The sequence below is a fragment of the Stenotrophomonas sp. GD03877 genome, from assembly GCF_029840555.1.
Lineage (GTDB): Bacteria > Pseudomonadota > Gammaproteobacteria > Xanthomonadales > Xanthomonadaceae > Stenotrophomonas > Stenotrophomonas geniculata.
The window spans coordinates 113,133-228,051 of record NZ_JAOCCT010000004.1 but is presented as its reverse complement, the minus strand read 5'-3'; the positions used below and the strand labels follow the sequence as shown (position 1 = coordinate 228,051).

Here is a 114,919-nt window from a genome sequence, read left to right as displayed (position 1 = left end):
AGGCCGCGGAGTTAATCCGATCCCTAAGACTCGTACGGATGAAGCAGTGAGCTGTGGCTGGCCCAGGAATGTACATGCAAGCAAAGCAGCGGGCATCCAGTAGACAGATCTCTACCCACCCATTCGTACCGGCCAAATCAATCATGGTCAGCGCTCGCTTCCGCAGGCACGGCCATGTAGGCGGGCGCGAGGCCGTAGTCCTCCCCACCAAAACGACGATCCTCGAACAGGTACCCGTAATAGAACTGACGCAGGGCGGCGTGGTAAGTCCGAATGCGATCCTGATAGGCCAGGTGCGCCTGCATGTCAGTACCGGCCATGCGGGTCAAGGCGGCCTGCACACCTACCGGCGGCAGCACCCAGCCCAGCGCCGAGGCGGCCGACGAACGGCGCTCGATGCCTTCACGGTACGCCTTCGCCAGCGGCTGCACGGCGTCGTCGCCGTTCTGGTGGAAGGCCAGGTACCACTTGTAATGGAAGGTTGTGCCGAGCGGGGCCGAATGGCTCCACTGCGGGTACTTCGCATAGAACTGCTGCATGGTCTGCTCGCGGGGAATATCCCATGCGTGGTTCACCGCTTCGCGCTGCGCCCGAGCAATCTCGGCACCCTGTCCTACGGGGATGGCCCGTTCAATCAATACATTGGACACAGCGGGCAGAATCAGCGCGACAACGGCCCAGACCGTGGCAAGTGCCGCCGCGTTGGTGCCCGACGGCCAGCCGCGCCAAGCGATCAACACAGCCACGCAAGCCCAGAACAACAGATAGGCCAGCATCAACCCCAGCACCCCGGCGACCTGCGCGGCCGGCACCCCCTGCTGGATGGCCGCAATGGCAAAGGGCAGGGCGAGGCAAAGATCCAGCGCAACCAGCCTGACCAGGGCGCGGCGCAGGTAGATCCACTTCAGCTCGTCCGGCAGGCTGGCAAGCAGCTTTTCCCGGCCCGACTGGGTCTCTGCAGAACGGATGTCGTGGAACAGCACGATGACAAACAGCGGCGCCAGGAACGTGAGCAAGAACGCGAAGTCGAAGCGACCCGCCAATGCCAGTTCCGGATTGAAGACATCGCCATCGTGGATCTGCGCTTCAAGGCCCAAGGCTCGTACCCGAAGCATGAAGGGCGCGACATCGCGCATGCCTACCGCAGCAAAGGCGAGCGCGGACGGCGGATTCCAGGTGGGGTGGAACGTATAGTAGGCCGCCTGTCCGGCGTCGCCGGCAGCGGTATTTGCTTTGATGACCGCTGCCAGATCCTCGCTCTGCAACTGCGGAATCTGTGCGATCGCCCGCCGTTGGCTGTCGATCCGCTCGATGCCCGAGAAAAGACTGGCCGCTGTCAGCGCCACCAACAGGGCAAGCCCGGCCAAGGCAATCTTCGAGCGAAGCAGCAGCGCCCACTCATAGCGCCAGACCTTCATCGTGCAGCCCCCATGCGTCGCGCACCCACACACAGCAGCGGCACGCCCACGCCGAACCATCCCAGCAGTGCCAGCAGTCCGGACTGCATGGCCGCCACGATCGCGCCCGTAGGCTGCGGCTGGAACGTAAACCGGGGAATGTCATGCCAGTGACTGCGATCAACCCGCTTGCGGCTGTCGGCGCCCGCATCTTTGGCAGTATCGTCGGCGTAGCTCACCGCATCGGCCTGCAACTGATTCAGGTTCTGCACCATCTGGTACCGGTAGGCCTCCGCCTGCGAAACGAACTGGAGATGCGCAGCCAGATCGGTCTGTGCGGCTGCCATCGAAAGCTGTGACAGCACGATGGACGGGCTGAGCAGGGCGAAGCGGCCCACCAGGCGGTTCTGCTGCTGCTGTGCCTGGGCACTGCAGGCGGCGTAGGCGTTGAACAGTGAGGAGGTCATGCGCTCGCCTTCCACCGCCAGCAACCCCTTGTAGTTCACCGGCAGGTCTTCGATGCGCGTCACGCCATACTTGTCCAGCACCTGCTGGCGGAACGTGGCGAAGTAGGGGTCCTGCGGATCGTGGCTGTCACCCAGCGCACGGGCGTCGCGGCCGATCGAAACTTCGGTCTGCAGCCGATCCGGCAGCGGGTAAGTGGCATGGGCCAGGTCCGGGGCCAGGCGGGGCACCAGCAGCGTCGATACGGCCCACACTGCGACGAGGGCCAGCAACGCATCGCGCCGGCGCACCAGCACGGCCGAGCCGGCCACGATCAGCATGCACCAGGCCCCCAGGTAAAGCGCATAGGCCGCCATCAAGAACAGCGAAACACCCAGCGAGCTATGGGCCGAAACGGTTAGCAACAGCAAGCCTGTGCAGGCAGGCAGCATGAACACCGCCGCCATCACCCACAGCGCGGCCAGCTTGCCGAGGATGATCGACCGTGCTGGCGCGCCCTGCAGCATCAACTGCCGCAGCGTTCCCCGTTCGCGTTCCTGCGCAAGCACGCCATGCCCCAGGAAGATCAGCACCAGCGGCGCAAGGACCTGCAGCACGAAAGCCGGCGTCAGCTGCCCGAAGCGGGTCAGGATGGAGCTCTGCATCACGTCGCCGAAGTTGGCGCTGTTCTGCCGGTGCCCTTCCAGGAACATGCTGCTGCCGGTGAACGGATCCACGCCGGGATCGAAGGCAGCCAATGCGGAGGGCAGCCGATAGACAAAGTGTCCGTAGTGCACCACGCGATGTGGATGACGGTCCGGCTGCGCATCGAAGGCCTGCTGTGCAGCGGCCTGCTGCCGGGCCCGGTAGTCGGCTGCCGATTGCATGTGGTTCCACGACACCAGCGTGGCAGCCAACGCCAACAACGTAAGCAGGACGATGCCCGACAGCGCCGTGCGATCACGCAGCATGCCGCGCAGTTCATTGCGCATCACCGCTCGCCAGGCACTCATGCAACGTTCGCCCGGCCGGCGAAATGCGCATGCAGCGAGGCCAGATCAAGATCGTTGCGTTCGGCCTCATAGCTGATGCGCCCCCGTTCCAGCACGCCGATGCGATCGGCCACTTCAATGGCCCCCATCAGATCGTGGGTCACCATCAGCACCGAGGTACCCTGCGCGCGCACCGACTCAAGGAGTTGGTGGAAGTCGGCGCTCGCGCCCGGGTCCAGGCCGGACGTGGGTTCATCCAGCAGAAGCAATGGAACGCGGCGGGCCAGCGCGATGGCGATGGCCACCTTCTGCCGCATGCCCTTGGAAAAGCCTCCCAATCGCTGATGCCACGCTGCTTCCTGCAGGCCCACCGCGCGCAGCGCATCGGTGATCGCCTTCCGATCAGGGGCGCTTCCACTCAAGGACAGAAGATAGTCGGCGTTCTCGACCGCGCTGAGGTGTTCATACAGGGCCACGTTCTCGGGCAGATAGGCCAACTGGCTGCGTGCCTTGGCAGGCGCTTCCCAGGGCACAAAGCCGGCCACCTTCACATGGCCAGAGGCCGGCTTCAGGAAGCCCAGCAACACCGAAAGGGTAGTGGACTTGCCCGCACCATTGCCGCCGAGCAGCGCGTAGATGGTTCCGGCGGAAACCCGCAGCGAGAGATCGGACAGGACAGCTCTGCCTGCATAGGCGACCCGAAGGTCCTGGATGTCGACAACGGGGGCGGGCGTTTTCAAGGCAATGGATCCAAAAGAGGCGTGGCCGTGGCGGCCGGGAGCGGCAAGGTCGGCGGCCAGTAGATCCAATGTTATATCATTACCTATTGTTGCCGTCAGCCAGTGGGCGGCCTTCGTTTCCCCGTCTCCCTCAGATGCTCATGAAAACCCACACTTTGGTGGTCGCCATTGCGGCCGCCTGCCTGTCCATGCAGGCCCATGCCCAATCGGCCGACTCCACCCTCACACTGGGCAAAGTCGATGTGCATGAGCATTCGGAGGGCCAGCTCACCGCACATCAGGTGCTGACCTCGGTCGACGTGCTGGGTGCTGACCAGATTGAAGACAAGAACGTGTCGCAGAGCTGGGAACTGCTGGGCCAGATGCCCGGCATCCAGCTCACCGAAACCCGGCAGGGCGCCGAATCCGGCAAGGTCAGCTTCCGTGCCTTCAACGGCGAGGGCTATCTGAACGCCATCAAGACCTTGATCGACGGCGTGCCCAGCAACGTCAACAGTGGCAACCAGCGCTTCATCGACATGCTGTTCCCGCTGGAAATCAGTTACATCGAGGTGGTGCGTGGCACCAATGACCCGCGCTACGGCCTGCACAACATTGGCGGCAACGTGAACTTCGGCACCCGCCAGGGCGGCAACTACACCGATGCGCGGCTGGGCTACGGCAGCTACAACACACGCAGCGCCCAGTTGGCGGTGGGCCGCGAAGGCAATGGATTCGCCCAGAACTACTTCGTGGGCTACCAGGACTCCGATGGCTACCGCGATAACGACACATCGAAGAAATACAGCGTCGGTGGCAAGTGGTTCTACGGCAACCTGGAAGAAGAGGGGCTGCGCGTGGGCCTGACCGCGCGCGCCTATCACAACGAACCCGAAGAGCCCGGTTTCATGACCGCAGAGGAACTGCGCAGCCACCGCCGCGGCTCGGACCTGCGCAATCGCAATGATGGCGACGACCGCGACATGCGCCAGGTTGCGGCCCATGTCGATCTGAAGCTGGCCGACAATCTGTATCTGGCCAGCAAGCTCTACTACAACAACTACGAAGATGACCGCCGGGTCACCTTCAGCGACCTACCCACCGGCAATGCGCCTCGCCAGCGCCGTATGTGGGACGAAAGCCAGTTCGGCATGCTCAACACCCTCACCTGGAATGCCAGCAGCGCGCTGACCCTGGAAGGCGGGTTCAATTACGAGCAGCAGGACAATCGTTACCAGCGCATGCGCTTCAGCTATGCCGAGCCGACAGATTTCTGGGCCACCCCGGCGCGCATCCAGAATGATGAGCGCCACAACTTCGACAACTGGGGTGCCTACGTGCAGGCCATCTACCAGCCCGTCGAGGCGCTGAAGATCGTTCCGGCCTACCGCGTTGACCGCTACAGCGGCAACACACGCCTGGTGGATGACACGACCGGCAAGCTGCAGCGCTACGGCAACATCAACCAGCCCAAACTAAGTGTGGTCTATGCGCTCACCCCCAGTGCCAATGTCTACGCCAACTGGGGGCGCACCGCGCAGGTGCTGACCGGCGGCACGGCACCGGCCTACCTGACCCCGGGCCAGACGGCGATGAGTCCTTCCACCAACACGGGCATGGAGCTGGGCTTGAAGTTCAGCCCGTTCCAGGGTACGCAGGCACGCCTGGCGGTCTGGCAGCAGGATGCGGAAAACGAAATCTCCAACATGCCTGCCACCGGCACCACTGTGCAGCTGGGCAAGACCCGCCGTCGTGGCGTGGATGCGCAGATTACCGCGCAACTAGATGAACGCTGGACCGTGTGGGCATCGTACGCTTACCAAGAGGCCAAGATCGAACGCGACGGACGGCTAGCCGTGGAATCGCTGGAAGGCAATGAAGTGGCCGCTGTGCCGCGTTACATCAGCAACGTGGGAGTTGACTTCCGTGCGACCGACGAGCTGAAGTTCGGCCTGCAGGGCCGCGCGCAGGGTGACTACTACCTGGAAGAGCGCAATGTGGCTGGCAAGCACGGCAGTTTCGCCGTGCTGGACCTCAGCGCCAGTTACCAGATCGACCCCACCTGGAGCGTGGATCTGCAGGTGAAGAACGCGACCGGGCGGGAGTACGCCTACGTGTGGTACGACAGCTTCTTCCAGAGCCAGGTGCAACCAATGTTTTCTCCCTCGGCCGGCCGGCAGCTGTACATTGGGCTGAACATGAAGCTGTGAATGGCGATGAGGCGCAGCTGTGCATATGGGCGGTACCAATTTTGGATGCCTCTGGGAAGGTACTACTTCTCCTCCTGGCCTGGACCGAACCTCGGGCGGCTAGAGATATTGATCAAGGGTAGGACGGATGTCTGCCTTTGACCGAGAGCAGACTTAGCTGCTTAAGGTCTATTGCGCGCTGCGCCGATTTGCTCAGTGAGAACTGTCAGAGATTGCTGGAATGCGGCCGCAAATGGCTGGTCGCTGTCTGTCTTGTGGCTGTGAGCGATCGAGGGGAGCAGCCTGGTCCACGTGTCGAGCAGAGTTTCTGGGTCTTGGTGGGTTAGAAACGAAACCCGCAACCCATACTCCATTGCTTTGAGGTAGCCGCGGTGCATCTCAAGTGCGGCCTCACAAGCATGGAGGCGATCAAGGATTTCTGTGATCTCGGAGGTCATGGCAGTCTGGACAGGAGGGGAAGGCGATAGTCTGCTAACGTTTAGACGAGCCCGCTATGAGCATCCTCAACGTTCTGCTCACTCGTGACCACCTTGTCGTTGCAGTGGATACCTTGGCAGAGGATGCTCTCACAGGGGCACATTCCGCAGACGCAAAATTGCTGCTGATCCCTCAGCACAACCTGGTGTTTGCTACGCGAGGTTCTACGCAGTTCTTCCTTCGCATTTATGAGCTGGCGCTGCAGGCCACCTTCCGCGTAGATTTCACAATGGAACAGTTATCTGCCGAGCTGGGGTTGGTTGTGGATCAGCTGTTGCCGAACTACGAGAAGGCGGTAGCCGAGGCAGGATTGCCGATCGAGCAACTCGGGACCGAGTTGGTCCTTGGTGGCTGGTCGCCGAAGCACGAGCGGATGATGGCCACGGCATATGCCAAGAGTGACAGTCGGCGCCCTTGCGTCGTTCAGCCGATCGGGGGCCAGCTGGCGTCGCCAGGCGAACCGCTCCACGCCGTGGCGCCTAGCATGGCCCAAACGGATCTTCTGGCCCATGCGCGCCTACAGGCGAGTCACCTCAATGAGCAAATGGGCCGAAAGGTGGCGGGTGGCCGGCTGCTGGCTGGGTTTCTGCAGAAGGGGCAGGCCGTGCTCAAGGATCTAGGGGAGATCTAGGTCGTTGGCGTCAATCCGGAAAGCGCAAGAATCGGCCCTCCCCATATCTCTCATTTCTGCGGGACCATAGTAGGCTCAAGGACAGTCGTGGATAAGGAAAATTCATCTGGATTAGCGGGCGAGAGCCTTCGACCCGCGCGGAAGTCCTCACGCCAGTCGCGAGTGCTCGGTTAGCCTGCGGTCGCGACCTGCTGTCGACGAGGGCTCAGAGCCATGGGGTCAACTTTTGGGGCAAGTTGTCGGCCGCGGGATGCTTACACCTAGCCCTCGCAGCGCTCCCCCTGCGGCTAGCTCATTCGTAACGGTTCGCGCAACGTAAATATCTGCCTGGAAGGACAGGTCCTCGCAAAGTGGATTAGTCCAGTTGGATCCAGTAATCTCACGCCCAAATGCTACTGTATCGAGCCGTCCTGAGTTAATCTCTGGCGAAGACCGAGGAAGTGTGAACTGGGGGTGAGATGGCAAATTTCTTCGTTCAGCATGGCGGCGCTCTAAATCTGGCTAAACAGGTCTCAACGCCCAACCGGGGATTTCGAATTGGTCAGCTTGGGGCTATGCACGCTGTGCTGGCACACGAGTCTGTGCATGACGACCCTGCGATTGTTTGCCTACCAACTGGATACGGCAAGACCTCGCTGATGATGGCGCTGCCTCTGCTGTTAGCTGCTGAACGTGTCTTAGTAGTGGAACCCTCCAATGCATTACGACGGCAGGTGTCCTCTCACTTCAGGGAGCTCTCGACACTTCGTCGAATCGGTGCGATCAGCGATGACGTTCCGAACCCGGAAGTACTCAGGCTGGAGGGACGCCCTGCCGATCGGAGGGCTTGGGAGGCTCTTTCAGAGCAGGATGTGGTCGTGACAACAGCGGCAAGTGCATCGCCGGCGCTTGCTCCAGGAGCTCGTGAAGACCTTTTCGACCTCATCATATTTGACGAGGCTCATCACGCTCCCGCAGATACTTGGGCAGCTTTCTTGGGGCACTATAAAAAAGCCCGTTTCGTGTTTCTCACGGCAACGCCCTTCAGGCGTGATGGACGGGTTATCCCTGGGAAGCTGGTCTATCGATATCCGGTCACGCGCGCGGTAGAGGAAGGGGCCTTCCAGCCTGTCGCATTTCGTGCGGCGCCTGTTCTCAATCCGCTCAATGACGATGAGATTGATCGCTCTATTGCAATGACCGCAGTAGCTCAGCTCGATGCTGACAGAGATGCGGGCAAGGATCATCGCTTGTTCGTGAGGGCGGGCAGTATCAAGTCAGCGCGAGAGCTTGTCTCCATCTATCGGAATCTAGGCGTCCAGATAGAGGCGGTCGACAGCAAGGTTAGCAAGCGAACTCAGGACGAATGCGAACGTCGGCTGATTAGTGGGGAGCTGAGAGGGATAGTTTGCGTGGACATGTTCGGAGAGGGCTACGACTTTCCGAAATTTAAGGTGGCAGCGCTCCATTCGCCTCACCGCTCTCTTGTTCCAACCATCCAGTTCATCGGGAGATTCGCTCGAGTTGACGAAAGTACTGGCAACGCCACGCTCATTGCGCCTCTCGTTCGCGTCCTGGAGGCGCCAAGCTTACTGCTGAAGGACGGCGTAGACCTTGCCAGCATGATCGACGAAGCGGCGCGACGAGAACTTGTTGGAAACGCTGAGAGTCAGGCAGTCCTTGATCGTCTCCCTGTAAGTCGAATCGCGGAGTCCGACTACGAGCTGGTATCGCCCTTGGCCTTGGAGTTGTATGCCCACGTGAGAGTGTTCATGTGTGCCGAGACGCCCGACTTCTCGAAGATCGGCGACACGATCGGCAAGGACCTTCGCGCTGTTAAACAATGGCTATCGACGGATGGCACGGTCAGCTTGGTGCTGACGGTAGACGAAAATCCTCCGAACTGGGCGACCTCTGATGTACTGGTCAATGTCCGGCACGATGCGTTCCTGCTCATCTATTTCCCAGAATCTAGACTTTGTTACATCGGATCGACGCGACGCACCGAGAAGATCTATCAACGTCTGATGGGAGAAGTCTGCGCGAGTTTCCGTCTGCTGAGCTATGAGGAGACCAGTCGGGCCCGCGCGGGGCTCGAAGCTGTTCGGTTCTACAACGTGGGTCTTAAGAACTCGACCTTCAACTCTCAAAGCGAAACATATCGGATGCTCACTGGTCCAGCTGCCGAGCGTGCTGTTACAGCCGGGGACGGTCGTGCTTACGTGCAAGGACACTTCTTCGGCAGCGGTGTGCTAGGGAATACGAAGGAGACCATTGGCGCGAGCAGCTCCTCAAAGATCTGGAGCAATCAGGCCCTGACGGTTTCTGAGTTCATATCATGGGTAGGGCAGCTCAACGCTCGACTGGTCGGTACAGCCCCGTTCGCTCAAACGCAGTTCGACATCGTTAAAGCTGCGACTACGTTGCGGCAAATTCCGGATGTAGTGATCGCAGCCACATGGGCAAAGGGCGGATTCAAAACCAATCCGCGCATTCGCTATCGAACAGGAGGCGCTGGCCCGTTCGACTTCAGCCGCTTGACCGACTGGGAGCTATGCGAGTTCGCGCCGGATCCAGCTAACGGCATCTTGGACTTCAAAGTCAGCCAGGACCAGATCTCAGTGCAGATGCGCTTTTCTATAGGTCAGGGACGTCTGGTGACGCAGCAAAATGGCGGCGTTGAGATTGAGGTTGAGTCGGCGACAGACTCTTGGATGCATCTGTCCGAGTGGCTCGCCGAGCATCCGCCGGTATTCTACGCCGCCAATAAGTCATCCTTCGAAGGGATGAACCAAATGTCAGCACCGAGCTTGCAGATCGCCACCCTTTCCCCTGGTGACGCCGAATTTATCGATTGGAGCGGCTGCGCGATCGATGTCGAATTCGTGCCGAGCAACGACTCTCCGGCGTCCGTAGAGCTCCGACGGCGATTGGCGGGCCAGGCCACAGTTCAAGAACACCTTGAGCGATACTTGTTGCAGACCTCTGGACTTTTCGCTCTTTTCTACGACCACCGGTCGGGAGAGGCAGCTGATTACATCGCGGTGACAGCATCCCCACAAGGCGAGGTCGAGATTGCGCTGTATCACTGCAAAGGCGCTGGTGGGGCGCCAAGCGGTCGTCGAGTCGGAGATGTATATGAGGTTGCTGGCCAGTTGGTGAAGTCGGTCTATTACTGCGATGTTCCAACTCTTCTAGGGCACATGGAAGACCGAATGCATGCTCGGTACAGGACCCCTTCCACCTTCGTTTCCGGAGATCTAGATAGCCTGAGGCAGCTTCTGCAGTCGTCGCCTTCAACGAAGCTGAGTTTTGCAGTCGTCGGCGTTCAGCCCGGGGTTAGTCGGCATCGAGTTGACGCGCACTTGGCAGACTTGATGGTGTTCGGTATCGACTATGCCAAGCGAGGTGGTGCGGCAAGGGCTTATTGGCTAGTGAGCGAATAGCTGAGGGCCGAGAAGACCAGTCTTCGCAGACTGTCGCCGCCACGCGCGCAGATGTCCGCTTTGGGCTGGCAATAGCCATCAGGTGCGCGCGACATGCGAGGCCAATCTCCGGAGGTATCCGCTCCAAGCCGAGGGCGTGCATTCAGTGGAGGAGGGGCCGGGGATCTCTATCGTGAGCAGGGTATATCGCCTCCTTTTCGAAACGGGTAGGGCAACTTATCGGGGATAGGGAAGGGCAGCCTCCCCGAGGCGGATAGACGATGCTGGCTGACCAAGTGCAATGGCTTGTTCCCGCGGAGACCAGGTCGGAAGAGGTGGGCAGAAGGCATTGAAGATCGCCGAGATCGGGTGTAGGCTCTCATCTAGGCGCCTGCCTGGGTTGTGAGTGGCCCAAAACTGGCATAGCGGTACCCAGCACGACAGCTGCCCATTTTCCAGTTCGGATGATCCGGGGCGCGTTGCGGGCAATCACTCATCGCGATGCGTCTAATTGCGGAGTCCGAGTGATGATCAAGATCTCTACCGTCGCCTATCAGGCGCGTTCCGCCCTGCGTTCGCTGGGCATACCGGTCGTACATGTCAGCGCCCTTGAGCTGGTCGCAGCTTCAATCGGCTACGGCACTTATGCAGCGTTGAAGCTCGATGCCTCTTTGGACGTGGAAGACCTGTTTCCCGAGGCTGAGCATGTCGTTCTGCAAGCCGATGCCGTGAAGTGGCGGTTGAAGGACCTAGGACTGGATGAGCAGATGGCGAGTACGGTAAGCCTAGCCATCCGTGACGCATTCGCCCAGAACGCCCAGGCCAAGGAGAACCCATGCCATTTCTATACCTCGATGGACGACTTCCGGGACTTCATCTTCCAGGACGTCCAAGAACAGGCTGCCGGTGATAGCCATATAGCCGATGCCTACGCAGAGACTAATGCCTACATCGACGAGTTTTACACCAATGACTTCGAGTTTGAGCCACTGGCTAAGACTGACGAAGAATGGACGCTGTTAGCGTCTGGCTCGCATACCGGTGAACTTGACGAGGATCGACCCTACAGCGGGCATGCGGGCAACTTCACTGCCATCTACACTTTCAAGAAGGATGGTCGGTGCGGCCTGGTCTTGCTGGACTTGGAGTTCGGCGTTGATTTCGATCGCAGCTATGATCGAGATGACTATGAGTAGAGGCAAGAGATAGTTGGGCTAGGGGGGGGTAAGGGACTACCCCGCCAGCACTCTGATCACCACGAAATGCTCCCATCCCCCCGCAGAGGCGCACCCTATGAGGCCAGAACACGGATCGGTGCATAGTGAGCCACCAGCATCTTGGTCTCTCCGCTGTCGAACCGAACGTGATAGACGCGATTGTCTACCCATCTCTCAAAGGTGCCGGGTCCAAAGGTATCGTGATGCACGCGCACTCCCTCACGCAGACTGGCTAGCGAGCCGATCGGTGTCTCGGCAGGCCGGCGCACAGCACCGCGGGGCAGGCGAGTGAAGGCCCAGTCTTTGGCAAAGGGGAAGCGCTTGAAGTACTCATTGGCAACCGCGGGCGATTCGAGCGGGACGCTTTCAAATGGCCCCTCGTTCTCAATGGCCTCGGCAGCGTAGCGCGCCACCGCCAGGTCCATCTCCCAAAGAAATGGAGATGTCGGGCATTCGAAGCCGCGTTTGGCATCAGACTTGATGTCCTTGATAGCGTTGTCGAAGTCTGAATCTACCGGATGGATCAGATAGAGCTCTTCGACCGCGCGCGTCATGGCGACATAGAACAATCGCCTTTCGGCCTCAAGTTCTTCCTGGGTGATGTGATCGCGAGGGAAGGACCGGGCGGCCAGCCCTGGAAGCATCACGATCGGCCACTGCGCCCCCTTGGCACGGTGAATCGAGCCGATCCATACATGGGGAACAGAAGGGGGATCCAAGTTGGTAGAGTCGATGAGGGGATCAATATCGTCCAGGAACTCTGCAATCGTGCCCTCGTGCTTTGCCGCCAAAGCGCGGAATGCAGCCACATTGGCCAAGATGGTTTCCGCGACTTCTGCCGTGGGGGACTGTTTGATGATCGACTTGTCGAAGCTGGTACCGCTGAGATAGCGGTCCAGCAGCTGCACTGGCTTCTCGTAGGGATCAGTGCAGGTGGCGATGATATCCAGCAGATCGGCCCTGTCCCTGATCTGGTCCGCCTGGAAGGGTTGAAGCTGCGGTGTGATCGCCGAGCGCACGGCCTCGGACAGGTGATCTGGCTGTTCCAGGGATCGATCGATGACGGCATGTATAGCCTCCTTGCTCAGGTAGAGCGCCGGTCGCCATAACAAACTGTTGATCACGAACCGGGCTTCGTCCGTTGGCAGGTTCTTCCATCGGCCCGATGCCAGCTGCAGCACGCCCACCATCGCGCTGATCTCTGGAATCCGCTGCAACGGAGGCCGGCCGTAAACGAAGTAGGGGATGCCATGCTGGTGCAGCTCAAGCTCCAGAGCCACGGCCACACTGTAGGTTCGCACCAGGATGGCGATTTCATCAGGCTTGAACCCGTCAGCCAGGCTGGCTGAGACAAGCTCTCCGAATCCGGCGGTGCCCAATGCCAGCCCAAACGAGTGAATCCGGGTCTTGGGAGTAGTAGGAGCTGAGATGCTGATCTTGGGGTTGCGATTGGCGTTTCGTGTAATGACGTGGCTTGCTGCCAAGCTCAAGGTGTGGCCGAAGCGGAAGGTATGCGGCAAGGTATAGCGGGTGGCTCCAGAGAAATCCCGCTCGAAGCCACGCGTGATGTAGTCGGGCTTGGCTCCTCGCCATTCGTAGATGGCCTGATCCTCGTCGCCGCAGAGCATGACCTTGGCGCGGGTACCCGCAAGCATCTTCAAAAGCTCAATCTGAATTCCATTGACGTCCTGAGCCTCATCGACGATGAGGTGATCGACCTTATTGGCAATCAATCGCTGATACTCGGGGTGGCGTAGTAGCAGCTTGACCGGGTCATAGACCTGGTCTTCGAAGAACCGAATCTTCATCTTGATTCGTTGCTGCTCGTAAAGCCTGAAGGCATCAGGGAAGCCCAGCGCTGACTTGCCATAGGGTCGGCTATCAAAGACTTCCTCGGCTGAACGAACTTCGGATTTGACCAACAAAATGAAGCTGATGAACTCGTCGATCAGTTCCTTATCGGGAGCAGCATCGTCGCCATTGATGCTCTTGAAGACGCGGGTGAACACCTGGGCGGCGATCTTTGCGCGCTGGAAATCCTTCTCTACGATCTTGGCGTCGGGCAGCAGTCCCTGGCTGACCAAGCGCTGGACGATCTTGTTGCCCATGGAGTTGAACGTGCGGATCTCAGGCGCAGGTCCTGCAATCGCCTTTTGGCACCGCTTCTGGAATGCTTCCCTAGCATCTCGATTGAACATGACCACGGCGATCTGGGCTGGGGTGTGCTCCTTGAGGAGCTGGCGAACCCGTCCAACCAGCGTTTCCGTCTTTCCCGATCCGGCCACAGCCGAGACGACCGCATGCCCCTCACCGTGCTCGATGACCTTGATCTGTTCGGGCGTGTAGCTGCGTTCTGCCATTGGTCACCTGGCTTTAAAGGGGGGTGAAGTTGATCAGTCTGGCCTTGCCAAGCGCATTTCGCTTCTCTCGATGCGCCTGTAGTATCGAAACATCAATCTTCGAATGGCGCTCCTTGCAGCCGTCGAACCCGGGGCGGATCGCCTTTAGCTTCTCCACGAGCTCCGACATCAATGTTGCGTCCAACGCATCTAGGAATCAGCCCCCGTCGGAGATTCAGGCAACCTGGGAGGCGGCGCTGTGGTGGTCGACCTTGCTGCGCCTTCCAACATTCGCGCCGCCGGGTTGGTTTCGGCCGCGCCGGCTTGATAGTAGCCGATGACACTGACCACCGATCGGTGATCGGTCATTGCCATAATGGCGGGCAGGGCAATTCCTTGCCGGGCGCCTTCGGTTACGAAACCCGATCGTAAGCTGTGGCCGCCAAAGTTTCCTACCAACCCGGCGGCGCGTGCGCGATTCTGGATGATGGTGGCTACTGACTTGGGTGACAAGCCGGCCCCAACTTTCCCGCGCGTCAGCTGGCGGAAGAGGGCGCCCTCCTGCAGCCCTGCCGCTTCGATCCAGGCGCGCAGCGCTTCGGCCGGTGGACCCAACAAGGGCTTGTCCGGCGAACCACCGGCTTTGACCCCGTCCTGCAGCGTTTTGCCGACATCCAGGTGGTAGAGGTAACCGCCGTCGATCGGTGCAAGCTTGCTCAAGGTGGCATGGGCCGTTTCGCTCCGACGGCGCCCACCACTGGCAAAAGCGAAGTAGAGCAGGGCACGATCCCGCTTCCCAACGAGATCCTCGCCACAGGTCGCAATCATCGCCATCAGTTCGGTCGCAGTGATCGCTGTCTTCTTGCTCGGCCGCTCGCCGCGCTTATGCGCGGCGCGACGGCCCTTAGCCAACAGTTGCCGCACCTCGCTGCTTTCGCAGGGATTGGCCAGTTTGAGCAGTTGATGGGCACTGGAGAGCACCGCAACGCGGTGGACGATGGTCGACAGCTTGAGCGGCCCTGGACGCTGCTTGAATTTGCCTTCCACCAGAAGCACATCCAATGCCGGCGGCAGCTCCCAGGCCTGGGCATCGCCTGAGCGCCGGGCCAGATGATCGATGATGAACTGGATCACACAAGGCGCGTCCACCGGCATGGCGATGACCACGCCGTAGCGGCCTTGGTACCAGGCTGCCCAGTAGCGCAAGGCGGTGGCGTAACTGCGCGTGGTGTTGGCCGAGGCCGCTTCGGCGAAGACTTCGCGCACGGCGTCCGCCGAGGACTGCGATAGCTGCGCTACGGTCGGATTGGCAGGAGCCGCGGTGGTCAGAGCTGGCAGAAGGTCGCTCATAAGCTATTGAAAATAGAGCGTAAAAATATCTTGAGTTCCGATAAATATATCTTATCGGAACCATCAGAACATAGGGTAGGGGCTCGTTCAACCGCTTTCCACACAAATCACTCAACCATCCGTTGCGTGACATGCATCACGCTTACTATGATCGCGCGGACACACTTGGTGTCAGGCTCGAGGGATCGAAATGGCTGTCTATGTCGTCACCTGGAACTTGAATCGCGAAGCCAACTACGACGCAAAGCGCACAGCGTTTCTCAAGCAAGTCAACCAATATCAGAACGTTGCAGATCCCGGACTGGAGTCAGTTCGTTGGATTTCAACGAACCTAACACCCGACGCGCTCACAGATGATCTTAAGCATCCGCTCGATAAGAACGACAGACTTTTCGTAGCGCGCATCACCACCGGCAGCCACCAAGGCTGGTTGAACAAGGCGACCTGGGATTGGATCAACCAGCGACTGTGACGTCACAAAGGCTTTCCAGTGGCGTCTTCCTAGGCGCCACTCCATCTCGGTCACCGTAACGGAATCCGCCGCTCTGCTCGCCAGATCTGCAGCAGAGAGACCACTAAGCTGCCCCAGAATTCAAGCAGGCGAGGATTGCCGGGCCCGGCTAGACGGGACGCCCCTGATCGTTACCCCAGGCCGCTGAGGTGGCTCAGAAATGAAGCTGATGGTCATAGCCGTCTCCTGAAGTAGATGCTCTCGAAGGCGCGTGGCTAAAGCGCCTTGGCAACATCATTGGGGATGCACCAGATTCGCGCCCCGCCATTGGCGATACGCCAAGATCACAGCGAGTCATTGGGACTGCACGTAGCTCAGTGCATCAATTGCTACAAGTTGCCTCACAAGCTGCCCTAAATTCGCAGCGCTCAACACCTGGTTCGCACAAGACGTAAGCTGAGCGAACTCGGCGCTGGACAATGCAACTTCTGTGTCGGTCATGGGTATCTTCCTATTCTGATTGGCATCGATAGCAAGCTCGCAGTGCAGTCTAAGGCCAAGCTGTCCCAACGGCTGAGATCCAGCATCGTTGCGGCTTGCCCCTGCGTGGGCGGTGTGCGCGGCTAGCCGTGGACTTGCCGGATCGGATCCAACTAATGTCGCTACTTGCCTGGATCTAGCCCGTGTCGGCCCAAACTCGTGCCCGTATCGCGCGTGCATCCGGCTACAAAACGAAGAAGTAGCACTTTTACCTGGCGGGATCGCCTCCAAAAAGGCGAATCGAATCGCCCGAGTTCCTCCAGCTGAGCCAGTTGCGCGCCAACTAAGAGCGCTACTTATGTGATAGGGGTGCCAACTTCAGAGAAGTAACGCTGATACGTTGAGCGGCGAAGCACTTTTAGTTGGGGCGGCTATTGGAGATGCAACAGATTCGCGACGCACCATTGGTGATGCACCAAGATCACAGCGAGTCATTGGGACTGCACGTAGCTCAGCGCATCAATTGCTACAAGTTGCCGCGCAAGCTGCCCCAAATTCGCAGCGCTCAACAGGTGCCGGGGCAGCGGCAAGAGCCGTGCCAGCCAGCCCCGGATGAGCTTGAACATAATATACAGAATGGGTCAGTAGACCCCCGCTAACCGCCTGAGTTTGGGCGGTTTTTGCGTTTCCGATGCTGGGCAACGACAGCGCCACCAGCGCGACGACCGCAGCCGCCGCGCTCAGCCTGTCCAGCATGAGACGCCACAAGGCACGCTCGGTCGCAGTCTGCGCACGTTCCGCGTGGAGCATGGCAATCCACGTGGGCCCATCGAGCTTTGCCAGGGCGCACATCTGCGCAATTCGCTCATCCGGGATCGGATGGCGCCCATGTCGCCACGAACTGACCATCGCTCGCGTAAGCCCGATCTTCTGCGCCAGAACGTTGTCGGACGGGAAGTTGCAAGCGGCCTTCACTTTGTCAAGCAGATCGTTGGCGGTATCCATGGTTAGCAATCCTTGACAGGGGTGTATAGCGCGACTATACATGCCCCTGTGTTTGGCGTGGCTAAACACCCCGCCACCGGCACCCCAAGGCCGCTGGCGGGTTCTCTTGGGGCTTGGGGTAGGGGGCACACCATGGATTACTTGCTCGGCGCTATGGCTGTTGTGGCCGTCATCTACGCAGTCGTCCGACTGATCTTCGCGGACCTTTCGTATCGGAAGGGCGGCAAAAAGTGATCGACCCGTTCATCGCCTTCGTCCTGATCGGCGCCACTGTCGCCATCGCATACGGCGTTGCCACCTTCCCGCGCAAGGCCCGCGAACTGTTCGCGGCAACCGCGCCGAAGCCTGACGCAGAAGCCCAGGTCGTCACGCTCGCCAAGCTGGAAATCGCTGCTACCAAACGCGGCGATCTGCTGGCCGCTGCCAACTACGCCGAGCAACAGGAGGCCGCCCATGGTCGCTGAGTTCATGCGAGACCCGCTTGTTGTTGTCGTGCTGGGCGGGGTGCTGCTTACCGGCCTCTATTGGTCTCTTGTGTTCGTCCTGCGTTGCAAGGGTGGTCGCGATGGTCGGTGATCGCGCGGTGCTGGCCGGGTCGGGACTCCCCTCGTCTAACAGGGGAGTCAGTGAATTCAGGAACGCCGATGGAACCCTGACGGTCGGCATTGACTGGTTTTCCGCTTCCATCGACCTGCGCGCAGCGCTGGACGAACTTGCGTTCCGTGATGGCGACAGCTTCGAAGAGGTCCGCCAGTGGATTGAGTTCTCCCCGGAGAACGCGCGCATCGCGGCCCTGCAGGTGTTCTGCTGGTTCTTCGCCGGGCTTGGCCTTGAACTGGATGAAACAGCGGGCGGCGGTCGCTTCTACACGTGGCGCATCAAGATCATCGACGCGGCCAAGAAGTTCGTCGGGATGATCGAACTTGGCGGGGAGGAATGCCGCCGCGCGGACGGCACATATACCGCCCGCATCGAGCTAACCGGTGATGGATGCAAGGCGATAGGCGCAGCGCGCTGCGGCCATGCGCAGCGGTGGCTGGAGCTTCGAGCGAAGCTCGAAAGCTGCGCGGGAAGGATCACCCGTGTCGATGTGTGCGCCGATGACCTGGTGGGCGACTACCCATTGCGTATGGCGCAGAAGTGGTACGCCAATGGCGACTTCGACAACCGTGGTCAGCGCCCCAAAGCGCAGCTGGTGGACGACTACGACAGCGGTGACGGCAAGACGTTCTATGTCGGTGGCAAGAAGTCGGAAAAGCAGCTGCGCGTCTATGAGAAGGGCAGGGAGCAGGGCGACAAGAGTTCGCCGTGGGTGCGCTATGAGGCGCAGTTCCGCAACTCCAACCGCAAGGAGCTGCCGCTCGACATTCTGCGCGACCCGGCGTCCTACCTGCTCGGCGCCTATCCGGTCTTGTCCTTTCTGCGCTGCGTTGCCACGCGCATCGAAATCACGAAAGCCGCCGTTGAAGCGACGTGGAAGAGCGTTCGCCGCCACATCCGCCGCCAGTACGGCGCGGCCATCAACTTCATTTGCAAAAACTGTCCCGACGATCAGTCACTGCGGGCAGTAATGGAATCCTGCACTTCGCCATCGCTGCCGAAGTGGGTCACAGGCGACACAGCAGCGCATTGGCCCGAAATCGCGGCCGTACAGCCAACCTCAAAGGGGTAACAACGAATGAGCATCAAGATCACTGTCCTCAAGAATGAAATCGATGAACGCGTCGGCAGCTTCAAGAACGACAAGGGCGAAGACGTCAAGTTCACCACTCGCAAGCAGAAGGCCAAGCTGGAAACCGCAGGCTTCGCTTATCCATTTGACGTGCGCCTTGAGGATGGCCAGAGCGGCTACCCCGAAGGTGAGTACGAGCTCGATGTTGATTCCATGTTGCAGGTCAACAAGGGCGTTGCCTCGCTGAGCAAGTTCACCGTCCTGCGCATGGTGCCCAAGGCTGCACCGCGCGCCCCTGCGCAGGCCTAAGTCATGGCGCGGTACGTCTACGAATGCCTGCAATTCAACCAGCAGACCGGCACGTGTGAGCAGGCTGGATTCGTGCCGCGCACCGATATTCCCGCACTTACCACTGCCGAGGTGTCGGGAATCCTGTCCATGGTTGCGGTGTGTTTCGCCGTGGCATGGGCATACAAGCAGATAGGCAGATCCATCCGAAACTAACGAAGGGGAACACCATGGAACTCGACGCAACCGCCGCATTGACCGTTCTGGCAGCACTGTCCGCTGTCCTGGGCACCATCGGCGCGGCCAAGCTCGCACCGGCCGCAATCTCGGTCGGCTTCAAGTGGATCAAGGGCGCGATCTTCGGTTGATCGCTGTAACACGGGGCCGGGCAATCCGGCCCCTTTTCTATGGGGGATTCGTGATGCTGGGTCTATTCGTTCTCTGTGTCGGCAGTGCTGCGCTTTACATCGCGTTTGGTGACTGAGGTGCGCAGCATTGTCGCTTTAGTTCTCGTCGCGCTGCTCTCTTCGGTGATTCCGCGAGAGGCTTTTGCACAAGACCTGTCGTTCTGTACGCAGCTCGCGCACAAGTGTGATCAGGGCGCTGCGTTCGCTTCCGCATCTGCATATGCTGCTTTCAAAACTCAGGCTCCGAATAGGCAGGCTTGCGTTGTCCCTGGCTCTGGATCTTCTTACCTTGCGGGTTGGACGAATCCGGGCAATGTCTGTGGTACTGGGAACATCGCTGAGGGCACCTATTACCAATTCGTTTCGCCCTGCAGCGCCCGTCCTTATGAATCTGGCTGGGAGGGAAGCTCCACCCCCGGCATCGTGAACGTTTGCCATAACGGTTGCCTCTATGAGAGTTCGCTTGACCCGGAGGCAACCTCGGGGGTCGGCTATTTCCCGATGCCGAAAGTCTGCACCACCAACGACGCTCCAGAGCCCAAACCGGCCACGCCAGGCGGCGGTGACGATGGTGGTGGGACCGGTGGTGAAACGGGCGGTGGAGATGGTGATGGTGGCGGTGACGGCGGCGGTGACGGCGGTGGTGACGGCGATGGCGGTGGTGATGGTGGGGGCAACGGAGAGGGTGGCGGTAATGGCGATGGTGACGGCGATGGCAACAGCGACGGCGGGGGAGATGGCGACGGTGATGGTGACGGTGATGGCGAGAATCCCAGCCTTCCAGAGAACCCCACATACCCCGGCGACATTCCCATGCCATACGCAGATCCGCCGATTCCGAGCAGCTATCTCGGCCAATGGTCGAGCGGCCTTGGGGGTGGCTCCTGTCCTGCCGCGAAGGTCGTCACTGTTGGCCTCGGACCAGTCTCTACGTCCGTAAGTTTTGAGTTCAAGCCACTCTGTGATTTCGCGCTGATGATCAAGGGCTTGGTCATCGCCTGCGCCGCGATCGCAGCTGTATACATCGTTGCAGGAGTGCGCAAATAATGCCGTGGTTAGCAGCCTTCCTCGTCCAGCTTCTGGGCAATTCTCTCGCCCGCGTCCTCACTGGCGCTGGCCTCGGTCTCGCCACAGGCGCAGCCCTCTTGCCGCTCGTTAAGGGCGCACTGAATCTCATCACTCAGAAGTGGTCAGGCATCGCTGCCGATCTCGCCAATGTCATGCTCATGGCCGGGGCAGGGGAGGCCATCACCATGATCGGTTCCGCAATCGTGACCAAGGTTGTCATTGACGCGGGCAAGGTCGCTATTCAGAAGGCAGCTTCCAAATGATGTATTTGATTTCCGGTCAGCCCGGTAACGGCAAGACCTTGCGCGCAATGTCGATGGCTCTTGAGTTCTACGAGCAGAACCAGCAGCAGGTGAAGGAAGGTAAGGCGCAGCCGCGCCGATTCTTCACCAACATCGCGGGCGCCACAGCAGACGAGGGCGCCGACGCTTTCCCGTGGTTGGAGAAGCTGCCCGAACACAACGATTGGACACAGCTTCCGGACGGCTCTTTCGTGATCTACGACGAAGCGCATTCCGATGGCAACACTCAGGGCCTTGAGCGTTACGGCAAGCTGTTCCCGTCGACCGGAAAGCCGGGTGAATCCGATGATCCTCGGATCCGTGCCATGTCCACGCATCGGCATCGCGGTTTCGATCTTGTGTTCGTCACGCAATGGCCGAACAAGATTCACCATCAGGTGCGCACTCTCATCGGTTCGCACACGCACATGAATCGTTCGTTCGGCATGCAGCGGGCAGGCGTCCTTACGTGGTCCCGCGTCCAAAGTGATCCTTACGATGAAAAGGTGCGCGACAAGGCCGAAGAGGAAATCTGGGCTTACCCCAAAGCACTGTATAGCCGCTATCGCAGTGCGACGTTGCACACGGCCAGCCACAAGTTCAAGGTGCCTAAGAAGGTCTGGCAGGCGCTGTCCGTCACCATTGCGCTAGTCCTTGGTGTCTGGATGATCTATGCGTTCATCATCAAACCGCCAGCTGTACCAAAGAAGGTGGATCAGGGGGCCGGTGCTTTGCCGGCGGCTGGAGCCCTGGCGCCCTTGGGCGCGGGCGGGCCGGCGGCACGGCCCCTCAACCGTGACGAGTACATCGAACGTCACAAGCCGCGGATTGAATTTCAGCCGTGGTCTGCCCCCGCCTTCGATGATCGCAGTGTTCAATCACAGCCCGAGTTGTATTGCATGGCATCTGGCACCACCGAGCAGGACACAACGTGCACGTGCGTAACAGAGCAGGGCACCAAGGCCAAGATTTCGATCCCGGTATGCGTTGCGATCGCACGCGATGGCCCTGCCTACAATCCCTATCGCGCTCCCCGTCAGCAGTCCGAACCCGTTCGGGAAGAAGAATCCCGGAGTATTGCGAAGGCCGCTTCAACGGATTCGCCTGAGGCGGCCGCGCACGCGCTGATTGAGGTTGGCAAGCGTCCTATGGGCACATTCCCAGAGACGCCACCGTACCCGGCAAGCTTCTAACGTGATGCATCACGGGCGCAGGTCGAAGACACCTGCACCCAGCCGTTCTCAACCCTGCGGAAAGTTTGACCATTGATGCATCGATGACCCGGCGCAAGTTCCTTGGGCCTTGCTGCTCGTTCTGCGGCCTCGCGTTTTTTGCGCACTTCGGCCATGGGGACTTCTGGATACAGTTGCCTCGCGAGGGCCTCCCCGGCACGCTCTTGTTCTTTCATGGCTGCGTGTCCCGCAATCCCCAGGACACCACATGTGGCAAGCAGCAGAGCGCTGCCACCCACGAAGACCCCTAACGCCACCTTCCAAATCAACCCCGTTGAATTCGCCATCTATGGCACCCCCAAGTGATCCAGCGGCCATTCTACGGGGTGTAGGGGCGGCGCCCCTACGGAAGCGCCTCACACGCGCTGGTGAGGTCTCGGCCCCGGTACCGGCAGGACACCCGAAACGGGATCGGCGTCAGGACCAGCCATCACAGTGGAAGACCGCTTTGCGCGGCGATGGGCAACCTCAGCCAGGTCAACGATGCCTGCACGCCCGAATGGCCGTTTCTGACCACCTCGGGCAATCTCCATCATTCGGCGCCACTCCTGCGCCTGTGCGGCCAGAAGGGACAGCCAAGCAAGGTCCTGCGGTTCCAGCTCGCGGCCTTCGGGTGTGACCAGTCGGCCACCCTTAAACGAAAAACCGGCCCAAGGGCCGGTTAGGTTGCGATCACGCACAATCAGGCTCCATGCCACAGCAGGGCCAAGGGTCGAGGCAAGCCCCGTGCCAGTCTGGTCCAGATGCTTCGAACATAATATACATTATGCGAAATCACGTATTCGCCGGATCTGGGCCTTTGTTGGCTCTGCGTGGCAATGGCTGGGCCTCTGGCTCGGCTCTTGCCTGCGCCCCCTGGCTAGCTCGCAGAACGCGACTTGCGCGGAGTCAGCGGACTGGCCTCCGGCGCAAATGAAGCCGGACCGTTCTTTCGTGTGCCCTGGAAGGCGGCACAGCGCTATTGTTTTTGGCGTCTGCGAGCCGCAGGCGGACGAACTTCTTTGGATCGCTTGAGCGCCACTTCCAGCTGAGCTGGCAAATTTCGAAGCCCTGAAAGTTGACCCTCAAGCGCGTCACATTTGCCGCGCGGGATATCGGCAGACTGACTGGCCGTGGCGGCCACTGATTGGGCGGCCTGGATGTCCTGACGCAGCTGCTTCTCAAGTGCCCTGTGTTGTTCGGATGCCTTGCTTTGCTGCACCTGGAGTTCCTTCACCTCCTGGCGGGCTCGATCCACGTCGCTGAGCGCTCGATTCTCGACAGATCTGACGTACTCGGCCCAGTCCTCCCGCTCAGATTTCGCCGTCTCTAGGGCCTCGTGAAGCCGGACGTCGAGTTGCTGTCTCGCTGTTTCGATTCGGTCGGCTCTTCGACGCTCGAGGTCGCGCTGCTCTGCAAGTTCAGAGATCTGTAGCTGAAGCTGGTCGACCAGGTGCTGTAGCTCTGAAGCTTGGGTCGTTGCAATTCTCTCCCCGGTGAATGCAACGTCACGCTCTGCACGCATTTGCGCCAGCTCTTCAGCCACAAGTCGGGAACTGGCCTCCAGCGCATCACGCTCGGAAGCTAGGGCCCGCTCGGACGATGCAAGCTCTCGACGGGCGGCCTCCTGGGCATGCTTCAGCGCCAACTCCCACCATTGCCCGGCGAGTTCTGCCAACACCGCTGGCGCATCTTCCAGGTTCGGACGCGCTGGCTGCAGGCGCGTGCCAAGTCGGTTCCACCATGTTTCCAGCCAGCGGGTCACCGTGTTCGGCGAGCCTGTCCCCAGGTGAGCCCGGATCCGCTCTACGGTTGGGCGTTCGCCCTTGGCGACCAACTCGTCAGCGGCGGTATGGACGTCAGTTTCGGTGATGCCGCGGGCCATGCGAAGTCTCCTGTACTGGCACCCTACTCTGCTGATAACGTACTCGCGATAAGTGATGATTATCGTGGGTATGGCCGTCTAAACGTAGCGTACATTACATAGTATGAAAGAAATTTATACAATTCCCGCGCTTGCCGCGACGGCCGCCTGTCTAGCACTGCCCGAACAGCTGGCCCAACAGGCTGCCGATGCGGTCCGAGAGCTGCTGGCCGAAGCCGCGGCCGAGAACACCGCCCGCAGCTACACCAGCGCCCTGCGCTACTGGGCCGGCTGGCACGCGGCGCGCTACGGCATCGAGCTGACCTTGCCGGTACCCGAAGCCACCGTGCTCCAGTTCGTAGTCGATCACGTACAGCGCCGCTCGACCGACGGCGAATTGGCCTGGGAACTTCCACCAGCTGTCGACCAGGCCTTGGTGGCCGCTGGCCTCAAAGCCAAGGACGGCCCGTGGACCTTGGCCACCGTGCACCATCGCGTTGCCGTGCTCTCCACCGCGCACCGACTCAAGCACATGGCCAATCCGTGCGAGCAGCCGGCAATCCGCACCGTGCTCAGTCGCGCAGCGCGGGCCGCGGTCAAGCGCGGCGAGCGCCCACGCAAGAAGACTGCGATCACCCTGGCCGAGCTGGAGGCCATGTTGGCCACCTGCGACGACAGCCTGGAAGGAATTCGGGATCGCGCCCTACTCTGCTTCGGGTTCGCTAGTGGCGGCCGTCGGCGCAGCGAGATCGCCGCTGCCGACCTGCGCGACCTGCGCCGGATTGGCGAGGCGGGCTATATCTACCGGCTGGAGCACAGTAAGACCCAGCAGGCCGGGGCTACTGCTACCTCGACCCCGGACAAGCCGGTGCTCGATCGGGCCGCCCTCGCCCTGCAGGACTGGCTGGACGCAGCCGGGATCACCGAAGGGGCGATCTTCCGGCGGCTCTGGAAACAGCGGGTCGGCCCTGCCTTGTCTCCGGCGGCTGTGGGTGAGATTGTCCAGCGGCGGGCTCGCCTCGCCGGACTGGAGGGCGATTTTGGCGGGCACAGCCTGCGGTCGGGGTTCGTGACCGAAGCTAGCCGGCAAGGCGTGGCGCTGCCGGCGATCATGCAGCTGACCGAGCACCGGTCGGTGTCGAGTGTCGTCGGGTATTTTCAGACTGGCGGAGCCACAGCTAACCCCGCTGCTCGACTGCTAGAAGACTGAAGGGAAATCTCCACGACGGCTCGTCGAAAACACAGTTAGCTCTTCTTGGCCTGGAGAGTCCGCCGGCATATTTTTTCTACCAAGGGCAGGCCGCTTAGTATTAGATCCAAATCCCTACTCTCGGATGATGCGGGACCTAGGGCGGGATTAGGGGCTACGCCCGTAGGCCACGATACACTGCTGACGTCGGTGAGCTTGGATGGAGCCCTATCGTGCAGACGCCCTATGTGCCGCATCGCTTCGGCCAAGAGGTCGAAACAAAGCTTCGTAGTCGAATGAACTGGCTAACAGCTGGAGTTGCTTCCTCTATTGCTTGGCCGCAGGAGGACGTGTGGGTCGTCTACGGAGGAAATGACTACATACTTCGCGGTTTAGAGAGAAGCGGCGAAGCATCGCCTCCAGGAATAACCGTGCCATGTGAGCGTGCGGAGATCGACGAGGCTTTGTCGAGAATCTACAAATTTGCATCAGTACTCAGTTGGTTCCACCAGGGCTACGTGGATGTAAGCGGGCATGTGTGGGGTTCTCACCCCATCTTGTACGGTGATCGACGTCACGTCTTCTCAACAGGCGGCACGTACTCCGTTAGAGCGTTCGATTGCAATCATATGCCGCTAATCGAAGGCGACGCCATGCGCAAATCGCTCGCATTCTGGCGAGAAGGTCAGCGGCTACGAGGCGTTCATGACAGCTATTCATTTCTGAGCTTCTATAAGGTGATCGAGTCACAGTTCAGTAAAGCAAGGTCAAAGCAAAAGGTTGAATGGATTCGTTCAAATATCGAGCTTCTCTCGGATGACGCGGCAGCTCGCGTCGCGGAGCTGCGAAATGAGGGGCGCGACGTGAGTCGGCATCTTTTCGAAAGCGGACGATGCGCAGTCGCACATGCAGCGATGGAGGAGGAAATTATCGATCCGGACATTCCCCGAGACAGAAGGAGACTGCGCGAAGATCTGGTGGTAATGGCTGGCTTAGCCCAGCGCTACATCGCTAATGAGCTTGGTGTCCCGGACCGATCCGTCCTGTACCGTACTCGAAATAGGCTTCAGCCGTGGGATCCAATGTTCCATCCCGTTACGCTTCAGCAGCTCAGGAGCGGGGAGTACCCCGATGATCTGGGGAATTTTGACAATCGGATTGTCTCCATAGGCCTTTGGCCGGACGGTGCGATACGTGGCATGGAGAGAATGATTGTGCGCGTCCAGTCGGTCTCACAGGGGGTGATAGAGGCGGCACTAGTGAATGAGCGCGAGACAGTGATTGTGGCGGCTTACTTGGACTTCCCTCATGGAGTGGCACATATCAACATTGAGCGCGGCGGCGTCAGAGACGGGGAATCGCCGCCGCTCGAGGAAGACCTGCGGGCCTTCTATACGCTCTATTACAATGTTCTAGGAAATCGCGTTGCAGAATTGACTATTGATGGCTTTGAGCCGGTGGATTGTGAAGTCGTTATTCCTGTCAACATGATGCTTACATTGCCTCCCCATGAGGCGGTTGAGGCTACAGTTAGTGAAGTTCTTGCAAAGTATGGGCATGCCCCGGTCGCCGAAGCGCCAACGATCCCCAATCACACTTGACCGCGCCGTAGCGGTTCTGGACGCAGCCGGGAGACGTTGCCATCGGGCGGTTCCCGACGCCTGGTGATCCTCGCCGCCAGCACCGCTTGGGGTGGCAGCCATTCGGCGGGCCAACCAAGGCCTTCTTGCGTTTGGTAGGGCATACGAGCGAGCCGTGGCAGCTGCAGCAGCTCGTGACGCAGATTGGGCCGGCAGACCGCAGCCCCAATGTGGGGCCACACGCTGATCGCTGCTGCGATGTGCCGTTTTGATCGAATCGGTACTTGGCGGTAGCAGCTGCCGCAGTCCGCCTTGATCGGATGAGGATCTGCCCTACCCCCGATAAATCTTCCTAATCGCGGGGTGCCGACCTTGCCGACGCCATTGCGCACCTACAGGGCCGCAACGTTCTGCAGGCGTAGCTCGACCACCCGTGTAGTAGGGGCCAAGCTCGCCCCTACTTGGCCGGAACCGGTCTACCGGCCATTGAGCCGTGGCACGCCGGTTACGTAGCAGGTCCAGCAGGACGCCAGAACCTAGGTGTCTACTCGCCTAGCTGAGTACCAATGGCACCTGCGATTCATCCACTGGGCTGGCGCGAAAAACTGGCCTACTTGCTGGTCGGACCACTATCCGTCCGGTTTATGCGTGTTGAATCGCGCTCAGTGTGGGGACTTCGCATCGCTAACTCCAAAGCCGCAAGTCTACTTTGTTAAAAAGCGTGCTATCCGTGGATTGCGGTTGACTGGACAACTCATCCCCTCCCCAGTCGTCCGTCATTAGGTGGGTATGCCGAGGCATCGGCGACGAACCGTTCTGGAGTCGCGCAAGCACCAACTGCAGGAGAGCCAGGCCCTGCTGATTCATGTGCACGGTCAGTTCATCGCCTTCCTTGTTCATCTCGAAGGTCAACAGATGTTCAGGGTTTGACATGAAGTTCGTCTCCTAGCGGGTATTTCTTCTTCTCAAGCATACCGTCATAGCCCTTCGCCCGGTTGACATCCACATGTGGCATTTCCGTTCCTGCCCTGAAAACCTGCACTTCGGGGTCGATGTGATATGAGCGCCCAGTAGATGGGTTGACATACCCGCCTTTCCCTCCCACGGGATCTGGGCCACGTGCACTGAACCCCTTAGCCCTGAACATCGCGTCGATCTGCGCGGGTGTCTTTCCCTTGAAGGGGTTGCCCAGTGACTTTTTGCCAAACTTTACGACCGTCGCGCCACTTCCAATGACCGGCACCACTGCGATCGCAGACAAGACTGCATTCGTGTACTGGCCACGGCCCAGGTAGATGCCCGCATTGACCAGATCCAGAGGCTCCCCATACACGGGAACCAGTCCGCCGATGTCCAGCGCGAACTGGACTTTGTCTATGAGGCTGTTGTTGATTCCTCCGAAATCGAGTCCCCCGTTCTGTGCCGGCAAGGTTGGCGGTGGCTTGACCACCATGCCAGGGAACGTTGTAAGCGAGGGCTGTCCGCTGAACCCAAGTGGATCGAACAGATTGATGGGATCGTTGTTGGCATAGGCGTAGAGATTCATCCCGCCAGCGGTGCCGACCAGGTCGGGTTGAATGAACCGTCCCAGTGCCGGCGCGTACATTCGTGAGCGAAGATGAAGTAGGCCGATCTCAGGGAGCCACAGCTGCCCCGTGTACCCCAGTCGCCCTATCCCCTCTCCGACCTGCTGTCCCCAAGGATCGTATCTTGCAGTCGCTTGAAGTCGACCATCTTCACCCGCGCGGGCGACGATGGAACCGCGCTCGTCGGCATATAGCCATGAGCGCCGTCCGCCTTCATAAAGCACGATGGGCTCGTCACCCTTTGGCCCAAACACGATCTTCTGCAACATTGTGCCATTGGACTCGTCGAACTCCCCAATCAACTCCCAGTCGCTGTACAGGAATTGCCGCGACACCCCTCCCTTCGTAACACGCGCGAGACGACCAATTGCGTCGTAGTCGAGGCGCGAGTCACCGGCTGCCACAAGCCTTCCCTCCGCATCGTAGGTAAATGAACGGCTGGGATCTGCGCTACCATCTGCTTGTAGATTGCCGGCAGCATCGTGCTCCATGTTGTGCCAGCTGGCGCTCTCGTCCTTCCATGAACCGTACTGATTCAGCCAACCGGCATACCACTCAACCTTACCCCTTTCGATCGGCGCCATCGCGAACCGTGGCTGTGTCACGGCCCGGCTTCTGAGCTGTCCATCCTCATTGAACGCATAGCCAAAGCCGATATCCTGATCTTCACCCATGAGATCATGCATGAGGAGGGAGATTCGCTGGTCGGCCCTGTATTCGTACTCCGTCCGCGTTCCGTTCCCCTTAAATGTGGAGCCGGTACGGCGTGAGATCTCGTCGTAGGTGAAACTGGCCAAACTGGCACCAGTAGCTTCATCGATGCCGCTGACCCGGCCAAGCTGATCGAAGTTGTAGCGCACCCCCGAGCCATCGGGCCAGCGCAGTTCGGACCAGCTCTGGCCCGGGCCGTAGCTGTAGCCGACAGAGCGACCAAATGGCCCAGTGCTGCTGCTCAGGCGCCCGAGCTTGTCATATGTCCAGTAGATCGAGAGCGCGCTGTTTGCACCGGGCAATTCAGCGGAAAGCCGCCTCCCCTGCAGGTCGTAGGTGTACGTAACACTTCGATCAGATTCCGGAACATCCTTTCTCAGCAACCTACCATCAGCATCGAATGTGTAGCCGATCTTCTTGCCATCGCGCAGAGTGATGCTGGAGAGGTCGCCCTTTTCGTTGTACGCGTAGGTCTCCCGAGGGAAGCCCTCCACCTCGACGGTACAGGATCGTGCAGAGACGTAGTGCTTTCCAAGGTATCGACGCTCCTTCAGTCGGTCAAACCCGTCATAGCATAGTGCCGTGTAGTTTCCTTCCGCATCGACATGAAGGATCGGCTGGCCATTGGGCGAGTACTGGAGCTCCAGGGTCTTCTGCTCCAGTGGTGTGCCCACGCCATTGTTGACGGAAAGCACTCGGCCGACGCCATCCAACGTCATCCTGGACCTTCGTTCGATGCCATCTACTCGCTTTCGTGTTCCGATGTTTCGACCCGCATCGTCGTAGTCAAATCGCGTGGATGCCGCATCAATTCCAGTGCTTTGTACCTGCAGCCCGCGCGCGTCGTATTCTGTCGTCTCACTCAACCAGCCGCCTTGGAAGCTGTACGAGCTCGCAGTCTTGCGCCCTTCTGAATCGTAAGTCGACTGAGTGCGCTGCGAGACTTCTCCGACTGAGGGACCCGTTGACGACACAATACGGCGCATGCGATCAGGCACCTGTACCGTCAGGTCCCCGGCGCGTGCCCCTTCCACGGCAGTGATGTTTCCCACACGATCATAGTAGTACCGCGTCGTCTCCGCGGCACCACTCGGATCGCGTACTACCTCCTTCAACTCGTGGCTGCTTCGGGAGCCCGCCGTCGAAGGCATGTAGTTGTAGTCCACCCGAATCAGCTTATCGTCGGCACAGATGAATTCGAACTGTCCCGGGGGGCTCCTCGCTAGGCATGCGTCTTGGCCGACGGGAAGAATCACATCTCGCTGCGGAATGTCTGCAGCACCCGCCAATGATGGCGCGGACGAGCCTTCCGCCGGCGAGAATGACGCATACCTTGTCCTGGTCGCTGCGCGCCTTCCATCTACCCGGATGGCGTCAAATCGAATTGCCGCGCCGCCGTGTTCCGCGTCGTGACGCGTCACCTGCACTCCTCCGCGCGAGTTCTTGGCAGATACAGGCCTATTGCAGAATCGGAAATTGCTTGAGCTGCATGCAGGGTAAAGTGCTGTTTCGACAATGTCTGGGAGGCCCGAGGATGGCTTTGCCTTACGCCGACGCTCGAGGATGTTGCCACGATCATCAAGCTTGTTCTCGATGCTGTCACCCTCAGGGTTCTTGATCGAGGTGAGTCGATAGCCCCTGTAGTCATAGGTGTACTCGGTGCGTGCCCCATTGCCATCTTCGATGGCTACCGGGTACGGATTCTCGCGCATGAAGAAGTAGCGCGTGACGTTGCCGACGGGATCTGTAACCTTTGTATCGAACGCGTTCTTATTTATCCTCTCGCTGTACTCGAATCGGGTAACCTTTCCTGCCCCGTCCGCTTGGGAAAGAACCTTGCCGAAGTTGTCAAATACGTTGGTGAATGCGTCGGTGCTGGCGCCGGCGCGCCGCTCGGTAGCGACGTTCCTGCTGTTGATGCCATACCCATAACTGATTACAGAACCATTGGCATCAACGACTTTTCGAAGTCGCCCGCTATAGGGGGGCAATCCATTTAGACTCCAACGATCATAGATGTAGCTTACGGTTGCAAGGTCACCCGTTGCGCAAAGGACCGTGTCGTGCTCAACACAGCTTGACCTGAAGGCAGACGCCGACGTTACAACTTGAGGGTCGTGAAGATCTTCATAGGAGAAGCGAATGCCATAGCCCCTGCTATTGACAACTTCAGACACAAGCGCCACCGGGAATTCCTGGTAGTTCGCGCTTGGGCGAGTGGTGTAGCGATAAGACAAAGACTCGCCGTTGGGCATTTCCAGATAGCGCAGCTGCACACAGGACGCCATCGAGGCAGATGTAACCCCTCCTGCGCTGATGTACCCGCAGGTCATGTTCGTAACGAAATCAAAGTATGCAATGACTCCTTCGCGGCTTCTAAATGTAAAGCGCCTGTCGTCTGCATCCTGCTCAAGCGTCGCACCATCCAGTCTTTTGTTGACGATCTTGCCGTATGATCTTTCGAACTGGTACGTGCTACCCATCAGCACGACGTCGATGACGGGCCAGTTGCTTGGATGAAAATTGAAAGGTGGGCGTCCGTGATGTGCGGTGTACTGGCCGCAGTTGCATATGACTCGCCCATCAATGTTGAAGGCGACGCCAGCCTTATCACCGGACTGAATCCGTGTCAGGTCAATTCGCGAAGGGAATTCGCCGGAGCCAATAGAAAGGTCAATGCTTTGAAGAGTGAAGAGTCCGCTGTACGGATCCACGCCATTGGCATTTCGAGTTTGATCCAGCGGTGGTGAGTGCGAATCACCGATCCCGATCTCCTGAGCTTGCGCTGTACCTGCGAGAAACGGAGCCAGAGCTGCAGTCATTAATCGTGCCAACAATCGAGCCCGACTGGTTAAGCGCAGCTTAGGCAACTGGTCCGCCGTGAATCGGAAGACTCCCGCATGCATCCTGGGTTTCATTGTTTCATTCCTTGAGTCCGACGATCGCCCCGCCTAGATCGACGAGCTCGACATAATGGCCGTTGGTGCGAATAGCCCGTCCAGCCTCACCGCCTTCTCCTGGCTTTGGGGCCTCGCTGGCCGGAACGTCCCCGTGGTAGCTCGGGCGTCCAGGCTCACCTCGCCTGCCTGCGGCGCCGCCTTTCCCGCCCTGCCCCGTCAGATTGGGCAAGCCTAGACCGCCTTCACCACCCATACTTCCAGGAAGGCCGGGCTGTGGCCCTGGCTGCACCGTTGATCCTGCTCCCCCAAGGCCATCTGGATACCCTCCACCTCCACCTCCACCCGGACGGGGGCCGATGATGACGCTCAGGCGCGGGGATGGTGCCCCGCCGCCGCCGCCGCCGCCGCCGCCCATCAGCGCGCCGCCCGCAAGCACCTCCACGCGCATCGGTAGGCGAGCAATCACCGCGTCGCCGCCTGGCTGCCCGTCGGTGCCGCTTGCCCCCCCAGTACCACCGTGCCCTTGCACGACGCCGGCGACCTTCAGTGTTATCGAGGTTGCATACTTGTCAGTGGGCCATGTTCCGGAATCAATCGCAGCATTGCCACGAATCCCAAGGATACTCACACCAGGAACGACCTCGAAGACGATTCGCGCCGGCTGCCTTCCGCTGTAGCCCGCATACTCTGCAAGGCGTCGAAGCGTGTTTAGTTGACCGCTAGATGCAGGGACCGTAATGGTTCGTTCAAACAGCTTTGGAGTTGGGTCTACTGGTGTCGGCGTATCGGGCTTTGGTGAAGTCCCTGTCGCGGGGCCTGTAGCTGTCCAGTTTCCAGCTCTGTCGTACTCAAATTTGTATTGGCGTCCATCTGCAGGGACGACACTGACGAGCCTTCCAAGGGCGTCATAGAAAAACTCTTCCATTACCTGCGCTTGAGCGGATTCAGTAGAGCCCGCCAGCGCGCCCAAAACAATTGCGATGCGAGCCACAGTCGCCTTGAGCGTCTTCTCATCCATGCCCGTTCCCCTTTGACCGAGTGTCCGTCTAGTCGGCGCCGTTCTGACGAGCGTTGGCTCGTGAGGCCATGTCCAATTGAATAATGTCTAGTTGACAGCGTAATGACGCTCGATCAGCTGGTCGCGAGTTGGAGCCTTTGGTGTAGCGTCAGTCAGGTCGCAAGCGCTCTGTTATCAGGCGCGTCAGTGACGAGCGGACCCAAGTGCGCGGCACGACTTGACGGGCCTGAATGCCCCAAAGAATGGTCCGCCGCATACCGTCACGCAACACCTCAGCGAGCTCTCCTTCCGGAACGCCTACGGTTGGCCATGGACCGCCCAGCTCAAAGCAAGCGGTGTATAGGCCCGAAGTAGTTTCCGTTCTCGCTCTTAGGTCACCTACCCGACCGCCGATAAACATCCCTAATCCCCATCCTACGCAGACCTGTAACATCAGTCGTAGGCGTCGCGACAAGAGCGCCGCCTCCACCCAAGTTGCAGTCTCCCGTGTATAGCTGATGACGAGCCGCGCATCAGGTGGGCGCGCAGATGCCCAGGCGGTGCGCGCTCATCGCGTTGGCCCCCATGGGAAGATAGCGCGCCAAGCAGAATGCTATAGCTCAACCAACGTCGCGATGTCGTCGAGCGCTCCCATAGTGAGGTCAATTGGGCTCAATGCCTGAGTCGGCACTCTTGGGATCCACGCAAATCGATACTCACGCTGGTACGTGTATCGGAAATGCTTGGCAAAGGGCACGCTGATGTGTGCATTCTCGGGCTGGTGTGGATCGACGTAGATTGCGTCCCCGCATGAATGCTCGGCCGATGGGGTCTGAGAGTCGGCAGCTTGGCGGAGTCGCTCGGCGAAAGCTTTCTTGTTTCTAATAATCACGCATGCCTGGGCCTCGAAGTCGACAAACAAGCGAGGCTCAACTGATTGCGTCACACAGTAGAGCCAGTAATCACCCTCTGCCGTGTGGTTGGCGTGCATGACTTGGTCGCCTGAATTCTTCGGAACATCATGTGGATTCTTGACGAGCGCTACGAGATCATCGCGAGATACCACAATAGACAAGGCTAGACTCAGCTCGTCGTCACGTACCGCTCCGTTGAGGTGGCTAGCCTTGAAGAAGCTGGCAGGCTGAATCCGTGCATTTCCTTGGCTGAGCAAGGCGGCCATATGTTCACTCTTGCCGTATTTGACCAAGCTGTTTCTTGGATCCAAATCCAATGCTGCAAACACGTTGGCGGCCTTGCGACCCAACTCTCCGACAAGATCGGGCAGCGGCTGCTCGCGGATGAACCCACTTGTAAAGCCGTTGGGAAATGGGCCGTATCGGAGCTGCATCTCCTGAAGAACCTGGGTCCACTTGAGCATGAACCGCTGCGCCTCAGGATCTTCGGGAGATCCCAATCCGATCTTCGCCTGTGGCGTCAGGGTGATCATGTTCAACACTACATCACGCACCCGTTGCTGCAGCTCATACTCAGACAAGTGCCTAAGGAACCGGTTCTCGTTGTAGGCCTTTCGCCACATTTCATGCAGTTGCATCCGTGCCGGTCTCGGGTGGAAAGACCCAATTATGGCTTTCGCGGGCATCCGGTGCCAAAGCTGACTTGGTCAGATGTCCCCCAAGTGGCGATCGCCCTGCCGCCTACCCTCGATAGCGAGCCCTTAGCGCGACTCAACTGGCTTTGCAGGCCGAACCGGTTTTTGTGCAATCTCCAGGCTACTCACGTCGTCCACTGGTACAAGAACTGCAGCTTTCTGTACCGGGTCCCAAAGCACATAGCTATCACCCAAACGCCCCACTAGGCCCAGGCTGCCTTGGACCTTCTCATCAATGGTCACACTGACCGAGTACTCGCTGCTGCCAGAAGTAGTCGTCTTGGCGCGCTCAAAGCCAAGCCAGCTTGACGAGATCGGGACATAGACAATCATCACGAGCGCATAGACCAGCCACGGCGAGTTCTTCACGGCGGCCGGCAACACTGGGGACAGGCGTACTGCCATTGCACATATGCCCGTCAGCGCCACACCTATCAAAACGGGCCAGGCATTGGACCACCAAAGCAAGGCGCCCATTCCAACAAGACAAAGAGCCAGGGTCAGCCACATCAGCAGATTGGCTTGGGACGGCGTCGCTGTCACCTTCCCCTCGACCCACCCTCCAAACAGCAGCGCAATCAGTATGAAGAACAACACCATGCCGATCCCAGCAAGCCCTGCCAGCGCAAGCTCACTCACCGCAACAAATTGAAAGGGGTCCAGACCGAAGTGCCCCCAATACGCCTTCAGATAGAAGGCCCCTTGAATCAATCCGAACGTGACGAGCGCCGAACCCCATCCAGCAACATCAGCCATCGTTAGCGTCTTCTGCGTACGTTCCATGTATCCCCCTCCATCAATGCAGCCCCGCCACATAGTGACATGCAGCGATCCACCTCGCAGAACCCAACCCAATTAACGTGACGCGTCACACTCGATCACCGCACCCCATTGGCGCCCCACCCCACCCCCACTATAGTTCCAGCCCTCACAAGGACGAGGCGGCACACATGCCCTACATCGGAATCGGACTCCACGTACTGGCAGCCATCTACTTCGCGGTGCACGCCATCCGCTCGGGCCAGAGCCTCTACTGGCTCATCCTGCTCTTCTCGTTCCCTTTGCTCGGCAGCGTCGTCTACTTCCTGGCGATCTACTTCCCGGAAGTCCGCCATTCGCGCGGCGCCCGGCAGGTCGTCCGTTCCGCCAAGCAGCTCATGGACCCGGGCCAGGACCTTCGCAACGCCCGTACCGAACTGGCGCGCACGCCGACCGTGCAGAATCGGGTTCGCCTGGGCATGACGCTGCTGGATGACGGCCAGGCCGAGGAAGCCAGAACCCTGCTTGAGCAGGCAGCCAGCTCGCCGCTGGGCGACGATCCCTACATCCTGACCGGCCTTGCCCGTGCCCGCCTCGAGTCCGGGCGCGCTGCGCTTGCGGTTGAGACGCTGGACGGCCTGTTCGCCCGCCACCCGGATGTGCGCCGCAAGCCGGAACAAACCCTGCTTTACGCGCAGGCACTGGCGGCTGCCCAAGCGTCCGGCACCCGTGCCGCGTTCGAGCGCGCGGTGGAGTGCGGAAATGACGCGGCCGCCCGCTGTCTGTATGCCGAATGGCTGATGGCACAGTCGCAACCCGACGACCGCGAGCAAGCCCGCAGCCTGTTCGCCGGCATCATCGACGATGCGCAGCACTGGTCGCGCCACGCACGGAGCCACAATGCCACATGGCTGGAGCGGGCCAAGGTTGCGTTGAAGGGTTACTGACGCCTGGCGGCCCTTGGCAATCCTGTCGCATTCGCCTCGCTCGCGGCCTCGCCGGGCGGATGCCGACACTCGCTAGGCTTGCACCACCACCATCGCCGATAGCCTTGCAGTGCAAGGCTCCGGCCCCATTGAGCCGTATACAACGATTCTGAAAATGTTGAATGTGGTGACGGCATCAGCCGTACTGCATTGGCATCGCGCACAACCGGGCGTATTCCTTTGCGTGCCACCGGAAACGGGTGGCCGGGATTCGAAACCCCGGTTCTACGCTGAAGTAAACGCTTGCCAGCCGGCATCACCCCTCAGGTGGTGCCGGCTGGCAATCCGTCGGCCGACTATGGCGGGCGGTGCGTGGAGGCCTTGTGCCTGCCGGTTTAGCGTAGACCGGGTTTCGAACCTCGCACCGCCCGCCACCTTTATCGGTGGCGGCTTCTGCATGCACGCAAGGAGCCCTGCCATGACCAAGCCCCACTCCCCTGCCCCGCACTCGATCCACGATGCGCCCGCCAACGGCCCCGCGTTGGACCCGAACACCCTCATCGCCCTGCTGCACAGCATCGGCTCGGGCGCCGCCTCCGATGGTCAGCCGTGGCCGGAACGCCATCAGATGCCCGGCCGACGCATCGCCTTGGCGGATACCGACTGCTCCTTGGCCGGGCTTCGCGTGGTGCTGGAGATTCTGCTGGCCGCGCAGCGCGCCCGCGAAAATGGCGAGCTGGAGCAGTACGTCGGCCCGCGCGTGATGGAGGGGCTGATCATGGCCGGAATCGGCCTTACCGCACACGCCAGTACCCGACTGCATCCGGAGGGCTGAGTGGGGTGGTGCCGCTGGGCGGCCAACGCGCTCTGTCTTGTGGTGGTGGTTGCGGCACAGACGCAGTGGCTGGCACCGCCCAAGCCCTCGCCTATCGGTTTCCACAGCATCCCCGGCGATCGCTTTCTGCAGTTGCGCCGCCAAGCGGTGCAGTTCGTGGAGGCTCGGCCTCGGCAGGGCTTCCAGTTCGTTGAACGGCAACGGGATGTCGCTTTCCAGATTCGCTGCAACGGCGTTCCGGTGCTCTTGCTGGAGAGGCGCTCGCACCATCTGCTGTTGCAGGCCTCACTGGACGCGAAGCAGCGGGCGCCCGCCGTTGTGCGGTTGCGGGCGCTCCTCCAATGGCAGGTGGAGCCGTTGGATTACCTGGAGCAGGTACTGGCTGGCGTGCCGGAACCTGTTCTGTTGGATCGGCTGCTGCAGATTCTTGCTGGTGATGCGCCTGATGGGGCGCGATGTGGCGTGCCGTAGTCGAGCATGGCTCGACTCTACAGGGCTGCGGGCAGCGAGGGTTCGGGCTCCAGCTCTGCCGCTCGTCACCTGCGCGACAGGCATTGGCCTAGTGATCATGCGAGTCACCTCCCGGCATCGATCCAGCCCGCATCGCGCGCACGCGCAAGATCTTCTGGCGTATCGATATCCAGGCCCAGTTCCGGTGCCTGCAGGACATGCACCGTATCGACAGGAAGTTGCCGCAGACGCGCTCCGAAGCCGCGGTCACCGGTTGCACCCGCAGAGTTGAACCATGCACGCGGCACTACTGCGGGAACGCCAAGCACATTTCCGTGGCGGGTGCCCGCGCACGTTGACGCTGCGGCGCGGGCACCCGAAAGCAGCGCCTGCAGATGGGAGCGCTCGATTGCGGGCTGGTCGCATGCCACGACCATCACCGCAGTCACCGTGGGCAGCAGGTGTGCGCCGGCAACCTGCAGGCTGCTCGCCAAGCCGCGTTCCCAGTGGGGGTTGGTTACCGGAATGGCGTCCAGCCCGGCAATACTGGATGTCACGGCCTGTGCGTTCGCGCCCACCACGACCAGCACCTGCGCTGGCGCGAGCTCGCGCGCCAACCGCACCACGCGATGTACCAGGGTCTCGCCCTGCCGGGTCAGAAGCTGCTTGGGCTGGCCAAGTCGGGTGCTCCCGCCGGCAGCCAGCACGACGACCGCATGCGCGTCAGTCACCTGCCGTGCGCGCTTCGCCATTGCTGCAGCTGCGCGGCGATGCTGAGCGAAATCGCCTCGGGCCCTCGGCCGCCGATGTTCAGGCCGACCGGTGATCGAAGTCTCGGGGAAAGGCGGTGGCGCTGATCCGGTGTCAGCAGCTTGAACAGGTCCTCGCGCCTTCGCCGCGGACCCAGCAGTCCAATGAACGCAACTTTGGTATCAGCCAGGGCCACCAGCGCCTCCCGGTCCAGTTCGAAATCGTGATGCATCACCAGTGCCGCGTCGCACGGGTCGCCATGAAGGGCCTCGGCCGGGCTGGTCTGAAGATGCGCATCCGCGCACTGCCCGGCTGAGGCCCAGCGCGCTCGTCGTTCGGCCACGCTGACCCGCCACCCCAGGCCCCGCAGCAACGGAACCAGGAAGGGCGTTTCGGGACCGCCCCCCAACACCAGGGCCCGCGGAAGGCGGGGCAACGGCAACCTCCATGCGCCCTCGCCAAAGGATTGCGCCCCCTCCATCGGATGCAGCTGCCATGCCTGCTCGCGATGGCCGGCGCGGAAGACGACCTGGCCCGACGTACGAAGGTCGCGCTGGAGTGACACGCCCTCGCGCAGCCAGACCTCGATGACGTCGTCGATGCCGGCCATGGCACGCAATGGCAGGAGCGCAATCCGCAGCCGGCCGCGGCACCCGAGCGCGGACCCACTCAACAGGTCGTCGTCACTGCGGGTGTCGATCTCGATCCAGTCGACCCGCCCTGCCGCGCTCACCTGCTCCGCGCGTCGCGCGAGCTCGGGCTCCAGGCACCCGCCGCTGAGCCAGCCGACCTGGCTGCCGTTGCAGAACAGCACCATGTCACCGGCACCGGCGTAAGTGGAGCCATCGGTTTCCAACACCAGCGCGAGCACGGCCTGCTCCCCCGCGCGCACGCGCGTCAAGGCCGACTCGAGGACGCCGCGCGGGCTGCCTTCGGCGAGGAAACCCGGCGCTGCCGACAGGTGCTCGGCAAGATCGCCGGGCTCCCCTCCGCCCGCGGCGGAGGCCGCCAGAGTGGTCGAGGCTGCGGGACGATCCATGCGCAGGGGTCAGCCCACGTCGGGCAAGCCGGGCAGCAGCTTGTCCAGGGTGATGGGATAGTTGCGCACGCGCACGCCGGTTGCGTTGTAGACCGCATTGGCGATCGCGGCGCCGACCCCACAGATGCCCAGTTCACCCACACCCTTGGCCTTCATCGGCGAGATCACCGGATCCAGCGTGTCGAGGAAGACCACTTCCTGGTACGGGATGTCGGCATGCACGGGAACCTCGTAGCCGGCCAGGTCGTGGTTGATGAACAAGCCCAGCCGTTTGTCGACCACCAGCTCCTCCATCAGGGTCGCGCCCGCACCCATCACCATCCCGCCGATGACCTGGCTGCGTGCAGACAGCGGATTAAGGATCCGGCCGCCATCGCATACGGCAAGCATGCGGCGGATGCGCGTCTCTCCCGTGTAGGCATGCACGGCGACCTCGCAGAAATGCCCTGCATAGGTGCCGACGTCGTAGCCCTGCTTGAAGTCGCCGAAGGCAATGCCGTCCTCCGCCGACAGTGTGCCCGCCTCCGCCAGCTTGATCGTCCGCCCACCCGCCTGGATGTGGCCATTGGCGAAGTCTGCGGTGTCGCCGTCGAAGCCCAGTTTCTCGCCCACCTTGCGGCGCAGGCTGACGCACGCCGCGTACACGCCTGCGGTGGAGCTTGCCGCGCCCCACTGGCCGCCGGAACCGGCGGAGGCGGGATGACGGGAGTCGCCGAGGGTCACCTGGACCCGGTCCAGCGGCACGCCCATGGTCTCGGCTGCCGTCTGCGCGATGATCGTGTAGGAGCCGGTGCCGATGTCGGTCATGTCGGTCTCGACAATCACCCCGCCCTGGCCGTCAAGCCGGACCCGCGCCGCCGACTTCATCGTCGGTGCGCCGCGATAGCCCGCAGACACGCCCATGCCGACCAGCCAGTCCCCTTCCCTGACCTGCGCCGGCCTGGGGTTGCGCTTGTTCCAGTTGAAGCGCTCCGCGCCTTCGCGCAGGCAGCGTACCAGGTTGCGGTCGGAGAACTTCTTGGACGGATCGCCGGGTAGCACCTCGGGCTCGTTGAGGATGCGGAACGCGATCGGGTCGAGGCCCAGCTTCTCGGCCATTTCATCCATCGCCACTTCCAGCGCCATGTGGCCCGGTGCTTCGCCCGGTGCGCGCATCGCATTGCCTTCGGGCATGTCGAGCGTGGCGATGTAGTTGGCCACCAGGCGGTTGGCGCCCGCATAGAGCTTGGGCGTCTGCAGGGTGCCGTTTTCGCCGTCCTCGCCGTTGATGTTGCCCGACCAGTTCTCGTGGGCGATGGCGGAGATCCGGCCATCCTTTCCGCAGCCGATCCGCACGCGCTGGAGGGTGGCGTGCCGGTGCGTGGTGTTGTTGGGCATCAACGGGCGTTGCAGCGCGATCTTCACCGGTCGCCCGACCTGCTTGGCCGCCAACGCGGCCAGCACCGCGTCGGCCCGGATGAACAGCTTGCCGCCGAAGCCGCCGCCGATATAGGGCGAGTCCACGCGCACCTTGGCAGGATCGATGCCGAGGATCGCCGCCATGCCCTGCCTGGCCCAGTCGATCATCTGGTTCGCCGTCCACAACGTGAGCGTGTCACCCTCCCAGGCGGCGATGGTGGCGTGCGGCTCCATCATCGAATGACTTTCGTCGGAGGTGTGATAAGTCTCGTCGAGCTTGACCGCGGCGCTCGCGTAGGCGGTGTCGAAATCGCCCAACGCCTGCCGGTCGGGCTTGCCGTCACGCCCCTTTGCCAGCGGCGCGGACGGTGCCAGGGCCGGGAAATCGAAGCGGCCCTTGCTACGCTCGTAGCGGGTGCGGATCAGCGCTGCGGCGGCGCGGGCCTGCTCGAAGGTCTCTGCCACCACGCAGGCGATGGCCTGGTGGTAGTGGGCCACGTCGGGTCCGCCGAACAGCGGTGCATTGTTCCAGTTCGATGTGCCGACCGGCTTGGTTTCCGGTGCGGTGATGACCGCCAGTACGCCGGACGCGGCACGCGCGCGGGAGGCATCCATCGAAATGATGCGCCCTTTGCCGATGCCCGCGCCGACGATGTAGCCGTAGGCCTGGTTCGGCGCCACGTCATGGCGCTCGTAGGCATAGGGGGCGGTGCCGGTGGTCTTGCGTGGACCGTCGATGCGCGGCGTCGACTTGCCGACGACCTTGGCCTTGTCGAACAGGTTGTCGCCGGCGGGGGCGTTGAATTCAAGGGGCATCAGCGCTCTCCTTCCACCAGCACCGCTGCGAGGGTGCGCTCTGCGAGCGCGATCTTGAACGCGTTCTCCGGCGTCGGACGGGCACCGGCGAACACCTGCCGGGTCGCGGCCTTCACGCCGTCGCGCAGCAGGGGTTCGGCTGCCTCGACGCGCCACGGCTTCGGCGCGACCCCACCGAAGGCGAACCGCGCCGAGCCGTCACGCTGCACGACCGCGGCGACCGACACCAGTGCGAACGCATAGGACGCGCGGTCCCGTACCTTGTGGTACACGTGCCGACCGCCCAGAGGTTCCGGCAGCGTGACGTGGGTGATCAGCTCACCGCGCTGCAGCACGTTGTCCTGCTGCGGCCTGTCGCCGGGCGAACGATGGAAATCGGCAATCGGGATGCTGCGCGTACTGCCGTCCCCCCTGACGGTCTGGATCGAGGCGTCCAGCACCCGCAGGGCCACCGCCATGTCGCCCGGATAGGTCGCGATGCAGCTGTCCGAGGTGCCGATCACGCCCATCTGCCGGGAGAACCCCTCGAGTGCGCCGCAGCCGGACCCGGGCAGGCGCTTGTTGCAGGGCAGATTGGGGTCGTAGAAATACGGGCAGCGCGTGCGCTGCAGCAGGTTGCCGCCGGTGGTGGCTTTGTTGCGCAACTGCCCGGAGGCGCCTGCCACGATCGCGCGGGTCAGCACCGCGTAGTCGCGGCGCACGCGCTCATGCGAGGCCAGCGCGGTATTGGTGACCAGCGTGCCGATGCGTAGGCCGCCCTCGTCGGTGGGTTCGATCCTGTCCAGGCCGATGTCCTGCACATCGACCAGGTGCGCTGGCGTCTCGACCTCCAGCTTCATCAGGTCCAGCAGGTTGGTCCCTCCGGCCAGGAACTTCGCGCCCTCGGTACCGGCGACGGCCCTGGCGGCCTCGGCCGGGGATTTCGCGCGCTCGTAACTGAAGGCCCTCATGAGCGCCTCCCTGCAGAGGTGACGCCAGCGACCTCTGCCATCGCCTCGGCAATGTTGGAATAGGCGCCACAGCGGCAGAGGTTGCCGCTCATGCGTTCGCGCATTTCCATGTTGGTGGCCTGGGGCCGTGCGCTGACATCCGCCTGCACATGGCTGGGCACACCCCGCTTGATCTCGTCCAGTACCGCCACCGCCGAACAGATCTGCCCCGGCGTGCAATACCCGCACTGGTAGCCATCATGCTTGATGAAAGCGGCCTGCATCGGATGCAGGTCATCGGGAGTTCCGAGGCCTTCGATGGTGGTGATGGCATCGCCCTGGTGCTGCACCGCCAGGCTGAGGCAGGCATTGATGCGCTCACCGTTGACCAGCACGGTACAGGCACCGCATTGACCGTGGTCGCAGCCCTTCTTGGTGCCGGTCAGCTTCAGATGTTCGCGCAGGGCATCGAGCAGCGTGGTCCGGGTGTCCAGTTCAAGTTCCCGCCGCTCGCCGTTGACGGTCAAGGCCACCGTGCTGATGACGGGCGGGCTGGGCGGCGGGGGGGGCCGCCAGTTCGGCGGCGAGCGATGACGCCCCCGGTGCGGCGGACATCGCCACGGTCGTGACGCCGCCGGCGATCACCTGGCGACGCGTCAACTTCATTCCTTCATCACAACTTGGCACAGTGACCTCCTGGCGTTCGGGGAAACCCCGTGGCTGGATGGACGCGCTCATACTACCGAAGGGCTACTATGCCCATCTGCGGGGTACAGGCCTGTGAAGTCGGCGAAATGTACGAACATGATGCAGCAAGCCCGAAGAAATCGGCTGCATCCAGCCACAGCGCGGCACTCTTGAGCCATGCGTATGCCTCACTGGATGACTCACAGTCCTGTTTGTCCCTCAGCATGAGGAACATGATGGCCCGACGCTACAAAGGCGTTTGCTGGGAGGGCTCGGGTTCGTGGATGGAGCCCTCCAACAAGGCAACGTAGGTATCAAGCCTGGTGCGAAGGCCGATCAGCATCCAGCCCAGCAGGTACAGCAGCACCATGGCGAAGATCAGTAGTGCACCCAGCGGGCCAACATCGAAAGCGCCCGCCCAGTCGCCCCATTTCCATCCGCGGAACTGCAGGTAGAGGGCAATCAACAGCGGGAATGGTCCCAGCCGCTGCAGGCCGCCATACATCATGCCCATGCGCTCAATCATGTTTGTGCGCAAGGTGCTGACGAACTTGAGTCGCCGCTCGCGCTGGACGCGCGGGAATCCGCGAAGCTCGGTCACCACCGCTTGCCAGTGAGCGAAGTCTTCATCCATCTCCCGGGCGTGCGAGAGCCGCGGCTGTCTGAACTGGCGAATGCCCCTGCGGGCGGCCAGTACGCCACCGACAATGAACCCTCCTATTTCGATTGCCAGGCAGGCAACAACCACCTGGAGCACTACGCCAAGAGGCAGCCATCGATCCGGAAGCTGACCCATGAGAATGCCGATGATCGCCGCACCCACGCCGATGCGAAACGCCCACGTCTCCACCCTGCCCGCCTTGGGGTAGATGCTGTGCTCAACCAGTCCCTGCACCCGCTGGTAGAGCCAGTGGAATGTCAGTTCCTGCGAATCGGTCTTTGCCGGCGGATCGAATCCGCCCCCTGCCTGCATGTCCATTGCATCCCCTTCCCCCGGCCGGCGCAGACGCCGGCCACCCCATCGTACCCGAGCGCGCTTCTCCTGGCGCCTCAGCGGGAATCACATACCCAGCTCCGACAACCCCGGGTGATCATCCGGGCGAGGCCCCAGCGGCCAATGGAACTTGCGGTCGCTTTCCTTGATCGGCATGTCGTTGATGCACGAGAAGCGGCGCTGCATCAGGCCATCCTCTCCGAATTCCCAGTTTTCATTGCCATAGGAACGGAACCAGTTGCCGGAGTCGTCGTGCCATTCGTACGCGTAGCGGACCGCAATGCGGTTCTCGGTAAATGCCCAGAGCTCCTTGATCAGGCGGTACTCGAGCTCCTTGTTCCATTTGCGTGCCAGGAACTGCCGGGCTTCTTCCCGGCCGTTGGTGAACTCGGCGCGGTTACGCCACTGGGTGTCGAGCGAATAGGCAAGCGACACCTTGTCGGCATCGCGGGAATTCCAGCCATCCTCGGCAAGACGCACTTTCTGGGTGGCCGATTCAAGGGTGAACGGAGGAAGCGGCGGACGGGGTTGTTCTGCGGACACGGGGAGACCTCCAATCGAAATGGATACACGGGTTGCTTCAAAGGATCTGGCGTACCCAGGCGCTAACGCTTGGCCTGTTCCAACAACAGCTTCGCGACATCCTTCGCGGTGTCTGCGGCGTCGTAATCACCCATCACGCGCGACAGGGTGATGGCGCCTTCCATCAGGACCAGCAGCTGACGGGCTAGGTCCGCCGGCTGCTCCACATCCAGTTGTTCGGTAAGTTCCAGCGTGTAATCGAGCAACTTCTGCTTGTGATTCCGCGCGATCTCCCGGATCGGATCGGCAGGGTCGCCGACCTCGCCCGCGGTATTGATGAACGCACAACCACGATAGCCCTCGGACTGGAACCAACCCTTGAGCACGGTGAACATGCCGAGGATGCGTGCTTCCGGGGTATCAGCCTTGTCGCACTCCTGCCGGAACCAGGCCAGCCAGCGCACATCGCGCGCACTCAGCGCGGCAGCGGCCACGTCGTCCTTGTTCTCGAAGTGGCGGTAAATGCTCTTCCGCGCCACGCCGGAGGTTTTCACCAGCAGGTCCATGCCGGTGGCGTGGATCCCGTTCTGGTAGATCAGCGCCTCGGCCGTGGCCAGGATCTTCTGGTGGGTGTCGGCGGTGGCCTTGCTCATGGCTGCAAGGTAGAACGGTCGTTCTACCCTGTCAACAGTCGATGGCGAGTGGTCCGTTCGCGCACATCCGTGCAAGACGATCTATCAAGAAATCCGGACAGTTCATCACCCGAACGCCTGATTGCAGGCGCAAAGTACGTCTCACCACCCACCCATGAGAGTTCCCCGCATGAACACCTTCACCCGTGCCCTGGCCGTTGCCGCCCTCGCCCTCTCGGTCCAGGCCAGCCTGTCCGCGCAGGCCGCCGAACCGGCCACGCCGGCGGCAGTCACCAGCATCGCGCGCACCGCCAGCTACATCACCACCGCCGATGGCGTGCAGCTGTACTACAAGGACTGGGGCCCGAAGGACGGCCCGGTCGTGACCTTCAGCCACGGCTGGCCGTTGAACTCGGACAGCTGGGAATCCCAGATGATCTTCCTGGCCGATCATGGCTACCGTGTCATCGCGCATGACCGTCGCGGCCACGGGCGTTCCAGCCAGCCGTGGGACGGCAACGACATGGATCACTACGCCGATGACCTGGCCACGGTGATCAATACGCTGGACCTGCACGATGTCACCCTGGTGGGCTTCTCCACCGGTGGTGGCGAAGTGGCGCGCTACATTGGCCGGCATGGCACGGGGCGGGTGAAGAAGGCCGTGCTGATCAGCTCGGTACCGCCGTTCATGCTGAAGACCGCCGACAACCCGAACGGCCTGCCGATTGAAGTGTTCGATGGCATCCGCAAGGCGCAGATGGATAACCGCGCGCAGCTGTACAAGGACATTCCGTCGGGCCCGTTCTATGGCTTCAACCGCCCGGGCGCGAAGGTGTCGCAGGGGTTGATCGATGCGTGGTGGGCGCAGGGCATGCAGGGCGGCCACAAGAACACCTACGATTCGATCGCTGCGTTCTCCGCCACCGATTTCCGCGCGGACCTGAAGAAGTTTGATGTGCCCACCCTGGTCATCCACGGCGACGACGACCAGATCGTGCCGATCGATATCTCAGGCCGCCAATCGGCAAGGCTCATCAAGGGCGCCAGGCTGATTGTCTACCCGGGTGCGCCGCACGGCCTGACCGACACCCACAAGGACAAGGTCAACCAGGATCTGCTGGCGTTCCTGCAGGAAAAGTGAGTGACCGGGGCTCTGTTGTGATGGCAGAGCCCTTCCTTCCCAGAAGCAGGGCTGGCACCGGAGAAGCGCCGGGTGCCGCGTCAGTGCACGATTGCGGGCGTAGGATTTCAGGCCAACGATGGAGCGTGCTCCGCACTTTGATGAAGGGTTAACCTCCAACGGAGGACACTGCGCCCTCACGGCTCTTCTCCGGCGCAGAATCCTTTGCTCCCGTGTCCAGCCCAAGACGACACGGCCATGCACCCTCCCAATGCCTTCCGGATCCATGCGATCCAGCCCCTTCTTGCGCGCAATGGCGCCATCGTTCGCCTCGATCAGTTGCGATCTACCTGCAAGAGTTGCGGCCTGCGCTCGTCAATGAGCGAGAACGCCGGCATTCAGACAAGCCCATTGGGCACGACGCTCACGTGCCCCGCATGCGGTGCCACGGGGCTGATGGACGAGGTGGAGATATGGCACCACTGGCTCGAACAATGCCGCCGTGAACGGATGCTGGCGCTCTTTGATCCAAAGCCTGACGAACCTCTGGAACCAGACACTCCGGAATGACGAGCGCGTTCCGGGCGCTTGCGGACGCAGCGCCAGCTACGCGCCTCAACCGTCGCCCGGGTGCCGGCCCGCCAGGCTGCCCATCGTGAAGGCGTAGCCGGCCTCCTCCAGCAGCGCTCTCATGCGCAGCTCCACGCGCCTGGGTGAAAGCAGGCTGTTGGGCGCATACAAGGCGTAGACGTAGCCGGCGCCGTCGATGATTTCACGGCGCACGGCGCAGTCGTTGGATTCCGCCGCCTCGGACCAGACAGACATCAACCTGGCGGGGCTGATGGACTGCCCGTTGCGAAGGCGAAAGAACAGCCAGCGCACTCCCAGGGAATGGGCTGGATTCAACCTGACCACTGAGAGCCTCCAATGCGCCGGAAGAGATCCCTGAGAACCTCAGGATCCAATCGTGGATGCTCGTCTTTTGAGGATCGCGGAAGGTCGATGCGCGTGGGACCCTTCACCAGTGCAGGCAGATCGGACTGAAGGTCGATCCACCATCCCGCAGGCAGCCGGAGCCCTGTGCCCGTTCTATCGTAGATGCAGATCGGAAAAGTCATCGCATTGCTCCTGAATGACTCGAGCATACGCCTGCGCGATGTCAGGTCCGGATGCGACGCCTAGGGAGATGCCGCATCGGTGCGCTTTGCGCATTCGAATACGTGTGCTTCGTCCTGCTGGACCCTGCGGAACGATTCCAGCCAGCCGAACGCTGCACCACGATTGTGAATCGTATCGCCGAGCCTGCCGGTCAGGCACCGTGCGCACTCCATCCCGCCAGGGCTGGGCGCGTGGCAGCAACGGCATTGCGCCATTGTTGTGATTTTCTCCGGGCGACACTGGTACATGATCTTGGTCATCAGGCTGATCGCCTGGCTTTGTGCGGACATGCACGCTCCCTGTCTGCTGCGGAAGCAGCCGCGCGGCGCGCGGCTCCTCCTGTTCCTCAGCGGCGGGTATCGCCGCCGAGACCGCCCTTCTTTTCATCCGCTGGCTTCGGGCTCTCGCGATCCTTGTTGTCCTGCTGCTGTTGCTGTCCTTGCTTGCCGGGCTCCTCTCCGCCGGGTTCGCCCCCCTCGCCCTGCCCCTGCTGTGCAGGCTGTTCTGCTTCAGCGGACGCGTTGGAGCGGTCATTCCTGTTCTGTTCGGGGACGCTGTTCATTTCGATTCTCCGCCGCAGCAAGTCTGCTGCCGATTGACTGTGGGCGTGTCGCCGTTACGGGAACGTACGGGGACGCGTCCCATATGAACAAGGGTCATGAACAGGCCCGCAGCAACAAGCGTGTACAGTGGAGTTTCGAAAAGGGGTAACGCCATGATCCATGGAAGAAGCAAGCACGTTGTCGACGTCGAGCGCGAGCTGGCCCACTGGAAAATCGCGTTCAACCTGGGCGCCCTGCCCGCGATGAGCTTCCGATATGAAGTGGCGCCCGTTATCCGGCTTGCCTGCGATATCTATGTGAGAGATCCGCATGGCACCCGGTCGGCATGGATCGACGATCTGCAGGGCAGGCTTGCGAAGCGATCGAGCCTGCGCGGCCATCCTGGCGCAGCGGAGATTGCCGATCGGTGCTGGTCCCTGCTTGGCTGCGCCTAGGCGCGGCTGGCTGCGTGATTCCGCTCGCGCATCAACTCATCATTCAGTACGTGGACAATGGACATCACCGCGTCGGCAAGTCCACGAGAATCGCTGATGGATCCGTAGAAGTAGATCCTGGCGCCTTCAATGCGAACATCCGCCAGCTGGAGCTGGGACGCCAGTGCCCTGCACTTGATGAGGAACATCTCTGTCCAGCGAGCGCCCGGCGCCAGATCCAGCAGCGCGGTGATGGCTTCGTCGGTGGATGCGTCTACACGCTCATGCAACAACGGGACATCGAAGCCGACGATTCTTGGGAGCATGGAAGCGTTCACCTGACCATCCTCTCGCTGATGGGCGCTGCGAGTACTCCCACAGTACAACAGAATGCGTCCAGCCCCAGATGAGATGGCGTCAGCTGGCCTGCCCCAGCTCGCGCGCAAGGAACGGCGCAGTCCTGCTTCCCTTGGCGCGGGCCACCTGTTGCGGCGTGCCCTTCGCCACGATGGTGCCACCCGCGCCGCCTGCACTTGGCCCGACATCAATCACCCAGTCCGCCTGTGCGACAGAACGCATATCGTGCTCGATCATCACCACGGTGTTGCCAGCCTCCACCAGCCGTTGCAGCTGCGCCAGCAACCTGTCCGCGTCCGATGCATGAAGGCCGGTGGTGGGCTCATCCAGCACATACAGCGTGCGTCCGCGCTGGCTGCGCTGCAGCTCGGTCGCCAGCTTGATGCGCTGTGCCTCACCGCCTGAAAGCTCGGTGGCCGGCTGGCCCAGCCGCAGGTAGCCCAGACCGATTTCCTGCAGCAACTGCAGCGGGCGGGCAATGGCGTCTTCTTCGGCGAAGAACGCCTGCGCCTGGTCCACCGTCATCTGCAGGACCTCGGCGATGGTGCGACCATTCCACAGCACCTTCAGGGTGGCCTCGTTGTAGCGGGCGCCATGGCAGGTGGGGCACGGCGCATAGACGCTCGGCATGAACAGAAGTTCGACGCTGACGAAGCCCTCGCCTTCGCAGGTTTCGCATCGGCCCTTGGCCACGTTGAACGAAAAGCGGCCCGCGTCGAATCGGCGGCGGCGCGCGTCGGGTGTCGCGGCGAAGAGCTTGCGCACGTGATCGAACAGGCCGGTGTAGGTGGCCAGATTGGATCGTGGCGTGCGGCCGATGGGCTTCTGGTCTACCTGCACCACGCGTTGGATGGCGTCCACGTCGCCGGCCAGCTGGCCCCGCGTGGCTTCGATCACGGTCGGCCCATCCGCGGCCGTGCTGTCGGCGCTGTCGTCCACCGGCTCATGCCCCAGGTGCAGCAGTATCAGCTCGGGCAGCGCTTGTGCCATCAGGCTGGACTTGCCCGATCCGGAAACACCGGTCACTGCGGTCAGAAGCCCCAGCGGCACCTGCGCGTCCACCCCCTGCAGGTTATGGCGATGGATACCCTTCAGCTCCAGCCAGCTGATGACACTGCGCTGCCGGCTGGCGGGCGCAGGCACCTGGTCGAACAGGTACTGCGCCGTGCGCGAATCCTGAACGTCGCGCAGGCCATCGGGCTCGCCACTGTAGAGAACGCGTCCGCCATGCTCCCCTGCCTGCGGGCCCACATCGACCAGCCACTGCGCGCGGCGCATCAGCTCCAGATCATGTTCAACAACGAACACCGAGTTACCGCCGTCGCGCAGCCGTTCCAGTGCGTCGTACAGCGCCTGGCTGTCGGCCGGATGCAGGCCGGCCGAGGGTTCGTCGAGCACGTACAGCACGCCAAACAGCAACGAGCTGAGCTGCGTGGCCAGCCGCAGGCGCTGCAGTTCGCCGGCCGACAGCGTGGGCGTGGCGCGATCAAGTGATAGATAGCCCAGGCCGAGCTCGCGCAGTTGCCGTACACGCGCCATGACCCCGCCCGCCAGGCGTTGTGCCGCCAGGCGCTTTTCCTCAGACAAGGCTGAGGTCAGGCGCACGTCGGGTGCGCCTTCGTGGGTCGCGCGGCCACTTGCTGCCCGCTTGGCGCGATCGCGGGGCGTTGCACGCCTGCTGGAACGCGCGCCGTGGCTGTGTGCACTGAAGTCGCCCCGCGCGATGGGCTCGAGCAACGCCGCCAGCTGGTCCAATGGCAGCCGCATGAACTCGCCGATATCCACACCGGCAAAGGTGACCGAAAGCGCCTCCGGCTTCAGGCGCTTTCCGTGGCAGGCGGGGCACAGCTTGCCTTCCATGTAGCGCGAAACACGCTTGCGCATCAAGGCGCTCTGGGTGTTGGCAAAGGTGTGCAGCACGTAACGGCGCGCGCCGGTATAGGTGCCCATGTAGCTGGGCTCCTGCTTGCGCTTGAGTGCGGTACGGGTCTCGGCCGGCGTGAAGCCGGCATAGACCGGCACGGTGGGCGTCTCCTCGGTGAACAGGATCCACTCACGGTCCTTCTTCGGCAGTTTCTTCCACGGCACATCGATGTCGTAGCCCAACGTGACCAGGATGTCGCGCAGGTTCTGGCCATGCCATGCCGGTGGCCAGGACGCGATGGCGCGCTCGCGGATGCTCAGCGACGGGTCCGGAACCATCAGTGCTTCAGTCACTTCGTAGACATACCCCAGGCCATGGCAGGTGCTGCAGGCGCCCTGTGGGGTGTTGGGCGAGAAGTCTTCGGCGTACAGCATGGGCTGGTGGGCCGGGTAGGCTCCCGCCCGCGAAAACATCATGCGCACCAGGCTGGACAGCGTGGTCACGCTGCCCACCGAGGAGCGCGCATTGCTGGCGCCGCGCTGCTGCTGCAGGGCGACCGCCGGGGGCAGCCCGTCGATGGCATCCACATCGGGCACGCCCGCCTGGTCGATCAGGCGGCGCGCATAGGGTGCGACGGATTCGAAGTAGCGCCGCTGCGCCTCGGCGAAAACCGTGCCGAAGGCCAACGAGGACTTGCCGGATCCCGACACGCCGGAGAACACCACCAGTGCATTGCGCGGAATGGAGACATCGACATTCTTCAGGTTGTGCTCGCGCGCACCACGGACTTCGATGCAGCCGCTGGCTGCGGCAGCACATGACGACTCGCCATAGGGGGTGTTGGACATCTCAGCATTCCTGCAATCGGTGGGCGGCTCGCGCATGGTGCGCCCGGTAGGCCATTCTCGCTGTTGCGGGGTGAATGGCGTGAGGGGGTGCGCAACCACGTGCCGCATCAGAACGCCATGGCCGACGCAGACCGCGCCGCCACGCTGATTGTTAACGCGCGTTGCCTGAAGGATTGACGCCACGTTGCCCCGCCCTTGATGAGGCCGCTCACAGTGCATTCCTATGCTGGGCCCGCCACCTGCGAGGTGGTGATCAACCTGGAGATGCACCATGCAACGCGACCAGAAAGACCTTCCCCATCCGGACACGGAGGCGCAGCGCCCCGATCCTGTCAGTCCGCTGCAGGCGACGCTGCACAACCGCCGCAATCATGACGAAGCGCTGCAGGAAACCTTCCCCGCCAGTGACCCGATCTCCCCCTTCGTCGCTGCGCCCACGCCGGACGAGCAGGCCAAGCGCCTCGGGGAGCGGGTCAAACTGCCGGACCGCCACACGGATGAGGAGGCCGCGGGAGGTGACCAGTGATCCGGCGCGGTTTCGCCCGTGTCGCGGCGGCGACGGCGCGATTGTCTGGCAGCCTGGGGGCATTCGTCGCAGCGCTGGGGGTGATCATCACCTGGGCTGCCAGCGGGCCGGCCTTCCACTTCAATGACACGTGGCAGCTGGTGGTGAATACAGGAACCACTATCGTGACCTTCCTGATGGTGTTCCTGATCCAGCATACGCAGAACGCCGATACCGCTGCGCTGCACATCAAGCTGGATGAACTGATCCGGGTGAGCAAGGACGCCAACCAGGAGTTGTTGAACCTGGAGTCGATGGAGCCGGCCCATCTTGAAGAGATACGCCAGCGTTACGAGGCACTGGCGAAGACCGCTGCAGACATCAAGTCCAAGAAGGAGCGCTGCATGCCCTGCGATGCGGATGCAGCCGCCGAAGCCTGAGGTGGATGCCTGCGCCTACAGCTGTTCTGGTGTGAGGCCCTGCCTGGCAGGGCCTTCCAGCAGCGCTCCGGTGGCGGAAAAGCGGCTGCCGTGGCAGGGGCAGTCCCAGGTGCGCTCATGGCCATTCCATTGGACAACGCACTTCAGGTGCGGGCAGAGCGCCGACATCATGTGCAGGCGCCCGCACTCGTCGCGGTAGACCGCGGTGCGCTTTCCGTCCACGTCCAGCAGTGCGCCGCAACCACGGGCGAGCTCACTGGGTGAGTGCGACGGCGCCGTGGCAAGGCGATCTCCCACCATGTGCCGCGCCACCGTGGCGTTGGTGCGGGCCCAGCCCGATGCCGAGCGCACCGGCGTGAAACGCATGGGGCTGAGCAGCTGCTCGATCTCGCTGGCCGTGCCCATGATTCCCTCGGTGATCGCGCGCGCGGCCACGCCTGCCCAGGTCAAACCGTCCGGCCCATAGCCGGTAGCGACCCACACATTATCGTGCGCGCTGCTGCCGATGTAGGGCAGCTGGTCGGCGGGCCGGAATTGCTGGGCCGACCAGCACAGCGGCTCGCCCTGCACGTTGAAGTTGCGGCGCGCGTCGGCTAGCAGATGCTGGGCCGGATCCTCCGCTGGCGTTTCGCCGGTGCGGTGTGTTTCGCCAACCAGCACAAGCCAGTCGCGGCCATCAGCGCCGTGCACCCCGCGCAATGAGCGGTGCCGGTCGGCGATCCAGTGAATGCCTGCCGCAGGTAGGTTGGCAACCGGCACCGCCACCCCGTACTCGCGGTACACCTCCATCTCGGCCTGCACCAGGTTGAAGCCTGCGGGCGAATGCGTAGCCAGCACGAACTGCCTGGCCTGTATGCGGGCGCCATCGGCTGTCGCAACGCCGGCGGATGCCTCGATGCGGTTGATCCGGGTCCAGTCGTGGATGCGCACGCGACCTGCCAGATGACGTGCCAGTTGCCTGCAGAACGCCGCAGGATCCAACTGCGCCTGATCGGGAACGCGGAAGGCGTGGCCCAATGCGAACGGCAGTCCGGACTGCCGGTGTTCGCACTGCAGGCCGACGCGCTGATAGGCCTGCAGCTCACGCTCGAACTGCGCGGTGACCTCGCGGGTTCGCTCCTGCACGCCGTACTGCATGCCCACGCGTTGGAAGCCACAGCGCAGATGGTAGCGATGAACCAGTGTTTCGATGGACCGCAGCGCCTGCTGCCGCCACTGCACGACACGGCTGGCCGTGTCGCCGCCCCAACGGGAGATCAGATCGGCCAGCCGGGAGACGGGCGCGTAAAGATTGCCGGTGGACATCACCGTATTGCGCCCGCCGATGGGCCCCGCATCAACCACCAGCACATCCAGGCCGCTATCGGCCAGGCGGGCCGCTGTCAGCAGGCCGGTCATGCCGGCGCCCACCACCAGCACGTCCGCGCGCGTCGTGCCGGCAAGGGGGCGGAAGCTGTGCGACTCGGTGTCAGCTGACCATAAGCTGGCGCGCGGGAACGGTTCGGACATGAAAGAGATCCTTGCAGCTTCAGCTGGGAGGCCTCTCTGATACGCCTTGCCGGGTGAAACGACGGTGGCGTGGTCGTGCAGATGATGCTCACGCGCTGCCACGATCAACGCCATGGTCAAGGCCAGGTGAGCGTTGCGTGGGCAACACGCCTGTGTCGCCTCTGCGAACCGCAACTCCTTGCTTGCAGCGTGGTCGCTAACGTGCCTGGAAGGAGGATCAGGCAGTGAGCACGCACTTGGAAATCGATCTGATGACCGCGCAACTGGAGGAATTGCTGCCGACCTGGGCAGCGTTCTACCCCGAGCCGCAGTTCATCCGCATGCTCGCCGAGGCACTGGACTATATCGCTGCCAGCGCGGAGCCGGAGGCGCGGCTGTATTGCGTGATGCGCACCGGGCACCTCCATGTGTGCAGCGGCGAAATTCCGTGGGCCGAGCGCCATGGAGGTCGCTAGGCCGGTGGATCACGCCGCCACGGCATAGGGTTCCACCAACCTGGCCAGGACATCCATCGCCGTCTCGGTTGGCGCTTCGTCACCGCTGTGCTGGGCGAACCCCGACCAGTCCGCGCAGGCAAGAATTTTCAACTGCTCGGGTTGCGTCGGCAGCCAACGCATCGGCCAGAACGGGAGTCGCCGGTTGCCCACCCTGCCCCGCTGCAACTCGATGAGCCCTGCGTGGCTGGAAGCACCCACCACTCGCGAGTACGCCACGCTCAAGCCGTCCTCGGGTCCCTCCATGTACTGCAGGAAGCGGGCGCCATCGAACAGCAGAACTCCGGTAACGCCGGCATTTCGGTTGAAGCGGGCGGCATCATCGACCAGATCGTCCAGCTTCCCGCTGCGCAGGCCCAACGGGTCACCGGCAACGGCGGGGCCCGCTTCGCTGACGTATGCGACTGCCCTGATCGGCATTGACTGCTCCTGTAGTGAATCCCCCCAGATTCCGTGCCGCTAGGATAGGCCACCTGCGCCCCGCAGTTGTTCCCATCCTGTGCATTTTGTGAATCAGTTGGGACCCAGCCGACAAACGGCATGCAGGACGCCTCCCCGCCCAATGCCATGGATCGTTTACGCTTGGGGCAGATGACTCGGGAGCACCCCATGCCCAATACCGGCCTTTTCCATGTTCTGGAGCTGGACGCCGCTTCCGGCGTGCAGGGTATTGAGCGCGTCAGGTCCATTCGCGTGCGCTGCAACACCTGCGGCGGGATTACGCAGTTGTCGGGGGACGCGTTGGGGGCGGTACCCGGTGGAACGACGCTGGTGTGCGGTGCTTGTCCGTCGCGCCAGACGGTCAGCAACGCGCGGCTGGTCGAATGCGATCATGTATTGCCCGGTAGCGTGCAGGCGCCCGAAGCGTAGGCGCGGGCTACGGGTCTGCCTGCGCCCATCGCGCAAGATTCTGTTTCACTTTCCCGATACCGGCCCAAGGGTCTTTGCGCTGCCGTTTCAGCTTTGCTGGCACGTCCTTGATCGTGAACGCGTCTGCGCGCTTGAGTTTCGTCAGATCGCCCCAGGCGATCGGCAGTGCTACCGGTGCCCCCGGCCTGGCCCGCAGCGAGTAGGACGCAACCGCCGTCGCACCGCGCCCATTGCGCAGATAGTCCACGAAGATCCGCTTGTTGCGGAGGCTTTTGGTGGCCGTTGCCAGGAATCGCTGGGGCTCGGATTGCGCCAGCGCATCGGCGAAACCCTTCGCAAAGCGCCTGGTCAGGTCCCAGTCGCATCCCGGATTGAGCGGCACGACCACGTGCAGGCCCTTGCCACCGGATACACGCAGGAACGATTCCAGCTCCAGCTGCGCCAGCAGTTTCCGGATGTCGGTTGCCGCTTTCTTGACCTCGGCAAAGGGTACGTCCGGTCCTGGATCCAGGTCGAACACCACGCGGTCGGCCTTGTCGGGCGCTTCGGCGTGGCTGCCCCAGGGGTGGAACTCCAACGCGTTGAACTGCACCAGTTCAAGCAGGCTGGCTGCGTCCCGCACCACCAGGTAATGGGCGTTTATACCGCTTTCTTCCTTGAGCTTTACTGCGTCGACCAACTCCAGCCCGGCTGTATGGTGTTTTTGGAAGAAGCAGGGTTTTGCGGTGCCACTGGGACATCGGATGATCGACAGCGGACGATCAACCACCTCGGGCAGGAGATGCTCCATCACTGCCGCGTAGTAGTCCCATACCTCCTGCTTGGTGTAGCCATCGCCAGGAAACAGGATCTTGCCGGGAGACGACAGCGCGGGCGGTGTGCGGTCGGTAGCGGGTGACGTTTTCGCATCGCGCGCAGGACGCGCCGTTGCGGACTTCCCACCAGAGATCGTGACCGGCCCGGCGCGATCGGAATCTGCGAGATCGGCGATGTCCTTGTCCGCCCGTACCGCCTTCAGTGACGCCTGGCGCAACAGCTTCTGCCCGCCAATCCCGCGATAGAAGACCTCCACCACGAAACGCGGCGGGAACCAGGTCGCGGCGCGCAGGTCGGTGTCCTGGGTGGGCACGTACGCCGTCGGCTTGCGGCTGCCGCCGCCTTCGATGCGCTTGCTGACTTCGCCGATCAGTTCGTCCGAGAACCCGGATCCGACGCGGCCGACGTAGAGCCAGCCATGTTTCGGGTCTGGCCGCGCCAGCAGCAGCGAGCCGAACCCGGTGCGGCTGCCTTTCGGCGTGGTGTATCCGACCACCGCAAACTCGTCGCTGGCCAGCTGTTTGGTCTTGCGCCAATCCTCACTGCGGCCACTGTGGTAGCTGCGCTCGGCGCGCTTGGAAATGATGCCTTCGAAGTGCTGCTCACCGGCCAGGCGATAGGCCTCGTCGCCATCCCCCTGTACATGCGAACTGAACGCCAATGGCCTGCCCTGCCCTTCCAGCACGGATTGCAGCAGGGCCTTGCGTTCCAGCAAGGGCGCATCGGCGACGTCCACGCCATCAAGGTGCAGCAGATCGAACAATGCATACGTCAGGACGCCCTGCCGCTCGCCGGAGAGCGTGGCCTGCAGCAGGTTGAAGTCCTCCCTGGTGCCGGCGCCGGCGATGAGCTCACCGTCCAGTGCCGCCGAGGTGAGGCCCAGTGCTGTGATCGCGTCACGTATTTCAGGGAGCTTGCCGGTCCATTCCAGTGCGTTCCGCGACCACAGCTGCACGTTGCCCTCAGCCACCGTAGCAAGGATGCGGTACCCATCCCATTTGATCTCATGCACCCACTGCCCGCCCTGGGGCGGCGCTTCGCCCAGCTTGGCCAACTGTGGCTCAAACGGCCCGGACGGCGCTGCGGCCTTTCTTGCCTTGCTGAGCGCCAGGGCCTTCTTCGCCCAGTTCTTTCGTCGGGCGCGTGTGGCGGGTACGACCGTGAGTTTCTTCTTCGCGGTCTTTCCGGCCCCGGCACGCTTCAGGTCCACCGGGGGCGCTACAGCAACATCCGCCAGCAGATCGTCTGCCTCGATGTCGCTCGCAAATTCATCGTCGTCCTTGAACAGCAGCCACTGTGGCTGGCGCGCTGGCTTGCCTGAACGGACCAGATGCCATCCACCCTTGAGCTTGGCGCCGAACAGCTCGAATCGTAGATGGCCCTTGGCGAGCTGGGCTTCCGGGTCGCCCTGCGTAGCCCACACACCGTGGTCGAACTGGGCGACATGGCCGCCGCCGTACTGGCCTTTGGGGATTTCGCCTTCGAAGGTCGCATAGTCGACAGGATGATCTTCCACCTCCACCGCCATGCGCTTGACCTTCGGGTCGTAACTGGGCCCCTTGGGCACGGCCCAGCTCTTCAGCGCGTCACCCACCTGCAGGCGGAAGTCGTAGTGCCTGCGGCTGGCGTGGTGCAGCTGCACCACGAAAATGGCGCGTTGCCCTTTCGGTAGCGCCTTGCCCGGCTCGGGCTCCTTGGTCTTGTCAAAACTGCGCTTGCGGCGGTACTCGACCAGGGACATGGGCAACTCCGCGCTATTTTCCCAGATGCTTGCGGACAGCAACGGCTGTGGGGCCGACCGCCGCCACAGCGGCACGAAGTTCCTCGGCGGACACGCCCAGCGCCGTGGTCCAGTACTGCAGCTCGTAATCTTCGTTGACGTTGATGCGATCCCGGTCCGGGCGTCCGGTGTTCTTCTTGTCGTCGCTCATGGGAGTCTCCACGCGTGATCGGGCGTGAAGTGACCGTACCGGCCGGTGCATGGGCACCAGGCGATGCCATTGTGAAGCCATGGCGAAGGCTTGGCGGCACCGGCGCCAACCCGCAGTGGCGGATCCCGCATCGTGAAGGGCACGCGCACGGTTCGCGTGGACCTCCACATGCCGCCTTCACCTGGCCCCCGCCTGATCGCAACCGGGCGGGACCTACTCTGAGTGCTCCATTCACAGCGGAGCCCAGTATGGCTATCAAGACGGCGGAAGACCTGTTCATCCACGAACTCTCGGACATCTACAGCGCCGAGAAGCAGCTGACCAAGGCCCTCCCGCGCCTGGCCCGTGCGGCCGAGAACCCGGACCTGGCCACGGCGTTTGAAACGCACCTGGAAGAAACCCAGGGCCAGATCGAGCGCATCGACCAGGTTGTGGAGATCCTGGGCATTCGCCTGAAGCGCATCAAGTGCGCGGCGATGGAGGGCCTGGTGGAGGAAGGCAAGGAAGTGATCGACAGCATCGACAAGGGCCCTGTGCGCGATGCCGCCCTGATCGGTGGCGCACAGAAGGTCGAGCATTACGAGATTGCGTCCTACGGCACCATCGCCGCGCTGGCCAAACAACTGGGCTACAAGGACGCCCTGCCGTTGCTGCTCGAGACGCTTGAGGAAGAGAAAGCCACCGACGAAAAGCTCACCCTGCTGGCCAAGGGCGGCGGCAACGCCAAGGCAGCGCAGGCCGCCTGATCGACGCGCCCCGGAACCCGGCTGCCACGGACGGTAGCCTCAGGGCCCGTACAGCACTTGATCATTGGGGCAGAAGAACGTGCGTCGCCGCGTGGTCCCCATGTAGAGCTTGCTGATCGGGCCACCGCACACGGGACAGACCTTCTTCGTGTGCACCTGCCAATGCTTCTTCAGCTCAAAGCAGCGCTTCCATTCCAGGAAATCGAAGCTGTAGGCGCGGGCCTGCTCGATCAGCGCGGTAAGCCTGCGTGGCGGCAGGTCGCCCAATCGGGTGGCGGGATGCACGCCTATCCGGAACAGCACCTCGTTCTTGATGATGTTGCCGACGCCGGCGAAGACCGTCTGGTCCAGAAGCGCATCGCAGGCAAGGACGTCCGGCATGGTTTTCAGCTTGCGCCTGGCCAGCTTCGGATCCCAGGCATCGTTCATCACGTCCGCCCGCCAATCGTAGATGTCGTCCAGAGGCTGGTCGATCAGGCGCACGGAACACGCATAGAAGTTCAGCTCACCGTTGTCGAACACCAGCGATACCCGCGCCGGGGCTGGCTTCCGCTCGTCGATGCGCCAGCTGCCGAACATCATCAGATGGATGCGCAGCGTGTGATGGCTGAATTCCAGCAGGAAGTGCTTGCCCCAACTGCGGACCGCCTTGACCCTTCGGCCCTGCAGCGGCGACAGGTCGATGCGGCTGTTCCCGGAGACGGTGCGGACCACGTGCCCCTTGAAATGGCTCGCTGCTTCGCGCAGCAGGACGATCGAAGGGCCTTCAGGCATGTTCGTTCTCCTGCAGCAGCGCCTGCAGGTGCAGGGCATTGCCGGTGGCGTGACCCAGCGCGGTATTGTCCAGTACGAACCAGGCGGGTCGTTGCGCGTCGGCCTCGGCCAGCAGCTGCCGCGCAAGGTGGGCAAGGGTCGGCTCGTCGTAGGCACTGCGATAGATCTGCGGCTGGCCGTGCCAGCGCCAGTAGCTCCACGTGCGATCACCGCCGGGAATCGCTGCCGCCGGCACACGTGCTGGATCTGCGGCAACCCGTGCAACGCCATGCGCGCTCAGCAGCGCATCCACGTCCGCCGTAAACCAACTCGGATGGCGCGGCTCGCACGCTACTTCGGCCTGCGTGCGCGCGCGCAGGCCCCGCAGGAAGGCTTCGGCCGTGACCGTGTCGTACACCAGGCTGGGCGGCAACTGCAGCAGCAACGGACCGAGCTTTCCACCCAGTTCCAGCACGCCTTCAAGGAACCGCTCGAGCGGTTGCATTGCATCACGCAGCCGACGCTCATGGCTGATCTCGCGCGGGAGTTTCACCGCGAACCGGAAGCCCTCCGGAACGCTCGCCGCCCACCGCGCGTAAGTCCTGGGCTGGTGCGGTCGGTAGAAGGAAGAATTGACCTCCACCATCGGCAGGCGTGTGGCATAGCGCTGCAGTACGCTGTCGCCCGCGCCGAACGCCTCCTGATCCGACCGCGACAGCGACCACCCCGCACAGCCGACGCGTAGCAGCTCAGGCACCACCGGGGCGGCTGACGACATCATCGTGCCAGCTGCCCGTCTGGTTCCATGATGCCGCCCGCGCCTGCTTCCGTCTGCGATTGCGAAACCGACAGTAGTCGATCCAGGGCGCTGGTGCCCGATTCCAGCGCCGACGCGCTGCGCACGAAGCCGGTCCAGTCGGATATGGCGATCTTCCCCAGCGCGAGCTCATCCACCCGCACGCTGCGCATCCGCCAGTGCGGAAACTGCCGGCGCCCCACCCTGCCCCGGTTCAGTTCGACGATCCCACTGTGGCTGCCGGCCGCGAGAATGCGCGCGTAAGCCGCATTGATCCCGGCCTCCGGGCCCTCCAGATACTGCAGGAAGCGCGAGCCGTCGAACAGCAATGTGCCGGTGACATCGGCGGACTCATTGAACTGCACCGCCTCTGCCACAAGTTCCTGCAGCCGCTGTTCCGTCAGGTTGCGGGAGGCTTCACTTACATAGGCAATCGCTCTAAAGGGCATGGCACCACCGGTTGTTGCAGACCGCTCTACCTTAGCCACACCGATCGTACGCGCGGTGAGACCGGTGTGGAGGCTGCGTCGAACTGTGGCGTGTACCTTCCGCATCGCGTTGACGCGCGGTTGGGCCGCTGAACGTGTGCCTGCCACTGTGCGCACGCACGAATGTTCGTGGAGGCCGGATGAGGAATCAGCGCCTTCGGGATGACGCGACGTTGGCAGTCGTGCCACCGCCGTCTAGCGCCGGATCTGGAAGATGGTCGCTGCCGCCAATGAGGCGGCTGAACCCAAGGAGACTTTCCATGGCCAACCAGAACCAGAACCAGGGCACCAGCAACCGCGGTTTCGCTTCGATGGACGAGGACAAGCAGCGCGAGATCGCCGCCAAGGGTGGACGTGCCGCGCACGAGTCAGGCAACGCCCATGAATTCAGCTCGGAAGAAGCACGCGAAGCCGGCCGCAAGGGTGGCGAAGCGGTGAGCCAGGACCGCCAGCACATGGCTGACATCGGCCGCGAAGGCGGCCAGAACAGCCGTGGCGGTGGTAACCAGGGAGGCGGGCAGCAACAGCAGCAACGCGGCGGCAACAACCGCGGTGGCCAGCAGCGCTGATCGGCGCTGAAACCCGATGCATCCCTTCGTGGGCGGCGTGATGTCCGCCCACTTTCGTATGCCCCACGCTGCCCAGGGGCGTTGCAACCGGGGCGCCGCACGGGCGCACCGGGTTCTTTCACGGCTCGCGTGGTGGCAGGTCCAGTGCGCCTGCGCCCGGGCCGGCCCCCAGCTCGGCCCCGGTGGTCGGCCGCGCTTCCGGGTCGGAGAGCGTGCGCAGGGTCATGGCCTGTACTGCCGCTTGTTCGCGTGGGTCCAGGTCCACCGTGCCGCCGCCGTCGCCACCATCCACAGCGGCCTGTGCCTCGCGGTCGCTGACCCGCTCCCAGAGCTCGCCGCTGTTCCAGCTGCCCTGCAGGTCGTCGGCGCCGTCGCCCTGCGACATGTCCATGTACAGATCGGTGAATGCAGGGTCCCCCGGCAGCTTGCCCGGCGGGAAGTTGGGCTGGATGCTGTGCAGCGCCTTCTCGAATGACTTCATGTGCGCGATCTCGCGCGTCATCAGGAAGCGCAGCGCATCCTTGATGCCGGGGTCGTCGGTGACGTTGATCAAGCGCTCATACACCAGCTTGGCGCGCGCTTCGGCCGCGATGTTCGAGCGCAGGTCGGCGGTGGGGTCGCCGATCGAGTCGATGTAGGCGGCTGTCCACGGCACCCCGCTGGAATTGACCAGCGCGGGGCCGCCACCGTACAGGATCTGTTCGGTGTGGCTGGTGCTGTTCTGGCCCAGCAGGCGCATGTCCTCGGCCTCGGCAAGCCCTTCGGACTGGATCGCCTTGGGCCCGCGGTTGAGCATGGCGATGATGGTGCCGATGATCTCCAGATGGCTGATCTCCTCGGTGGCGATGTCCATCAACAGGTCCTTGCGCCCGGGGTCGCATTCGCCAAGTCCCTGGGTGAAGTAGCGCATCGCGGCGGCCAACTCGCCCTGTGGGCCGCCGAACTGTTCAAGCATGAGACTGGCGAGCTGCGGGTTGGATTCGCGCACGCGTACGGTGTACATCAGCTTCTTGTGATGAAAGAACATGAGGGTTTCTCCGGTGGCTGGCGTGGGCTGGCTTCGGGGTCAACGCTTGGCCTGGGCGCCAGGCGTTTCGTCACGGTTGAGGAACGCTCCGACCAGTCCGTCCTGGTGGTCCTCCAGCCAACGCGCCATGGCAACCTCTTCCTGCAGGATCTGGCCACACACGGCCGCAATGTCGGGCGCGCCGGCGCGCTCGGCAGCGATCACCAGCGCCCGGTACGTGGCGATCTCGGTATTCTCGAAGCCGAACGAGAGGCCTACGCTCTTGACCACCTCGTCCTCCATCAGACTGGTGCCCGCCGCGTGGAGGGCGGCAGTCATGCTCGCGAACAGCCCCTTTGCGGTGGGCACGCTTCCCCCAAGCGCCTCAATGCACTCGCGCAGGGAAGCTGCCTGCCCTTGCGTCTCCTGGACGTGCTGGCTGACGCGTGCGGCAAGCTGGGGATAGTTCTCGATCCGCGAAGCCATGGCCTTCATCATGGTCTCCGCTTCCTGTTCCATGGCGTAGGCGTCCTGCAGCCACTTCAGCAGGCGCTCGCTTCGGGCGGTGTTCTGGTCTGCCATCTCGATCTCCGGTGCGGGGCAACATGCCTCCGGAGACCATGGTGGAGCGCTGGCAATCACCGCCTTGTCGGCCGCTGTGATCCGCCGAAGCTCGGCGCTGCACGCAGCGCTGATGCGGCGATAACAACATCCGCGTCCCCTTGCTGGACCCGGGCGCTCTCAGTTCGCCAAGGCGCTGGATACGCCTACGTTGACTGCAGGGCGCTGGCGCCTGGCGTTCGAGGCGCCCGCGCCCTCTGCCGCCATCACGGCCTGCATGACCCGATGTTCAGCACGATGCGCGCCGCCGTCCACGCCCACGACATAGACAAAGCGCCCATCAAACTTGGCCTGTGCACCGTCCAGGGCGTCGTCGGCCAGCAGCGCTCGCTTCAGCGACTTCATCCATGTCCGATCAGGCGTACGGTCCAGTTCCACGACAATGGCGGCGCCGCCACAATCGAGCGGCATGCACTCGATACGCAGCACGCCAGGAGAGGCCGCTTCGGTTCCGGATTGAGGCATGACAGAAACTCCGATAAGGGGTCGGCGGCAGTATCCACAGTGCATGCCAAGAAGCCGTCAACGAAATCCATAACGCCTTCCACGCCTCCTCCACGAGGTTGGCCACGCGCGCAGAGCTTCGCGCCGGACTGACAATGCACACGCAGGATCTTGATGCAGCACAGCAGAAACTGGTGTTCCCAGGACAACACAGGCATGCACGCATGCAATCCGCAACCGGCCAGCGCAGATGCAACCTGCTGCTGGTGGAAGACCAACTCGACCTGGCCGCACTCATGGAGCACGCCCTTGAGGACGTCGGCGATCAGGTGACGCATGCCTACAGCGTGTTCGACGCTCTCGGGCTGCTGGACACCCAGCGGTTCGACGGCGCCGTGCTCGATGTCGAACTTCGCGACGGTGTGGTCTTTCCCGTCGCTGATCGCCTGGCAGAACTCGGCATCCCCTACCTGTTTGTCTCTGCGGTCTACGACCAGCTGGTGCCGCAGCGCCACCGGCGCGCAGCCTTCGTGGCCAAACCGTTCCATGTGAGTCAATTGCAGGACACGGTCCGGCGCGTGCTGGGCGATACCTGCGCGCAGCCGCCCGCGCATTGACTCCATACAACCGTCACCCCAGGTACGGGGCCACCACCAGGCTCAGCTGGCGCAGCGCGCCACCACGGGAGAGCCCATCCCAGTTGCTGCGCGCCACGCTGCGGATCTCGGAGTAGGCAGGGATGAGGGCCTTCGTGGCCTGCCCTGTCCCAACGCTTTCCTAAACCGCACGCCCCGATAACACGGGGCCCTTGCGTGACGGAGTGGCTGACCCTCAGGTGATCAGGGCGGGTGCTTCCGCGCCAGAGCGCTCGCCACCCAGCGCCGCCAGATAAGCGGAGAATCCGCCTGTAGCGCGCCCCTGCAGACGCGCACTGGTCATCACCACGGGAGCGCCGGCCCATCGCACCACCGCACCGCGGCGTTGCAGCGCTCTGACAAGCGCCACGTCTTCACTACAGTGCAGGGGAGCAAAGCCGCCAACGGCCCGATAGGAACAGGCAGAGACGCCGAGGTTGGCACCGTGGATGCGCCCATGATGGTCGCCCCACTGCTGCCTTGCCTGGAATGCCCTGCGCAGGCGCCGTTCACTCTGGCAGGTCGTCGCTATGTCCACCAGTCCGCAGAAAGCGTCACAACTGCTCTGAACCTGTGCGGCCAGCCACTCGGGAGGCACCTCACTGTCAGCGTCCGTGCTTGCCAGCCACCTGGCGCCCCGCCCCAGCAGTTCAGCAGCGGCTGCGGCCCGGGCGACACCGACGCAGCGTGCATCCAGCTGTACGCTCCCGACCCGGTATCGGTGGCAGATGGTGCCCGTTGCATCCGTACAAGCGTCCAGCGCGACCATTACCTCCACTGCTTCGCCGCCGAGGCCTGGGTGCAGGGCCGCCACCCGGATGGATTGCAGGCACCGCGCGATACTGTCCGCCTCATTGTGGGCGGGTATCAGGACGCCTATCACCGCAAGCCCTCGTTCCGGGCCAATGACAAGGGGCCCCGTGTCCATCCCTGAAGCACGAAGTCCGCATCGCGGTAGTGGAAGGCTTCCTGCAGGCCTTCCCCCAGGCATCGATGCACCACCTCGGTCCGGCTCGCGCGTCCCGGGAACGAGGGCAACCAATGGCAGGCGACCAGCAGGCCGTCATCGCGAAGTGCTTCATCGATGCCACCGCGCAGTTCGCGCAGTGCGCCTGCCCCCAGGTAGTAGCCCATTTCGCCGCAGACGATCAGGTCGAAGCGTCCTGGCGGCCATTGCTCGGGATGGCTGGCGCAATGGACCTGCACGTGCGGCAGATGGGCCAGGTTGCGGCGCGCCTGGAACGCCGCACGTGGACTGATGTCGGTTGCAAGCAGGCGTTCGCAACGTGCCGCCAGCGCCTCGGTCAGTACGCCGTTGGAACACCCCAGTTCCCAGCCGCGAGCGAACTGGCGCTGGCTGAGGCTTGCCAGCAGCAGCGCACGCTTGCGCTCTTCATACCACCGGCTGCGGTAGCCGAACGGGTCCTCCTGCTCATGCAGGTCATCAAAGTACGGTTGGGCGCTCATGCCAGAAACACCTCGTAGTTTCGGAAGAATCGGGCGAGTACATGTGCGGGCAGCACCGGCGGGCTGTTCAGGCCCGCCACGTCACCCGTCTGCGTCCGGAAATGCGCGATCGCGTTTCGTTTTGCGGACGCCACCGCTGAAATGTCGATCAGCTTCGGAACCTCCCACGCCATATGTGCGCAGGCAGGGTCAAGCCAGTGCCAGCCCCACACCGGGTACTCCAGCCGGTGGCAACCGGCCGCCCGCGCGGCGCGGCAGGCAGCGCGCCCTGCGGCTTCGTGATCGGGGTGGCCATCAAACCGCCATGGCGCCAGGACCAGATCGCGCGGTTGCAGATACTGCTGCAGCCAGCCTTCCAGCCCCTGCTCGTGCGCGCTGACCGCGCCGTCGGCGATACCCAGGTGGAAGATGGAGCCGACCGGAATACCGAGTTCGCCCAATGCCGCGGCAAGCTCCGCTCGGCGCGTTGATCGCAGGCGTTCGGGCGTCCACCACGGCTCGCCCGGATAGCATGCTTCACCGTCGGTCACCGCAACGACACTGACGTCGATACCCTGCCCCACAGCGTGATGCAGCAGCCCGCCACAGCCGAGTATTTCGTCATCCGGATGCGGCGCGACCACCACCATGCGGTCATGCCCGCTGCAGAGTGCGGTTGCCGGTATGGTCGGTTGCTGCCAGAGCCAATCGCAGTGCAGCCAGGCCTGCTCCTGGGTTCCTTCCCCTTGCAGGGGTGTCCTGGCTACAGCGCCCATGTCGCCTCCTGTGTGGCACGCTGCTCGCCCAGCCATTCCCAATCGCGATCGGCGTGGCTCTGGCGAAGGAACACGGTCAGGTCCGCGCAGCGCCGGGCATGGGAGGCCTCCAGGCACATCGGGCCCGGGCCCAGCGCGCGACCCGCCAGGTCCAGCACACGCGTTGCCGCACGCTCGACCACACAGCGCAGGCGCACCACATCTTCGCGATGGGTCAGTTCGGGCGCGGCGTCGATGCGCGCCGCCAGTTCGCGAAGCAGCGCGGCAGCCGGGCCCAGGGCGAGGTCCACTTCACCCAGCAGCCGCGCGCGATTCCCCTCGGTGCAGGCCGGTCGCATGCGCTCGGCCAATGCGGCCGCTGCGCCAAACCAGACCGCCGCGATGCCTGCCCCGCCATGCCAGAAGCCCGGGCGCTGAAGGTAGTCATCGCGCGTCCCCAGGATCACCATCGGTGCGCCGTCAAAGCGCACCGTGGTGGACGGGATTGCGGCCATGCCCACGGCGGGCCATGGCTCGCCTGCAAGTGTGTGCCAGTGTTCCGCCGCCACCTGGCATAGCCACACGCCCTGCGCGTTGCGAACCGTTACCAGTGCCGAATCCACCCATGCGCTGCCGGAACACCAGGGCTTGTCACCGTACAGTCCACCGCCGGCATCGATGCGAACGGTGTTGGCCGGACCCTCTGCAGCCCACACCGCCAGCAACGTGTCTTCAGCATGGATGGGCACCCTCAACTCGGCAGCAATCGCTTGGGCGTCATAGTGGGCCTCCAGTACCTTGGCCAGGCAGAGATCCTCTGCCCCGCAGGCTGCCAGCGCCTGCCAACGCTGCAGCGTCTGGCCGCCCCCGGGCAAAGGCAATGCCGGTTGCTGTACCAGCACCTGGCGTGCGCGATTGAACAGCGAAGAGGATGACGTCACATCCTGCATGGGTGGCAGACCTGCATTGGAGATACGCCATGAACGTAGGCGGCAGGCAGTCACATGCCTGTCTTGACCGCGTGGCGGGCACATGAATGCCCGGTACCGTGATCCTCACGGACCCGTCTGCGTAAGTTGCTCTCGTGCACGCACGCACTGCCGCAGTTCCCACAGCCATGGCAGCACCACCAGGCCCAGTGCCGGCAACAGGGTGAACCACCAGACGTCTGGTGCTGCAGATTTCACGTCGAGCGACCACCGGGGGTGCACCTGCCAGCCGACCCAGCCCAGCAGGACCCACGGCGCGGCATCCAACACGCTGTGCACATGTTGTTCCGCCGGGCTGATGCGTCGACGGCCGTCCGCGCTGACGGTATCGAAGTATCCGGCGACCGCGTGTGCGATGACCAGAAGTGCCAGAAACGTGAGGAGCGACAACGTGTTTTCCAGCAGCAGCCACGCCAGTACGCCGCTGCCGATCAGAAGCAGCTGCACCCCATGCAACAGGCTTTCGCGCATCGCGGAGGTGTGTGGAAGGTCGGTCCGGCGGTGAAAATGGAAGTCCAGCGAACCGGCCACCAACCACAGTGCGTACACACAGCCCACGACAATCGCACTCATGGCGCCACGCTCACGGTGTCAGAACGATCTTGCGGCAGTCGTCATCCTTGGCATCAAACATCGCATAGCCCTGCGCTGCATCGGCCAGGCGCATCCGGTGCGAGATGATGTCACCCGGGTCCAGCTTTCCTTCCATGATGGCGTCCAGCAGCTCGGGCATCAGCCCCTGGACATGGGTCTGCCCCATCTTGAACGTCAAGCCCTTGTCGAACGCGTCGCCCAGCAGGAAACCGTGGATGAAGCCGGCATAGACACCGGGGATGCTGACCACGCCGCCGCGGCGGGCCGCTGCGATGCACTGCCTGATCGCCACCCCGCTGCTGCCTTCCAGTTTCACGGCGGTCAGCGCTGACTCCAGCGCACTGCCTTCGGCCTCGAAGCCTACGGCCTCGATGCAGGCGTCTGCGCCGCGCCTGCTGGTCTGGGTCAGGATGTAATCGGCCGGGTCCTCGATCTCCCTGAAGTCGATGGGGGTCACCCCGTAGGCGCGACGCGCGTAGTCAAGGCGGTAGCGAAGATGGTCCACCATGAAGATGGTCTCGGCCCCCAGCAGCCGGCAGCAGGCTGCGCTCATCAGCCCCACCGGCCCGGCACCGAAGATGGCCACCGTCGAGCCTGCCTTGACCCCTGCGTTCAACGCAGCCTGGTAGCCGGTGGGGAGAATGTCAGACAGGAACAGCACCTGCTCATCAGCAATGCCTTCCGGAATGCGCAAGGGACCCACATTCGCCTTCGGTACACGCACGAATTCGGCCTGCCCACCGGCCACGCCGCCATACAGATGGCTGTAGCCGAACAATGCGGCCGGAGGCAGTATGCCCTTCTGATTCAGTGCGGCGCCCTTGCCCGGATTTGTGGTCTCGCAGGCGGCATACTCGGCCAGCCGGCAGTGGAAGCACTCGCCACAGGCAATCACAAACGGGATCACCACGCGATCACCGGGTTTCACCTGGGTCACGCCGCTGCCGACCTCTTCCACCACGCCCATGAATTCGTGGCCCAGCACATCGCCATCGTGCAGGTCAGGAATCTTGCCCCGGTACAGGTGCAGGTCCGAACCACAGATGGCGGTGGCGGTCACCCTCAGGATCAGATCATCCTCGGCCGCCAGTACCGGGTCCGGCACGGTCTCGACGCGCACATCCTTGCGGCCGTGATAGGTCAATGCCTGCATCGCGGTGCTCCAGAAAGATCGGAACACCAGCATCGCAGGGCGCTCCTCCTGCTGCAGTGACATCCGGGTGTGCGCAGCGTTCATTCCGCGGCGTCGTGGCGTTAACCCGGACCGGTGCAGGCTTCAGGTTCTCGCCGCAGGAGCTGCCCATGAACGACAAGCTGCCTTTCAATCCAACCACAGACGTGGACGATCAGTCGAAGGCCCATACGCCGGACAAACGTCGCAACGACCAGGCCAGGTGGAAGGACCACGACATGCCCGACGATGGGGACGGCCCCAAGGCGGTACCTGAAGACTACGAGCGGCCGGATCCTGACCCGACAGGCAAGCGTTGAGCCCGCCTCACATTCCGGATGCACAGCAATCACGAGGCAAGGCCCTTTGCCCACGCAAGCTTCATGGACGGTCTTTGGAGCAGCCTGAACGAGGTGTTGCATGTGGAAACGCAACGGTCTCTCGCTGGTGCTGCTTGCGCTCACGTTGGTGTTCATTGTGGGGCAGGCAGTTGCAGGGCATCACGTGCACAACCAGGAACTGGTCGAGCACGGACGCATGCCGATCGATTTCTGGCACTACCTGGCTACCGGGCACTTCGTCAGCGCTACGTTCGAGAATTGGGAGAGCGAGTTCCTGCAGATGGGGATGTATGTACTTCTGACGGTCAGCCTGCGCCAGCGCGGCTCGGCCGAATCGCGGCCGCTGGATCCTGCGCAGGAACAGAATCGTGTCGAGCCGGGGCCCGCGCCGTGGCCGGCAAGGCGCGGCGGTCCATGGAAGACGCTTTACGGTCATTCGCTTGCGATTGCGTTCGGGCTGTTGTTCCTGTTCAGCTTTACGCTGCATGCGGTGGGAAGCTGGCGCGCCGAGGAGGCCGAACAGCAGTTGAAGGGATTGCCGCCGCCAGGCTTTGTGGAGCACCTCGCCAGCAGCACATTCTGGTTCGAATCCATGCAGAACTGGCAGAGCGAATTCCTGGCCGTGCTGTCCCTGGTGGTGCTGACGATTTTCCTGCGCCAGAAAGACTCGCCGCAATCCAAGCCGGTTGAGGCCCCACACGCGCAGACAGGTGATTGACCCATGCGAAATGTTCCGTCGACGGCCCTGCTGATCATCGACATGTTCAGCCGATTCGACTTCCCAGGCGCTCAAAAGCTGGCGCCGGCGGCAGAGCGGGCGGCCCGGCAGATCCGGCGCCTGAGGGATCATTTCGATGAACGCGGTTGGCCGGTCATCTATGTCAATGACAATTTCTCGGAGTGGAAGCGCGACTTCCGCCAGCAGGTGGAACAGTGCCGGCGCGACGGTGGCCCGGCGGGGCGAATCGCCCGCCTTCTGTCGCCGTTGCCTGGTCACTACTTCGTGCTCAAGCCCAAGCACTCGGCCTTTCTGGCCAGCCCTTTGCCGATTCTGCTGGCCAAACTGGGAGTGCGCCACCTTTGCCTGTGTGGCATGACGGCCGATTCGTGCGTCTTGGCTACAGCGTTGGACGCCAACGCCAGGGAATTCCACGTGGTGTTGGCGTCGGAGGCCGTGGCGGGGATACCAGCGCAAAAGCGACGTGCACTGGCGCTGCTTGCTGGTTCAGGCGCAGCGCGGGTCGCGCGGGTTTCTTCGCTTGTCTCTGGGCAGCAGCGGGATGGCGCTCAAGGCGACTCAGGCCCGGTCGGCTAAACCCTTTACACCTGAATGACCGGCGCAGTGTGCGCAGCAGAAGATCTGGCCGTTTCCTTCAACACCATGCCCGATAACAGCGCAATCGCAGTGTGCACAGCGCGGTGCGAATGCGTGGATCGCGCATTCGAACGAATCGAACGTGCCGCTGCGCCCGCCCTGCCGGAGGGTGAAGCTCTTGTCGTAGTTGTTGCCGCAGACATCACAGGTGGCCATGGGGCACCTCGTGCTGTGGAAGGAGCATGCAGTGTGGACAGCGCGGGTGTCGGCGGCCGTGAATGCACCGTGTCGCGAGGGTGTAGGACGTTCGCACCGTCGCCAAGCGGGCGCGGCGTGCTTCATTGGTCATTGCCGGGCTCGGCACTGTTGCCACGTGGTGTGCCGCGACCACAGGGAAACGCCGTCCGCAGCCCTTCGACAACCAGTGGCGACGCATCCTGCTGCAATCGCTCGCGGGGCAGTTGCCGGAGATGGGAAGACACATGGTCGACCAGTTCATGCGGAAGGATCTGGCCCTGCCCGCACCACTGTCCGCGGCTGGCATCGGCGACGCCCAGGATATAGCCGCTGGCGCGAGCGCTGGACAGGCTCCGGCACTGTTCGCCGTCGCAGAACCCGTCATCGCCTTTCCCCTGCAGGAGGGTGATGAGTTCCGTGCCGCTGACAAGCCAGGTCCGTGCCGGCTGCGTTGTTCCGGCCACGGCGGACCCAGCCAGCGCGCAGAGGCCAAGTGCGAGGAGCCGACACATGACGCGGCGCGCCTGGGGTTGGTGATGTCCCTTCATGTTGAGGCCCTGGCTGTTGCTTTCATGGATGCCACGCGGCAGAGGTCAAAGCCGATCAAGCTAGCCAAGAAACGCGATGGCATCGTAGAGGCTTTCAGAATACGTCGTATTGGCCGTTTTCCATGCGCCACTGCCCGGAGATACGTCGCCAGTCGGACCAACGGGATGCTGAAGGCACGGGCGCTGCCAGCCATCTGGAAAGATCGTGGTGGGATATCTGCAGGCGGAGCAGTGTTGAATATGGCTCTGACAATGCGATCCTCCACTGTGTCTGCGTACGGATGGCTTGTAGCAGACAACGCATGACCCGCCAACACCTGGCGGCTGCTTCATGGACTGCCGCAAGCAGGCGCCGGACTATCGCGCAGCCGTCGACCCTCTCACGACGCACCTTCCCGTCATCACCAGTCTGCGCACGGGCAGCTCCGGCATGCGCAGGCGTTCCAGCAACAGCGACATCGCAGCTCGCCCCATGTCTTCAACCGGCTGCTCGACCACGGTAATGCCAGGTTCGACCAGTTCGGTCCAGCGCTCGTTGTCGAACCCTGCCAGCGCCAGCTCTCCTGGGATGGCGAGACCGGCGCTGCGCGCCGCCTTCAATGCACCCATGAGCAGCAGGCTGTTGCTGGTGACCAGCGCGTCGGGACGCGAAGGGCCGGCCAGCCATTGGTCGACCGTTGCGATGGCGGCCTCGGCCGTTGGCTCGACTTCGCGGTAATCCGGCTCCAACCCGTGCGTGCGCATCGCAGCAAGATAGCCGTCGCGGCGCTCGGCCGCCGTGGTGCTGGTGCTGCCGAACAGGCCGCCGATGCGGCGATAGCCACGCTCGACGAGATGCTCGACCAGGGCGCCCATCGCCGCGGGATTGTCCAGCACCACGCTGTCGATCGACCCGCTGGCCGCGGCGCGGTCCACCAGTACCGTCGGGAAGTCCAGCGCGAGCCGTTCCAGCCGCCCCACCGTGGTCCGTGTGGGCGCAAAGATCAGTCCACTGATGCGCTCCTCGTGCATCAACTGAAGATACAGCGCCTCGCGCTCGGGGTCTTCATCGGTGTTGCAGAGCGTGACGCGCAGGCCTTCGCGATAGGCGACCTCCTCCACCGCACGGATAAGCGCAGTGAAGAACGGGTTGCGGATATCCGCAACGATCAACCCGATGATGCCGGTGTGCCGGGAGCGCAGCCGTCTTGCCTGCAGGTTCGGCCGATAGCCGGTCTGGCGGATCGCCACCTCGACCCGGCCGCGAACCTCTTCGCTGACCGGGCCGCCCCCGAGCACCCGCGACACGGTGGACTTGGATACCCCCGCTACACGCGCGACGTCATTGATGCTGATACTCATTGGAAACGTTCCCGGAAAAGTGCGCCTGCCATGGCCCGGCGGCTGTTCAGGACAATTCTAACGCCAACGAGCTATCGGCATTTTGTGCAGTGCACATTGAAATAGGCAGTGGGAACGTTCCCAATATGTCCAGCCATCCTTTTGCCGGAGCCGCCCTTTGTCGCCCCAGACCTTCCCCTCCCCCGTCAGCCGGGAACTGATCCGCCTGGACGCGCGGGCGCAGGACAAGACCGATGCGATCGCCCAGGTCGCGCAGATGCTGGTCGCGGCCGGCTGCGTGGCGCCGGGGTACGAGGCCAGCATGGGACGGCGCGAAGCGCTGGCCAACACCTTCCTCGGCCATGGTGTGGCAATCCCGCACGGGCTTGGCGAGGACCGCCATCTGGTGCGCCGCGATGGCATTGCCGTGCTGCAGTTGCCGGAAGGCGTGGAATGGAATCCGGGGCAGGTCACCCGTCTGGTGGTTGGCATCGCTGCCCAGTCCGATACCCACATTACCCTGCTGCGCCGCCTGACCCGGCTGATCCAGGATGAGGCAACGCTGCAGCGCCTGTTTGCGACCACCGATGCGGGTGAGATCGTCAACGCGCTGACCGGCGACATTGCGATCACGACCGCCCAAGTACCGGCCACCGATCTGGCCGAGCGCTTTGACTGGACCATTGCCTACCCCAGCGGCCTGCACGCGCGCCCGGCCACGCGCTGGGCAGAGACGGCGCGCCGCTTTGCGGCCCGCGCCCAGGTGCGTGCCGGCGACCAGGCAGCGGACGCCAAAAGTCTGGTCGCGCTGCTGCAACTTGGCCTGCGTCATGGCGATGCCATCAGCGTGTCTGCCGAGGGGGCGGATGCCCCCGCCCTGCTGACCGCGCTGCGCAGGGTCATGGAGGACCTGGTGGCACAGGAAAAGGCCGACGCCGAGCGCGCAGCACAACGCAAGGCCACGCCGGTGGCAGGCTGGAATCCGCCCGAGGCACAGGCTGCCATCGTCGGCATCGGTGCCAGCCCTGGGCTGGCAATCGGCCCGGTGCATGTATTGGCCAACACGCAGGCCGAGGTCGCCGACCGCCCGGCCCCGCTCGGCGAAGACGGGGCGCGTCTGCAGGACGCGCTCGCACGTACCCGCCAGCAGTTGGCCGCGCTGCAGGATGACACCCAGCGCCGGCTTGGCGCCTCGGACGCAGCCATCTTCAAGGCCCATGCCGCGCTGTTGGACGACACCGACCTGATTACCCGTACCTGCCAGCTGATGGTCGAAGGCCATGGCGTCGCATGGTCCTGGCACCAGGCCATCGAACACATCGCCTCGGGCCTGGCCGCGCTGGGCAACCCGGTGCTGGCCGGGCGCGCCGCCGACCTGCGTGACGTTGGCCGCCGAGTGCTGGCGCAGCTTGATCCGTCGGCCGCCGGTGGCGGCCTGGCCGACCTGCCCGCGCACCCTTGCATCCTGCTCGCGGCCGACCTGTCGCCGTCCGACACGGCCAACCTCGACACTGCCCGCGTGATTGGCCTGGCCACCGCGCAGGGCGGGCCGACCTCGCACACCGCCATCCTCTCGCGCACCCTCGGCCTGCCGGCGCTGGTCGCCGGGGGCGGCGAGCTGCTCGCGGTCAGTGCCGGTCGCGAGGCGATCATCGACGGCAGCAGCGGGCGGCTCTACCTGTCTCCGTCCGAGGCCGACCTCGCCTCGGCGCGCGCGTGGATCGCCGAACAGCAGCAGATCCGCGAGCGTGAAGCGGCGCAACGCGCGCAGCCGGCACAGACGCCGGACGGCCACCGCATCGACATCGGCGCCAACGTCAACCTGCCCGAGCAGGTGCCGCTGGCACTGGAGCAAGGCGCGGAAGGCGTCGGCCTGATGCGCACCGAATTCCTGTTCCTTGAACGTGGCAGTACGCCCAGCGAGGATGAGCAGTACACCATGTATGTGGCGATGGCCAAGGCACTCGGCGGCCGACCACTGATCGTGCGTGCGCTCGATATCGGTGGCGACAAACAGGTGGCGCACCTGGAGCTGCCGCATGAGGAAAACCCGTTCCTGGGCGTGCGCGGCGCGCGCCTGCTGCTGCGCCGGCCGGACCTGCTGGAACCGCAGCTGCGTGCGCTGTACCGCGCGGCGAAAGACGGCGCGCGCCTGTCCATCATGTTCCCGATGATCACCTCGGTGAGCGAGCTGGTCGCACTGCGCGCCATCTGCGAGCGCCAGCGCGCAGCACTGCAGGCGCCCGGCGTACCGATCGGCATCATGATCGAAGTGCCGGCCGCTGCGGCGCAGAGCGATGTGCTGGCCCGCCACGCCGACTTCTTCTCGATCGGTACCAACGACCTGACCCAGTACGTGCTGGCGATCGACCGCCAGAATCCGGAACTGGCCGCCGAGGCCGACAGCCTGCATCCGGCCGTGCTCCGCGCGATCCGCGCCACGGTGGAAGGCGCACGACTGCATGGGCGCTGGGTGGGAGTCTGTGGCGGGCTGGCCGGCGATCCGTTCGGCGCACTGCTGTTGGCCGGCCTGGGCGTGGACGAACTGTCGATGACCCCGAACGACATCCCGGCCGTGAAAGCACGCCTGCGTGGCAGCGCGCTGGCCGATCTGCGAACGCTGGCTGCGACGGCGCTGGACTGCGAAACCGCTGAGCAGGTGCGTGCCCTCGATGGAGCGCGCGCATGAGTTCCCGCGCCGTCACCATTACCCTGAACCCGGCAATCGACCAGACCGTGCGGCTGGCGAACCTGCAACCGGGTCACGTGCATCGCGCCCGCAGTTCCCGCGACGACGCCGGCGGCAAAGGCATCAACGTGGCCGCCTGCCTGGCAGACTGGGGCGTGCCGACCACTGCGCTGGGCGTGCTCGGCGATGGCAACGACGGCGTGTTCAGCGCACTGTTTTCCGATCGGGGCATCGCAGACGCGTGTCTGCGCGTTCCGGGCCGTACCCGCACCAACATCAAGCTGGTGGAAGACGCCAACGGCGAGACCACCGACATCAACCTGCCCGGCCTGTCACTGTGTGACGCCGATCTGGACGCGGTATCGCGCCGACTCGACGCACTGCTCCAGCCGGAGCTGCCAGTGGTGCTGTCCGGCAGCCTTCCGTCCGGGCTGCAAGCCGATGCATGGGCCCGACTGCAGGCGCAGGTGCGCGCCGCCGGCGCGCGCGTACTGCTGGATACCAGTGGCGACGCGCTTGCCGCGGCATTGAGTGGTGCACAGGGTGCACTGCCCTACGCGGTCAAGCCCAACCGCCATGAACTGGAGGCATGGGCCGGCACGCCGCTGCTGGATCGCAGCGCCCTGCGCGCCGCGGGCCGGGCCTTGGTCGAACGTGGAGTTGCACTCGTAGCGATCTCGATGGGCGCCGACGGCGCGCTGTTCATTGATCGCAGCGGCGCCCGGGTTGCACGGCCGGCGCGACTGGCGCAGGGAAGTACGGTCGGTGCCGGCGACGCCATGGTCGCCGGCATCGCCGCCGCCTTGTTGGAGCCCTCCCTCGACCTGACCGGTTGTGCGCGACTGGCCACGGCGTTCTCGATGAGCCGGCTGGAGAGTGGCGACGCGCGACGGCTGGACCCGGCGCAGGTGCGCGCGTGGACCGGCGATGTACTGATCGAGCGGTTGGATTGAAACCCCTGCAGAGGGGGCTGCGGCTGGCCTTGGGCCACCGATGGCCCCTGCTGCAAGGACGAACCCGAAGAATTCCAGGAGTTGCCATGCAAGCTTCCATCGTAGTCATCGCCGCTGGCGAACGCAGCATCGAGGCCGTTCTTGCCGCCGAAGCGCTGCGCCGCGCCGCACGCCAGCAAAGGGTCGAATTGGCGATCGAAATCCGCAGCGATCAGGGCGTGACCGGGGCACTGCCCGGCGCGCAGGCTGCCGCCGCAACGCAGCTGCTGCTGGTGGGTGACGGCGAGGCGGACAGCGCCCGCTTCGGCAATGCCCAGATCGTGCGCGCCGGCCTCGGCGAAGTACTGGACGACCCGCTCGCCGTGCTGGCGCAGCTCGCCGCAGCATCGGCACTCCCTTCCAGGGATGACGCGGGCAAGCGCATCGTCGCCGTCACCTCCTGCCCGACCGGCATTGCCCACACGTTCATGGCGGCCGAAGGCCTGCAGCAGGCGGCCAAGGCACTGGGCCACGCTATCCGGGTGGAAACCCAGGGCTCGGTCGGCGCGCAGGACGCGTTGAGCGACGACGAAATCGCCGCCGCCGACCTGGTGCTGATCGCCGCCGACCGCGAAGTTGATCTGTCGCGCTTTGCTGGCAAACGCCTGTTCAAGAGCGGCACCAAGCCGGCGATCAATGACGGCCAGAACCTGATCCGCAAGGCGCTGGCCGAAGCTGGCGTGCAGACCGGCACGGTGGCTTCAGGTCGCACCACCGAGAAGGCCAGGGTGACCGGCCCCTACAAGCACCTGATGACCGGCGTGTCGTTCATGCTGCCGTTCGTCACTGCCGGCGGCCTGCTGATCGCACTGGCGTTCGCGCTCGGCGGCATCTATGCCTTCGACGATGCACACAAGGGCACGCTGGCCTGGTCGCTGTTCCAGATCGGCGCCAAGTCCGGCTTCATGCTGATGGTGCCGGCACTGGCCGGCTACATCGCCTACTCCATCGCCGATCGCCCGGGCATCGCCCCGGGCATGATCGGGGGATTGGTGGCAGTCAACATGGATGCGGGCTTCATCGGCGGTATCCTGGCCGGTTTCATCGCCGGCTACGGCGTGCATTGGATCAACCGTGCGCTGCGCCTGCCGCGCAGCCTGGAAGGCCTCAAGCCGGTGCTGATCCTGCCGGTCCTGGGCACGCTGCTGGTCGGCCTGCTGATGATGTACGTGATCGGCACGCCGGTCGCCGGCCTGCTGGCCTGGCTGACCGACTGGCTGCGCGGTATGCAGGGCGGCAGCGCGATCCTGCTTGGCCTGCTGCTGGGCGGAATGATGGCAGTGGACATGGGCGGGCCGGTCAACAAGGCGTCCTACGCGTTCTCTACTGCATTGATTTCCAGCCAGGTCTACACGCCGATGGCGGCGACGATGATCGGCGGCATGACGCCGCCGCTGGGTATTGCACTGGCGACATGGCTGTTCAGCAACCGCTTCACCGCCGAGGAGCGCGGCACGGCCGGTGCCGCCGGCGTGCTTGGCCTCAGTTTCGTGACCGAAGGCGCGATCCCCTACGCCGCGCGTGATCCGCTGCGCACCATTCCGGCGCTGATCCTTGGTTCTGCCGTGGCCGGCGCGATCTCGATGGCCGCAGGCGTCGAACTGAAGGTGCCGCACGGCGGCGTGTTCGTGCTGCCGATCCCGAACGCGGTCACCCACCTTGGCATCTACCTGCTGGCACTCGTGGCCGGCGTGGCCGTCACCGCGGTCGCGCTGCGCGTGCTCAAGAAGCCGGTCACGGCTCCCACCCTGTAAAAGGAACTCGCCCATGACCTCCCCTTCCCGCCGCCTGCTGCCGACAGTGATCCTGCTGGCCCTGCCATCACTGGCCGCAGCCGCAGACGCGAGCGACGTCTTCACTCCCAAGCTCGCCTACACCGGCGAAGCCGCCGCCACGCTCGATGGGGGCAAGCGCAGCGGCACGGCCTATGCCGGCCAGCTGATGTTCGGTGCCGACGTGGACCTGGACGCTGCGTTTGGCTGGCGAGGTGCGACGGTCAAGGCCTACGGCATCAACCGCCATGGCACCAATCTCGCCAACAGCAGTACGGGCAACAGCACCTCGGTGCAGGAGATCTACGGCGGCCAAGGCACGCGCCTGGCCAACCTGACCCTCGAACAGAAGCTGTTCAACGACCGGCTGGTGCTGGAAGCAGGGCGCAGCGTCGCCAACATCCACCACCTGGGTTCGGACCTGTGCCAGTACTTCCAGGGCAACTCGGCCTGTGGCAACCCGACCTACGTATTCCGCACCAGCAGTTTCACCTGGTGGCCGGTATCGAGCTGGATGGCCGATGCCACGGTCTGGGTGACGCCCGATGTCTACGTGCGCGTCGGCGCCTACCAGGTTGATCCCAGCCAGGCCGAGGATGGCCAGCATGGCCTGAAGTGGAATACGAACCAGGCCACCGGCTGGATCGTGCCCTACACGATCGGCTGGCGCAGCCCTGCTTCGGCACGACTGAAAGCCCGCTACGAACTCGGTGGCTGGCAGGACAACTCGACCTATCGCGATCCGCTGCGCGATGCCAACGGCATTCCCGCGCTGCTCAGTGGCCAGGAGTACGCGACACGTCACGGTCGCTCAGGCGCGTTCGCCCGCTTCGAGCAGCAACTCACCAGTGATGGCGCCGGCCGCGGCCTGACCTTTTTCGGTGCGGCGCTCAAGGGCACCTCCGGCCAGTTGATCGAGGATCATTTCCTGCAGGCCGGGCTGGTGCAGAAAGGCACGTTCGCCCGGCGGCCGCAGGACAGCATCGCTTTCGTCGTGACCCAGCAGAAGTACAGCAGCATGGCGCTGGAAGACCTGCGCCTCGCCCGCGCCGCAGCCGGTGGCAGCGGCACCCCGCACGGGAGCCAGGTGATGATGGAGCTGAGCTATGGCATCCAGCTCACCCCGCAGCTTCGTGTTGCACCGAACCTGCACTACATCGTGCACCCCGACCAGTTCAATGAGCCCGCACGCCAGCACGACCTGCCGGATGCGCTGATCGCGGGCATGCGGATCGACTGGAACCTGTAGGAAATGTCAGGTGGTCCTGGGCGCGGCCCGTGTCAGGCACCGGGTCCACGGCCGGTCCAGGCGGCGTACCGACCGTCCGGCACCCGGATGATCGCCTGCCCTGGCCGGGGTTTCAGGTGCTGTCCGCCGCCCACGCCAGGTCGAACGTCAACGCGAGGCGCTGGCCGGGCTCCAGCCGGTGCGGCGCCAGCGTGAAGCCGTCCGGCGGACCGCTCTGCGGCTCGACACAGGTGGCGTGCGGCGTGCCGTCGTAGACCACCCAATGGTCGTGGTCCGAGCGCAGCCGCAGGCGCTGGCCTTCACGTATCAGCGTGATGTCACTGTCGGCGATGAAGCAGTCATCCCAGGGACCGGTGGTCGGATCCACACAGGGCAGCGTGGCAATACCTTCCTCGTCCCGCGGGTACATCGCACGAGGCGTGAACAGCAGCCGGTCCGGCTTCCGGAACCAGGGATGCCAGCCCAGCACCGCCGGCATCGCCTGCTCGCCGGCCTGGACCGAAAGGCGCATCTGCAGGGTGTGGGCCTGCAGCTGCAGGTCCAGCATGGCAATGCCACCGAAGGGCCAGTAGCCGTCGCGCGGCAACGCCAGCGACAACCTGGCTGCCGCCGCATCCAGCCGGTCGATCTGCCACGGTCGCGAGAAGCCCAACCCATGAATGGCATGCCCGTCGAAGTTGAGCGGCAGCCGATGCGGCCTGTCGTCAAAGCGGAACGTTCCATGGCGGATGCGCCCGGCCCAGGGCACCATCGGGTAGCAGCCCCAGGCGATCGCAGCCGCCCCGCCCTCCTGCGCATCCACCAGCCACTCCACGCCCCGGTAACGCAGATGCGCCACGCGCCCGCCCGCCCCTGCGGCGAGCGCAACCTCCAGTTCGCCGCATCTCAGCCAGTGCAGTTCACCGGCCGGCAGCGGGGCCAGCGCATCATCCACCGGCAGCATGCGCTCAGGCCCCATACGGATTGATCGTCCGGATGCTTCCGTCCGGCTCCATGTGCAGCGGCGTGCACTTGGCCGAGCGCAGGTGGGTGATGCCGCCGGACATCAGCGCATCGTGATAGAACAGGTACCACTGCCCTTCGAACTGGCAGATGGAGTGGTGGGTGGTCCAGCCCACGACGGGGGTGAGGATCACGCCAGCGTAGGTGAACGGGCCATACGGGCTGTCGCCGATGGCGTAGCACAGCTGATGGGTGTTGCCAGTGGAGTACGACAGATAGTAGCGACCCTGGTACCTGTGCAGCCACGGGCCTTCGAAGAAGCGGCGCGCATGGTCGTCCGCACGCAGCGGCTGGCCATGCTCATCCAGGATCTGCACTTCGCGGGTGGGTTCGGCCAGCTCGGTCATGCCGACATCCAGGCGGCCCACGCGCGGCCCCAGGGCCGGCGCGCTGCCCTCGGGCTCCTCGTGGGCCTCGCTGTACTGGTTGTCACGATACTTCTGCAGCTGCCCGCCCCAGATGCCGCCGAAGTACAGGTAGTGGCTGCCATCCTCGTCTTCGAACACGGCCGGGTCGATCGAGTACGCGTCCTTGATCGGCTCCGGCTGGGGCACGAACGGGCCCTCCGGCCGCGTACCGATCGCCACGCCGATGCGGAACCGGCCCTCGGCGTCCTTGGCCGGGAAGTACAGGTAGTAGTGGCCATCGCGGCAGGCGGCATCGGGGGCCCACATCTGTTTCCGCGCCCAGGGCACGTCGCGCACGTGCAGCGCCATGCCGCAATCCATGGCCGCGCTATCGGGCGTATCCATCTTCAGCACATGGTAATCCTGCATGCCGAAATGGCCACCTTCGTCGTCGAATGGCTGGCCACCGTCGATGTCGTGCGAGGGATAGATGTACAGGCGCCCCTCGAACACGTGCGCCGAAGGGTCGGCGGTGTAGATGTGGGTCACCAGCGGTTGCGAAATGGCGTGCGCGGTGAGCTGCGCAAGACGGGCTTTGCTGGCCTGGCCGTCTTCGCCGGCATGGAGGTCGATCATGGTTGTCATCTTGGCGTTACGCGGAGGCGTCGGCGGAACGTCGACGCAGGTGGAGGTCCTGCTCGATGCGGGTTTCGGTGCGCTTGTCGATCCTGTAGAAGAACAGCAGCGCCACGGCGAGCAGGAAAGGAAGGGAGCAGTAGACGCTTACGGTCAAGCGGATGCCCTGCACCACGCCCTCAGGCTGTTGCGCCAGTCCTGCCTGGTAGCCGTAGTGGGCAAGGATCGCGGCGACCAGCGCGCCGCCGACGCTGAGGCCGATCTTCAGCCCGCACAACATCGCCGAGAAGATGATCGCCGTTGCCCTTCGATGGTTCTTCCACTCCGAGTAGTCCGCGACGTCGGCGATCATCGCCCACAGCAACGGGATGGTGATGCCATAGCAGAAGCCATGCAGCATGAAGGCTGCGAACGCCACCGCCACCGCCGTCGGGGGGAACAGGTAGAAGGCCAGCAGGAACAGGGTCGAGACAAACAGGGCGCCACCGAAGACATCGCGCTTGCCGAAGCGATCCGCCAGCCGCCGTGATGCGCCGATACCCAGGATCATGCAGAGGATGCCGCACGCGTTGAACAGGCTGAACGCCGAGGTGGCCGCATCCTTCGGCCAGGTGAACGCCGCGAAACCGGCGCTGGCCAGGGAGCCATTCAATGCACTGATCAGGCCGTTGAAGCCTGAGTTTTCCAGGAAGCCGGCCAGCGCCGCTTCGCTCATGTAGTACTGGAAGTAATAGATGTAGGTGCCGCCTTTCAACGCCAGGTTGATGAACACCAGCACGGTCAGCGCCAGCATCACCTGCCACGGGCGGTTGTGCAGCAGGTCCGAAAGGTCCTGCACTATGCCGCCGGTCTGCTCGCGCGTCGGCACGATGCGCTCGCGGGTGGTGGCGAAGGTGATCAGGAAGAACACCGTGCCGATCAGTGCGAAGGCGGTCATGACCTGTTCAAAGCCGCGCACCCGGTCGCCATTGCCCAGGATCAGCACCAGCGGCATCAGCAGCACCTGGATGATGAACTGCGCGATCATCACGGCCACGAAGCGGTAGGCCGACAGGCTATTGCGCTGGGCCATGCTGCCGGTCAGCACGCCGCTCAACGCGGAGTACGGCAGGTTGTTCGCGGCGTAAACGCAGACCAGCAGCGCGTAGGTGGCCAGTGCATAGATCACCTTTCCGCGCTCGCCCAGGTCGGGGGTGCTGAACGCCAGCAGTGACAGTACGCCAAAGGGAATGGCCGTCCACAGGATCCACGGGCGGAAGCGGCCCCAGCGGGTGGACGTTCGGTCAGCCGCGATGCCGATCAACGGCGTGAACACGAACGCACCCAGCAGGCCGACCACGAAGATGATCGTGGCCGCGGTGGCAGCTGGCAGGCGGTAGACGTCGGTGTAGAAGAACGCCAGGTAGGTGATCAGGGTCTGGAAGATCAGGTTGGCAGCGAGATCGCCCAGGCTGTAGCCGAGCTTCTCGCGTACCGATAGCGCGTGTTCAGTGCTTGCCATGCAGCGGACATCCTGGAAAAGGGATCTGGTCGAAGGGGAATCGATGCCGGCGGGGGCGATCAGTCATGCGCGGGCACCACGGTGAACCTGCCCTGCGCACGTATATCGGCACTGGACGCCCCCACCCTGACCTCGTAGGCACCGGGCTGCACCGCGTACGCCGCACGCGCCTCGTCATAGTGGCGCAGGGCCTGCGCCGCCTCCAGGGTGAACGTCACCGTGCGGCGTTCGCCCGGGGCCAGCTGGACGCGCTGGAAGCCACGCAGTTCCTGCACGGCATCGCCGCTGCCGGCGTGCTCGCGCCGCACGTACAGCTGTACCACTTCGTCACCGCTGCGCGTGCCCGTGTTGGCGACATCCACTGCCACGCCCAGGCGGCCATCGGCGCGGAGGCTGTCTGCATCGAGGCGGAGCGTTCCATAGTCGAACCGCGTATACGACAGACCGTGACCGAACGGATACAGCGGCGTGCCGCGGAAGTAGCGATAGGTGCGGCCCTCCATGGCGTAGTCGTCGAATGCCGGCATCGCTTCGCCGGCCTTGTAGAACGTGACCGGCAAACGGCCGGAGGGATTGACGTCGCCGAACAGCGCCTGGCCGACAGCGGTGCCGCCGCGTTGCCCCGGATACCAGCTCATCAGGATCGCCGGCAGATGCGCCTGCGCCCAGTCCACGGCGATGGCCGAGCCACCGGTGAGCACCATCACCACCGGCTTGCCGGTGCCGTGCAGGGCCTCCAGCAGGGAGCGCTGCGGCGCGGGCAGCCGCAGGTCGGTACGGTCGCCACCGGCAAAGCCCGGGTAGTTGACCGTCATCTCTTCGCCTTCGACATCGCCGGTGAGGCCACCGACGAACACCACCACATCGGCATCGCGTGCTGCATCCAGCGCTTCGTCGAAGGGCGCCTTGGCGCCGGGCATGCGCCACCCAAGGCGCAGGCCCGCATCGCGCTGGTCGTCGTAGTACTCCAGTGTCAGCGCATAGGCACGCCCGGCCTGCAGGTCCAGTTCGACGCCCTCGGCATGCAGGCGATCAGTATTCACCCAATGATCGATCACACGCTTGCCGTCCAGATACAGGCGGTAGCCATCATCGCCGGCCACCTCCAGCCGGTAACGGCCGGACACGGGTGGCAGCAGTTGGCCACTCCAGCGGATGCTGAAGCGGTCGTTGGGAATCCCCTGCCCCGGTGCCGCTTCGCCACGTGCCAGCAGGTTGTCGGTCGGCGAGCCGCGGTCCCAGCGGAAGCCGATCTGCGCGTCGGTACGCACCAGTGCCGGAGTGCCGGACAGGTCGGGCGTGCGGAAGTACTCACCGCGCAGGCCACGCTCGGGCGAGTCCGCCGAGGGCCGCAGGTAAGTCGGCTCGATCAGCGGTGTGGCGCCGGGATCGTCACGGCCTTCCACGAGGTCGACGCCGCGGGCATAACGCACTTCAACGCCCTTGGCCGCCTCGCGTATGCCCTGCAGGATCGTCACCGGCGCGGCCGGTGTGCCGAAGTAGTTGCCGAGCAGCGCCATGGTGTCGTCGGCGGTGGGTCCAACCACGGCAATGCGCCTGGTGTTGCGTGACAGTGGCAGGATGCCGTCGTTCTTCAGCAGCACCAGCGATGCCTGCGCGGCCTTGAGCGCGAGCGCATCATGGGCCGGCGCCTGGTTCACCGAGGCGGGAATGCGCGCCCAGCGCACCCGCTCCGCTGGGTCGAACATGCCCAGGCGCATCCGTGCGGTGAACAGGCGGGTCACTGCATCGTCGATCTCCGCCTCGCTGATCAGCCCCTGGCGCACGGCCGAGGGCAATGTGGCGTACTCCTGGCCGCATTCCAGCTCGGTGCCGTTCCTCACCGCCAGCGCCGCAGCGGCTTCGCGCGTGGTGACGATACGGTGGTGCTTCCAGATATCGACGATGGCCCAGCAGTCCGAGACCACGTAGCCCTTGAAGCCCCAGTCGCGTCGAAGCACATCGCGCAGCAGGAAACGGCTGGCACTGGCGGACTCGCCGTACACGCGGTTGTAGGCGCCCATGACAGCATCGACGTCGCCCTCCTTCACCAGCGCCTCGAACGCCGGAAGGTATGTGTCATACAGGTCGCGCCGGCTGGGCCGTGCATCGAAGTGATGGCGGTCGGCCTCCGGTCCGCTGTGCACGGCCAGATGCTTGGCGGTGGCGTCCAGCTTGCGGTAGACGGGGTCGTCGCCCTGCAGGCCACGTACGAAGGCCACGCCCATGCGCGCGGTGAGGTACGGGTCCTCGCCATAGGTTTCCTGTCCGCGGCCCCAGCGCGGGTCGCGGAAGATGTTGACGTTCGGCGACCAGAAGGTCAGCCCCTGGTAACGCCCGTGCGAGCCTTCGCGGAGGAACTGGTGGTGCTTTGCGCGGGCCTCGTCGCTGATGGTCGCGGCCACCTGCCCCATCAACGGTACATCGAAGGTCGCGGCCAGGCCGATCGCCTGCGGAAACACCGTGGCCTGCCCTGCCCGTGCGACGCCGTGCAGCCCCTCGTTCCACCAGTCGTAGGCGGGTACCCCCAGCCGTTCGATCGCCGGCGCGGCGTTCTGCATCTGCGCGGCCTTCTCTTCCAGCGTCATCTGCGCGACGAGTGCGGCGGCCCGTTGCTCGAAGCTGGCCGAAACGTCCAGCCAGGGCCGCGGCGCGGCCGCGGACGCGGCGGCCGCCACGCAGGTCAGTACGAACAGGGCGGCCCCACCGCGCAAGGTACGGCGGCGGGCCTTGGACGAAATCGACAGCCTCATTTGCTTCTCCCGGTGCGCTCGTCGCGCGCGAAAGGACCCAGCAGTGCGCCCACGAAGCCGCCTGCCCGGTCCGTACTCAGAACGGTGCCGTCCACCCCGCCTGCGAGCAGTTGCCAGCCCTGCCCATCGCCGGTGTCGAACGAGAACGCATAGTCGCCCTCGTTGCCGGCAATCTTCAGGCGCAGTGCTGCAGGCACCGGTACTTCACGGCTGGCCAGCGTCCGCGTGCTGCGGCCACCGTCGCGCGCTTCGAGGAAGAGCGAGAGGCGCCCTCCGCCAAGGTCACGAACGCCAAGGAAGTACCAGTACGCCTCGCTCTGGAACGCCACCAGGCCGGCGGCGACTCCGGAAGCTGGCGGGGTCATCGCGGTGCTCGCCTCGAAGCGCAGATGCTGCTGGCGCCGGCCGAGAAACGTCGGATTGCGCAGCGTGTCCAGATCCTCGGCAAGCGGATGCACGGCCAGCATGCCGGGGCGCGTGGCCAGGTCGGCCCAGGCATGCCGGGGCACCCGCACGCGCAGCCACTGTGGATCAAGCGTCGGGCCATCGAAATTGTCGCGCGCTACGAAATTGCCGGTCGAAGGGGCCTGGGATGCCTCGCCCTGCATCCACGCGGGGGCCTTGGCCACATAGGGAATGGCCTGGTCAACCGGCAGGATCTGCGGCCAGCCATCCTGCCAGCGCACCGGCAACAGGTAGGTCTCGCGCCCGGTGTTGTAGTGCCGCTTCTGGTAGTTGCGGCTGGCCAGGAACACCGCCCACCACGAGCCATCCGGGCCTTCGACCAGGTCGGCATGGCCGGCATTGGTGATCGGAAGTGGACGGTCATCCGGCAGTTCTCGCTGGGTCAGGATCGGATTGCCCGTATAGGGAACGTAGGGGCCCCACACCGTGCGGCTGCGCAGCACCACCTGCGAATGCTGCGGCCCGGTACCTCCTTCAGCGTCGGACAGGTAATACCAGCCCTCCCGCTTGTAGATGTGCGGTCCCTCGATCCAGATGGGATTCTTTGCCGGCTCCACGCCTCCATCAACCAGCACCCGGCGCGGCCCGACCGGCCTGAATGCCGCCAGATCGATCTGCTGCATCCAGATGGCGCGGTGCCCGTCGTAGCGCGGCGGGCCGGGCGGTGCATCGTTGTTGACCAGGTACACCTTGCCGTCATCGTCGAAGAACAGTGACGGGTCGATGCCATCGATGCCGGGCAGCCAGTGCGGATCGGACCACGGACCGGCCGGATCGCGCGCGGTGGCGATGAAGTTGCCACCACTGTCGGTGGCGGTGGTGACGACGTAGAAGGTACCGTCGTGGTACTCGATGGTCGGCGCGAAGATGCCGCGCGAGACGCTCAGGCCGTCGAAATCCAGTTGCGTGGGGCGGTCAATCACATTGCCGATCTGCTTCCAGTGCACCAGGTCGGCACTTTCGAACACCGGAATGCCAGGGAAGTAGGTGAAGCTGGAATTGACCAGGTAGAACCGGCCGTTCGCGCGCACGACGCTGGGATCGGCATGGAAGCCGGCCAGGACAGGATTGCGGTAGTGGCCGGCCGGTAGGGGCACTTCAAACGCCTGGTCATTGCCGCGGTACTCGAACCAGTCGAAGTACACCGGGGGAGCATCCGGCGGCGCGCTGGCCCGGGTGGTTGCGGCCGACAGCAGGAACAACGCCCCCAGCAGGTGGCGCGCCATCGACCTCAGGCCGGCCCTGTCGCGGGCCAGAGGGGACTGCTTGGACAACGTCATCATCGTCGGGCCTCGGCTTCGGCAATGGGAAGTTCGAACGGGCCGGCCGGCGCCCCGCTGCGGTCGCGCAGCGTGCACACCGGGCCATCGGCCCAGCAGTAGCGCACATGCGTTGCGCGCGTGGACAGCGGGCCGCGCAGCAGGATCCGGCGCGCATCCAGTCCGGCATCGGCGTACTCGCAGTGGCGCGTATGGCCCCTGGCCTCGCACAGTTCAAAGCCGATCGGACGCAGTGCGCCGGTCGCGGTGAGCGCGCCTTCGACATCCTCGAACGCAATGACGACGCCTGTGGGCGTCCGCACGGCGGTGACCGCTCGCGGGCCCGACGGTGCCACGCCCTGCTCGCCGTACACCACATGGCGCGCCACGCGCGCCAGGCGGCGCCCGAGCTCCTGCTTGTTCGGCGGATGGATGTCGTAGGCGTCGCCGATGTCGATGGCAATGGCAAGACCGCTCTGCGCATCCTCGGCCGCGACGCGCCGCTGCGCCTCACGCACCTGCGCCCAGCCGCTGTCGGCGGGCGCAGCCGGCGGTTGGCCGTAGCCGGCCAGTTGTACCAGCAGCAGTGGCGTGCGCGCACCGAACTGCCGCCGCCAGTCCTCGCGCAGCGCACGCAACCGCACTGCATAGGCCGCACCATCGCCGGTGTTCGATTCACCTTGATACCAGAGCATGCCGCGCAGCCCGAAGCCCCCGAGCGGTGCGATCATTCCGTTGTACAGCGTCGACAGCCCGGTGGCGGCCTGCCACGGGGCAAACGGCGGCGCCTGTTGGCCCGGCGCAACCCGATACATCCACGGCCCCTGCAGTGGCACCCGCTCGCCGGTATCGAACTGCAGGCGGTGTGCCGTTGAAGGACCGGCCAGGCCGCCTTCGCCGTAGGTGTCCAGCACGTTGACCGCAATGCTGTTGGATCCTGCCTTCAGCAGGCCATGTGGCAACGGGTAGCGCCTCTCGCCGGCGCCGTACTGGCTGCCGACGGCGACCCCGTTCACCCAGGTCACGTCCACCTCGTCAGCCGATGCCAGCTCCAGGGTCGCGCCGCGTGCAGCCTGTTCAGCGCTCAGCATCACCTGCGTGCGATACCAGACCATGCCGTTGTAGTCGGCAAGTGCGGGCTCGTTCCACCGCTCCCATGCGCCCAGTGTGGCCGGTGCGCGCGACCATCCGCGGTCATCGGCATCCGTCCGCCATGGTGCGTCACCTGACAGTGCGCCCTCGCGTGTGGCCCACCAGTGCTGCCAGTAGCGACCCCAGCGTGCATGTGCCTGCTGCGGGTCGTGGGCAGACTGAGCAAGGATGTCCAGGGGCTCGTCCATGCCGCCCTGCCCGCGCAGCGCGCCCGGGCTGGTCCACGCCTCGATCCGGGACCCGCCCCACGCCGCCTGGATCAAGCCCATCGGCACGGCAGCCGTGCGCTGCAGCTCGCGCGCGAAATAGAAACAGGCTGCGGAGAAGTCGCGCACCCTGTCGGGGGTTGCCGTTGTCCATGCAGGGTCGCCCTTGAAGCTCTCCTGTGCCTGCGCGGCCCCCTCCTGCGGCACGGTGAACAGCCGGATCCGTGGCATCGTGGCCGAGGCGATCTCGCTGGCAGCGTTGAGCGAGCGCCACACCGGCAGCTCCATGTTCGACTGGCCCGAGCACAGCCACACGTCGCCCATCAGCACATCGCGCGCCGTCTGCCGGCGCGTTCCGTCGTTTACCTCCAGCGTGTAGGGACCGCCAGCGGCGACCGGGGACAGCATCGCCTGCCAGCGGCCTGCGGCGTCCGCCCGGCTGCTCACCGCCTGCCCCGCAAACGTCACGGAAACCGGCTGCCCGGGGCCTGCGCGCCCCCAGACTGCAATGGGCCGGTCGCGCTGCAGGACCGCGTGATCCTTGAACAGAGGATGCAGCAGTCCCGTCGTTTCCCGCGCCGCGGCCGGCATCGCCACTACTGCCGCAGCCATCATCAACAGCGCACACCCGACCGCTCCGAACCTGCTCATCGGCCATCCCCCGGTGCGAACGGAAACTGCAAGGCTTGGTAATACGACAACGGATGCGGCGGCGGCCGCTCGCCGGCGGCCAGTGGCCGGCCACTGAGCGACTGGAAGTACGCCACGCTGGCGTCACGCCACCATTGCGCTTCGTCGTGCTGGATCTGCAGGAACGCCGCGACGTGCCGATGCCGCTGCGGATCGATCCGGTCGCTCAGGCCAGCCCAGGTCGCCTGCATCGACTGCACCTGGCGCACGCCGCGCGAATAGCGCCCGACCAGTTCGTCCCAGAGCGTCCTGCCCGAGCGCATGCGGTGATCCCACGGCACATGATGGAACCACAGCAGCAGCGACTCGGGCACCCGCTCGGGGTCGCCATAGACCTCGGCGACCTGCGGGGCGTACTGGCCCACGGCGTTGCTTCCGCTGGCGCTGCGGTCAAAGCCGATGCCCTTGCTATCTGCGCGGTGGTAGTAGACCGACGTCCAGTCCGCACGCGGGCCGCCGTCCACCCAGGGGCCGGGGCCGTAGTGATGGCCGCGTGCCATCAGGTGATGCAGACCCAGCGGCGTCATGTAATCCACCACCGCCTCGCGCGAGTCCATCATCATGCGCACGATCGGGCCTGTCACCTGCGGGTCGGGCGAGAAGGTCAGCGCTGCCCAGTCTTCGGCAATCGCGCGCGCGGATTCCTGCGGGTTCCAGGCCAGTCGGCCGAAGGCGTACCAGTTGGCCTGATCGAAGTGCGAGCCACTCCAGGTGCGGTCCACGCCGATGTTGGCGACGCCGGCGATACCGGTCAGCGCATGACCCTCCAGCGAGCCATCGACCACGCGGGAGACCGTGGAGCCTTCGCCGCGTGCATGGGTGTCGGCCTGCAGCACTTCTTCGTAGAGCGTTCCCAGGTACACCAGGTGCGTCGCAAAACCCAGGTACTCCTTGGTGATCTGCAGCTCCATCATCAGCGGCGTGCGCGGCATCGCGCCAAACAAGGGGTGGAACGGCTCGCGCGGCTGGAAGTCGATGGGGCCGTTCTTCACCTGCACGATCACGTTGGGGCGGAAGGCGCCGTCCAGCCCGACAAACTCGCTGTATGCCTGCTTGGCGCGATCTTCGGGAACCTCGTGCGAATACACGAAGGCCCGCCACATCACCACACCGTTGTAGGGCGCCAGCGCGTCGGCCAGCAGGTTGGCGCCGTCGGCATGGGAACGACCGTAATCCTGCGGGCCGGGTTGCCCTTCGGAGTTCGCCTTGACCAGGAAGCCGCCAAAATCCGGAATGCGCGCATGGATCTCATCGACCTTGTCGCGCCACCAGCGCCGCACAGCCGGATCCAGGGGATCAGCCGTTGCCAGGCCGCCGAGTTCGATGGGTGCACTGAAGCGCGCGCTCAGGTAGACCCGGATGCCATAGGGGCGGAACAGGTCGGCCAGCGCGGCGGCCTTGGCCAGATAGGCCGGCGACAGGCTCATCGCACTGGCATTGACGTTGTTGAGGACGGTGCCGTTGATGCCGAGCGAGGCGTTGGCACGGGCGTAGTCGGTGTAGCGCGGGTCACGCCACTGCGGCAACGTCTGCCAGTCCCAGAGCGAGCTGCCTGCATAGCCACGCTCGACGTAACGATCCAGGTTGTCCCAATGGTTGAGCAGACGCAGTGCGACCCGAGGCGACTCACGCACCTCCAGCCCCCGCAGCGACGTGCCACGCTGCAGCAGGCGCAGCAGATGGAAGGTGCCGTACAGCACGCCGACATCCTGGCGTGCCGCCACCAGCAGCACATCGCGCCCCCCGGTCCGGACCTGCCGGATCAGGAAGCCCTCGTCGCCCAACGTGGCGATCTCGTTGCCGAACGCGGCAACCAGCGCCGAAGACTGCGGCGTACCCAGCACCAGGGCATGGTCAGTAGTGATTGCCGTTCGCATTGGCGGGGCCGTTCCCAGCAATCCAGAAAGGCTGCGCGCAAGCTCGTCGCGGGTAGCGCGCTGCATCGGCGTGCAATCCGGGGCCACCACTTCGGCCAGTTGCCGCCGGTAATCGGCAGCGACCGTTGCGGCAACCGGCTGGTAGCGCATCCACAGCGCATAGCCATCCTCCGCCCGTGCTCCGCCAACACAGGCCAGCAGCACGAGCAGGGCCCACAGCTGCGTGCCGACAGCGCGCAACAACGGCGTTAACATGCGCCTTTGTAGACTACGTCCGGGCCCGGGACAGCGCATCATCGTCCTTCGCACCCGCGCGGCAGCGCCACCAAGAACAAAGGGATCGTGCATTGGACAAGCCGAAGAAATCGGTTCGCCGCAGAACCGCAGGCGTGACGATCGACGAGGTTGCGGCCCTTGCCGGCGTTTCGCCCATGACCGTGTCGCGGGTGATCAACCAGGGCAAGGTGCGCGACGTCACCCGCGAGCGCGTGCTGCGCGCCGTGCGTGAGCTGGGCTATACGCCCAATCTTGCCGCCAGTTCGCTGGCCGCCGCACAGCACACGCGCATTGCGCTGATCTACACCAACCCCAGCGGCGCCTACCTGCGTGAACTGCTGGTGGGCCTGCTGCGCGTCGCCTCCAGTTCCGCCATCCAGCTGGTCATCGACTACTGGGACAACCTGGATGCCGAATCCGAACGCAGGGCGGCGCGCGCCCTCGCCGGACGCGTCGACGGGGTGATCCTGCCGCCGCCTCTTTGCGAATCGCAGGCCGCCGTAAGCGAACTGGTCAAGGCTGGCATTCCGGTGGTGGCCATCGCATCGGGGCGCCTGAGCGAGGCCCTGTCCTGCGTCCGCATCGACGATTTCAGTGCGGGCAGGGAAATGACCGATCACCTGCTCCGGCAGGGACACACCCGCATCGGCTTCATCCGTGGGCGCGATGACCTGAGCGCAAGTGCGCTCCGCTACGACGGGTTCGTCACCGCCCTGCGCGAGGCCGGGCTGGCGGTGGACCCCGGCCTGGTCCAGCACGGTGACTACACCTACCGGTCCGGCCTGGCTGCGGCCGAGAAGCTGCTGTCCCAGCGCCGGCCACCGACCGCGATTTTCGCCAGCAACGACGACATGGGCGCCGCCGCCATCTCGGTGGCGCATCGGCGCGGGCTGGAAGTGCCGCGCGACCTGTCGGTCGTGGGTTTCGATGACACCTCGGCCGCCACCACCGTGTGGCCGGAACTGACCACGATCCACCAGCCCATCGCCTCGATGGCCAACGCGGCCGTCGACATCCTGCTGCGCACCATCCGCCGTCCGGCGGCGGACGCAACGGTGCTGCGCGATCATGTGATGCCGCATCGGCTGATCGCACGCGATTCGGTCGCCGCGCCACCCCGGCGGCGGTAGCGCAGGCATCATGCTCCGCATCCGAGGGTGACCTCGGCTTCGTTCAGCGCACCCAGCGCGACGCGTGACACGGAGATCGTCATCGCATCGCCCGTCACCACCGACCACGGTCGGTCGATCGCGTCCAGCTTGGCGCCCGCCTTGGCCAGGCACTTCAGCGGCACGCCAACACGCTTCCACTGGCCTTGTGGAAGCGCCGCCAGCGACGACCCGATGGCGATGCGTGCCGAGCAGCCCGCGCCGCAACCGACCGACAGCCACACCTCACCCTGCGGCGCAGCGTCGACCCGCAGCGTGGTCAGCAGCATCAGGTCGCCGTTGGATTCGCGCTGCAGGTCCAGCGCCGTGTGCGACTGCAGTGCAGCGACGGCCTCGCCCTTGCCCGACCAGGCCAGGCGTCGCCCATCCTCCTGCGCCAGATGATCCACGCCGGTAATCTTCAGCCGGTCATCTGGCAATGCGTCCGGTACGCGGGTCACGGTCAGGCCCTGGCCAGCGGCATCCTCGAGTCGCAGCGCCATGCCAGGGCCTGCGTCACCACGTGCGAAGTAGACGCCGGTCGCGCCCTCGTTGCCGGTCACGCCCGATGCCTCCGGCAGCGCGGCCAGGTCGCCGTTGTCGGCGTAGGTCAGGCCGAAGCCGAACGCAAACAACGGATCGTAGTCCTTCTGGCCAACGTTGTTGGCGTACTGGGTGGCGGTGCGCGGCCAGCTGAAACTGAGCTTGCCCTTGAAATCGTGCTGCACGCGGCCATCGCTTCCGCGCAGCAGTACATCGGCAATGCCGGCGCCTTCCGAGCCCGGCAGCCATGCAGCCACGAAGGCATCGGCGGCATTGATTTCCCGGTTCACCCAGAGCGGCCGCCCGCTCAGGAAAACCGCAACAACCGGTATGCCTTCGGCCTTGAGCCGCTTGAGCAGCGCCAGGTCCGTTTCGTTGCCGGGCTTGTACGCCAGCGTCGGCCGGTCTCCCTGGAACTCGGCATAGGGGTCTTCGCCAAACACCACCACCGCCACATCGGGCTTCACTGCATAGCGGCCGTCAACGGCAAGCACGGCTTCACCACCCGCCGCGCTGGCCTGGCGCGCAATGCCCTCGTAGATCGTGTCCGCGTTGGGGAAGTCCCTGCGGCTGGTGCCGGTGCCCTGCCAGTTGAGTGTCCAGCCGCCGGCCTGCTTGCCGACATCGTCGGCTCCGTCGCCGGCCACGAGGATCCGCTGCTTCGGAGACAGCGGCAGGACGTGGTCCTGGTTTTTCAACAGGACCAGCGATTCGCGCACGGCCTGCCGGGCGACCGCGCGATGTGCCGGCGCGCCGATCAGTGCGAACTGCCCGCCGACGGCCCGCGTGGATGGCCTGCCGGCCTCGAACAGCCCAAGGCGGAACTTGACCCGCAGGATCCGGCGCACTGCATCGTCCAGCCGCTGCGTCGTGATCCGGCCGTCCTTGACCGCAGCCAGCGTCGTCTCGTAGAAGCCCTTCCAGCTGTCCGAAGCCATCGCCATGTCCAGGCCCGCGATGATGGTGGCCGGGCAGTCTGTGGTGGTGCAGCCCTTGACCTGTCCATGACCATTCCAGTCACCCACCACGAAGCCACCGAAGTTCATGCGGCCCTTGAGCACATCGGTGAGGTAATGCCGGTGGCCATGCATCTTTTCACCGTTGACGCTGTTGAACGACGCCATTGCGGTCTGCGCGCCGGCGGCGATTGCCGGCGGGTATCCGGCCGCGTGGATGCGCACCAGATCTGACTCGCTGATACGGGTGTCGCCCTGGTCCTTGCCGTCAGTGGTGCCCCCATCGCCCAGGAAGTGCTTCACCGAGGCGATTACATGGCGGCCATCGAGGAACTCCGGTGTTCCCACCCTGCCCTGCAATCCCTCCACCATGGCGCCCGCGTAGCTGGCCACCACCTCGGGCGATTCCGAGTAGCCCTCGTAGGTTCGGCCCCAGCGATCATCCTGGGGTACCGCAACGGTCGGCGCGAACGTCCACTCCATGCCGGTGACGCGGGTCTCCAGCGCGGTGATGCCACCGATCTGCCGCAGCAGCTCCGGATTGCGCGTGGCGCCCAGCCCGATGTTGTGCGGGAACAACGTGGCACCCATGATGTTGCTCTGCCCGTGCACGGCATCGATGCCGAACAGCAGAGGGATGGGCTTGCCGCCTTTGGACGTATCCATGGAGGCGTCGTAGAACGCGTCGGCCAGCGCCAGCCATTCGGCCGGCGAGGCGTCATAGCGGCCGCCGGGATCGGAGTTGCCTCCGGCCAGGATCGAGCCGAGGCGGTAGCGGCGCACGTCGTCGGGGGTGACGCTGGCGATGTCGCCCTGCACCAGCTGGCCGACCTTTTCCTCCACCGTCATGCCGGCCATCAGGTCGGTGATGCGCTTCTCCAGTGCCGGATCCGCGGCCAGCGGCCAGGCGACCTTCGGCCAGGGATCATTGTCGGTAGCTGCGGCGGCGGCAGCCCGGTCCTGGCCGCGGCAGCCGAGCAATCCCAGCATCAGTGCGGCGACCAGCGCGCCGCTGCGGATTACCAAGGCCTGCGATGTCATGGCGCTCATCCTTCCATCTGCTCCAGTTCCTTGCCCTTGGTCTCGTGCACATGCCGGACCACGAAAATCACCGAGATCACGGCAGCCACCAGGTAGATGCCGTAGGTGGCTGCCAGCCCTGCCGCGGCCAGCAGCATCGGGAACGTCACCGTGACCACGAAGTTGGAGGTCCATTGCGCTGCGCCAGCGACCGCCAGTGCCGAACCGCGGATCTGGTTCGGGAACATCTCGCCCAGCATCACCCACATCACCGGCCCCCAGGACAGATTGAAGAACACGACGTAGGCATTGGCCGCCACCAGCGCCAGCGTACCCATGCGACCGGGCAGCTGCAGGTGCCCGTCCGCCAGCGAACCGCTGGCAAAGGCCACCACCACCAGTGCAAGCGACAGCGACATCCCTGCCGAGCCGAACCACAGCAGGGGCTTGCGGCCGATCCGGTCAATCAGCAGTACCGTGACCACGCAGGCACCGATGCTAAGCGCGCCGGACAGCACGTTGATCAGCAGCGCGTCGTTTTCGGAAAAGCCGACCGCCTGCCACAGCACGGCGCCGTAATAGAACACCACGTTGATGCCGACCAGCTGCTGGAAGCAGGCCAGCCCGACGCCGACCCAGACAATCGGGCGGATCCGCCCGGTCGCCCGGCTCTTCAGGTCGGACAGTCGAGGGCGATGATGGTCGTTGGACAACGAGGCATCGATCTCCTCGAGCGTGGCGCGGGCCTTGTCGCTACCCAGCAGCCGGGTCAGCACCCGCAGTGCATCGTCCTTGCGCCGCTTCACCACCAGGTAGCGCGGGCTCTCAGGAATGGTCAGCAACAGCAGCAGGAACAGCAGCGATGGCGCGGCCTGCATCCAGAACATCCAGCGCCAGGCGGCCTGCCCACCCCACAGCGGTTCGGTCGACGCGCCCGCTGCAGCCGCCAGCAGGTAGTTGGACAGGAAGGCAGCGGTGAGCCCGGTGATGATGGCGATCTGCTGCACCGTAGCCAGGCGGCCGCGATAGCGGGCCGGAGCGACCTCGGCAATGTAGGCCGGCGAGATCACGCTGGCCGCGCCTACCGCGAATCCGCCCACCACCCGCGCCGCAATGAACCAGCCCGACGAGACCGCCGCCCCGGCACCGAGCGCCGACAGCAGGAACATCACTGCCGAAAGGATCAGCACGTTGCGACGGCCCAGGCGGTCGGCCAGCCGTCCAGCACTGAACGCGCCCACCGCACAGCCCAGCAGCATCGACGCGATCTCGAACCCCTGCATCCATTCGCCGGACCGGAACGCCTGATGCAGGCCATCCTGGGTGCCATTGATCACACCGCTGTCGAAGCCGAACAGAAAACCGCCAATCGTCGCTACCACGCTGATCAGTACGATCAGTCGTGTGTTTTCACCGCTGCCTGCTGCCTGGTTCATCCCCGTCCCCTTGAGTGCACCGTTGCGCCCTTCGCCTGCCGCGCTCAGCGCAGCAGGTATTGGTTGAGCAGGTTTTCGTAACGCTCCTGCTTGCCGCTGGCCTGGCGCGGTTCGCCGAGCCGGGAGGCCAGTGCCGCCAGGTCCGGCAGGCTGAGCGTGCCACGCTCGAAATCCTGGCCGGCACCGCTGTCGAAACTTGCGTAGCGCTCCTTGCGCCATTGCTCCCAGGGCGACTCGGTCAGCAGTGCATGGGCAACCTCCAGGCCGCGTGCGAACGCGTCCATGCCGCCAATGTGGGCAATGAACAGATCCTCCAGGTCGGTCGACTCGCGGCGCACCTTCGCATCGAAGTTCAACCCGCCCTCCAGCCCACCCTGGCGCAGCACGACCAGCATCGCGCCGACGGTGTCGTACAGATCACTGGGGAACTGGTCGGTGTCCCAGCCGTTCTGCGCGTTGCCGCGGTTGGCGTCGATGCTGCCCAGCAGGCCGTGATCGGACGCGACCTGCAGATCGTGCTCGAAGGTGTGCCCGGACAATGTGGCGTGGTTGGCCTCGATGTTGAGCTTGAAGTCCTTGTCCAGCCCATGCTCCTTCAGGAAACCCACCACCGTGGCACTGTCGAAGTCGTATTGGTGCTTCATCGGCTCCATCGGCTTGGGCTCGATCAGGAAGTTGCCCTTCAGGCCAATGCTGCGGCCGTAGTCGCGGGCCATGGTCAGGAAGCGTGCGAAGTGCTCGATCTCGCGCTTCATCTGGGTATTGGCCAGCGACGCATAGCCCTCGCGTCCGCCCCAGAACACGTAATGCTCACCGCCCAGCTCGACCGTCGCTTCCAGTGCAGCCTTGACCTGCACGGCTGCACGCGCGACTACCGCGAAGTCGGGATTGGTCGATGCGCCGTTCATGTAGCGCGGGTGCGAGAACAGGTTGGCCGTGCCCCACAACAGCTTGACGCCGGTGGCCTCTTGGCGCGCCTTGGCCAGGCCCACCATGTGCGCGAGGTTCTTCTGGTACTGGCCGATGTCATCGGCATCCGGCGCCAGGTCGATGTCGTGGAAGCACCAGTACGGCACGCCCAGCTTCGTGAAGAACTCGAACGCGGCGTCCACCTTTGCCTCGGCCGTGGCCAGCGGTGACGATGCCTCCCACGGGAACTGCCGGGTGCCCGGGCCGAACGGATCGTGCCCGGCATTGCAGAAGGTGTGCCAGTAGCACACAGCGAAGCGCAGATGCTCCTGCATGGTCTTGCCGCCGATGACCCGGTTGGCATCGTAGACCTTGAAGGCAAGCGGATTGTCCGAGCCCTTGCCCTCGAACGGAATGCGGCCGACGCCGGGGAAGTACTCCTTGGCGCCGATGAAGGGCTGCGTGCTCATGGTGCGTGCTCCTGTCGTTGTACGGGGTGTCGTGGAGGAGCCATCAGCCGCGCTGCAGCGGCGTGATGGCATCAAGATGGCTGAGGAAGCGTGCGTAGGCCCGTGCATAGGCTTCGCTGCGGTCCGGATCCGGCCGAGCGGACAGCGCGGGATCGACGGTGACGTGGCGCGCGGTGATGTCGCTGATCGGGGTGGCGTCTCCCTGCGCCTTGGTGAACGCCCACAACGCCTGTAGCGCCGCTCCAAATGCCGCACCTTCGGCCTGCACCGGGACGTCCACCGGCAGGCCGAACACATCAGCCACCAGCTGACGCCAGGCAGCGCTGTTGCTGCCACCGCCGGTGAGCACGATGCGATTGAACTGCATGCCTGCGCGGACAAAGGCGTCGTAGCCGTACTTCAGGCTGTAGGTCGCGCCCTCCATGGCGGCGCGGTACACATGCGCCGGGGTGAAATTGGCGGTGTCCAGGCCAGCCAGCACGCCCTTGCCCAGCGGCAGGTCAGGGGTACGTTCGCCATTGAGGAACGGCAGCATCACCAGCCCGCCTGCTCCCGGTGGCGTCGCGCGCAGGTGCGCATCGCCGTCGCGAGTGCTGAAGCCGAAGGCACGGGCCACCTGTTCGGTCGCCACGGTGCAGTTCATGGTGCAGATCAGCGGGAGCCAGCCCCCCGTCGACGAGCAGAACGCTGCCCAGGCGCCGTCGGTATCGATCACCGGCGATCCGGAGTAGGCAAACAGCGTTCCGGAGGTTCCCAGGCTCATCGCCAGCCGACCTTCCTTGACGCAGCCGGTGCCGATCGCCGCCATCATGTTGTCGCCGCCGCCAACGGCCACCTTCACCGCCGTCGGCAGCCCCAGCGCGGCTGCCGCAGCAGGCGCGATATCGAACAGCGCATCGGGTGATGCGATGGGCGGCAGGCAGGCGGCAAGATCACGATCAGGGTCGGTTGCGCGCAGCAGCTGCTGCGACCAGGTGCGTGTGCGCACGTCCAGCCAACCGGTTCCAGACGCATCGCCAAGCTCGCAGAACCGCTGCCCCGTCAGCACGAAGTTCAGATAGTCGTGTGGCAGCAGGATGGTCGCCATCCGCGCGTAGGCGTCGGTACGGTGGATCCGGGTCCAGGGCAGCTTGGACGCTGTGTAGCCGGCCAGGATCGGGTTGCCCGCCAACGCGATGGTCCGTTGCAACCCGCCCACGGCGTCCATGATCTGGATGCACTCGGCCGAGGTGCTGGTGTCGCACCACAGCTTGGCCGGCGCCAGTACTTCACCAGCATCATCAACCGGCACGAACCCATGCTGCTGGCCCGATACCGCCAGCGCGACGATGCGAGCGCGCAGCGAGGGATCGATCCGGGCAAAGCAGTCGCGCAGGGCCGACACCCAGTCGGCAGGCGCCTGTTCACGGCTGCCGTCGGTGCCGCTGTCCAGCGCGAGCGGCGCGCTGGCCGAGGCCACAACCGCCTGCTTCCGCGGGTCATAGACCAGCACCTTCAGGCTCTGCGTCCCTGCATCGATTCCTGCAACCAGACCCATCGAAACCGCCTCCATTCAAAAACGGTAGCGCTAACATTCCGTGGACTCAAAAAAGGGGCGTGATGTTCAGCCCCTCCTTGCCACCGCTCGCGTCATCGCCACCGGTGTTGCCGCACTGTAACCAGCTGCAGCGGAAAAAGCGTGCTGCAACGCAAAACCCTGCTACGCGTTTGCTGCCGTCGAACGCCACACGTCAACGCCGGACCTGCAGTACTGCGCGATGAACTCCGCCTGCGTCGGCATCTGCGCGGCGGCCTGCTGCACCGGCTGCTGGATGCCCTTCAACAGGGTGCGCAGATCGGCGTCGCTCACTGCCCGCGCCAGCGGGTGGGCAGGACCGGGCGCGATGCCCTGCCCGAGCAGCACGCTGGTCCACGATTCCACGCGGAACAGCTCGCCGGGGTCCTGCCAGGCGTGTGCGCGCTCGCGCCACGCCTGCAGCCGCTGCTGCAGCGATTCGGGCACGCGCATTTCGCGACACGCCTTCCACATCGGTTCGGTGCGCTGCGTTGCGTGATAGTGCAGGATGATGAAGTCGCGCACGTGCTCCATTTCCTGGCGGCTGACATCGTTGTACAGCTTCACCAGCGACGCACGGATGCCGTCGAACGGGAACAACTGGATCAGGCGCACCACCGCGCTGATCGTCAGATGGATGCTGGTCGACTCCAGTGGCTCGATGAAACCGCTGGCCAGCCCGAGCGACACCACGTTCCCGTTCCAGGCCTTCAGCCGGCGCCCGCTGCGGAACGGCACCTTCCATGGATCGCGCAAAGGTGGGGCCCCGGCATCGCGCAGCAGCTTCGCTGCGGCCTCGTCATCGGACAGGTGGCGGCTGTCATACACCAGCCCGCAGCCAACGCGGTGCTGCAGCGCGATGTGCCAGCGCCACCCCGCTTCGTGGGCGATCGCGCGGGTATAGGGAACCGGCGGCGCCACCGCTTCGGTCTGCACCGCCACGGCCCGATCGCACGGAAGCCATTCGTGCCAGTCCTCGTAGCCGGTGCCCAGCGCCTGCTCGATCAGCAGGCCACGGAACCCTGTGCAGTCGATGAACAGATCGCCCTCGATCACCTGGCCGTCGTCCAGCACCAGCGCCTGCACCGAGCCGTCGTGTGCGTGCTGCCTGACCAGGGCGATCCTGCCTTCGATCCGGCGCAGGCCGTGGGCCTCGGCCCTGTGGCGCAGGAACCGCGCATACAGGCTGGCATCGAAATGATATGCATAGCTGGCCTGCGGCTGGGTTTGCAGCGAGAAGCGGTCGCCACGCGAGGCGATGCTCTCCAGGCAGAAGTCGCCCAGGTCCGAGGGCATGCCGCGGCGCAGGCTGTCCAGCCAGAAGTGATGGAAGGGAGCCGCCCAGGTGCCATGGCCGATGGTGCCGAACGGATGGAAGAAGCGATCCCCGGGCAGCCGCCAGTTCTCGAACGAGATCAACAGCTTGAAGGTACCGGCCACCGCGCGCAGGAACTCCTGCTCGTCGATCTGCAGGAAGCGATGGAAGGTGCGGATCGGCGGCACGGTGGACTCACCGACGCCGACCGTGCCGATCTGCTCGGACTCGACCAGCGTGATCTGCAGTTGGTCACGGAACTGATGCGCCAGCGCGCAGCCGGCCAGCCATCCCGCTGTACCGCCACCGGCAATGACCACTTTACGGATGCGCCCTGCAGGCGTGCTCTCGGTATCCAACACGGTGCCCTCTCTCAACGGTTGAGCCTGCCCAGCAGCATCGCGCGCATGCGGCGGGCGCGCTGCTCGTCGAACGGTGCCAGATCCCCGCGCGCCGTGTCAGGCAGGTGCTGCCCGGCGCGCTCGCCGGGGCCGAATACGTAGTATCGGAAGAGCCCTTCCCAGGCCTGCTTCTCACGCGCTGGCAGGTCGCGCACGGACCACATCGCGTGCTGTAGCGCCGCCAGAGGCGCCCCCAGCCAGGCCGGCGAGCTTCGCCACCAGTAGTTCACCAGCACGTTGAACGGTTCCAGGCTGCGTACATGGTGCCACCACATGCTGGGAATGAAGATCGCATCGCCCGGCCCAAGTACCGCCCTGCGTGCATGCGCCAGCGCGTCGCGGAAGCGTGGATGCCGACCGAAGTCGGGGTGTTCGAAGTCCACCACGCTGACCACCTGTCCACCCGGCGTGGGATCGAGCGGACCCGGATAGAGGTTGTCGATCTGGGCGGGCGGGAACAGCGTGAACTCGCGCTGCCCCACCGCGCAGCAGGCGAGGTTGTCGGGTGTGTCGAAATGGCACGAGGCCGTCACCCGGTTGCCGATCCAGATGCTGGCGGTGGCGTCGATGCCCTGCTTCGCCAGCCCGGCGTCGTTGGCCTGCGCGAATGCCGGCAGCAGGGCCCGCTCGATCGGCAGCGAGGCCACGTAATAGGTTGGCGGCCGCGGCGCATGCAGCGTCGTGGCGATCTCTTCCAGCACCTGGGCCAGCAGGCCACGCCGCACTTCGAAGTTCAGCCGGGTGAAGTCCGCGCTGTAGAACGGGCGGCCTGCGATCTCGGGGCCGCCGAACGAGTACTGGATGGGCGCACCCGCATCGACGCTGCACAGGTACACCATCGCGTCGTGCACGCCGCCCAGTCCGGCCTGGACCAGTGGCCAACCGCTGGCGATGCCGCGCAGTACGACCGGCTCACCGGCGTCCACCAGGTCAGCCAATGGCAACGCGGCAGGATCGATGCCTTCCAGGATCCGCATCGGCAGGCTGGCTTGCACCGGTCAGTTCCTGACCGCCTGCGTGGTGCCGTCCTGGACGCGGAGACGGCGCTGCTTCTCGGCGATCAGGCGGCGCATGTTATGCAGCGAGGCAAGCATCAGGTACGCACCTTCCAGGTAACCGGCGCGGTTCAACGCAGCCAGGCGTGAACTGTCCAGCGCCGCCAGGCGCTCGCGGTCAATGCCGTGCAATCCGCTCACGCCCACGCGGTGATGCGGCGCGAGCTGCACATCAAGCGTCACCGGCTGGATGAGCCCGCAGTCGTCAAGCATCGTGAACATATTGGCCGCGAAGGCACTCCCCTCGTGGATGCCGCGCAGCACGCCGGCGATGTGGTCCAGGTAGGGCGTGTTGCCGCCCTGCGGCAGGAACACCGGCTCACCGGCGCCGGCGGTGACGCGCGGATGGTCCAGGTCCACGTGCATCACCGCATCCTGGGTGAGCACGCCATCCACGTAGTGCTCCTGGAACCCGATCAGGAACGGCCCTTTGGCGGCCGCGCCAGGCAGGTAGGAGGCATTCCAGCGCCCGTCCTGCAGGAACAGGTTCTCGTGTTGTTCGAAACCCAGCAGGGCCACGGACTGCCACGCTTCCGTCCCGGTTTCCCTGCGCAGGAAGATCGGATACTCACGCTGCAGTTCAGCGAACTCGCTGGGATAGGCCGGCACCATGCCCACCGCATCGCCGAACTGCGGCCCGAAGCCGGTGGCGACCTTCAGGTCCCGATGCGCGATGTTGTTGAGCATTTCATAGCGGGCCATCAGGATATCCAGTCCAGCGCGGGGTGGCTGGACAGCAGGGTAGCGCAGGCGCGACAGGTGCGGCGACACCGTCCCGGCACGGCACCGCTGGCGGGCAGCGGTGCCGTGCCGGACGCATCGGCAACCAGGCTCAGAACTTGTAGCGGACGCCCAGCATGTAGCGCGGGCTCTGGTCTGCCAGCTTGACGATCATCTGCGACGTGCGCGAGCGCCACCGCACATCCTCACCGGTCAGGTTGATCGCCTCCAGGCTGAAGGACCAGTGGTCATCGAGCGCGTAGTTGACGCTGAGATCCCACTGCTCGTACGGCTCCACATAGTACGGATTGCGGCTGGAGCCCTGGTTGGCCAGGATCAGGTACTGATCGCGCCAGTTCCATGCCAGTCGCACCGACCACCCGTACTTCTCGTACATCAGCATGGCGTTGGCGGTGTCGCTCAGGCCGGTGAGCGAGAACTGGTCGATACCCGGATCGCCGCCGTTGTTGTAGCCGACATCACCTTTCACCACCGTGTAGTTGGCCAGTACGCCGAACCCGGTGTCACCGAAGAAGTACTGCCCGCCCAGCTCCCAGCCGTGCAGCTTGGACTTGTTCTGGTTGATCGGGCGATTGACGTTGAACTGGTACAGCGGATCGTTGGCCTGCCCATACAGATCGTAGGCCGCTTCGGTGGCCAGGACCTGCGCATCGGTTCCGTTGTAGGCGCCCAGGCCGGCAGGATTGTTGCGCAGCAACGCCAGTGCGGTGAACAGCGAGGTGTCGTTGGCCGAGCAGGCGGCCGCGTTGGCCGGCCCGACCTGGGCGACGCAGGCGCCGCTGGTCAGGAAGTCCAACGCCGCCCGCGCATCCGGCCCGGAGGTCGGGTCGGTGAGGCCGTACAGGCTTTCCTGGACGACGGTGTTGCCGATGAAGTTGCTGACCGACTTGTTCCAGTAGGTCAATGACACATAGCTGGCATCGGCGAAGTACCACTCCAGCCCCAGGTCGAGGTTGTCCGATTCCAGCGGCTTCAGGCTCGGGTTCTGGGAATTGCCGCTGGCGCGCGACGAGGGATCGATCAGCACCGAGCCGAACGGTTGCTGGGCCCCGGGTCCTGCATAGAGATTGCCGTACGGCGCGCGGGCGATGCTTTTGCCGAACGACACACGGCCCTTCAGTTCCTCGGTGAGGTCGATGCTGAAATCAAGGTTGGGCAGGATGTAGCTGTACCGCGCCTTTTCCGTGAAGGGCTGCTGCTCATCGGACAGCACGATGCGGAAATCGTTGTTGGCCTGCCACTCGATGGACTCGGGAACGGCAATGACCGAGGTCGACACCACGTCGGTGGTTTCATAGCGCACTCCCAGGCGCGTGTTGGTGCGCATGCCGCCCAGTTCCCCGTCCAGCTCTACCTGGAAGTACGCCGCCTTGGTCTTCTCTTCCACGAAATTGTCGGCCGCGCGTTGCGGGTTCACACCCAGGCCAACGCCGTACTCGCGCGACGCCCATTGCGCGAGCTGCCCGGCATTGCCGCGCCAGGCCGGCCAGCTGTTTGCACTGTAGTCGTCGAACAAGCCGACGATGCTGACCGGTTGAAGCAGGTCCATCAGGCCCGCGGCGGTATCCCGGTCCACGTTGGCCACGCCCCAGTCACCCAGGGTGGAGTAGGCCTCGGCGGCCTGGATGCGGTGGGTGGTGGACTTGTTGGTGTCCACGCCGAACTGGAAGCGGCCGTGGTCGAAGTTCCATTCGCCATCGACGCGCGCCTGCTTGATCTCGCTGATCTGGGTCTGCGCGTTGACGCGCAGCACCTGCGTGCCAACCTCGCCTTCCTGGAAGCCCGGATTGACCACGCCATTGGTCCCGGCGACCGCATCGGCGGTGCTGGGATACCAGACCTGGGTGCCAACCGGCAGGCCATTGTTGAAGTTCAACTCCTGCACCCAGGAGCCACCGCAATGCGGGCCACGGGTGCAGTTGTTGGTGCCGGCGATGCTCATGAAGATCGAACCACCGCCGGTGAGCGGGTCATTCGGGCGGCTCTCGTTCTTCGAGTTGTGCGCATCGAAGCTGAGCTTGAAGCGGTCGCTGACATTCCAGACGGCGTTGAAGCCCAGCGAACCCAGCTTGTACTCCTGCATGCTGCGCTGCTGTTCCAGGCCGAAATCCTTGGTGCCGGCGATTTCACGGATGTATACCGGCGTCGCGACGGCGCCACTGGTGTCGAACTCGACGTTGGTGTAGTTGCTGTTCTGCAGCCACATGCCCTGCTCGCCGCGATTCTCGGTGATTTCGTTGGTCGAGTAGGTGTAATCCACGGTCAGGGTCAGGCTGTCCGTTGGTGCGAACTGCAGCACGGCCTGGCCGTTGACGCGTTCGCGTTCGAATTCGGAGAACGCGTAGCGCAGGTCGTTGGGCCGCGCGTAAAGCTGGCCGACGGCCGGGGCATTGACCACGGTCGGGTTGCCCGGCATCGACCCTGTCCACGGCTGCACGTTCCAGTAGTTCTCCGTGGCCTGCACCGAGCCACCCTTGCGCTTCTGCTGGCTCGCGCTGAGGCTGACGCCAAAGGTCTTTTCCGGATTGCTGTAGCTGAAGATGCCCGACAGCTCCGGTGTCAGGTCATTGTCGAACGGCTGGCTCTGGTCGGAGACCAGCTTCGCCCCGGCGTTGGCCACGATGCCGGCGTGATCGAGCGGGCGCGAGGTCAGGATATTGATCGTCGCGCCGATGCCACCGCTGGGCACCTGTGCCTGGCTGGTCTTGTAGACCTCGATGCCATTGATGGCCTCGGCGGCCAGTTGCGCGAAATTGAAGGCGCGGGTGCCGCCGTCGACACCGCCGATGGCCACCTGTCCGGAGGCACCGAACGCGTCCGCGCCCGGCATCTGCCGACCGTTGAGCGTGACCATGTTGAACTGCGGACCGAAGCCACGCGCGGTCACCTGCGCGCCCTCGCCGTCACGGCGCTCGATGGAGATGCCGGTGATGCGCTGCAACGACTCGGCAAGATTGGTATCGGGGAACTTGCCGATGTCCTCGGCGCTGATCGCATCGACCACGCCCGCCGAGTCGCGCTTGATATCCATGGCCTGGCTCAGGCTGTTGCGTATGCCCGTGACCTGCACTGCATCAAGCTGGGTGGGTTGCGACTGGCTCTGCGGCTGCTGCCCGGTCGCCGGTGCGGCGTCCTGCGCAAAGGCGGGATTGATGACCAGGGCACCACCCACGAAGGTGAACATGGCCCGGGACCGGAACTTCGCCAACGCGCGGCTCATGAACCGGACCTCGGGCCCGGGGTGCCACGGAAACTGCAGGTGCTCATGAAAGTCCCCTCTGACATACGATCGAATGGATGTACCGCCCCCTCCCAGGGGCACGCACGGGCGTGGCCCGCATTCCAAACCGAACAGCACGGGTGCTCGGGCACGCCGCGACTTACACTTGCTTTTCAAGCCTGCCAGGACAAACACGCGGCAAAGAAGGCAGCCTCCCGGACCCTGGATCCCCGTCCGACTGGTAGCGCTACCATCGCGTTGCAGCGGAGAGTAATCACCGAGGTTCGCCGTTGTCACCATGCAGCGCAGCAAAACCGGCAGCGCGCGAAACAGCTGCTGACTCGGCCGTTGCTGCATCCGGTCACGCTCGCCCGCCGTAGGAAAGATGCCCGCGCTTGCGGGTCATCCAGAAAGGAACGCACCGTGAACGCTCTTCAGCGCATCGCCGCCGCAGTCGGCTTCGCCGTACTCGTTTCGTCCGGCTCCTCAGTTTTCGCCGCCAACACCGTCATCGTGGGCGGGGCAGAAATGTACCCCACCAGGACCATCGTCGAGAACGCCGTCAATTCCAAGGATCACACCACGCTCGTTGCAGCGGTCAAAGCAGCCGGCCTGGTCGACACCCTCAACGGCACCGGGCCCTTCACTGTTTTCGCGCCCACCAATGCGGCCTTCGAAAAACTGCCTGCAGGCACTGTCGATACGCTGGTGAAGCCGGAAAACAAGGCACGGTTGACCCGGATCCTGACCTACCACGTCGTCCCGGGCAGCTACAGTTCGGCCCAGCTTCTGGCCGATGCCCGCAAGCACGGCGGCAAGGCCACCCTGAAGACCGTACAGGGTGAGCCTCTCACCGTGGCGCTCCACGATGGCAAGCTCTGGGTGATCGATGCAGAGGGTGGCAAGGCAGGCATCAGCGTTGCCGATGTCAGCCAGTCCAACGGCGTCATCCACGTGGTCGACACCGTGCTGATGCCCAAGTAAGCGTCCTCATGCAACGGGCATCCGGCGCGATGCCCGTTGCCCGGGCCGGTCATTCCGCCGTCAGCATGCGGATGCCCGGCCGGCATGGCGCAGTGGCTACCACACCGGTCCCAGCAGCTTCGTCACTTCGGCCTCCAGTTTCTGTGCGGCCTCGTCCTGGGAGGCGACCTTGATGCACAACCCCGACTGTGCCGGTCCCGGCACCAGCTGGTAGCGGTTGATGGTGCCGCCACCTTCACCGTCCAGCGCTACCCGCGCCACTACCGTTCGGCCATTGGCGTGGAAGGTCCAGTCCTGATAATCAAACATGCTTCAGTAGGTGTGCGGCCAAGATGTCATCCCACTTTAGGCGGCACGACAGTGAAGAACGCTCCAGGAAGATGTTCAGCGCGCGTGGACATGATGGCGACAGGGCCTATTGCAGTGTCCGCGCCAACTGCAGGACATCGGCGAAGAAGGAGGGATAGTCGTCCTGTGGAGCGCTGTGGGTCTCGCGCCGGTGGATCAGGCGCACTGCGACGACACGCTGTTCCGGAATGATCATCATGTATTGGCCCAGGTAGCCGTTGGCGGCGAAGCCGACGACCGGCCCCCGTGTGATGTCGTAGAGATCGGCAAGCTTCAGCCCTCGCCCGGAGATCTGGCTGCCGTAACGCTGCGACCAGTCCGCGCCCAACTGATCGGCAAGGAAGGCCACCAGCGCGCTGCGGCTTTCGAATGCACGCCCTGCACTGGCCTGCAGTGCGCGCTGCACGTCGTCGTCCACCCTCCTTTGCACCAGCAGATCCTGTAGCCGGGGCTTGAGCTGGTAGCGTTCCCAGGCCGGTACCCGCCACCACAGCAGCCCAACATCTGGCGCACGGGCGCTTTCGGTCGTCATCAACGCGACCGACTGCTCACTCAGGAGACGTTTGCCATCCGGCGCCACGCCTCCTTCCAGCAACAGTTGCCCGATGGCGGCAAGATCGGCCGCGCGCAGGGACAGCCCGGCCATGCCCAGCGGGGTGCCTGCCTCATCCTTCATCCAGGTGTAGTGGGCAATGCCCAGGGGCTTGAAAAGACGCGCGTCCACATAGGCATCCAGCGGCTCGCCTGCCAGGCGCTCGACAATACCGGGCAGCAGGTTGGTGGCCTTGTTGTTGTAGGAGAACACGGTACCCGGGGCATCGCTCAGCTCGGCGGCCAGTGCCAGCCTGACCAGGTCCGGGGCCCCTTCCAGCTCTTCGCCCGCGTTCGCCACGTTCTGCAGGCCCGAGGTATGGTCCAGCAGCATGCGCACGGTAATGGCGCTCTTCCTGCCCTGCTTCCATTCGGGATAGATCTGGCTGACCGGCGTATCGATCGAAGCCAGCTTTCCTTCGTCCAGCAGCAACGCAATGGCGAGCGCGACGACCGACTTGGTGGCCGACATCAGGTGAACCGATTCCTGCCCCGCGGCGGGCTTCAGCTCAAGCAGCGTTTCCCGGTCGTGCATCACCAGGACCGCATCGGAATGCGCGGCGCGCGCGTTGCGCTCGATCGCGGCAAGGGCTTCGGCACGCGTCGCCGCTTGGGTGGGCCCGGCGATGCCGAACACCAGGGCCAGGGCGCAGGACAACCAGCAGGATCTTGGCATCGCAATCTCGTCCAATGAGCGTGTGTGCAGTTTGACTACATGTGTAGTCAAACTGCAGTGCCTGAAGTCATGCCGCGCTTGAGTGCTGAAGGTGGGCTGGGCGCCGCCCCGGCCCACCTGCAGCGCGGTCGACTGCAGCGGTCGCCATGCCGCGCCGCACGGTATGATGCGGCGACCCGGAACCTGCGATGATTGCAGCGGCCGCCCATCCGCTGATCGCGCGCGCCAGGACCCCCTGCGCCGGGGTCGCTGCCGGTGCCGCTGAAGCCCCACTCCATGCTCGCCCCCCAAGCCCCCCTCGTGATCTGGGCAGCGGTCGCCGTTGCCACCATCGGCCTGCTGTTCCGTCCTTTCCGCATCCCCGAATATGTGTGGGCGTTGTGCGCTGCCGCCCTCTTGCCGTTGCTGGGCGCGGTGTCGCTGCACACCGCATGGGGCGCGGTGGCCGAAGGCCGCGACGTCTACCTCTTCCTGGTCGGCATGATGATGCTGGCCGAACTGGCGCGGCGCGAAGGCCTGTTCGATTGGGTGGCGTTGTACGCGGTCCGGCATGCGGGCGGATCCGGGCGACGCCTGTTCGACCTGGTATTCCTGGTCGGCACGCTGGTGACGGTGTTCCTGTCCAACGATGCAACGGCCGTGGTGCTGACCCCAGCGGTCTACGCCGCCTGCAAGGCGGCGCGCGCCAATCCCCTGCCCTACCTGTTCGTCTGTGCATTCATCGCCAATGCGGCCAGCTTCGTGCTGCCCATTTCCAATCCGGCCAACCTGGTGGTGTACGGCCAGCACATGCCGCCGCTGCTGCAGTGGCTGGCGCAGTTCGCGCTGCCGTCGGCGGCGGCGATCGGTGCCACCTACCTGGTCCTGCGCTGGGTGCACCGGCGCGAGATCGCCCAGCCGCTGGTGGCCGCGCCGGCGCATCGCCCGTTGACCGACGGCGGCCGGCTGAGCGCACTGGGCGTGCTGTTCACCGGCACCGTGTTACTGGTCACGTCCGCCTTGAACGGGCCATTGGGCCTGACCACGTTCTGCGCGGGCACGCTGACTGTGGCGGTGGTGGCGATCCGTCAGCGGCGCAGCCCGCTGCCACTGCTGCGCCACGTGTCCTGGGGCGTGCTGCCGCTGGTGGCGGGACTGTTCGTGCTGGTGGAAGCGGTGGCGCAGACCGGTGTCATCCAGAGCGCGGCCAGCGCCCTGCAGGCCCTGGCGCAGGCATCTCCCCGCCAGGCCAGCTGGCTGGCCGGTGGCGCGGCCGCGCTGCTGAGCAACGTGGCCAACAATCTGCCGGTCGGCCTGGCCGCCGGTTCGCTGGGGCAGATGGCCGACCTGCCGGCGCAGACCCGTGCCGCATTGCTGGTCGGCGTGGATCTGGGGCCCAACCTGTCGGTCACCGGTTCGCTGGCGACGATGCTGTGGCTGGTGGCGCTGCGCCGCGAGGGCGAGCATGTCAGCGCGCTCGACTTCCTGCGTGTCGGCGCGCTGGTGATGCCGCCGGCGTTGATCGGAGCATTGCTGCTGCTCTGATCGGCGCGCGAGCGGCATGCGCTTCTAGAAGGCCACCTGCAGGCGGGTATTGAAGGTGGTGCCTTCATCCCTGCCCTGGCCGGTGCCGCTGCGGTTGCGGGTCTGCCAACGGATCGCCTCGAACATCACGCGGCTGAAGTCGTTGAGATACCAGTTCGCACCCAGCGTCCACGCGTGGCCGGTACCGCCACTGGGCAGCTCGGCATAGTCCACATCCTCGTAGCGCCCCTTCAGTTCCCATGCCCCGGCGCCGCCGCGGGTGACAGGATCGGCCACCTTGACCCGGCCCCAGGTGCCGGCCTTGCCCGAATAGGCCGGCCTTGCACCGGCCAGGAACCAGCCAGCCGAAATCGCCCAGGCCTGGTGGTCCAGATCGTAGCGCCCGCTGGCGTCGGCCCCGCGCAGGTTGCGCGTACCCCATTCGCCGGTCGCCCAGGCCGGCCCGAAGAAGCCTGCCAGTTCCGCGCCATGGGCCGTGCTGCGCTCGGCGCCCAGCAGTGTGCCCGGCGCGATCTTGACCAGGTCGTTGAAGTGCCCCGCGATGGCCGAACTGCGGACGACGCCGCTGGCGCCTGCGGCGATCTCCTCATGGAAGGCCCAGGCCCCCAGGTGCACCGTGACCGCTTCGTTGGCCACCGGGTTCCAATGCACGCGCGTGGCCCAGGTCTGGCTGTCGTTGTCGGTGCCGGTGTTGTTGAGATCGTTGCCGGCCACCGACAGGCTGGCATGCCAGTCCTTGCCGTACACGCGCTCGGTCAGGCCGACACCGAACAGGCCGCGCTGCGGCAGCATCAGCGTGCCGACCACGTTGCGGTCCTGGAACGGCGTGTTGGACGTGCTGCTGGAGCCGTCGATACCCCGGTCGTTGAGGCGGTTGCCCACGGTCAGGTCGGCCGGCAGCCCGAACAGGCGGTGGTCCACGGTGGCGTAGACCGACTTCCACGCCACCGCGTTGTCGGCGAAGTCACCTTCCACCGCCCAGCCGAGGATGCCGTAGCGGCCTTCGGCGCCCAACCGCACCGAACGGATCTCGGTACCGGAGATGTTGCGGTCACTCACTGAGGACCCATCGGTGCTGGATGCGTCGACGAACAGGCGTCCGCGCGGACGGAACACCACGCTGCCATCGGCACTGCTGAATTCCGGTGCGCCCTTGGACCAGGTGACCTTGGGCGCCTTGGCCTGGCTGGATTCCAGTGCGGCAATGCGGGTGTCCAGCGCGGGAGCCTGCGTTGCGACCGCCGCGCCGGAAGTGCCGCGCCCGCCCTCCACGGCACGCAGGCGCGCCTCCAACTGCTGGATCTGCAGCGCCTGCTGCTGCACCAGGCGTGAGAGTTCGGCCTGGCTCAGTGGTGCGGGAGGGGACGAAACAGCCTGGGCGCCAACATGGCCACTGGCCAACAGCAGGCCAAGCGCGACCGGCAGCACTGCCAGCGGCAGCACGGTGGAATGATTCATGGGCTCTCTCTCCGGCCAGCCGGCCCCCTGGCCCGGCGCTGGCCTGTTGCGGTGGTGCGGGGGAAGATCGGGGGAGGAAGTGCGCGCCGCCGGATCGGTCCGGCGGCGCGGCGGGCCGGCTCAGCGCGGCCGGTTCAGCTGGTGGCCTGTGCCTGGGCGTTGGGACGCCAGGTGATCAGCTTGTTCTCGACCACGTCCAGCAGGGCGTCGATGACCAGCACGAAGGCGGCCAGGATGATGATGCCGGCGAACACGCCCACGGCATTGAAGTTGCCCTCGGCCTGCGCGATCAGGTAACCCAGGCCCGCCGAGGCCCCGAGGTACTCACCGATGATCGCGCCGACCACCGCGAAGCCCACCGAGGTGCGCAGCGAGGACAGGATCCAGCTGGCTGCTGCAGGGAAGTAGACATGGCGCAGCAGGTCGCTACGGCTTGCGCCCAGGATGCGGGCATTGGCCAGCACCACCGGATTCACCTCGCGCACGCCCTGCATGGCATTAAAGAACGTGGTGAAGAACACCAAGGTGACCGCCAGCGCCACCTTCGACCACAGGCCCAGCCCCAGCCACAACACGAAAATCGGCGCCAGCACTACGCGCGGAATTGCGTTGAAGCCTTTGATGAAGGGGTCGAGGATGCGCGCCGAGCGTCGGCTCAGGCCCAGCCACACGCCGCCAGCTACACCCAGGCCGGTGCCAATGATGTAGCCCAGCGCGGTTTCGGTCAGGGTGATGTAGACGTGCTGGTAGAACGAGGTGTCGGACAACCAGGTCCAGGCCTGCTGCACGATCGCTGTCGGCGAAGGGAAGAAGAACGGATCGATCACGCCCAGCGCGATACCGCCTTCCCAGCCGCCGAACACGGCGACCACCAGGGCCAGCTGGATGAACTTGTCAGTCTTGGCGTGCATAGCTCTTCTCCACTTCGCCGCGCAGGCAGGCCCAGATGTCGCGGTACAGGTCGGTGAAACGGTCATCCAGCTTGATCTCGGCCACATTGCGCGGACGCTCCAGATCCACGTCGAAACTGCGCACCACGCGGCTCGCCGGGCCGGAGGACAGCACCACCACGCGGTCACCCAGCGCGATTGCTTCTTCCAGGTCATGGGTAATCAGGATCACCGAGCGCCGGTCCTCCTGCCACAGGCGCAGCAGCTCGTTCTGCATCAGGTGCCGGGTGTGGATGTCCAGCGCCGAGAACGGTTCATCCATCAGGATCACCTTCGGCTCGACGATCAGCGCCTGCGCCATCTGCACACGCTTGCGCTGGCCACCGGACAGCTGGTGGGGGTAGCGATGCTCGAAACCGGCCAGGCCGACCTTGGCCAGCCACGCGTTGGCCTTGGCCTTGCGTTCGGCTTCGGGCACGCCGCGGAAGCGCAGGCCGAGTTCAACATTCTGGTAAGCCGTCTTCCACGGCAGCAGCGCATCCTGCTGGAACAGGTAGCCGACCGACTCCTGCACACCGCTGACGGCGCGGCCGTCGATGCTGACCTGCCCGGAAGACGGCTTCAGCAGACCCGCCACGGAATTGAGGATGGTGCTCTTGCCGCAGCCGGTCGGGCCGACGATGGCAAGGAACTCGCCGTCACCCACCTGGATGTCGACATCACGCACGGCGGTGAATTCGCCGAAGGACATGGTCACCTTGTTGAGGGCGACCATGGTCTGTGCAGGCTCCAGCTGCGGCGCGCCGTTGAGCTGGCGCACGGTGGCATTGAGGGCCATGGGGTTACCTCCGCTTACGGTTGGGCCGCCGGCGCCGCAGCGTTGGCACGCTCGACGAAGGCATTGGTGTAGGTCCTGGACAGATCGATGTTGGCCTTGGCCACATCCGTGTTGAACTCGCGCAGCACCTTCAGTGGGGTTTCCAGGTCGGCCGGCGTGAAGTGACCGTCCCGGGTAAAGATCGCGCGGGCGTTCTCCACCGCGCGGGCATAGGTGGCGCGGTCGCCGGAGACGTAGCTGTCCGGCAGGGCCGCGACGATCTCCTCGGCGCTGTTGTCGGCGATGAACTTCAGCGCCATCTGCTCGGCCCGGGCAATCTTCGCGGCCGCCTCCGGTCGCTTGTCCAGGAAGCTCTGGTTGGCGTACATCACCGAGGTCGGGTACAGGCCGCCATAGACCTGGCGGGCGCCGTCATCGCTGCGCGCGTCGAGGAGGATCTTCCCGACCTTGCGCTCGGTGATCAGGGTGGCGGCCGGGTCGTAGTTGACCAGCAGGTCGATCTTGCCCTGCTCCAGCGCGGCGACCGCCGCAGCACCGGAGCCGACGCCGATCAGCGAGATGCTGTCGGCCGGAATATCATGCTGGGCGAGGAAGTGACGGACGAAGAAGTCTGACGAGGAGCCCGGTGCGGTAATGCCGACCTTCTGCCCCTTGATGGTCTCCGGGCGGGCCGGATCGAAGGTGGCATCCTCTCGGCCGGCCATCACCAGACCGGAGTTACGCGAGAGCAGCACGAAGGCCACCACGTCCTTGCCCTTGGCCTGCATCTGGATGGTGTGGTCGTAGAAGCCGACGGCCACGTCGGTGGAATTGGCCACCAGCGCCTGCAGTACCTTGGAGCCGCCCTGGGCGAAGTTCTCGGTCTTCACTTCGAGACCGACATCCTTGAAATAGCCCTTTGCGTCGGCGATGAAGAACGGCAGGTTGTTGAGGTTGTAGGAGCCGACGCTGATGCGTACCGGTGCATTGTCACCACCGCCGGCGGATGCGCCTTCGGTGCGCCCGCTGTTGCTGCATCCGGCCGCGGCCAGACCAGCCGCGCACAGCGCGGCCATCAAGAACTGCTTGTACATCATCCCTCCCAGGAGTGAAGC

102 protein-coding genes and 1 pseudogene are annotated in these 114,919 nt (G+C 64.3%); 38 read left to right on the top strand and 65 right to left on the bottom strand.

Features of this window, described 5'->3' with window-relative positions; all coding sequences use genetic code 11:
• Positions 1–137: 137 nt before the first annotated feature.
• The 3 genes from N5D20_RS04660 to N5D20_RS04650 are packed head-to-tail and all read right to left on the bottom strand — an operon-like array spanning position 138 to position 3,573.
• Positions 138–1,418, bottom strand: coding sequence for a DUF3526 domain-containing protein (locus N5D20_RS04660; RefSeq protein WP_197578883.1), 1,281 nt, complete (start codon positions 1,416–1,418; stop codon positions 138–140).
• Positions 1,415–2,854 (bottom strand): DUF3526 domain-containing protein, encoded by a 1,440-nt coding sequence (locus N5D20_RS04655; RefSeq protein WP_197578884.1) that lies wholly within the window; start codon positions 2,852–2,854, stop codon positions 1,415–1,417. The genes N5D20_RS04660 and N5D20_RS04655 overlap by 4 nt, the downstream gene beginning before the upstream one ends.
• Positions 2,851–3,573, bottom strand: a complete 723-nt coding sequence (locus N5D20_RS04650; RefSeq protein ID WP_197578909.1) for an ABC transporter ATP-binding protein — start codon at positions 3,571–3,573, stop codon at positions 2,851–2,853. The genes N5D20_RS04655 and N5D20_RS04650 overlap by 4 nt, the downstream gene beginning before the upstream one ends.
• A gap of 140 nt (positions 3,574–3,713) precedes the next feature.
• Here N5D20_RS04650 and N5D20_RS04645 point away from each other — a divergent pair, with 140 nt between their 5' ends.
• From N5D20_RS04645 to N5D20_RS04630, 4 genes are all read left to right on the top strand, one after another.
• A complete protein-coding gene (locus N5D20_RS04645) occupies positions 3,714–5,762 on the top strand; it encodes a TonB-dependent receptor (RefSeq protein WP_197578885.1) in 2,049 nt (682 codons plus the stop codon).
• 493 nt (positions 5,763–6,255) lie between these two features.
• Positions 6,256–6,870, top strand: coding sequence for a hypothetical protein (locus N5D20_RS04640; RefSeq protein ID WP_197578886.1), 615 nt, complete (start codon positions 6,256–6,258; stop codon positions 6,868–6,870).
• Between the two features lie 458 nt (positions 6,871–7,328).
• The gene (locus N5D20_RS04635; RefSeq protein WP_197578887.1) at positions 7,329–10,295 is read left to right on the top strand and encodes a DEAD/DEAH box helicase family protein; all 2,967 of its coding nucleotides are present in this window, start codon (positions 7,329–7,331) and stop codon (positions 10,293–10,295) included.
• 506 nt (positions 10,296–10,801) lie between these two features.
• Complete coding sequence (locus N5D20_RS04630; protein WP_197578888.1) at positions 10,802–11,470, top strand: hypothetical protein; 669 nt, start codon at positions 10,802–10,804, stop codon at positions 11,468–11,470.
• 95 nt (positions 11,471–11,565) lie between these two features.
• Here the strand turns inward: N5D20_RS04630 and N5D20_RS04625 are convergent, their stop codons facing one another.
• Together N5D20_RS04625 and N5D20_RS04620 are read right to left on the bottom strand one after the other, a co-directional pair.
• Positions 11,566–13,851 (bottom strand): ATP-dependent helicase, encoded by a 2,286-nt coding sequence (locus N5D20_RS04625; RefSeq protein ID WP_279914786.1) that lies wholly within the window; start codon positions 13,849–13,851, stop codon positions 11,566–11,568.
• Between the two features lie 189 nt (positions 13,852–14,040).
• On the bottom strand, positions 14,041–15,180 hold the full coding sequence (locus N5D20_RS04620) for a site-specific integrase (protein ID WP_197578890.1): 1,140 nt from the start codon (positions 15,178–15,180) through the stop codon (positions 14,041–14,043).
• A 190-nt stretch (positions 15,181–15,370) separates the two neighbouring features.
• On the opposite strand from N5D20_RS04620, the gene N5D20_RS04615 reads away from it, so the two are divergent.
• The gene (locus N5D20_RS04615) at positions 15,371–15,652 is read left to right on the top strand and encodes a hypothetical protein (RefSeq protein WP_197578891.1); all 282 of its coding nucleotides are present in this window, start codon (positions 15,371–15,373) and stop codon (positions 15,650–15,652) included.
• A 978-nt stretch (positions 15,653–16,630) separates the two neighbouring features.
• Here N5D20_RS04615 and N5D20_RS04610 read toward each other — a convergent pair.
• Positions 16,631–17,116: a DUF3693 domain-containing protein gene (locus N5D20_RS04610; protein WP_279914785.1), complete on the bottom strand. Its 486-nt coding sequence runs from the start codon at positions 17,114–17,116 to the stop codon at positions 16,631–16,633.
• 230 nt (positions 17,117–17,346) lie between these two features.
• Here N5D20_RS04610 and N5D20_RS04605 point away from each other — a divergent pair, with 230 nt between their 5' ends.
• From N5D20_RS04605 to N5D20_RS04570, 8 genes are all read left to right on the top strand, one after another.
• Positions 17,347–17,580, top strand: a complete 234-nt coding sequence (locus N5D20_RS04605) for a hypothetical protein (protein WP_279914784.1) — start codon at positions 17,347–17,349, stop codon at positions 17,578–17,580.
• Positions 17,570–17,692 (top strand): hypothetical protein, encoded by a 123-nt coding sequence (locus tag N5D20_RS04600; RefSeq protein ID WP_279914783.1) that lies wholly within the window; start codon positions 17,570–17,572, stop codon positions 17,690–17,692. The genes N5D20_RS04605 and N5D20_RS04600 overlap by 11 nt, the downstream gene beginning before the upstream one ends.
• Positions 17,682–18,788 carry a replication initiation factor domain-containing protein gene (locus N5D20_RS04595; RefSeq protein WP_279914782.1) on the top strand — a complete coding sequence of 369 codons (1,107 nt, stop codon included), beginning with the start codon at positions 17,682–17,684 and terminating at the stop codon, positions 18,786–18,788. Before N5D20_RS04600 ends, N5D20_RS04595 begins: the two co-directional genes overlap by 11 nt.
• A 6-nt stretch (positions 18,789–18,794) precedes the next feature.
• Complete coding sequence (locus N5D20_RS04590) at positions 18,795–19,097, top strand: single-stranded DNA-binding protein (protein WP_279914781.1); 303 nt, start codon at positions 18,795–18,797, stop codon at positions 19,095–19,097.
• A 209-nt stretch (positions 19,098–19,306) separates the two neighbouring features.
• Entirely contained in the window at positions 19,307–19,444 is a 138-nt protein-coding gene (locus N5D20_RS04585; protein WP_279914780.1) for a major capsid protein, read from the top strand.
• Positions 19,445–19,561: 117 nt separating this feature from the next.
• Positions 19,562–20,530, top strand: coding sequence for a virulence factor TspB C-terminal domain-related protein (locus N5D20_RS04580; RefSeq protein WP_279914779.1), 969 nt, complete (start codon positions 19,562–19,564; stop codon positions 20,528–20,530).
• Positions 20,530–20,814, top strand: a complete 285-nt coding sequence (locus N5D20_RS04575; RefSeq protein ID WP_279914778.1) for a DUF2523 domain-containing protein — start codon at positions 20,530–20,532, stop codon at positions 20,812–20,814. The genes N5D20_RS04580 and N5D20_RS04575 overlap by 1 nt, the downstream gene beginning before the upstream one ends.
• Positions 20,811–22,025 (top strand): zonular occludens toxin domain-containing protein, encoded by a 1,215-nt coding sequence (locus N5D20_RS04570; protein ID WP_279914777.1) that lies wholly within the window; start codon positions 20,811–20,813, stop codon positions 22,023–22,025. Before N5D20_RS04575 ends, N5D20_RS04570 begins: the two co-directional genes overlap by 4 nt.
• 395 nt (positions 22,026–22,420) lie before the next feature.
• Here the strand turns inward: N5D20_RS04570 and N5D20_RS04565 are convergent, their stop codons facing one another.
• Together N5D20_RS04565 and N5D20_RS04560 are read right to left on the bottom strand one after the other, a co-directional pair.
• A complete protein-coding gene (locus tag N5D20_RS04565; protein ID WP_279914776.1) occupies positions 22,421–22,744 on the bottom strand; it encodes a DUF3653 domain-containing protein in 324 nt (107 codons plus the stop codon).
• 278 nt (positions 22,745–23,022) lie between these two features.
• Positions 23,023–23,928 (bottom strand): DNA-binding protein, encoded by a 906-nt coding sequence (locus N5D20_RS04560; protein ID WP_197578892.1) that lies wholly within the window; start codon positions 23,926–23,928, stop codon positions 23,023–23,025.
• Positions 23,929–24,031: 103 nt separating this feature from the next.
• Between N5D20_RS04560 and N5D20_RS04555 the strand changes: the two genes are divergently transcribed.
• On the top strand, positions 24,032–25,117 hold the full coding sequence (locus N5D20_RS04555; protein ID WP_197578893.1) for a site-specific integrase: 1,086 nt from the start codon (positions 24,032–24,034) through the stop codon (positions 25,115–25,117).
• A 212-nt stretch (positions 25,118–25,329) separates the two neighbouring features.
• The gene (mauJ, locus tag N5D20_RS04550) at positions 25,330–26,697 is read left to right on the top strand and encodes a methylamine utilization protein MauJ (RefSeq protein WP_143566645.1); all 1,368 of its coding nucleotides are present in this window, start codon (positions 25,330–25,332) and stop codon (positions 26,695–26,697) included.
• A 663-nt stretch (positions 26,698–27,360) separates the two neighbouring features.
• On the opposite strand, the gene N5D20_RS04545 is transcribed toward mauJ, so the two are convergent.
• The 4 genes from N5D20_RS04545 to N5D20_RS04530 form a co-directional block, all read right to left on the bottom strand.
• The gene (locus tag N5D20_RS04545) at positions 27,361–27,609 is read right to left on the bottom strand and encodes an Imm32 family immunity protein (RefSeq protein ID WP_143566646.1); all 249 of its coding nucleotides are present in this window, start codon (positions 27,607–27,609) and stop codon (positions 27,361–27,363) included.
• Positions 27,596–31,795 carry an RHS repeat-associated core domain-containing protein gene (locus tag N5D20_RS04540; protein WP_279914775.1) on the bottom strand — a complete coding sequence of 1,400 codons (4,200 nt, stop codon included), beginning with the start codon at positions 31,793–31,795 and terminating at the stop codon, positions 27,596–27,598. Before N5D20_RS04540 ends, N5D20_RS04545 begins: the two co-directional genes overlap by 14 nt.
• Before the next feature lie 1,688 nt (positions 31,796–33,483).
• The gene (locus N5D20_RS04535) at positions 33,484–34,317 is read right to left on the bottom strand and encodes a hypothetical protein (RefSeq protein ID WP_143566647.1); all 834 of its coding nucleotides are present in this window, start codon (positions 34,315–34,317) and stop codon (positions 33,484–33,486) included.
• A gap of 228 nt (positions 34,318–34,545) precedes the next feature.
• Positions 34,546–35,262 (bottom strand): hypothetical protein, encoded by a 717-nt coding sequence (locus N5D20_RS04530; RefSeq protein ID WP_197578896.1) that lies wholly within the window; start codon positions 35,260–35,262, stop codon positions 34,546–34,548.
• Between the two features lie 167 nt (positions 35,263–35,429).
• Here N5D20_RS04530 and N5D20_RS04525 point away from each other — a divergent pair, with 167 nt between their 5' ends.
• The 3 genes from N5D20_RS04525 to N5D20_RS04515 all read left to right on the top strand — a co-directional run bounded on the left by N5D20_RS04525 (position 35,430) and on the right by N5D20_RS04515 (position 37,470).
• The gene (locus tag N5D20_RS04525) at positions 35,430–36,185 is read left to right on the top strand and encodes a tetratricopeptide repeat protein (protein WP_197578897.1); all 756 of its coding nucleotides are present in this window, start codon (positions 35,430–35,432) and stop codon (positions 36,183–36,185) included.
• 457 nt (positions 36,186–36,642) lie between these two features.
• Positions 36,643–36,999, top strand: coding sequence for a hypothetical protein (locus N5D20_RS04520; protein WP_197578898.1), 357 nt, complete (start codon positions 36,643–36,645; stop codon positions 36,997–36,999).
• Positions 37,000–37,470: a hypothetical protein gene (locus N5D20_RS04515; protein WP_197578899.1), complete on the top strand. Its 471-nt coding sequence runs from the start codon at positions 37,000–37,002 to the stop codon at positions 37,468–37,470.
• 104 nt (positions 37,471–37,574) lie between these two features.
• Here the strand turns inward: N5D20_RS04515 and N5D20_RS04510 are convergent, their stop codons facing one another.
• From N5D20_RS04510 to N5D20_RS04475, 8 genes and pseudogenes are all read right to left on the bottom strand, one after another.
• On the bottom strand, positions 37,575–38,201 hold the full coding sequence (locus tag N5D20_RS04510; RefSeq protein ID WP_197578900.1) for a nucleotidyltransferase family protein: 627 nt from the start codon (positions 38,199–38,201) through the stop codon (positions 37,575–37,577).
• Positions 38,177–39,238, bottom strand: a complete 1,062-nt coding sequence (locus tag N5D20_RS04505) for an XdhC/CoxI family protein (protein WP_197578901.1) — start codon at positions 39,236–39,238, stop codon at positions 38,177–38,179. The genes N5D20_RS04510 and N5D20_RS04505 overlap by 25 nt, the downstream gene beginning before the upstream one ends.
• A gap of 9 nt (positions 39,239–39,247) precedes the next feature.
• Positions 39,248–41,452, bottom strand: coding sequence for an aldehyde oxidoreductase molybdenum-binding subunit PaoC (gene paoC / locus N5D20_RS04500; protein WP_197578902.1), 2,205 nt, complete (start codon positions 41,450–41,452; stop codon positions 39,248–39,250).
• Positions 41,452–42,402, bottom strand: coding sequence for a xanthine dehydrogenase family protein subunit M (locus tag N5D20_RS04495; RefSeq protein ID WP_021202434.1), 951 nt, complete (start codon positions 42,400–42,402; stop codon positions 41,452–41,454). Before N5D20_RS04495 ends, paoC begins: the two co-directional genes overlap by 1 nt.
• Positions 42,399–43,047, bottom strand: a pseudogene (gene paoA, locus N5D20_RS04490) (aldehyde dehydrogenase iron-sulfur subunit PaoA). The gene N5D20_RS04495 and the pseudogene paoA overlap by 4 nt, the downstream one beginning before the upstream one ends.
• 268 nt (positions 43,048–43,315) lie before the next feature.
• Positions 43,316–44,047 carry a hypothetical protein gene (locus N5D20_RS04485; RefSeq protein ID WP_197578903.1) on the bottom strand — a complete coding sequence of 244 codons (732 nt, stop codon included), beginning with the start codon at positions 44,045–44,047 and terminating at the stop codon, positions 43,316–43,318.
• Between the two features lie 81 nt (positions 44,048–44,128).
• Positions 44,129–44,605: a nuclear transport factor 2 family protein gene (locus N5D20_RS04480; RefSeq protein WP_197578904.1), complete on the bottom strand. Its 477-nt coding sequence runs from the start codon at positions 44,603–44,605 to the stop codon at positions 44,129–44,131.
• A 62-nt stretch (positions 44,606–44,667) separates the two neighbouring features.
• On the bottom strand, positions 44,668–45,237 hold the full coding sequence (locus N5D20_RS04475) for a TetR family transcriptional regulator (RefSeq protein WP_049409782.1): 570 nt from the start codon (positions 45,235–45,237) through the stop codon (positions 44,668–44,670).
• A 169-nt stretch (positions 45,238–45,406) separates the two neighbouring features.
• Between N5D20_RS04475 and N5D20_RS04470 the strand changes: the two genes are divergently transcribed.
• Positions 45,407–46,360, top strand: coding sequence for an alpha/beta hydrolase (locus N5D20_RS04470; RefSeq protein ID WP_197578905.1), 954 nt, complete (start codon positions 45,407–45,409; stop codon positions 46,358–46,360).
• Positions 46,361–46,597: 237 nt separating this feature from the next.
• On the top strand, positions 46,598–46,909 hold the full coding sequence (locus N5D20_RS04465; protein WP_099560612.1) for a hypothetical protein: 312 nt from the start codon (positions 46,598–46,600) through the stop codon (positions 46,907–46,909).
• A gap of 45 nt (positions 46,910–46,954) precedes the next feature.
• Here the strand turns inward: N5D20_RS04465 and N5D20_RS04460 are convergent, their stop codons facing one another.
• The 3 genes from N5D20_RS04460 to N5D20_RS04450 all read right to left on the bottom strand — a co-directional run bounded on the left by N5D20_RS04460 (position 46,955) and on the right by N5D20_RS04450 (position 48,059).
• The gene (locus N5D20_RS04460; protein ID WP_049455236.1) at positions 46,955–47,254 is read right to left on the bottom strand and encodes a hypothetical protein; all 300 of its coding nucleotides are present in this window, start codon (positions 47,252–47,254) and stop codon (positions 46,955–46,957) included.
• 263 nt (positions 47,255–47,517) lie between these two features.
• Positions 47,518–47,787 (bottom strand): hypothetical protein, encoded by a 270-nt coding sequence (locus N5D20_RS04455; RefSeq protein ID WP_100051410.1) that lies wholly within the window; start codon positions 47,785–47,787, stop codon positions 47,518–47,520.
• 56 nt (positions 47,788–47,843) lie between these two features.
• On the bottom strand, positions 47,844–48,059 hold the full coding sequence (locus tag N5D20_RS04450) for a hypothetical protein (protein WP_044570206.1): 216 nt from the start codon (positions 48,057–48,059) through the stop codon (positions 47,844–47,846).
• Between the two features lie 153 nt (positions 48,060–48,212).
• On the opposite strand from N5D20_RS04450, the gene N5D20_RS04445 reads away from it, so the two are divergent.
• Positions 48,213–48,494: a hypothetical protein gene (locus N5D20_RS04445; RefSeq protein WP_010485730.1), complete on the top strand. Its 282-nt coding sequence runs from the start codon at positions 48,213–48,215 to the stop codon at positions 48,492–48,494.
• Here the strand turns inward: N5D20_RS04445 and N5D20_RS04440 are convergent.
• Together N5D20_RS04440 and N5D20_RS04435 are read right to left on the bottom strand one after the other, a co-directional pair.
• Positions 48,491–48,811, bottom strand: a complete 321-nt coding sequence (locus N5D20_RS04440) for a hypothetical protein (RefSeq protein ID WP_019336574.1) — start codon at positions 48,809–48,811, stop codon at positions 48,491–48,493. The genes N5D20_RS04445 and N5D20_RS04440 overlap by 4 nt on opposite strands.
• Before the next feature lie 79 nt (positions 48,812–48,890).
• Positions 48,891–51,542: an excinuclease ABC subunit UvrA gene (locus N5D20_RS04435; RefSeq protein ID WP_197578906.1), complete on the bottom strand. Its 2,652-nt coding sequence runs from the start codon at positions 51,540–51,542 to the stop codon at positions 48,891–48,893.
• Between the two features lie 271 nt (positions 51,543–51,813).
• On the opposite strand from N5D20_RS04435, the gene N5D20_RS04430 reads away from it, so the two are divergent.
• On the top strand, positions 51,814–52,068 hold the full coding sequence (locus N5D20_RS04430) for a hypothetical protein (protein ID WP_043395782.1): 255 nt from the start codon (positions 51,814–51,816) through the stop codon (positions 52,066–52,068).
• Positions 52,065–52,487, top strand: a complete 423-nt coding sequence (locus N5D20_RS04425) for a low affinity iron permease family protein (protein WP_019336571.1) — start codon at positions 52,065–52,067, stop codon at positions 52,485–52,487. Before N5D20_RS04430 ends, N5D20_RS04425 begins: the two co-directional genes overlap by 4 nt.
• A gap of 15 nt (positions 52,488–52,502) precedes the next feature.
• Here the strand turns inward: N5D20_RS04425 and N5D20_RS04420 are convergent, their stop codons facing one another.
• Positions 52,503–53,996 carry an FAD-dependent oxidoreductase gene (locus tag N5D20_RS04420; protein WP_197578907.1) on the bottom strand — a complete coding sequence of 498 codons (1,494 nt, stop codon included), beginning with the start codon at positions 53,994–53,996 and terminating at the stop codon, positions 52,503–52,505.
• A 224-nt stretch (positions 53,997–54,220) separates the two neighbouring features.
• Here N5D20_RS04420 and N5D20_RS04415 point away from each other — a divergent pair, with 224 nt between their 5' ends.
• A complete protein-coding gene (locus N5D20_RS04415; RefSeq protein ID WP_197578908.1) occupies positions 54,221–54,451 on the top strand; it encodes a hypothetical protein in 231 nt (76 codons plus the stop codon).
• Positions 54,452–54,460: 9 nt separating this feature from the next.
• Here N5D20_RS04415 and N5D20_RS04410 read toward each other — a convergent pair whose 3' ends face one another.
• The gene (locus N5D20_RS04410) at positions 54,461–54,910 is read right to left on the bottom strand and encodes a BLUF domain-containing protein (protein ID WP_043395790.1); all 450 of its coding nucleotides are present in this window, start codon (positions 54,908–54,910) and stop codon (positions 54,461–54,463) included.
• A gap of 189 nt (positions 54,911–55,099) precedes the next feature.
• Between N5D20_RS04410 and N5D20_RS04405 the strand changes: the two genes are divergently transcribed.
• Positions 55,100–55,360: a hypothetical protein gene (locus tag N5D20_RS04405; RefSeq protein ID WP_227199396.1), complete on the top strand. Its 261-nt coding sequence runs from the start codon at positions 55,100–55,102 to the stop codon at positions 55,358–55,360.
• Positions 55,361–55,367: 7 nt separating this feature from the next.
• Here N5D20_RS04405 and ligD read toward each other — a convergent pair whose 3' ends face one another.
• Both ligD and N5D20_RS04395 read right to left on the bottom strand, forming a co-directional pair.
• Positions 55,368–57,917 (bottom strand): DNA ligase D, encoded by a 2,550-nt coding sequence (gene ligD, locus N5D20_RS04400; protein ID WP_049455231.1) that lies wholly within the window; start codon positions 57,915–57,917, stop codon positions 55,368–55,370.
• A gap of 13 nt (positions 57,918–57,930) precedes the next feature.
• On the bottom strand, positions 57,931–58,107 hold the full coding sequence (locus N5D20_RS04395) for a DUF3606 domain-containing protein (RefSeq protein WP_019336566.1): 177 nt from the start codon (positions 58,105–58,107) through the stop codon (positions 57,931–57,933).
• A gap of 248 nt (positions 58,108–58,355) precedes the next feature.
• Here N5D20_RS04395 and N5D20_RS04390 point away from each other — a divergent pair, with 248 nt between their 5' ends.
• Positions 58,356–58,853, top strand: coding sequence for a DUF892 family protein (locus N5D20_RS04390; protein WP_019659711.1), 498 nt, complete (start codon positions 58,356–58,358; stop codon positions 58,851–58,853).
• Positions 58,854–58,892: 39 nt separating this feature from the next.
• Here the strand turns inward: N5D20_RS04390 and N5D20_RS04385 are convergent, their stop codons facing one another.
• Genes N5D20_RS04385 through N5D20_RS04375 form a run of 3 tightly spaced genes read right to left on the bottom strand, consistent with a single transcriptional unit; the run spans position 58,893 to position 60,851 of the window.
• A complete protein-coding gene (locus tag N5D20_RS04385) occupies positions 58,893–59,627 on the bottom strand; it encodes a DNA-formamidopyrimidine glycosylase family protein (protein ID WP_049481219.1) in 735 nt (244 codons plus the stop codon).
• Positions 59,620–60,387 (bottom strand): DUF72 domain-containing protein, encoded by a 768-nt coding sequence (locus N5D20_RS04380; protein ID WP_049409769.1) that lies wholly within the window; start codon positions 60,385–60,387, stop codon positions 59,620–59,622. The genes N5D20_RS04385 and N5D20_RS04380 overlap by 8 nt, the downstream gene beginning before the upstream one ends.
• On the bottom strand, positions 60,384–60,851 hold the full coding sequence (locus N5D20_RS04375; protein ID WP_043395806.1) for a BLUF domain-containing protein: 468 nt from the start codon (positions 60,849–60,851) through the stop codon (positions 60,384–60,386). The genes N5D20_RS04380 and N5D20_RS04375 overlap by 4 nt, the downstream gene beginning before the upstream one ends.
• Positions 60,852–61,150: 299 nt before the next feature.
• On the opposite strand from N5D20_RS04375, the gene N5D20_RS04370 reads away from it, so the two are divergent.
• Positions 61,151–61,459 (top strand): KGG domain-containing protein, encoded by a 309-nt coding sequence (locus N5D20_RS04370; RefSeq protein WP_019337684.1) that lies wholly within the window; start codon positions 61,151–61,153, stop codon positions 61,457–61,459.
• A 118-nt stretch (positions 61,460–61,577) separates the two neighbouring features.
• On the opposite strand, the gene N5D20_RS04365 is transcribed toward N5D20_RS04370, so the two are convergent.
• From N5D20_RS04365 to N5D20_RS04355, 3 genes are all read right to left on the bottom strand, one after another.
• Complete coding sequence (locus N5D20_RS04365) at positions 61,578–62,486, bottom strand: manganese catalase family protein (protein WP_019337685.1); 909 nt, start codon at positions 62,484–62,486, stop codon at positions 61,578–61,580.
• A 39-nt stretch (positions 62,487–62,525) separates the two neighbouring features.
• A complete protein-coding gene (locus N5D20_RS04360) occupies positions 62,526–63,047 on the bottom strand; it encodes a ferritin-like domain-containing protein (RefSeq protein ID WP_019337686.1) in 522 nt (173 codons plus the stop codon).
• Positions 63,048–63,206: 159 nt separating this feature from the next.
• Positions 63,207–63,551, bottom strand: coding sequence for a hypothetical protein (locus N5D20_RS04355; RefSeq protein ID WP_099560605.1), 345 nt, complete (start codon positions 63,549–63,551; stop codon positions 63,207–63,209).
• 203 nt (positions 63,552–63,754) lie between these two features.
• On the opposite strand from N5D20_RS04355, the gene N5D20_RS04350 reads away from it, so the two are divergent.
• Positions 63,755–64,147, top strand: coding sequence for a response regulator (locus tag N5D20_RS04350; RefSeq protein WP_019337688.1), 393 nt, complete (start codon positions 63,755–63,757; stop codon positions 64,145–64,147).
• 214 nt (positions 64,148–64,361) lie between these two features.
• On the opposite strand, the gene N5D20_RS04345 is transcribed toward N5D20_RS04350, so the two are convergent.
• The 6 genes from N5D20_RS04345 to N5D20_RS04320 all read right to left on the bottom strand — a co-directional run bounded on the left by N5D20_RS04345 (position 64,362) and on the right by N5D20_RS04320 (position 69,102).
• Complete coding sequence (locus tag N5D20_RS04345) at positions 64,362–65,048, bottom strand: glycosyltransferase (protein WP_043395812.1); 687 nt, start codon at positions 65,046–65,048, stop codon at positions 64,362–64,364.
• Positions 65,045–65,632: an SAM-dependent methyltransferase gene (locus N5D20_RS04340; protein WP_019337690.1), complete on the bottom strand. Its 588-nt coding sequence runs from the start codon at positions 65,630–65,632 to the stop codon at positions 65,045–65,047. Before N5D20_RS04340 ends, N5D20_RS04345 begins: the two co-directional genes overlap by 4 nt.
• Positions 65,629–66,387, bottom strand: a complete 759-nt coding sequence (locus tag N5D20_RS04335; protein ID WP_043395815.1) for a PIG-L family deacetylase — start codon at positions 66,385–66,387, stop codon at positions 65,629–65,631. The genes N5D20_RS04340 and N5D20_RS04335 overlap by 4 nt, the downstream gene beginning before the upstream one ends.
• Positions 66,375–67,316: a hypothetical protein gene (locus N5D20_RS04330; protein ID WP_049409759.1), complete on the bottom strand. Its 942-nt coding sequence runs from the start codon at positions 67,314–67,316 to the stop codon at positions 66,375–66,377. The genes N5D20_RS04335 and N5D20_RS04330 overlap by 13 nt, the downstream gene beginning before the upstream one ends.
• Positions 67,317–67,421: 105 nt before the next feature.
• Positions 67,422–67,928, bottom strand: a complete 507-nt coding sequence (locus tag N5D20_RS04325; protein WP_197577898.1) for a hypothetical protein — start codon at positions 67,926–67,928, stop codon at positions 67,422–67,424.
• A gap of 10 nt (positions 67,929–67,938) precedes the next feature.
• Positions 67,939–69,102 carry a zinc-dependent alcohol dehydrogenase gene (locus tag N5D20_RS04320; RefSeq protein WP_197577963.1) on the bottom strand — a complete coding sequence of 388 codons (1,164 nt, stop codon included), beginning with the start codon at positions 69,100–69,102 and terminating at the stop codon, positions 67,939–67,941.
• A 149-nt stretch (positions 69,103–69,251) separates the two neighbouring features.
• On the opposite strand from N5D20_RS04320, the gene N5D20_RS04315 reads away from it, so the two are divergent.
• The 3 genes from N5D20_RS04315 (at position 69,252) to N5D20_RS04305 (ending at position 70,776) form a co-directional block, all read left to right on the top strand.
• Positions 69,252–69,440 (top strand): hypothetical protein, encoded by a 189-nt coding sequence (locus N5D20_RS04315; protein WP_019337695.1) that lies wholly within the window; start codon positions 69,252–69,254, stop codon positions 69,438–69,440.
• Positions 69,441–69,540: 100 nt separating this feature from the next.
• Positions 69,541–70,179 carry a DUF6766 family protein gene (locus tag N5D20_RS04310; RefSeq protein WP_227199394.1) on the top strand — a complete coding sequence of 213 codons (639 nt, stop codon included), beginning with the start codon at positions 69,541–69,543 and terminating at the stop codon, positions 70,177–70,179.
• 3 nt (positions 70,180–70,182) lie between these two features.
• On the top strand, positions 70,183–70,776 hold the full coding sequence (locus N5D20_RS04305; protein ID WP_197577900.1) for a cysteine hydrolase: 594 nt from the start codon (positions 70,183–70,185) through the stop codon (positions 70,774–70,776).
• Here N5D20_RS04305 and N5D20_RS04300 read toward each other — a convergent pair.
• The 3 genes from N5D20_RS04300 to N5D20_RS04290 form a co-directional block, all read right to left on the bottom strand.
• Positions 70,759–70,992, bottom strand: coding sequence for a hypothetical protein (locus N5D20_RS04300; protein WP_100050556.1), 234 nt, complete (start codon positions 70,990–70,992; stop codon positions 70,759–70,761). The two genes, N5D20_RS04305 and N5D20_RS04300, sit on opposite strands and share 18 nt — an antisense overlap.
• A 122-nt stretch (positions 70,993–71,114) precedes the next feature.
• Complete coding sequence (locus N5D20_RS04295) at positions 71,115–71,561, bottom strand: Rap1a/Tai family immunity protein (RefSeq protein ID WP_224329367.1); 447 nt, start codon at positions 71,559–71,561, stop codon at positions 71,115–71,117.
• A gap of 357 nt (positions 71,562–71,918) precedes the next feature.
• Positions 71,919–72,902, bottom strand: coding sequence for a LacI family DNA-binding transcriptional regulator (locus N5D20_RS04290; RefSeq protein WP_019337699.1), 984 nt, complete (start codon positions 72,900–72,902; stop codon positions 71,919–71,921).
• A 157-nt stretch (positions 72,903–73,059) separates the two neighbouring features.
• Between N5D20_RS04290 and ptsP the strand changes: the two genes are divergently transcribed.
• From ptsP to N5D20_RS04270, 4 genes are all read left to right on the top strand, one after another.
• Entirely contained in the window at positions 73,060–75,570 is a 2,511-nt protein-coding gene (gene ptsP / locus N5D20_RS04285) for a phosphoenolpyruvate--protein phosphotransferase (RefSeq protein WP_043395833.1), read from the top strand.
• The gene (locus N5D20_RS04280; RefSeq protein ID WP_100445732.1) at positions 75,567–76,523 is read left to right on the top strand and encodes a 1-phosphofructokinase family hexose kinase; all 957 of its coding nucleotides are present in this window, start codon (positions 75,567–75,569) and stop codon (positions 76,521–76,523) included. Before ptsP ends, N5D20_RS04280 begins: the two co-directional genes overlap by 4 nt.
• A gap of 86 nt (positions 76,524–76,609) precedes the next feature.
• The gene (locus N5D20_RS04275; protein WP_279914362.1) at positions 76,610–78,316 is read left to right on the top strand and encodes a fructose-specific PTS transporter subunit EIIC; all 1,707 of its coding nucleotides are present in this window, start codon (positions 76,610–76,612) and stop codon (positions 78,314–78,316) included.
• A 13-nt stretch (positions 78,317–78,329) separates the two neighbouring features.
• Positions 78,330–79,583, top strand: coding sequence for a carbohydrate porin (locus N5D20_RS04270; RefSeq protein ID WP_279914361.1), 1,254 nt, complete (start codon positions 78,330–78,332; stop codon positions 79,581–79,583).
• A gap of 112 nt (positions 79,584–79,695) precedes the next feature.
• On the opposite strand, the gene N5D20_RS04265 is transcribed toward N5D20_RS04270, so the two are convergent.
• Genes N5D20_RS04265 through N5D20_RS04235 form a run of 7 tightly spaced genes read right to left on the bottom strand, consistent with a single transcriptional unit; the run spans position 79,696 to position 91,726 of the window.
• Positions 79,696–80,541: an aldose epimerase gene (locus tag N5D20_RS04265; protein ID WP_248853488.1), complete on the bottom strand. Its 846-nt coding sequence runs from the start codon at positions 80,539–80,541 to the stop codon at positions 79,696–79,698.
• Positions 80,531–81,568 carry a glycoside hydrolase family 43 protein gene (locus tag N5D20_RS04260; protein WP_049409728.1) on the bottom strand — a complete coding sequence of 346 codons (1,038 nt, stop codon included), beginning with the start codon at positions 81,566–81,568 and terminating at the stop codon, positions 80,531–80,533. The genes N5D20_RS04265 and N5D20_RS04260 overlap by 11 nt, the downstream gene beginning before the upstream one ends.
• A 16-nt stretch (positions 81,569–81,584) precedes the next feature.
• Positions 81,585–83,069 carry an MFS transporter gene (locus N5D20_RS04255; RefSeq protein WP_049409725.1) on the bottom strand — a complete coding sequence of 495 codons (1,485 nt, stop codon included), beginning with the start codon at positions 83,067–83,069 and terminating at the stop codon, positions 81,585–81,587.
• Between the two features lie 59 nt (positions 83,070–83,128).
• Positions 83,129–85,822, bottom strand: a complete 2,694-nt coding sequence (locus N5D20_RS04250) for a glycoside hydrolase family 3 protein (protein WP_279914360.1) — start codon at positions 85,820–85,822, stop codon at positions 83,129–83,131.
• Positions 85,819–87,513 (bottom strand): glycoside hydrolase family 43 protein, encoded by a 1,695-nt coding sequence (locus N5D20_RS04245; protein WP_279914365.1) that lies wholly within the window; start codon positions 87,511–87,513, stop codon positions 85,819–85,821. The genes N5D20_RS04250 and N5D20_RS04245 overlap by 4 nt, the downstream gene beginning before the upstream one ends.
• Positions 87,514–87,566: 53 nt before the next feature.
• The gene (locus N5D20_RS04240) at positions 87,567–89,519 is read right to left on the bottom strand and encodes a sialate O-acetylesterase (protein WP_279914364.1); all 1,953 of its coding nucleotides are present in this window, start codon (positions 89,517–89,519) and stop codon (positions 87,567–87,569) included.
• A 32-nt stretch (positions 89,520–89,551) separates the two neighbouring features.
• Entirely contained in the window at positions 89,552–91,726 is a 2,175-nt protein-coding gene (locus N5D20_RS04235; RefSeq protein ID WP_279914358.1) for an alpha-glucuronidase family glycosyl hydrolase, read from the bottom strand.
• Positions 91,727–91,818: 92 nt separating this feature from the next.
• Here N5D20_RS04235 and N5D20_RS04230 point away from each other — a divergent pair, with 92 nt between their 5' ends.
• Positions 91,819–92,877, top strand: a complete 1,059-nt coding sequence (locus N5D20_RS04230) for a LacI family DNA-binding transcriptional regulator (RefSeq protein WP_019337710.1) — start codon at positions 91,819–91,821, stop codon at positions 92,875–92,877.
• Positions 92,878–92,885: 8 nt separating this feature from the next.
• On the opposite strand, the gene N5D20_RS04225 is transcribed toward N5D20_RS04230, so the two are convergent.
• From N5D20_RS04225 to N5D20_RS04190, 8 genes are all read right to left on the bottom strand, one after another.
• Positions 92,886–95,444 (bottom strand): exo 1,3/1,4-beta-D-glucan glucohydrolase, encoded by a 2,559-nt coding sequence (locus N5D20_RS04225; RefSeq protein ID WP_279914357.1) that lies wholly within the window; start codon positions 95,442–95,444, stop codon positions 92,886–92,888.
• Entirely contained in the window at positions 95,441–96,850 is a 1,410-nt protein-coding gene (locus N5D20_RS04220; protein ID WP_010485699.1) for a sugar porter family MFS transporter, read from the bottom strand. Before N5D20_RS04220 ends, N5D20_RS04225 begins: the two co-directional genes overlap by 4 nt.
• A 44-nt stretch (positions 96,851–96,894) precedes the next feature.
• A complete protein-coding gene (xylA, locus tag N5D20_RS04215; protein WP_049409713.1) occupies positions 96,895–98,229 on the bottom strand; it encodes a xylose isomerase in 1,335 nt (444 codons plus the stop codon).
• A 43-nt stretch (positions 98,230–98,272) separates the two neighbouring features.
• Complete coding sequence (gene xylB, locus N5D20_RS04210; RefSeq protein ID WP_279914356.1) at positions 98,273–99,766, bottom strand: xylulokinase; 1,494 nt, start codon at positions 99,764–99,766, stop codon at positions 98,273–98,275.
• 162 nt (positions 99,767–99,928) lie between these two features.
• Positions 99,929–101,461: a tryptophan 7-halogenase gene (locus N5D20_RS04205; protein ID WP_279914355.1), complete on the bottom strand. Its 1,533-nt coding sequence runs from the start codon at positions 101,459–101,461 to the stop codon at positions 99,929–99,931.
• An 11-nt stretch (positions 101,462–101,472) separates the two neighbouring features.
• Entirely contained in the window at positions 101,473–102,495 is a 1,023-nt protein-coding gene (locus N5D20_RS04200) for a cupin-like domain-containing protein (RefSeq protein ID WP_019337715.1), read from the bottom strand.
• A 3-nt stretch (positions 102,496–102,498) separates the two neighbouring features.
• Complete coding sequence (locus N5D20_RS04195; RefSeq protein WP_043395877.1) at positions 102,499–103,257, bottom strand: SapC family protein; 759 nt, start codon at positions 103,255–103,257, stop codon at positions 102,499–102,501.
• A 130-nt stretch (positions 103,258–103,387) separates the two neighbouring features.
• Entirely contained in the window at positions 103,388–106,516 is a 3,129-nt protein-coding gene (locus N5D20_RS04190; RefSeq protein WP_029380038.1) for a TonB-dependent receptor, read from the bottom strand.
• A gap of 423 nt (positions 106,517–106,939) precedes the next feature.
• Between N5D20_RS04190 and N5D20_RS04185 the strand changes: the two genes are divergently transcribed.
• Positions 106,940–107,500, top strand: a complete 561-nt coding sequence (locus N5D20_RS04185; protein WP_043395883.1) for a fasciclin domain-containing protein — start codon at positions 106,940–106,942, stop codon at positions 107,498–107,500.
• A gap of 96 nt (positions 107,501–107,596) precedes the next feature.
• Here N5D20_RS04185 and N5D20_RS04180 read toward each other — a convergent pair whose 3' ends face one another.
• Together N5D20_RS04180 and N5D20_RS04175 are read right to left on the bottom strand one after the other, a co-directional pair.
• On the bottom strand, positions 107,597–107,809 hold the full coding sequence (locus tag N5D20_RS04180) for a hypothetical protein (RefSeq protein WP_010485683.1): 213 nt from the start codon (positions 107,807–107,809) through the stop codon (positions 107,597–107,599).
• A 106-nt stretch (positions 107,810–107,915) separates the two neighbouring features.
• On the bottom strand, positions 107,916–109,097 hold the full coding sequence (locus N5D20_RS04175; RefSeq protein WP_191851441.1) for a serine hydrolase domain-containing protein: 1,182 nt from the start codon (positions 109,095–109,097) through the stop codon (positions 107,916–107,918).
• A gap of 294 nt (positions 109,098–109,391) precedes the next feature.
• Here N5D20_RS04175 and N5D20_RS04170 point away from each other — a divergent pair, with 294 nt between their 5' ends.
• On the top strand, positions 109,392–110,639 hold the full coding sequence (locus tag N5D20_RS04170; RefSeq protein WP_279914354.1) for an arsenic transporter: 1,248 nt from the start codon (positions 109,392–109,394) through the stop codon (positions 110,637–110,639).
• A gap of 24 nt (positions 110,640–110,663) precedes the next feature.
• On the opposite strand, the gene N5D20_RS04165 is transcribed toward N5D20_RS04170, so the two are convergent.
• From N5D20_RS04165 to N5D20_RS04150, 4 genes are all read right to left on the bottom strand, one after another.
• A complete protein-coding gene (locus tag N5D20_RS04165; protein WP_019337720.1) occupies positions 110,664–112,097 on the bottom strand; it encodes a porin in 1,434 nt (477 codons plus the stop codon).
• Positions 112,098–112,231: 134 nt separating this feature from the next.
• Positions 112,232–113,008, bottom strand: a complete 777-nt coding sequence (locus N5D20_RS04160; protein ID WP_005409726.1) for an ABC transporter permease — start codon at positions 113,006–113,008, stop codon at positions 112,232–112,234.
• Complete coding sequence (locus N5D20_RS04155; RefSeq protein ID WP_005416613.1) at positions 112,992–113,825, bottom strand: ABC transporter ATP-binding protein; 834 nt, start codon at positions 113,823–113,825, stop codon at positions 112,992–112,994. Before N5D20_RS04155 ends, N5D20_RS04160 begins: the two co-directional genes overlap by 17 nt.
• 14 nt (positions 113,826–113,839) lie before the next feature.
• Positions 113,840–114,898 carry an ABC transporter substrate-binding protein gene (locus tag N5D20_RS04150; RefSeq protein WP_049409879.1) on the bottom strand — a complete coding sequence of 353 codons (1,059 nt, stop codon included), beginning with the start codon at positions 114,896–114,898 and terminating at the stop codon, positions 113,840–113,842.
• Positions 114,899–114,919 lie beyond the last annotated feature (21 nt).

Coding starts and splice junctions, on each gene's coding strand:
- xylA (WP_049409713.1), bottom strand. CDS start 98,229: ATGAGCACGCAGCCCTTCATCGGCGCCAAGGAGTACTTCCCCGGCGTC.
- N5D20_RS04265 (WP_248853488.1), bottom strand. CDS start 80,541: ATGGGGCCTGAGCGCATGCTGCCGGTGGATGATGCGCTGGCCCCGCTG.
- N5D20_RS04445 (WP_010485730.1), top strand. CDS start 48,213: ATGATCCATGGAAGAAGCAAGCACGTTGTCGACGTCGAGCGCGAGCTG.
- N5D20_RS04295 (WP_224329367.1), bottom strand. CDS start 71,561: ATGAAGGGACATCACCAACCCCAGGCGCGCCGCGTCATGTGTCGGCTC.
- N5D20_RS04610 (WP_279914785.1), bottom strand. CDS start 17,116: ATGGATACCGCCAACGATCTGCTTGACAAAGTGAAGGCCGCTTGCAAC.
- N5D20_RS04180 (WP_010485683.1), bottom strand. CDS start 107,809: ATGTTTGATTATCAGGACTGGACCTTCCACGCCAATGGCCGAACGGTA.
- N5D20_RS04600 (WP_279914783.1), top strand. CDS start 17,570: ATGGTCGCTGAGTTCATGCGAGACCCGCTTGTTGTTGTCGTGCTGGGC.
- N5D20_RS04300 (WP_100050556.1), bottom strand. CDS start 70,992: ATGGCCACCTGTGATGTCTGCGGCAACAACTACGACAAGAGCTTCACC.
- N5D20_RS04150 (WP_049409879.1), bottom strand. CDS start 114,898: ATGTACAAGCAGTTCTTGATGGCCGCGCTGTGCGCGGCTGGTCTGGCC.
- N5D20_RS04260 (WP_049409728.1), bottom strand. CDS start 81,568: ATGATCGACCTCCATGCCGGCGAAGACGGCCAGGCCAGCAAAGCCCGT.
- N5D20_RS04390 (WP_019659711.1), top strand. CDS start 58,356: ATGGCTATCAAGACGGCGGAAGACCTGTTCATCCACGAACTCTCGGAC.
- N5D20_RS04495 (WP_021202434.1), bottom strand. CDS start 42,402: ATGAGGGCCTTCAGTTACGAGCGCGCGAAATCCCCGGCCGAGGCCGCC.
- N5D20_RS04470 (WP_197578905.1), top strand. CDS start 45,407: ATGAACACCTTCACCCGTGCCCTGGCCGTTGCCGCCCTCGCCCTCTCG.
- N5D20_RS04240 (WP_279914364.1), bottom strand. CDS start 89,519: ATGATGGCTGCGGCAGTAGTGGCGATGCCGGCCGCGGCGCGGGAAACG.
- N5D20_RS04620 (WP_197578890.1), bottom strand. CDS start 15,180: ATGAGCGACCTTCTGCCAGCTCTGACCACCGCGGCTCCTGCCAATCCG.
- N5D20_RS04355 (WP_099560605.1), bottom strand. CDS start 63,551: ATGCCTCAATCCGGAACCGAAGCGGCCTCTCCTGGCGTGCTGCGTATC.
- N5D20_RS04475 (WP_049409782.1), bottom strand. CDS start 45,237: ATGAGCAAGGCCACCGCCGACACCCACCAGAAGATCCTGGCCACGGCC.
- N5D20_RS04370 (WP_019337684.1), top strand. CDS start 61,151: ATGGCCAACCAGAACCAGAACCAGGGCACCAGCAACCGCGGTTTCGCT.
- N5D20_RS04625 (WP_279914786.1), bottom strand. CDS start 13,851: ATGGCAGAACGCAGCTACACGCCCGAACAGATCAAGGTCATCGAGCAC.
- xylB (WP_279914356.1), bottom strand. CDS start 99,766: ATGGGTCTGGTTGCAGGAATCGATGCAGGGACGCAGAGCCTGAAGGTG.
- N5D20_RS04395 (WP_019336566.1), bottom strand. CDS start 58,107: ATGAGCGACGACAAGAAGAACACCGGACGCCCGGACCGGGATCGCATC.
- N5D20_RS04545 (WP_143566646.1), bottom strand. CDS start 27,609: ATGTCAAACCCTGAACATCTGTTGACCTTCGAGATGAACAAGGAAGGC.
- N5D20_RS04405 (WP_227199396.1), top strand. CDS start 55,100: ATGCCCAATACCGGCCTTTTCCATGTTCTGGAGCTGGACGCCGCTTCC.
- N5D20_RS04560 (WP_197578892.1), bottom strand. CDS start 23,928: ATGGCCCGCGGCATCACCGAAACTGACGTCCATACCGCCGCTGACGAG.
- N5D20_RS04410 (WP_043395790.1), bottom strand. CDS start 54,910: ATGCCGATCAGGGCAGTCGCATACGTCAGCGAAGCGGGCCCCGCCGTT.
- N5D20_RS04325 (WP_197577898.1), bottom strand. CDS start 67,928: ATGAGTGCGATTGTCGTGGGCTGTGTGTACGCACTGTGGTTGGTGGCC.
- N5D20_RS04165 (WP_019337720.1), bottom strand. CDS start 112,097: ATGAATCATTCCACCGTGCTGCCGCTGGCAGTGCTGCCGGTCGCGCTT.
- N5D20_RS04365 (WP_019337685.1), bottom strand. CDS start 62,486: ATGTTCTTTCATCACAAGAAGCTGATGTACACCGTACGCGTGCGCGAA.
- N5D20_RS04385 (WP_049481219.1), bottom strand. CDS start 59,627: ATGCCTGAAGGCCCTTCGATCGTCCTGCTGCGCGAAGCAGCGAGCCAT.
- N5D20_RS04540 (WP_279914775.1), bottom strand. CDS start 31,795: ATGACTGCAGCTCTGGCTCCGTTTCTCGCAGGTACAGCGCAAGCTCAG.
- N5D20_RS04375 (WP_043395806.1), bottom strand. CDS start 60,851: ATGCCCTTTAGAGCGATTGCCTATGTAAGTGAAGCCTCCCGCAACCTG.
- N5D20_RS04535 (WP_143566647.1), bottom strand. CDS start 34,317: ATGATCACCCTGACGCCACAGGCGAAGATCGGATTGGGATCTCCCGAA.
- N5D20_RS04525 (WP_197578897.1), top strand. CDS start 35,430: ATGCCCTACATCGGAATCGGACTCCACGTACTGGCAGCCATCTACTTC.
- N5D20_RS04615 (WP_197578891.1), top strand. CDS start 15,371: ATGGCTGTCTATGTCGTCACCTGGAACTTGAATCGCGAAGCCAACTAC.
- N5D20_RS04335 (WP_043395815.1), bottom strand. CDS start 66,387: ATGGGCGCTGTAGCCAGGACACCCCTGCAAGGGGAAGGAACCCAGGAG.
- N5D20_RS04245 (WP_279914365.1), bottom strand. CDS start 87,513: ATGGCGCGCCACCTGCTGGGGGCGTTGTTCCTGCTGTCGGCCGCAACC.
- N5D20_RS04595 (WP_279914782.1), top strand. CDS start 17,682: ATGGTCGGTGATCGCGCGGTGCTGGCCGGGTCGGGACTCCCCTCGTCT.
- N5D20_RS04420 (WP_197578907.1), bottom strand. CDS start 53,996: ATGTCCGAACCGTTCCCGCGCGCCAGCTTATGGTCAGCTGACACCGAG.
- N5D20_RS04170 (WP_279914354.1), top strand. CDS start 109,392: ATGCTCGCCCCCCAAGCCCCCCTCGTGATCTGGGCAGCGGTCGCCGTT.
- N5D20_RS04310 (WP_227199394.1), top strand. CDS start 69,541: ATGTGGAAACGCAACGGTCTCTCGCTGGTGCTGCTTGCGCTCACGTTG.
- N5D20_RS04555 (WP_197578893.1), top strand. CDS start 24,032: ATGAAAGAAATTTATACAATTCCCGCGCTTGCCGCGACGGCCGCCTGT.
- N5D20_RS04575 (WP_279914778.1), top strand. CDS start 20,530: ATGCCGTGGTTAGCAGCCTTCCTCGTCCAGCTTCTGGGCAATTCTCTC.
- N5D20_RS04160 (WP_005409726.1), bottom strand. CDS start 113,008: ATGCACGCCAAGACTGACAAGTTCATCCAGCTGGCCCTGGTGGTCGCC.
- N5D20_RS04640 (WP_197578886.1), top strand. CDS start 6,256: ATGAGCATCCTCAACGTTCTGCTCACTCGTGACCACCTTGTCGTTGCA.
- N5D20_RS04250 (WP_279914360.1), bottom strand. CDS start 85,822: ATGAGGCTGTCGATTTCGTCCAAGGCCCGCCGCCGTACCTTGCGCGGT.
- N5D20_RS04485 (WP_197578903.1), bottom strand. CDS start 44,047: ATGGACATGCAGGCAGGGGGCGGATTCGATCCGCCGGCAAAGACCGAT.
- N5D20_RS04505 (WP_197578901.1), bottom strand. CDS start 39,238: ATGGATCGTCCCGCAGCCTCGACCACTCTGGCGGCCTCCGCCGCGGGC.
- N5D20_RS04235 (WP_279914358.1), bottom strand. CDS start 91,726: ATGTTAACGCCGTTGTTGCGCGCTGTCGGCACGCAGCTGTGGGCCCTG.
- N5D20_RS04190 (WP_029380038.1), bottom strand. CDS start 106,516: ATGAGCCGCGCGTTGGCGAAGTTCCGGTCCCGGGCCATGTTCACCTTC.
- N5D20_RS04330 (WP_049409759.1), bottom strand. CDS start 67,316: ATGCAGGATGTGACGTCATCCTCTTCGCTGTTCAATCGCGCACGCCAG.
- N5D20_RS04220 (WP_010485699.1), bottom strand. CDS start 96,850: ATGAACCAGGCAGCAGGCAGCGGTGAAAACACACGACTGATCGTACTG.
- N5D20_RS04155 (WP_005416613.1), bottom strand. CDS start 113,825: ATGGCCCTCAATGCCACCGTGCGCCAGCTCAACGGCGCGCCGCAGCTG.
- N5D20_RS04645 (WP_197578885.1), top strand. CDS start 3,714: ATGAAAACCCACACTTTGGTGGTCGCCATTGCGGCCGCCTGCCTGTCC.
- N5D20_RS04585 (WP_279914780.1), top strand. CDS start 19,307: ATGGAACTCGACGCAACCGCCGCATTGACCGTTCTGGCAGCACTGTCC.
- N5D20_RS04660 (WP_197578883.1), bottom strand. CDS start 1,418: ATGAAGGTCTGGCGCTATGAGTGGGCGCTGCTGCTTCGCTCGAAGATT.
- ligD (WP_049455231.1), bottom strand. CDS start 57,917: ATGTCCCTGGTCGAGTACCGCCGCAAGCGCAGTTTTGACAAGACCAAG.
- N5D20_RS04635 (WP_197578887.1), top strand. CDS start 7,329: ATGGCAAATTTCTTCGTTCAGCATGGCGGCGCTCTAAATCTGGCTAAA.
- N5D20_RS04590 (WP_279914781.1), top strand. CDS start 18,795: ATGAGCATCAAGATCACTGTCCTCAAGAATGAAATCGATGAACGCGTC.
- N5D20_RS04655 (WP_197578884.1), bottom strand. CDS start 2,854: ATGAGTGCCTGGCGAGCGGTGATGCGCAATGAACTGCGCGGCATGCTG.
- N5D20_RS04630 (WP_197578888.1), top strand. CDS start 10,802: ATGATCAAGATCTCTACCGTCGCCTATCAGGCGCGTTCCGCCCTGCGT.
- paoC (WP_197578902.1), bottom strand. CDS start 41,452: ATGCCCCTTGAATTCAACGCCCCCGCCGGCGACAACCTGTTCGACAAG.
- N5D20_RS04195 (WP_043395877.1), bottom strand. CDS start 103,257: ATGGCCCGCTATGAAATGCTCAACAACATCGCGCATCGGGACCTGAAG.
- N5D20_RS04340 (WP_019337690.1), bottom strand. CDS start 65,632: ATGAGCGCCCAACCGTACTTTGATGACCTGCATGAGCAGGAGGACCCG.
- N5D20_RS04270 (WP_279914361.1), top strand. CDS start 78,330: ATGACCTCCCCTTCCCGCCGCCTGCTGCCGACAGTGATCCTGCTGGCC.
- N5D20_RS04360 (WP_019337686.1), bottom strand. CDS start 63,047: ATGGCAGACCAGAACACCGCCCGAAGCGAGCGCCTGCTGAAGTGGCTG.
- N5D20_RS04315 (WP_019337695.1), top strand. CDS start 69,252: ATGAACGACAAGCTGCCTTTCAATCCAACCACAGACGTGGACGATCAG.
- N5D20_RS04530 (WP_197578896.1), bottom strand. CDS start 35,262: ATGGAACGTACGCAGAAGACGCTAACGATGGCTGATGTTGCTGGATGG.
- N5D20_RS04280 (WP_100445732.1), top strand. CDS start 75,567: ATGAGTTCCCGCGCCGTCACCATTACCCTGAACCCGGCAATCGACCAG.
- N5D20_RS04570 (WP_279914777.1), top strand. CDS start 20,811: ATGATGTATTTGATTTCCGGTCAGCCCGGTAACGGCAAGACCTTGCGC.
- N5D20_RS04350 (WP_019337688.1), top strand. CDS start 63,755: ATGCAATCCGCAACCGGCCAGCGCAGATGCAACCTGCTGCTGGTGGAA.
- N5D20_RS04510 (WP_197578900.1), bottom strand. CDS start 38,201: ATGGCGAAGCGCGCACGGCAGGTGACTGACGCGCATGCGGTCGTCGTG.
- N5D20_RS04290 (WP_019337699.1), bottom strand. CDS start 72,902: ATGAGTATCAGCATCAATGACGTCGCGCGTGTAGCGGGGGTATCCAAG.
- N5D20_RS04450 (WP_044570206.1), bottom strand. CDS start 48,059: ATGAACAGCGTCCCCGAACAGAACAGGAATGACCGCTCCAACGCGTCC.
- N5D20_RS04225 (WP_279914357.1), bottom strand. CDS start 95,444: ATGAGCGCCATGACATCGCAGGCCTTGGTAATCCGCAGCGGCGCGCTG.
- N5D20_RS04430 (WP_043395782.1), top strand. CDS start 51,814: ATGCAACGCGACCAGAAAGACCTTCCCCATCCGGACACGGAGGCGCAG.
- N5D20_RS04435 (WP_197578906.1), bottom strand. CDS start 51,542: ATGTCCAACACCCCCTATGGCGAGTCGTCATGTGCTGCCGCAGCCAGC.
- N5D20_RS04520 (WP_197578898.1), top strand. CDS start 36,643: ATGACCAAGCCCCACTCCCCTGCCCCGCACTCGATCCACGATGCGCCC.
- N5D20_RS04305 (WP_197577900.1), top strand. CDS start 70,183: ATGCGAAATGTTCCGTCGACGGCCCTGCTGATCATCGACATGTTCAGC.
- N5D20_RS04275 (WP_279914362.1), top strand. CDS start 76,610: ATGCAAGCTTCCATCGTAGTCATCGCCGCTGGCGAACGCAGCATCGAG.
- N5D20_RS04455 (WP_100051410.1), bottom strand. CDS start 47,787: ATGTCCGCACAAAGCCAGGCGATCAGCCTGATGACCAAGATCATGTAC.
- N5D20_RS04465 (WP_099560612.1), top strand. CDS start 46,598: ATGCACCCTCCCAATGCCTTCCGGATCCATGCGATCCAGCCCCTTCTT.
- N5D20_RS04380 (WP_049409769.1), bottom strand. CDS start 60,387: ATGATGTCGTCAGCCGCCCCGGTGGTGCCTGAGCTGCTACGCGTCGGC.
- N5D20_RS04320 (WP_197577963.1), bottom strand. CDS start 69,102: ATGCAGGCATTGACCTATCACGGCCGCAAGGATGTGCGCGTCGAGACC.
- N5D20_RS04255 (WP_049409725.1), bottom strand. CDS start 83,069: ATGGCAAGCACTGAACACGCGCTATCGGTACGCGAGAAGCTCGGCTAC.